This is a genomic window from Kineococcus sp. AC630 (assembly GCF_979255925.1).
In genome coordinates, this window is sequence record NZ_CEEDMJ010000011.1 from 1 (window position 1) to 114,144 (window position 114,144).

104 protein-coding genes, 1 pseudogene and 1 riboswitch are annotated in these 114,144 nt (G+C 72.8%); of the genes and pseudogenes, 36 read left to right on the forward strand and 69 right to left on the reverse strand.

Features of this window, described 5'->3' with window-relative positions; translation table 11 throughout:
- Window positions 1–2: 2 nt before the first annotated feature.
- Window positions 3–3,047 (reverse strand): UPF0182 family membrane protein, encoded by a 3,045-nt coding sequence (locus AC0I8G_RS12885; RefSeq protein WP_471730274.1) that lies wholly within the window; start codon window positions 3,045–3,047, stop codon window positions 3–5.
- Window positions 3,048–3,251: 204 nt separating this feature from the next.
- Here AC0I8G_RS12885 and AC0I8G_RS12890 point away from each other — a divergent pair, with 204 nt between their 5' ends.
- Window positions 3,252–3,845, forward strand: a complete 594-nt coding sequence (locus tag AC0I8G_RS12890; protein ID WP_471730275.1) for a PPA1309 family protein — start codon at window positions 3,252–3,254, stop codon at window positions 3,843–3,845.
- Window positions 3,846–3,868: 23 nt separating this feature from the next.
- Here AC0I8G_RS12890 and AC0I8G_RS12895 read toward each other — a convergent pair whose 3' ends face one another.
- Complete coding sequence (locus tag AC0I8G_RS12895) at window positions 3,869–5,017, reverse strand: YlbL family protein (protein WP_471730276.1); 1,149 nt, start codon at window positions 5,015–5,017, stop codon at window positions 3,869–3,871.
- 169 nt (window positions 5,018–5,186) lie between these two features.
- On the opposite strand from AC0I8G_RS12895, the gene AC0I8G_RS12900 reads away from it, so the two are divergent.
- Window positions 5,187–6,737 (forward strand): zinc-dependent metalloprotease, encoded by a 1,551-nt coding sequence (locus AC0I8G_RS12900; RefSeq protein ID WP_471730277.1) that lies wholly within the window; start codon window positions 5,187–5,189, stop codon window positions 6,735–6,737.
- 19 nt (window positions 6,738–6,756) lie between these two features.
- Here the strand turns inward: AC0I8G_RS12900 and AC0I8G_RS12905 are convergent, their stop codons facing one another.
- From AC0I8G_RS12905 to AC0I8G_RS12925, 5 genes are all read right to left on the reverse strand, one after another.
- Window positions 6,757–8,010, reverse strand: a complete 1,254-nt coding sequence (locus AC0I8G_RS12905) for an ROK family transcriptional regulator (protein WP_471730278.1) — start codon at window positions 8,008–8,010, stop codon at window positions 6,757–6,759.
- Window positions 8,011–8,017: 7 nt separating this feature from the next.
- Window positions 8,018–9,364: a sugar ABC transporter permease gene (locus AC0I8G_RS12910; protein WP_471730279.1), complete on the reverse strand. Its 1,347-nt coding sequence runs from the start codon at window positions 9,362–9,364 to the stop codon at window positions 8,018–8,020.
- A 10-nt stretch (window positions 9,365–9,374) separates the two neighbouring features.
- Window positions 9,375–10,181, reverse strand: a complete 807-nt coding sequence (locus AC0I8G_RS12915; RefSeq protein WP_471730280.1) for an ATP-binding cassette domain-containing protein — start codon at window positions 10,179–10,181, stop codon at window positions 9,375–9,377.
- Between the two features lie 81 nt (window positions 10,182–10,262).
- Window positions 10,263–11,345: a sugar ABC transporter substrate-binding protein gene (locus tag AC0I8G_RS12920; protein WP_471730281.1), complete on the reverse strand. Its 1,083-nt coding sequence runs from the start codon at window positions 11,343–11,345 to the stop codon at window positions 10,263–10,265.
- Between the two features lie 139 nt (window positions 11,346–11,484).
- A complete protein-coding gene (locus tag AC0I8G_RS12925) occupies window positions 11,485–12,168 on the reverse strand; it encodes a M48 metallopeptidase family protein (RefSeq protein ID WP_471730400.1) in 684 nt (227 codons plus the stop codon).
- Between the two features lie 302 nt (window positions 12,169–12,470).
- Here AC0I8G_RS12925 and AC0I8G_RS12930 point away from each other — a divergent pair, with 302 nt between their 5' ends.
- Window positions 12,471–12,632, forward strand: coding sequence for a DUF5679 domain-containing protein (locus AC0I8G_RS12930; protein WP_328292357.1), 162 nt, complete (start codon window positions 12,471–12,473; stop codon window positions 12,630–12,632).
- A gap of 118 nt (window positions 12,633–12,750) precedes the next feature.
- Window positions 12,751–13,539 carry a hypothetical protein gene (locus AC0I8G_RS12935; protein ID WP_471730282.1) on the forward strand — a complete coding sequence of 263 codons (789 nt, stop codon included), beginning with the start codon at window positions 12,751–12,753 and terminating at the stop codon, window positions 13,537–13,539.
- 45 nt (window positions 13,540–13,584) lie between these two features.
- Here AC0I8G_RS12935 and AC0I8G_RS12940 read toward each other — a convergent pair whose 3' ends face one another.
- From AC0I8G_RS12940 to AC0I8G_RS12955, 4 genes are all read right to left on the reverse strand, one after another.
- Complete coding sequence (locus tag AC0I8G_RS12940) at window positions 13,585–13,809, reverse strand: hypothetical protein (RefSeq protein WP_328292359.1); 225 nt, start codon at window positions 13,807–13,809, stop codon at window positions 13,585–13,587.
- Window positions 13,810–13,843: 34 nt separating this feature from the next.
- Window positions 13,844–14,212 carry a WhiB family transcriptional regulator gene (locus AC0I8G_RS12945; protein ID WP_328292360.1) on the reverse strand — a complete coding sequence of 123 codons (369 nt, stop codon included), beginning with the start codon at window positions 14,210–14,212 and terminating at the stop codon, window positions 13,844–13,846.
- 110 nt (window positions 14,213–14,322) lie between these two features.
- Window positions 14,323–14,583, reverse strand: a complete 261-nt coding sequence (locus AC0I8G_RS12950; RefSeq protein ID WP_471730283.1) for a hypothetical protein — start codon at window positions 14,581–14,583, stop codon at window positions 14,323–14,325.
- Between the two features lie 187 nt (window positions 14,584–14,770).
- On the reverse strand, window positions 14,771–16,876 hold the full coding sequence (locus AC0I8G_RS12955) for an ATP-dependent DNA helicase UvrD2 (RefSeq protein WP_471730284.1): 2,106 nt from the start codon (window positions 16,874–16,876) through the stop codon (window positions 14,771–14,773).
- Window positions 16,877–17,052: 176 nt separating this feature from the next.
- Between AC0I8G_RS12955 and AC0I8G_RS12960 the strand changes: the two genes are divergently transcribed.
- On the forward strand, window positions 17,053–17,304 hold the full coding sequence (locus AC0I8G_RS12960) for a mycoredoxin (protein ID WP_380162441.1): 252 nt from the start codon (window positions 17,053–17,055) through the stop codon (window positions 17,302–17,304).
- 128 nt (window positions 17,305–17,432) lie between these two features.
- The gene (locus tag AC0I8G_RS12965; protein ID WP_471730285.1) at window positions 17,433–17,930 is read left to right on the forward strand and encodes a nucleoside/nucleotide kinase family protein; all 498 of its coding nucleotides are present in this window, start codon (window positions 17,433–17,435) and stop codon (window positions 17,928–17,930) included.
- Between the two features lie 4 nt (window positions 17,931–17,934).
- Here AC0I8G_RS12965 and nudC read toward each other — a convergent pair whose 3' ends face one another.
- Entirely contained in the window at window positions 17,935–18,909 is a 975-nt protein-coding gene (nudC, locus tag AC0I8G_RS12970; protein WP_471730286.1) for an NAD(+) diphosphatase, read from the reverse strand.
- A gap of 41 nt (window positions 18,910–18,950) precedes the next feature.
- Between nudC and AC0I8G_RS12975 the strand changes: the two genes are divergently transcribed.
- Both AC0I8G_RS12975 and AC0I8G_RS12980 read left to right on the forward strand, forming a co-directional pair.
- Window positions 18,951–19,868, forward strand: a complete 918-nt coding sequence (locus AC0I8G_RS12975; RefSeq protein WP_471730287.1) for a macrolide 2'-phosphotransferase — start codon at window positions 18,951–18,953, stop codon at window positions 19,866–19,868.
- 4 nt (window positions 19,869–19,872) lie between these two features.
- Window positions 19,873–20,646: an endonuclease/exonuclease/phosphatase family protein gene (locus tag AC0I8G_RS12980; RefSeq protein WP_471730288.1), complete on the forward strand. Its 774-nt coding sequence runs from the start codon at window positions 19,873–19,875 to the stop codon at window positions 20,644–20,646.
- 520 nt (window positions 20,647–21,166) lie between these two features.
- On the opposite strand, the gene AC0I8G_RS12985 is transcribed toward AC0I8G_RS12980, so the two are convergent.
- Complete coding sequence (locus AC0I8G_RS12985; protein WP_471730289.1) at window positions 21,167–21,853, reverse strand: alpha/beta fold hydrolase; 687 nt, start codon at window positions 21,851–21,853, stop codon at window positions 21,167–21,169.
- A gap of 67 nt (window positions 21,854–21,920) precedes the next feature.
- Between AC0I8G_RS12985 and AC0I8G_RS12990 the strand changes: the two genes are divergently transcribed.
- Window positions 21,921–22,553, forward strand: coding sequence for a TetR/AcrR family transcriptional regulator (locus AC0I8G_RS12990; RefSeq protein ID WP_471730290.1), 633 nt, complete (start codon window positions 21,921–21,923; stop codon window positions 22,551–22,553).
- On the opposite strand, the gene AC0I8G_RS12995 is transcribed toward AC0I8G_RS12990, so the two are convergent.
- The 4 genes from AC0I8G_RS12995 to AC0I8G_RS13010 all read right to left on the reverse strand — a co-directional run bounded on the left by AC0I8G_RS12995 (window position 22,463) and on the right by AC0I8G_RS13010 (window position 30,467).
- Window positions 22,463–25,798 (reverse strand): UvrD-helicase domain-containing protein, encoded by a 3,336-nt coding sequence (locus tag AC0I8G_RS12995; protein ID WP_471730291.1) that lies wholly within the window; start codon window positions 25,796–25,798, stop codon window positions 22,463–22,465. The two genes, AC0I8G_RS12990 and AC0I8G_RS12995, sit on opposite strands and share 91 nt — an antisense overlap.
- On the reverse strand, window positions 25,795–29,172 hold the full coding sequence (locus AC0I8G_RS13000; protein WP_471730292.1) for an ATP-dependent helicase: 3,378 nt from the start codon (window positions 29,170–29,172) through the stop codon (window positions 25,795–25,797). Before AC0I8G_RS13000 ends, AC0I8G_RS12995 begins: the two co-directional genes overlap by 4 nt.
- Before the next feature lie 78 nt (window positions 29,173–29,250).
- Window positions 29,251–30,123, reverse strand: a complete 873-nt coding sequence (locus AC0I8G_RS13005; protein ID WP_471730293.1) for a methylenetetrahydrofolate reductase — start codon at window positions 30,121–30,123, stop codon at window positions 29,251–29,253.
- Complete coding sequence (locus tag AC0I8G_RS13010; protein WP_380258725.1) at window positions 30,120–30,467, reverse strand: MGMT family protein; 348 nt, start codon at window positions 30,465–30,467, stop codon at window positions 30,120–30,122. Before AC0I8G_RS13010 ends, AC0I8G_RS13005 begins: the two co-directional genes overlap by 4 nt.
- A gap of 75 nt (window positions 30,468–30,542) precedes the next feature.
- On the opposite strand from AC0I8G_RS13010, the gene AC0I8G_RS13015 reads away from it, so the two are divergent.
- Window positions 30,543–31,028, forward strand: coding sequence for a pyridoxamine 5'-phosphate oxidase family protein (locus AC0I8G_RS13015; RefSeq protein WP_471730294.1), 486 nt, complete (start codon window positions 30,543–30,545; stop codon window positions 31,026–31,028).
- Window position 31,029: 1 nt separating this feature from the next.
- Here the strand turns inward: AC0I8G_RS13015 and AC0I8G_RS13020 are convergent, their stop codons facing one another.
- The gene (locus AC0I8G_RS13020; RefSeq protein WP_471730295.1) at window positions 31,030–31,839 is read right to left on the reverse strand and encodes a DUF3152 domain-containing protein; all 810 of its coding nucleotides are present in this window, start codon (window positions 31,837–31,839) and stop codon (window positions 31,030–31,032) included.
- A 185-nt stretch (window positions 31,840–32,024) separates the two neighbouring features.
- Between AC0I8G_RS13020 and AC0I8G_RS13025 the strand changes: the two genes are divergently transcribed.
- From AC0I8G_RS13025 to AC0I8G_RS13035, 3 genes are all read left to right on the forward strand, one after another.
- Window positions 32,025–32,249, forward strand: coding sequence for a DUF3107 domain-containing protein (locus tag AC0I8G_RS13025; RefSeq protein ID WP_328292374.1), 225 nt, complete (start codon window positions 32,025–32,027; stop codon window positions 32,247–32,249).
- Between the two features lie 298 nt (window positions 32,250–32,547).
- Window positions 32,548–34,323 (forward strand): DEAD/DEAH box helicase, encoded by a 1,776-nt coding sequence (locus tag AC0I8G_RS13030; RefSeq protein WP_471730296.1) that lies wholly within the window; start codon window positions 32,548–32,550, stop codon window positions 34,321–34,323.
- An 81-nt stretch (window positions 34,324–34,404) separates the two neighbouring features.
- Window positions 34,405–35,079 (forward strand): oxygenase MpaB family protein, encoded by a 675-nt coding sequence (locus tag AC0I8G_RS13035; protein WP_471730297.1) that lies wholly within the window; start codon window positions 34,405–34,407, stop codon window positions 35,077–35,079.
- A gap of 6 nt (window positions 35,080–35,085) precedes the next feature.
- Here the strand turns inward: AC0I8G_RS13035 and AC0I8G_RS13040 are convergent, their stop codons facing one another.
- The 3 genes from AC0I8G_RS13040 to AC0I8G_RS13050 are packed head-to-tail and all read right to left on the reverse strand — an operon-like array spanning window position 35,086 to window position 37,258.
- Window positions 35,086–35,688 (reverse strand): MarC family protein, encoded by a 603-nt coding sequence (locus tag AC0I8G_RS13040; RefSeq protein WP_328292377.1) that lies wholly within the window; start codon window positions 35,686–35,688, stop codon window positions 35,086–35,088.
- Complete coding sequence (locus tag AC0I8G_RS13045) at window positions 35,685–36,533, reverse strand: PHP domain-containing protein (RefSeq protein ID WP_328292378.1); 849 nt, start codon at window positions 36,531–36,533, stop codon at window positions 35,685–35,687. The genes AC0I8G_RS13040 and AC0I8G_RS13045 overlap by 4 nt, the downstream gene beginning before the upstream one ends.
- Before the next feature lie 56 nt (window positions 36,534–36,589).
- Complete coding sequence (locus tag AC0I8G_RS13050; protein ID WP_471730298.1) at window positions 36,590–37,258, reverse strand: DUF6758 family protein; 669 nt, start codon at window positions 37,256–37,258, stop codon at window positions 36,590–36,592.
- Window positions 37,259–37,365: 107 nt separating this feature from the next.
- Between AC0I8G_RS13050 and AC0I8G_RS13055 the strand changes: the two genes are divergently transcribed.
- Window positions 37,366–38,946 (forward strand): aminopeptidase P family protein, encoded by a 1,581-nt coding sequence (locus AC0I8G_RS13055; protein WP_471730299.1) that lies wholly within the window; start codon window positions 37,366–37,368, stop codon window positions 38,944–38,946.
- A gap of 96 nt (window positions 38,947–39,042) precedes the next feature.
- Here the strand turns inward: AC0I8G_RS13055 and AC0I8G_RS13060 are convergent, their stop codons facing one another.
- Both AC0I8G_RS13060 and AC0I8G_RS13065 read right to left on the reverse strand, forming a co-directional pair.
- On the reverse strand, window positions 39,043–39,852 hold the full coding sequence (locus AC0I8G_RS13060) for a YflT domain-containing protein (RefSeq protein ID WP_471730300.1): 810 nt from the start codon (window positions 39,850–39,852) through the stop codon (window positions 39,043–39,045).
- 132 nt (window positions 39,853–39,984) lie between these two features.
- A complete protein-coding gene (locus AC0I8G_RS13065; protein ID WP_471730301.1) occupies window positions 39,985–40,584 on the reverse strand; it encodes a Dps family protein in 600 nt (199 codons plus the stop codon).
- Window positions 40,585–40,648: 64 nt separating this feature from the next.
- On the opposite strand from AC0I8G_RS13065, the gene AC0I8G_RS13070 reads away from it, so the two are divergent.
- The 5 genes from AC0I8G_RS13070 to AC0I8G_RS13090 all read left to right on the forward strand — a co-directional run bounded on the left by AC0I8G_RS13070 (window position 40,649) and on the right by AC0I8G_RS13090 (window position 46,445).
- Window positions 40,649–41,956 carry a magnesium transporter MgtE N-terminal domain-containing protein gene (locus AC0I8G_RS13070; protein ID WP_380258746.1) on the forward strand — a complete coding sequence of 436 codons (1,308 nt, stop codon included), beginning with the start codon at window positions 40,649–40,651 and terminating at the stop codon, window positions 41,954–41,956.
- A complete protein-coding gene (locus tag AC0I8G_RS13075; protein WP_471730302.1) occupies window positions 41,949–42,650 on the forward strand; it encodes a DUF1003 domain-containing protein in 702 nt (233 codons plus the stop codon). Before AC0I8G_RS13070 ends, AC0I8G_RS13075 begins: the two co-directional genes overlap by 8 nt.
- Window positions 42,647–44,401, forward strand: a complete 1,755-nt coding sequence (locus AC0I8G_RS13080) for a GspE/PulE family protein (RefSeq protein ID WP_471730303.1) — start codon at window positions 42,647–42,649, stop codon at window positions 44,399–44,401. Before AC0I8G_RS13075 ends, AC0I8G_RS13080 begins: the two co-directional genes overlap by 4 nt.
- 82 nt (window positions 44,402–44,483) lie before the next feature.
- Entirely contained in the window at window positions 44,484–45,530 is a 1,047-nt protein-coding gene (locus AC0I8G_RS13085) for an NAD(P)-dependent alcohol dehydrogenase (protein ID WP_471730304.1), read from the forward strand.
- Window positions 45,531–45,566: 36 nt separating this feature from the next.
- Complete coding sequence (locus AC0I8G_RS13090) at window positions 45,567–46,445, forward strand: helix-turn-helix transcriptional regulator (protein WP_471730305.1); 879 nt, start codon at window positions 45,567–45,569, stop codon at window positions 46,443–46,445.
- Here AC0I8G_RS13090 and AC0I8G_RS13095 read toward each other — a convergent pair.
- Complete coding sequence (locus AC0I8G_RS13095; RefSeq protein WP_471730306.1) at window positions 46,373–47,590, reverse strand: MFS transporter; 1,218 nt, start codon at window positions 47,588–47,590, stop codon at window positions 46,373–46,375. The two genes, AC0I8G_RS13090 and AC0I8G_RS13095, sit on opposite strands and share 73 nt — an antisense overlap.
- Window positions 47,591–47,669: 79 nt before the next feature.
- On the reverse strand, window positions 47,670–49,037 hold the full coding sequence (locus tag AC0I8G_RS13100) for a Gfo/Idh/MocA family protein (protein WP_471730307.1): 1,368 nt from the start codon (window positions 49,035–49,037) through the stop codon (window positions 47,670–47,672).
- A 117-nt stretch (window positions 49,038–49,154) separates the two neighbouring features.
- Here AC0I8G_RS13100 and AC0I8G_RS13105 point away from each other — a divergent pair, with 117 nt between their 5' ends.
- Window positions 49,155–50,300, forward strand: a complete 1,146-nt coding sequence (locus tag AC0I8G_RS13105; protein ID WP_380258758.1) for a P-loop NTPase — start codon at window positions 49,155–49,157, stop codon at window positions 50,298–50,300.
- Window positions 50,301–50,303: 3 nt separating this feature from the next.
- On the opposite strand, the gene AC0I8G_RS13110 is transcribed toward AC0I8G_RS13105, so the two are convergent.
- The 4 genes from AC0I8G_RS13110 to sigE are packed head-to-tail and all read right to left on the reverse strand — an operon-like array spanning window position 50,304 to window position 53,281.
- Entirely contained in the window at window positions 50,304–50,690 is a 387-nt protein-coding gene (locus AC0I8G_RS13110) for a twin-arginine translocase TatA/TatE family subunit (protein WP_328292391.1), read from the reverse strand.
- A gap of 9 nt (window positions 50,691–50,699) precedes the next feature.
- A complete protein-coding gene (locus AC0I8G_RS13115; protein WP_471730308.1) occupies window positions 50,700–51,950 on the reverse strand; it encodes a S1C family serine protease in 1,251 nt (416 codons plus the stop codon).
- Window positions 51,951–51,974: 24 nt separating this feature from the next.
- Entirely contained in the window at window positions 51,975–52,577 is a 603-nt protein-coding gene (locus tag AC0I8G_RS13120) for an anti-sigma factor (protein WP_471730309.1), read from the reverse strand.
- Window positions 52,574–53,281: an RNA polymerase sigma factor SigE gene (gene sigE / locus AC0I8G_RS13125; RefSeq protein ID WP_471730310.1), complete on the reverse strand. Its 708-nt coding sequence runs from the start codon at window positions 53,279–53,281 to the stop codon at window positions 52,574–52,576. The genes AC0I8G_RS13120 and sigE overlap by 4 nt, the downstream gene beginning before the upstream one ends.
- A gap of 202 nt (window positions 53,282–53,483) precedes the next feature.
- On the opposite strand from sigE, the gene AC0I8G_RS13130 reads away from it, so the two are divergent.
- Entirely contained in the window at window positions 53,484–54,137 is a 654-nt protein-coding gene (locus tag AC0I8G_RS13130; RefSeq protein ID WP_380258768.1) for an O-methyltransferase, read from the forward strand.
- A gap of 39 nt (window positions 54,138–54,176) precedes the next feature.
- Here AC0I8G_RS13130 and AC0I8G_RS13135 read toward each other — a convergent pair whose 3' ends face one another.
- From AC0I8G_RS13135 to dapE, 9 genes and pseudogenes are all read right to left on the reverse strand, one after another.
- Window positions 54,177–54,542, reverse strand: a complete 366-nt coding sequence (locus AC0I8G_RS13135; RefSeq protein ID WP_471730408.1) for a maleylpyruvate isomerase mycothiol-dependent enzyme family protein — start codon at window positions 54,540–54,542, stop codon at window positions 54,177–54,179.
- Between the two features lie 14 nt (window positions 54,543–54,556).
- Window positions 54,557–54,796 (reverse strand): annotated as a pseudogene (locus AC0I8G_RS13140) (maleylpyruvate isomerase N-terminal domain-containing protein); the annotation flags it as partial.
- 206 nt (window positions 54,797–55,002) lie between these two features.
- Window positions 55,003–56,547 carry a leucyl aminopeptidase family protein gene (locus AC0I8G_RS13145; protein ID WP_471730311.1) on the reverse strand — a complete coding sequence of 515 codons (1,545 nt, stop codon included), beginning with the start codon at window positions 56,545–56,547 and terminating at the stop codon, window positions 55,003–55,005.
- 84 nt (window positions 56,548–56,631) lie between these two features.
- Entirely contained in the window at window positions 56,632–56,799 is a 168-nt protein-coding gene (locus AC0I8G_RS13150) for a DUF3117 domain-containing protein (RefSeq protein WP_106210338.1), read from the reverse strand.
- 157 nt (window positions 56,800–56,956) lie between these two features.
- On the reverse strand, window positions 56,957–58,198 hold the full coding sequence (locus tag AC0I8G_RS13155; protein ID WP_471730312.1) for a hypothetical protein: 1,242 nt from the start codon (window positions 58,196–58,198) through the stop codon (window positions 56,957–56,959).
- Complete coding sequence (locus tag AC0I8G_RS13160) at window positions 58,195–58,698, reverse strand: SRPBCC family protein (RefSeq protein ID WP_328292398.1); 504 nt, start codon at window positions 58,696–58,698, stop codon at window positions 58,195–58,197. Before AC0I8G_RS13160 ends, AC0I8G_RS13155 begins: the two co-directional genes overlap by 4 nt.
- Window positions 58,677–58,958: a DivIVA domain-containing protein gene (locus AC0I8G_RS13165; protein WP_471730313.1), complete on the reverse strand. Its 282-nt coding sequence runs from the start codon at window positions 58,956–58,958 to the stop codon at window positions 58,677–58,679. The genes AC0I8G_RS13160 and AC0I8G_RS13165 overlap by 22 nt, the downstream gene beginning before the upstream one ends.
- Entirely contained in the window at window positions 58,955–59,605 is a 651-nt protein-coding gene (locus AC0I8G_RS13170) for an LOG family protein (RefSeq protein WP_380258776.1), read from the reverse strand. The genes AC0I8G_RS13165 and AC0I8G_RS13170 overlap by 4 nt, the downstream gene beginning before the upstream one ends.
- On the reverse strand, window positions 59,602–60,738 hold the full coding sequence (dapE, locus tag AC0I8G_RS13175; protein ID WP_471730314.1) for a succinyl-diaminopimelate desuccinylase: 1,137 nt from the start codon (window positions 60,736–60,738) through the stop codon (window positions 59,602–59,604). Before dapE ends, AC0I8G_RS13170 begins: the two co-directional genes overlap by 4 nt.
- Before the next feature lie 71 nt (window positions 60,739–60,809).
- Between dapE and dapD the strand changes: the two genes are divergently transcribed.
- Both dapD and AC0I8G_RS13185 read left to right on the forward strand, forming a co-directional pair.
- Entirely contained in the window at window positions 60,810–61,793 is a 984-nt protein-coding gene (dapD, locus tag AC0I8G_RS13180; RefSeq protein WP_471730315.1) for a 2,3,4,5-tetrahydropyridine-2,6-dicarboxylate N-succinyltransferase, read from the forward strand.
- 73 nt (window positions 61,794–61,866) lie between these two features.
- Window positions 61,867–62,727: a hypothetical protein gene (locus AC0I8G_RS13185; protein ID WP_471730316.1), complete on the forward strand. Its 861-nt coding sequence runs from the start codon at window positions 61,867–61,869 to the stop codon at window positions 62,725–62,727.
- An 88-nt stretch (window positions 62,728–62,815) separates the two neighbouring features.
- Here AC0I8G_RS13185 and AC0I8G_RS13190 read toward each other — a convergent pair whose 3' ends face one another.
- The 3 genes from AC0I8G_RS13190 to fdxA form a co-directional block, all read right to left on the reverse strand.
- A complete protein-coding gene (locus tag AC0I8G_RS13190; protein WP_380258782.1) occupies window positions 62,816–64,102 on the reverse strand; it encodes a citrate synthase in 1,287 nt (428 codons plus the stop codon).
- A gap of 80 nt (window positions 64,103–64,182) precedes the next feature.
- Complete coding sequence (gene dapC / locus AC0I8G_RS13195; RefSeq protein ID WP_471730317.1) at window positions 64,183–65,355, reverse strand: succinyldiaminopimelate transaminase; 1,173 nt, start codon at window positions 65,353–65,355, stop codon at window positions 64,183–64,185.
- 1 nt (window position 65,356) lies between these two features.
- A complete protein-coding gene (gene fdxA, locus AC0I8G_RS13200) occupies window positions 65,357–65,683 on the reverse strand; it encodes a ferredoxin (protein ID WP_380258786.1) in 327 nt (108 codons plus the stop codon).
- A gap of 103 nt (window positions 65,684–65,786) precedes the next feature.
- On the opposite strand from fdxA, the gene AC0I8G_RS13205 reads away from it, so the two are divergent.
- Complete coding sequence (locus AC0I8G_RS13205; protein WP_471730318.1) at window positions 65,787–66,785, forward strand: GNAT family N-acetyltransferase; 999 nt, start codon at window positions 65,787–65,789, stop codon at window positions 66,783–66,785.
- Here AC0I8G_RS13205 and AC0I8G_RS13210 read toward each other — a convergent pair.
- From AC0I8G_RS13210 to typA, 4 genes are all read right to left on the reverse strand, one after another.
- Window positions 66,761–68,011 carry an acyl-CoA dehydrogenase family protein gene (locus AC0I8G_RS13210; protein WP_471730319.1) on the reverse strand — a complete coding sequence of 417 codons (1,251 nt, stop codon included), beginning with the start codon at window positions 68,009–68,011 and terminating at the stop codon, window positions 66,761–66,763. The two genes, AC0I8G_RS13205 and AC0I8G_RS13210, sit on opposite strands and share 25 nt — an antisense overlap.
- Before the next feature lie 46 nt (window positions 68,012–68,057).
- Window positions 68,058–68,168: riboswitch (SAM riboswitch) on the reverse strand.
- 231 nt (window positions 68,169–68,399) lie between these two features.
- On the reverse strand, window positions 68,400–70,385 hold the full coding sequence (locus AC0I8G_RS13215) for an AAA family ATPase (RefSeq protein WP_471730320.1): 1,986 nt from the start codon (window positions 70,383–70,385) through the stop codon (window positions 68,400–68,402).
- A gap of 221 nt (window positions 70,386–70,606) precedes the next feature.
- Window positions 70,607–71,695 carry an N-acetyl-1-D-myo-inositol-2-amino-2-deoxy-alpha-D-glucopyranoside deacetylase gene (gene mshB, locus AC0I8G_RS13220; protein ID WP_471730321.1) on the reverse strand — a complete coding sequence of 363 codons (1,089 nt, stop codon included), beginning with the start codon at window positions 71,693–71,695 and terminating at the stop codon, window positions 70,607–70,609.
- An 80-nt stretch (window positions 71,696–71,775) separates the two neighbouring features.
- On the reverse strand, window positions 71,776–73,668 hold the full coding sequence (gene typA, locus AC0I8G_RS13225; protein ID WP_380258794.1) for a translational GTPase TypA: 1,893 nt from the start codon (window positions 73,666–73,668) through the stop codon (window positions 71,776–71,778).
- Between the two features lie 228 nt (window positions 73,669–73,896).
- On the opposite strand from typA, the gene AC0I8G_RS13230 reads away from it, so the two are divergent.
- Entirely contained in the window at window positions 73,897–75,576 is a 1,680-nt protein-coding gene (locus AC0I8G_RS13230) for a BCCT family transporter (RefSeq protein ID WP_471730322.1), read from the forward strand.
- 70 nt (window positions 75,577–75,646) lie between these two features.
- On the opposite strand, the gene AC0I8G_RS13235 is transcribed toward AC0I8G_RS13230, so the two are convergent.
- The 12 genes from AC0I8G_RS13235 to AC0I8G_RS13290 form a co-directional block, all read right to left on the reverse strand.
- Window positions 75,647–76,045, reverse strand: coding sequence for a (deoxy)nucleoside triphosphate pyrophosphohydrolase (locus AC0I8G_RS13235; RefSeq protein WP_471730323.1), 399 nt, complete (start codon window positions 76,043–76,045; stop codon window positions 75,647–75,649).
- Window positions 76,042–76,698 (reverse strand): DUF305 domain-containing protein, encoded by a 657-nt coding sequence (locus AC0I8G_RS13240; RefSeq protein WP_471730324.1) that lies wholly within the window; start codon window positions 76,696–76,698, stop codon window positions 76,042–76,044. The genes AC0I8G_RS13235 and AC0I8G_RS13240 overlap by 4 nt, the downstream gene beginning before the upstream one ends.
- Window positions 76,698–77,333: a DUF3105 domain-containing protein gene (locus AC0I8G_RS13245; RefSeq protein WP_471730325.1), complete on the reverse strand. Its 636-nt coding sequence runs from the start codon at window positions 77,331–77,333 to the stop codon at window positions 76,698–76,700. Before AC0I8G_RS13245 ends, AC0I8G_RS13240 begins: the two co-directional genes overlap by 1 nt.
- A 132-nt stretch (window positions 77,334–77,465) precedes the next feature.
- Window positions 77,466–77,621, reverse strand: a complete 156-nt coding sequence (locus AC0I8G_RS13250; RefSeq protein WP_328292418.1) for a hypothetical protein — start codon at window positions 77,619–77,621, stop codon at window positions 77,466–77,468.
- Between the two features lie 116 nt (window positions 77,622–77,737).
- Window positions 77,738–79,474, reverse strand: a complete 1,737-nt coding sequence (locus AC0I8G_RS13255) for a dipeptide ABC transporter ATP-binding protein (protein WP_471730326.1) — start codon at window positions 79,472–79,474, stop codon at window positions 77,738–77,740.
- Entirely contained in the window at window positions 79,471–80,448 is a 978-nt protein-coding gene (locus AC0I8G_RS13260) for an ABC transporter permease (RefSeq protein WP_471730327.1), read from the reverse strand. The genes AC0I8G_RS13255 and AC0I8G_RS13260 overlap by 4 nt, the downstream gene beginning before the upstream one ends.
- Window positions 80,441–81,367 (reverse strand): ABC transporter permease, encoded by a 927-nt coding sequence (locus AC0I8G_RS13265; protein WP_471730328.1) that lies wholly within the window; start codon window positions 81,365–81,367, stop codon window positions 80,441–80,443. The genes AC0I8G_RS13260 and AC0I8G_RS13265 overlap by 8 nt, the downstream gene beginning before the upstream one ends.
- A 144-nt stretch (window positions 81,368–81,511) precedes the next feature.
- Window positions 81,512–83,152, reverse strand: a complete 1,641-nt coding sequence (locus AC0I8G_RS13270) for a peptide ABC transporter substrate-binding protein (protein ID WP_471730401.1) — start codon at window positions 83,150–83,152, stop codon at window positions 81,512–81,514.
- 593 nt (window positions 83,153–83,745) lie between these two features.
- On the reverse strand, window positions 83,746–84,831 hold the full coding sequence (ychF, locus tag AC0I8G_RS13275; RefSeq protein WP_471730329.1) for a redox-regulated ATPase YchF: 1,086 nt from the start codon (window positions 84,829–84,831) through the stop codon (window positions 83,746–83,748).
- 25 nt (window positions 84,832–84,856) lie between these two features.
- Window positions 84,857–85,123, reverse strand: coding sequence for an acyl carrier protein (locus tag AC0I8G_RS13280; protein ID WP_328292424.1), 267 nt, complete (start codon window positions 85,121–85,123; stop codon window positions 84,857–84,859).
- Complete coding sequence (locus tag AC0I8G_RS13285) at window positions 85,120–87,150, reverse strand: HAD-IIIC family phosphatase (RefSeq protein WP_471730330.1); 2,031 nt, start codon at window positions 87,148–87,150, stop codon at window positions 85,120–85,122. Before AC0I8G_RS13285 ends, AC0I8G_RS13280 begins: the two co-directional genes overlap by 4 nt.
- Window positions 87,151–87,219: 69 nt before the next feature.
- Window positions 87,220–87,837 carry a serine O-acetyltransferase gene (locus AC0I8G_RS13290; protein WP_471730331.1) on the reverse strand — a complete coding sequence of 206 codons (618 nt, stop codon included), beginning with the start codon at window positions 87,835–87,837 and terminating at the stop codon, window positions 87,220–87,222.
- A gap of 329 nt (window positions 87,838–88,166) precedes the next feature.
- On the opposite strand from AC0I8G_RS13290, the gene AC0I8G_RS13295 reads away from it, so the two are divergent.
- Window positions 88,167–89,363 carry a DNA recombination protein RmuC gene (locus tag AC0I8G_RS13295; RefSeq protein ID WP_471730332.1) on the forward strand — a complete coding sequence of 399 codons (1,197 nt, stop codon included), beginning with the start codon at window positions 88,167–88,169 and terminating at the stop codon, window positions 89,361–89,363.
- On the opposite strand, the gene AC0I8G_RS13300 is transcribed toward AC0I8G_RS13295, so the two are convergent.
- The gene (locus AC0I8G_RS13300; protein WP_471730402.1) at window positions 89,320–90,345 is read right to left on the reverse strand and encodes a 4-hydroxy-3-methylbut-2-enyl diphosphate reductase; all 1,026 of its coding nucleotides are present in this window, start codon (window positions 90,343–90,345) and stop codon (window positions 89,320–89,322) included. The genes AC0I8G_RS13295 and AC0I8G_RS13300 overlap by 44 nt on opposite strands.
- Window positions 90,346–90,546: 201 nt before the next feature.
- On the opposite strand from AC0I8G_RS13300, the gene AC0I8G_RS13305 reads away from it, so the two are divergent.
- Window positions 90,547–91,704: a glycosyltransferase gene (locus tag AC0I8G_RS13305; protein ID WP_471730333.1), complete on the forward strand. Its 1,158-nt coding sequence runs from the start codon at window positions 90,547–90,549 to the stop codon at window positions 91,702–91,704.
- 81 nt (window positions 91,705–91,785) lie between these two features.
- Here the strand turns inward: AC0I8G_RS13305 and AC0I8G_RS13310 are convergent, their stop codons facing one another.
- Window positions 91,786–92,934, reverse strand: coding sequence for a DegT/DnrJ/EryC1/StrS family aminotransferase (locus AC0I8G_RS13310; protein ID WP_471730334.1), 1,149 nt, complete (start codon window positions 92,932–92,934; stop codon window positions 91,786–91,788).
- Between the two features lie 288 nt (window positions 92,935–93,222).
- Between AC0I8G_RS13310 and xseA the strand changes: the two genes are divergently transcribed.
- Both xseA and AC0I8G_RS13320 read left to right on the forward strand, forming a co-directional pair.
- Window positions 93,223–94,479 carry an exodeoxyribonuclease VII large subunit gene (xseA, locus tag AC0I8G_RS13315; RefSeq protein ID WP_471730335.1) on the forward strand — a complete coding sequence of 419 codons (1,257 nt, stop codon included), beginning with the start codon at window positions 93,223–93,225 and terminating at the stop codon, window positions 94,477–94,479.
- 9 nt (window positions 94,480–94,488) lie between these two features.
- The gene (locus AC0I8G_RS13320) at window positions 94,489–94,725 is read left to right on the forward strand and encodes an exodeoxyribonuclease VII small subunit (protein ID WP_380258826.1); all 237 of its coding nucleotides are present in this window, start codon (window positions 94,489–94,491) and stop codon (window positions 94,723–94,725) included.
- A gap of 3 nt (window positions 94,726–94,728) precedes the next feature.
- Here the strand turns inward: AC0I8G_RS13320 and AC0I8G_RS13325 are convergent, their stop codons facing one another.
- On the reverse strand, window positions 94,729–95,352 hold the full coding sequence (locus tag AC0I8G_RS13325) for a DUF4245 domain-containing protein (RefSeq protein WP_471730336.1): 624 nt from the start codon (window positions 95,350–95,352) through the stop codon (window positions 94,729–94,731).
- A gap of 174 nt (window positions 95,353–95,526) precedes the next feature.
- Here AC0I8G_RS13325 and glpX point away from each other — a divergent pair, with 174 nt between their 5' ends.
- Both glpX and AC0I8G_RS13335 read left to right on the forward strand, forming a co-directional pair.
- Window positions 95,527–96,492 (forward strand): class II fructose-bisphosphatase, encoded by a 966-nt coding sequence (gene glpX, locus AC0I8G_RS13330; protein WP_471730403.1) that lies wholly within the window; start codon window positions 95,527–95,529, stop codon window positions 96,490–96,492.
- The gene (locus AC0I8G_RS13335; protein ID WP_471730337.1) at window positions 96,492–97,412 is read left to right on the forward strand and encodes a carbohydrate kinase family protein; all 921 of its coding nucleotides are present in this window, start codon (window positions 96,492–96,494) and stop codon (window positions 97,410–97,412) included. The genes glpX and AC0I8G_RS13335 overlap by 1 nt, the downstream gene beginning before the upstream one ends.
- Here the strand turns inward: AC0I8G_RS13335 and AC0I8G_RS13340 are convergent, their stop codons facing one another.
- From AC0I8G_RS13340 to AC0I8G_RS13360, 5 genes are all read right to left on the reverse strand, one after another.
- A complete protein-coding gene (locus tag AC0I8G_RS13340; RefSeq protein WP_471730338.1) occupies window positions 97,413–98,783 on the reverse strand; it encodes a GNAT family N-acetyltransferase in 1,371 nt (456 codons plus the stop codon).
- Between the two features lie 190 nt (window positions 98,784–98,973).
- Window positions 98,974–100,230, reverse strand: a complete 1,257-nt coding sequence (locus AC0I8G_RS13345) for an ABC transporter ATP-binding protein (protein WP_328292438.1) — start codon at window positions 100,228–100,230, stop codon at window positions 98,974–98,976.
- 7 nt (window positions 100,231–100,237) lie between these two features.
- Window positions 100,238–101,071, reverse strand: coding sequence for a carbohydrate ABC transporter permease (locus AC0I8G_RS13350; protein WP_471730404.1), 834 nt, complete (start codon window positions 101,069–101,071; stop codon window positions 100,238–100,240).
- 8 nt (window positions 101,072–101,079) lie between these two features.
- Entirely contained in the window at window positions 101,080–102,033 is a 954-nt protein-coding gene (locus AC0I8G_RS13355; protein WP_471730339.1) for a carbohydrate ABC transporter permease, read from the reverse strand.
- Window positions 102,030–103,331: an extracellular solute-binding protein gene (locus AC0I8G_RS13360; RefSeq protein WP_471730340.1), complete on the reverse strand. Its 1,302-nt coding sequence runs from the start codon at window positions 103,329–103,331 to the stop codon at window positions 102,030–102,032. The genes AC0I8G_RS13355 and AC0I8G_RS13360 overlap by 4 nt, the downstream gene beginning before the upstream one ends.
- 162 nt (window positions 103,332–103,493) lie before the next feature.
- On the opposite strand from AC0I8G_RS13360, the gene AC0I8G_RS13365 reads away from it, so the two are divergent.
- From AC0I8G_RS13365 to AC0I8G_RS13380, 4 genes are all read left to right on the forward strand, one after another.
- Window positions 103,494–104,924, forward strand: coding sequence for a class II fumarate hydratase (locus AC0I8G_RS13365; RefSeq protein ID WP_471730341.1), 1,431 nt, complete (start codon window positions 103,494–103,496; stop codon window positions 104,922–104,924).
- Window positions 104,925–105,006: 82 nt separating this feature from the next.
- Window positions 105,007–106,599, forward strand: coding sequence for a cation:proton antiporter (locus AC0I8G_RS13370; RefSeq protein ID WP_471730342.1), 1,593 nt, complete (start codon window positions 105,007–105,009; stop codon window positions 106,597–106,599).
- Entirely contained in the window at window positions 106,599–107,063 is a 465-nt protein-coding gene (locus AC0I8G_RS13375; protein ID WP_471730343.1) for an RIFT barrel domain-containing protein, read from the forward strand. Before AC0I8G_RS13370 ends, AC0I8G_RS13375 begins: the two co-directional genes overlap by 1 nt.
- A complete protein-coding gene (locus tag AC0I8G_RS13380; protein ID WP_471730344.1) occupies window positions 107,060–109,129 on the forward strand; it encodes an exo-rhamnogalacturonan lyase family protein in 2,070 nt (689 codons plus the stop codon). Before AC0I8G_RS13375 ends, AC0I8G_RS13380 begins: the two co-directional genes overlap by 4 nt.
- Window positions 109,130–109,133: 4 nt before the next feature.
- Here the strand turns inward: AC0I8G_RS13380 and AC0I8G_RS13385 are convergent, their stop codons facing one another.
- Together AC0I8G_RS13385 and rpsD are read right to left on the reverse strand one after the other, a co-directional pair.
- Window positions 109,134–109,676, reverse strand: a complete 543-nt coding sequence (locus tag AC0I8G_RS13385; RefSeq protein WP_471730345.1) for a ferritin — start codon at window positions 109,674–109,676, stop codon at window positions 109,134–109,136.
- A gap of 83 nt (window positions 109,677–109,759) precedes the next feature.
- Window positions 109,760–110,368: a 30S ribosomal protein S4 gene (gene rpsD / locus AC0I8G_RS13390; protein ID WP_328292445.1), complete on the reverse strand. Its 609-nt coding sequence runs from the start codon at window positions 110,366–110,368 to the stop codon at window positions 109,760–109,762.
- Window positions 110,369–110,555: 187 nt separating this feature from the next.
- Here rpsD and AC0I8G_RS13395 point away from each other — a divergent pair, with 187 nt between their 5' ends.
- A complete protein-coding gene (locus AC0I8G_RS13395; protein ID WP_471730346.1) occupies window positions 110,556–111,503 on the forward strand; it encodes a DUF2470 domain-containing protein in 948 nt (315 codons plus the stop codon).
- A gap of 54 nt (window positions 111,504–111,557) precedes the next feature.
- Here AC0I8G_RS13395 and AC0I8G_RS13400 read toward each other — a convergent pair whose 3' ends face one another.
- Together AC0I8G_RS13400 and AC0I8G_RS13405 are read right to left on the reverse strand one after the other, a co-directional pair.
- Window positions 111,558–112,274 carry an aggregation-promoting factor C-terminal-like domain-containing protein gene (locus AC0I8G_RS13400; RefSeq protein WP_471730347.1) on the reverse strand — a complete coding sequence of 239 codons (717 nt, stop codon included), beginning with the start codon at window positions 112,272–112,274 and terminating at the stop codon, window positions 111,558–111,560.
- A gap of 371 nt (window positions 112,275–112,645) precedes the next feature.
- A complete protein-coding gene (locus AC0I8G_RS13405) occupies window positions 112,646–113,962 on the reverse strand; it encodes a PhoH family protein (protein ID WP_471730348.1) in 1,317 nt (438 codons plus the stop codon).
- Window positions 113,963–114,144 lie beyond the last annotated feature (182 nt).

Consider the following 114,144-nt stretch of genomic DNA (forward strand, 5'->3'; position numbering starts at 1 on the left):
GGTCAGGGGGTGGGGGTGCCCGTGGGGTCCGGCGGCGCGGCCGAGGAGGACGGACTGGCCGACGGGCTGCTGCCGTCGCCGCCCTCGAGGCGGTTCTGGGCCGCGCTCGCGTCGTTGACGGCCGCGGTGAGGCGTTGCTGCGCCTCGCCGTACTTGGCGAAGTCGCCCGCGGCGAGCGCGGCCGAGGAGTCCTGGATGGCCTGCTTGGCCGTGTCCAGCGCCCGCTGCAGCTCGGTCGCGGCGTCACCGGTCGTGGGACTCCCGGTGGGTGTCCCGGTCGCGCCGGCCGTCGGGGTGCCCGTCGGGGTGGTCCCGGTGGACGGGGCCGTCCCCGCGTCGCCCGCGGTGGCCCCGGCGTTCCCGCCGAACACCTTCTTCAGCGCCCCGTCCAGGGTGGTGTCGATGGCGATGGTGTCGCCGAACACCGCCACGACACGGCTCAGGCGCGGGAAGGAGTTGTCGCCGGTGCTCTGCGCGTAGATCGGTTCGACGTAGAGCAGGCCGCCGCCCACGGGCAACGTCAGCAGGTTCCCGTACTTGACCGTCGACCCGCCACCGACGGTGAGCAGCTTCACCGCGTCGGCGACGGCGGTGTCGGAGCGGATGTTGTTCTGGATCTGCCCGGGGCCGTTGATGGTCGTCGACTGCGGGAGTTCCAGCAGCCGGATCTTGCCGTACCCGGGGCTCTTGACCCCCGTCTCCGCCCCGGCGTTGGAGTCCACCGCGGCGAAACCACGCAGCACCTGGGTTCCCCGGGTGTTGGCGTTCGAGGCCGGCACGTAGGTCGTGGTCAGGCTGAACGTCGGGTCCTGCTGGTCCGGCGTGCGCAACGTCAGGTAGTACGGGGGCTGCTTCGGCCGGGTGGCACCCGTGGGGACCTCGACGGTCGGGTCGTCCGGGACGTTCCAGAAGTCCTGACCGGTGAGGAAGGAGACCGGGTCGGTCACGTGGTACTTCTCGAGGACCTCGCGCTGGACCTTGAACATGTCCTGCGGGTAGCGCAGGTGCTGCATCAGCGAGGCGTCGACGTCGGCGAGGGGTTTCACCGCGTCGGGGAACGCCTTCATCCAGGCCTTGAGCACCGGGTCGGTGTCGTCCCACTCGTAGAGGGAGACCTCGCCGGTGTAGGCGTCGACGGTGGCCTTCACCGAGTTCCGCACGTAGTTGACGGTGCGGTCCTGCAACGCCTGGACGCTGCTGCCCTGGGACTGGGTCAGCGCGTCCGTGGTGGCGGTGCCGAGTTCGGTCGCCGCCGCGGAGGGGAAGGAGCTCGACGTCGTGTACCCGTCGAGGATCCAGACGACGCGACCATCGACGATCGAGGGGTAGGCGTCGCCGTCCATGGTCAGCCAGGGCGCGACCTTCTCGACGCGCTCGCGCGGGGTGCGGTCGTAGAGGATCTTCGAGTTCGCGGTCACCGAGCTGGACAGCAGGATGTTCTGGTCGCCGAACTTCAGCCCGTAGACCAGCTTCTGCAGCAGGTTCCCGACAGCGACGCCGCCGGACCCGTCGTACTGGGTCCGCGCGAACCCCGTCGGCGAGCCGTCGGGGTAGTCGATCTCGTTGTCCCCGCCCCCGACGACGGAGTAGTCCGTCGTGCCCTCACCGAAGTAGATCCGCGGTTGCTGGAGCTTCAGGACCCCCGTCGTCGGGACGTTGGCCTCGAGGTAGCTGGGGCTGCCGTCCGGTGAGCGGGAGTTCCCCTGGGCGACGACGACGCCGTAGCCGTGGGTGTAGATGGTGTGCTCGTTGACCCAGGTCCGCTGGTTGGGGGCCAGCCCCGCGAGGTTCAGCTCACGGGCGGCGACGACCGCGTCCTGGGTCCCGCTCTCCGTGGCGTAGCGGTCGACGTCGAGGGTCTCGCCGAACTTGTAGTAGCTGCGCTGCCCCTGGTTCTGCTGGAAGGCCTCACCGACGATCGCCGGGTCGAGCAGACGCACGCTGGGGATGGTCTGCGCGTCGGCCGAGAGCTGCCCCTGGCTGGCCGTGGTGCTCGCCGAGTAGTCCGACACGTCGATGTCGGCGAGGTCGTAGGCGTCGCGGGTCGCGTCGATGTTCCAGCCGACGAAGTCCTTCTCCAGGCTCTGCCGGTTCGGGGTCACCTGGAACTTCTGCACGGCCCACGGGTAGATGCCGCCGATCGCGATGGCGCTCACCACGAGCAGGCCCGTCCCGATCGCCGGCAGCCGCCACGACGACCCGACGGCGGCCGCGACGAAGAGCAGGGCGACGACGATGGCGATGAGCGCCAGGATCGCCTTCGCCGGGAGCACCGCGTTGGCGTCGGTGTAGGTCGGGCCGACGACCCCGGTGACGTAGCCGGAGCTGCTCGTCATCACCTCGTAGCGGTCCAGCCAGTACCCGACGGCGCGCAGCAGCAGGAAGGCGGCCGCGAGGGAGGCAAGGTGGATCCGGGCCGCGCGGGTGGTGCGGTCACCGCCGCCGGAGAGGCGCAGCCCGCCGTAGAGGTAGTGGGCGGCCAGCCCGCCGATGCCGGCGAGCACGACGGCCGCGGTGAGGAAGCTCACGAGGAACGTGAACCACGGCAACGAGAAGACGTAGAAGCCCTGGTCCATCTGGAACTGCTGGTCCTTCGTGCCGAAGTCGACGCGGTTCCACCACAGCAGCAGGGTCTGCCAGCGGCTCATCGCCACCGACCCGCCGAAGAGCCCCGCGGCCACCGACAGCACGATCACCACGACGCGGCGCAGCGGTTCCAGCGACTCGCGGTAGCGGTCGAGACCGGCCTGCTCGGTGGAGACGGGCGCGTAGACGGGACGGGAGCGGTACCCGATCGTCAGCGACACCGCGACGGCCGCCGCGAGCAGCCCGCCCCCGACGACGAAGAGGACGATCTGCAGCCACAGCTTCGTCGTGAAGGTGGACAGGAAGCCCAGCTCGTCGAACCACCACACGTCGGCCGTGATGCGGGCGCCGACCATCACGGCGATGACCACCCCCACCAGGATCAGGATGGTCGGCAGGGCTGCGCCACGGCGACGACGCCGGAGCACAGGCCGAGAGGGGCGGCGCGGGGGGAAGCTCACAGTTCTGCAACTTACAAGCCCCCGTCCGGGTGCCCCGAGTCGTACCGGTTCCACGCATCGTGACCACTTCGTTGTCACCCTGCTGTCACGGCCGGGTCGCTGGGCGGTGAACGTGCACGCCCGGTGCAGATCCGGTGACCTGATGGGGCCTTCCCGGGCCGCGGGCGGCGACGTGGAGGCGGCCGGCCGGCCGTTCGTGCCACCATGCGGGCCGTGAGTTCCGACGCGTTGACCTCCCCACCCCCCTCCTCCGGCCCCTCCGGCCTGTGGCGGACCGTCGCCGAGATCGAGCGCTACGTCGCCTCCGACGGCTGGGGAGCGCCGCTGCGGTTGTTCGCCCTCGTGCGCACCGCGGACGCGCTCCAGCGCGATCCCGGCCTGGAGTGGCGCCTGCCGGCCAACGTCGTCGACGAGGCCCGCGCGGACGCCGACCACCTCACCTCCGTCGAGCAGGAGGGCGTCCCCGACGTCGCCGACCTCGACGACCTGCTGGCGCAGCTCGCCTGGCCCGACGGCGTCGACGGGGCCGCGCTGGTCGTGGAGAAGATCCTCGTCCCGCCGGACGCCGAGGCTGAAGTCCGGGCCGCGACCTCCGCCGACGACGAGGAGGGCCGCGCGAAGGCCCTCGCCGCGCACCCGCTGGCCGAGGACGTCCGGATCGCCGTCGGCGTGCTGCGCGACGGCCGCCACGAGTGCGCCGTGCGCTCGCGCTCGAAGGACTCCGACGGCGAGGTCCGGACGGGTGCCGACCTCGTCCCCGGCCTCGTCAGCGCCCTGCAGGCCACGCTCACGGACTGAACCCGCCGCGAGCGGGCCCCCTCTCAGGGGGCCTGGTCGCAGGTGGTGAGGGTGGAGCCCCGGCCCGCGCCGATCGCCTCGACGGCGGTGCGGGCCTCGTGCAGGGTCGAGATCGGGACGACCGTGATGCCGTCGGGGGTGGCGCCCGCGACCTGGGCGCACTCCGCGCGCGGGGCCAGGAACCACGTCGCTCCGTCGGCCTGCGCCCCCAGCACCTTCTGGCGCAGGCCACCGATCTGCTCGACCGTGCCGTCGGCGTCGATGGCCCCGGTGCCGGCGATGTGCTGTCCTCCGGTCATCGCGCCCGGGGTCAGCTCGTCGACGATGCCGAGCGCGAACATCGTGCCCGCGCTCGGGCCGCCCACGTCGTCGATGGCGATGTCGATGGCGAAGGGGAAGCGGTAGTCGACGTAGGGGGTGATCCCCAGCAGCGTCGTCCCGTTCGCGCTGACCGTCCTCGTCGTGACGGTCAGCGGCTTCCCGCCGCGGGTCAGCCCGATGCTCACCTCGGCGTCACCGGGGAGGGCGCGGATCGCGCTCTGCAGCGCGGGGAAGTCCGCGATGGCGGTCCCGTCGAGGGTCGTGATGACGTCACCGGCGCGGAGGACCGCGCCGGCCGGGGCGTCGGAGGCCACCGAGTCCACCTGGGTGGTCGTCGTCGCGGGGACCTCGATCCCGAGCTCGGTGAGGGCCGCGACCTTCGCGTTGGTCTGCGAACCGGTCATCTCGGCCGCGCTGGCCGCGTCGGCCTCCTGCTGGGTCTGGGTCGGCGGGAAGTACAGCGCGCGCGGGACGACGTTCACAGCCGGGTCGAGCCAGTCGGCGAGCAGCTCCCCCAGCGTCATCTCCAGACCGGGACCACCGCGCAGCGAGACCGTCGTCAGGTCCAGCTGCCCCGTCGTGGGGTAGGTCTCGTGCCCCGAGATGCTGATCAGACCCTTCGTGTCCTTCGTCGCGCCGGCGATCACGTCCGTGACGGGTCCGGGGCTCAAGGCCACGTACGGCACGTGCACGACGCTCAGCAGCGCGGCGATCAGCACCGCGGTGAAGGCAGAGACGGCCAGCAGCGTGCCCCGCGGGCTCAGCGCGGTGGAGCGCCCCCGGGGCAGCGACGCGGAGGACCCCCCGGGCTCGGGCGAAGCGATCGACTCACCGGGGGACGCGCTCGACACCACCTCAGCCTACGTTCGCCGAGGGTGAAGAAGACGCGGGAGGCGGAACGCGGACCGCCCGCCGGTCGTCGCTCCGGGTGCGGGGCGTCATCATGGGAGACGACCTGCAGGAGGACCGAGCCGGACCGCGCCGACACGACGCGGGCCGGTCGACGATGCGGAGGACACGGTGGACCAGCGAGACGACGAGGGACGGGAACGTCCCGAGGGCGAGGGCGACGCCGAGGAGACCCGCGGCGAGCAGCTCCCCGAGGAGCGCGGCGGCCAGCCCGGGTTCCGGCCTTCCGGCGCACCGGGCAAGAAGGACCCCGGACCCGGGCCGTCCAGCGGCAACCCGCTCGAGGACCTGCTCGGTCCCCTCTTCGGCGGCCAGTTCCCGGGCGGGCAGTTCCCCGGTGGGCAGATCCCCGGCTTCCCCGCGGGCATGCAGGGCATCCCCGGCTTCGGCGAGGCCGGCTTCGACCCGGCCGTGATGGGCCAGGTCCTCGGCCAGCTGCAGAAGTTCCTCTCCAGCGGCTCCGACGCCCCCGTCAACTGGGACGTCGCCCACGACCTCGCCCGCCAGGCCGCCGCGCAGAACGGCGACCCGACACCCAACGCCGTCGACCGCCGCGAGGTCGAGGACGCGCTGCGCGTGGCCGACCTCTGGCTCGACGGCCAGACCGACCTCGAGGCCGCCGCGGGCACCCTGGAGGCCTGGAGCCGCGCCGAGTGGGTCGAGAAGACCATGCCGGTCTGGCGCCAGCTGGTGGAGCCGGTCGCGACGAACGTCGCCGCCGCCATGGGGGACGCGATGGCCGCCCAGGCCCCACCGGAGATGGCCGCGATGCTCGGCTCGGCCGGCGCCATGCTGCGCCAGGTCGGCGGCGGGGTGTTCGGGATGCAGGTCGGGCAGGCCATCGGCCAGCTCGCCGGTGAGGTCCTCTCCACCACCGACGTCGGGCTGCCGCTGGCGCCCTCGGGGAAGTCCGCGCTGCTGCCGGAGAACGTCCGCAGCTTCGCGCAGGGTCTCGAGGTCCCCCTCGACGAGGTCCGCCGCTACCTCGCGCTGCGCGAGGCCGCCCACCAGCGCCTCTTCGCGCACGTGCCGTGGCTGCGCAGCCACCTGCTCGGCTCCGTCGAGTCCTTCGCCCGCGGCATCTCCGTCGACGGCGACCGCATCGCCGAGGCGGCCCAGCAGATCGACCCGACCAACCCGGAGTCGCTGCAGGAGGCGCTGTCCTCGGGGATCTTCGAACCCGAGTCCACCCCCGCCCAGCAGGCCGCGCTCGCGCGGTTGGAGACGGCGCTCGCGCTCGTCGAGGGCTGGGTCGACCACGTCACCGACGAGGCCGCGGGCCACGTCCTCCCGCACGCCGCGGCGCTGCGCGAGACGATGCGCCGCCGCCGGGCGACGGGTGGCCCCGCGGAGCACGCCTTCGCGGTGCTCGTCGGGCTGGAACTGCGACCGCGCCGGGCCCGGGAGGCCGCGGCGCTGTGGGAGCTCCTCCTGGCCCGCGGCGGGCGCAGCGCCCGCGACGCGGTCTGGGACCACCCGGACCTGCTGCCCACGGCGGAGGACCTCGACGACGCAGCGGCCTTCGTCGAGCGCCGGCTGGGGATCGACGACGCCACCGCACCCGAGGGGGACGCGATGGACGCCGCCCTGCGCGACCTGCTCGACGGCGGGTCCGGGGACGGGACCGAGGGTCCCGACCAGGAGGGTCCCCGCCCGCAGTGAGGCCGGCGGTGCGGGTCGCTCAGACCCGCACCGCAGCCTCCCGCCCGTCCTGCGCGGCCAGCAACCCCACGGGGTCGGCGAGCAGCGGGCTCCAGGCCAGTTCCGCAGCGCCCAGCACGGTGGAGCGCGATCCGAGGGCGGAGAGGCTCACGGTGACGTCGGCCCGCATGGCCGGCATGACCAGGCGGTCGACCCAGGGCAGGACGTCGTCGCTGACCTCCGGCCACAACCGGCGCCACAGACCGTCGCCCAGGATCACCGTCTGCGGGTCGAAGAGGTGCCACACGTTGGCCAGCCCACGGGCGAAGGCCCGGGACAACCGGTCCCGGGTGCGTCGGCTGACGACCCCGCCGGAGGCGAGCCGGGCCAGCACCAGGTCGGCGATGTCGGGTGCGGCCGGGTCCAGGTCGAAGGGTTCCGCCCACGCCTCGGCGAGGGTCTCCGACTCCCAGCACCCCCGGCTGCCGCAGCGGCACGCGCGGCCGTCGGGGTCGACGCTCATGTGCCCGACCTCGCCGCCGTAGCCCCGGTGCCCGGTCAGCGGGTGTCCCCCGGTGAGCACACCCCCGCCGAGTCCGTAGGTCCCGCAGAGGTACACGACGTCGGAGAGCCCGACCGCGGCGCCCCGACGGACCTCCGCGATGAGTCCGAGATCGGCGTCGTTGGCGACGTCGACCCGCAGCGCGCGTCCCGTCCGCTCGGCCAGTGCCGCCGCGGCCAGCGCGCCGAAGGGCACGTCGCGCCAGGCCAGGTTCGGGGCCAGGCCGATCGTGCCGTCGCCGGTGCGCACCGTCCCCGGGACGGCCAGCCCCACCCCCACGACGGGGACGTGCGGGGAGTCCTCGAGCAGTTCCACCGCAGCCCCGGCGACCAGGTCCGCGGCCTCCTCCGGAGCAGGTGGGGTGGAGGTCGGGATGGTGCGCCGGCCGTGGACGGTGCCGCCCAGGCCGACCCGCACGACCTGCACGGCGTGCACGTCGACGTAGCCCGCGAGCACCTCGACGCCCCCGGCGCGCGGACGCACCTGCAAGGAGGGGCGGCCCACCCGGCCGGGGCTCTGGTCGGCGGGGGGTTCCTCCACGAGCAACCCCGCCTCGACCAGCGCCCCGACGAGGGCGCCGACGGTCGAGCGGTTCAGGCCCAGGTCGCGGGTGACCTCGGCGCGCGTCACCCCGCCCCGGCTGTGCACGAGGCCCAGCAGCGTCGAGAGGTTGTGCCGGCGGACGTCCTCGGTGCCCTGTCCCCGCGGTCCTCCGGCCCCCGACGCGTCCACGACGGGCTCAGACCGCGGAGGACGCTCGGCGTCGACGCGACACGGCGTCGACCGTCGCGGCGAGCAGCAGGACCACGCCCGTCACGAGGTAGTTGACGTACTGGGCCTGGCCCAGCAGCCCCAGGCCGTTGGCGATCGCCGCGATGACCAGACCACCGATGACCGCGTTGGAGACGCGGCCCTTGCCGCCGAAGAGGCTGGTCCCGCCGATGACCGCCGCGCCCACCCCGAGGAGCAGGGTGTTCGCCCCACCGGACCCGGGGGCCACGGAGTTCAGGCGGGAGGCGTCGATGACCCCGGCCAGCGCGGCCAGCGTCGAGCCGATCATGAAGACGGACATGCGGATCCCGCGCACCGAGATGCCCGCCCGGCGGGCCGCCTCGGGGTTGCCGCCGACGGCGTAGACGTGACGGCCGTAGCGGGTGCGCCCCAGCACCAGGGTGAGGACGACGAGCAGCACGGCGATGAGCGGGACGGAGTACGGGATGCCGGCGAGGTGGATGCTGGCGACCCGGGCCCGGTTCTGGCTGAGCACCGCGGTCACGAGGAGCAGGACGGCCGCGACGACGACGACGCGGAGGACCACGACCCCCAGGTTGTCGCGGGAGAGCCCACGACGGCGCTGACCCGTCCACCGGAGCAGGCTGACGGCCGCGTACCCGGCCGCGGCCGCGATGGCCAGGACCCACCCGAGCCACACCGGGACGTTGGAGTTGGCGATGGCGACGATGACGTCGTCGCGCACCGCGATCGTGCCGCCCTCGCCGATGAGGCGCAGGGTGATGCCCTGCACGCCCAGGAAGAACGCGAGGGTCACGACGAAGGAGGGTATCCCGACCCGGGCGACGAGCAGACCGATGAGGGTGCCCAGCACCAGGCCGGTGACCAGGGCCGCCAGCAGGCCGACGATCCAGTTCACGCCGGTCTCGCGCAGCACGAGGGCCATCACGGCGGCGGAGGCGCCTCCGGCGACACCGGCGGAGAGGTCGATGTCGCCCAGCAGCAGGACGAACGTCAACCCCATCGCGAGCACGATGATCGAGGAGGCCTGCACCAGCAGGTTGGCGATGTTGCCGGGCGTGGGGAAGGTGTCGGGACGCAGCGCGGAGAACAGCACGAAGAGGACGACGAGTCCCGCGATGGCCGGCAGCGACCCGATGTCACCACCGCGCAGCCGTGCGACGTAGGCGCTGACCCCCTCGCGGAAGGTCGGTTCGGGAGCGGGCTGGGCCAGGCTGCTCCCACCGCCCGCGGTGGCGCGGGCGAGCTGGACGATGCGCTCCTGCTCGGTGAGCGGGGCGGTGTCCGCGGCCTCGGCGGCCGCGGGTTCGGACTCCTGTCCGGTGGTCGACATGGCGATCTCCTCAGACCGGGGCGGAAGCGGTGGCGGGAGCGAGACCGAGGTCACCGGATCGCCCCGTCGTGATGAGTTCGACGACCTGGCTGCTCGTGACGTCGCGGGTCCGCACCGTCGCGGCCACCCGGCCGAGGTAGAGGGCGGTGATGTGGTCCGCGACCTCGAACACGTCGCTGAGGTTGTGGGAGATGAGCACGACGCCGAGGCCGTTGTCGGCGAGGCGACGCACCAGGTCCAGGACCTGCCGCGTCTGGGCGACACCGAGGGCCGCGGTCGGTTCGTCGAGCAGCACGACGCGGGAGTTCCAGAGCACCGCCTTGGCGATGGCCACGGTCTGGCGCTGACCGCCGGAGAGGCTGGAGACGAGCTGGCGCACCGAGCGGACGGTGCGCACCGAGAGGCTGGCCAGCGTCTGGCGGGCCAGTTCCTCCATCGTCGGCTCGTCCAGCAGCACCCCGCGGCGCTTCTCCCGGCCGAGGAACATGTTCTGGACGATGTCGAGGTTGTCGCAGAGCGCGAGGTCCTGGTAGACGACCTCGATGCCGAGGTCGGCGGTGTCGCGGGGCGTGCTGATCGAGACGGGCTGCCCGTCGAAGAGGTACTCCCCCGCGTCGATCGCGTAGATCCCCGCGATGCACTTCACGAGGGTCGACTTGCCGGCGCCGTTGTCCCCGACGAGTGCGGTGACCTCTCCGGGGCGGACGTCGAGGTCGACGCCGTGCAGGACCTGGACGGCACCGAAGCTCTTGTCGATGCCGCGCAGCGAGAGCAGCGTCGTCGCGTCGGTCGTCGCGTCAGTGGTGGTGGAACTCATGCACCCCTCCTCGGGGGGACGTGGTGACGGCCGGCCGGAACCCCGCCGCAGCGGGGTTCCGGCCGGTCGGGTGTCGGTCGGTCAGGAGATGCCGAGTTCGGTGCAGTCCGCGGCGAAGTCACCGGTGCACAGCTCGGAGGCCTTGACGAAACCCGCGTCCACGACGGTCTTCACCTTGTCGCGGGTGATCAGCTGCGGGTCGAGCAGGATGGACTTCACGTCGCGCTTGCCGGTGGTGTCCTTGGTCGTCCCCGTGGTCTTGGGGGTTTCACCCTTGATGAGGGCGATGGCGATGTCGGACAACGACTTCGCCTCCTGGTCGACGGGCTTGTAGACCGTCATGCACTGGGTCTTGGCGAGGATGTTCTGCAGACCCTGGGTGGTGGCGTCCTGCCCCGTCACCGGAACCTTCCCGGCGAGCCCGTTCTTGGCCAGGATCGAGATCGCGGCGTTGCCGAGGCCGTCGTTGGCGGCCAGGACACCGTCGATCTTGCCGCCCTGCTGGGTCAGCATCTGCTCGAAGATCGTCGCGGCCTGCTGGTTGTCCCAGTCGGGGACGGACTGCTCGGCGACGGCCTTGTAGTTCGTCATCGGGTCCAGCACGCTGTGCGCGCCGGCCGAGAACATCCCGGCGTTGTTGTCGGTCGGGGAACCGTTGAGGTAGACGATGTTCTTGTCCCCGCCGCCGAGGCACTGGGCCAGGCCCTGCCCCTGCTCCTGCCCGACCTTGGTGTTGTCGAAGGAGACGTAGTAGTCGGCCGAACCACCGAGGGTCAGCCGGTCGTAGTCGATGGTCTGGACGCCCTGCTTCTTGGCCTTGGCCTCGATCGCGGCCCCGGAGTCGGAGTCGAGGTTGACGATGGCCAGGACCTTGACCCCCTCGGTGAGCATCTGGTCCGCGATGGTCTGCATGTTGGACGCGTCGCCCTGGGCGTTCTGGATGTCGGCCTTGACGCCGGCGGCGTCGAAGGCCTTCTGGAGCAGCGGACGGTCGAACGACTCCCAGCGGGCGGAGGACTTCGTGTCCGGGAGGATCACGCCGACCTCGGCGGCGGAGGAACCGCCGCTGGGGGACGAGGATCCCGTGTCGCTGCTGCCGCAGGCCGACACGAGGAGGACGCCGGCGACGGTGGTCGCGAGCAGGACTGAGGATCGAACGCGCATGGATGCTCCTTCGCATCTGGCTCTCCCGGCGGTCAGCTCGCCGGGAGTAAGTTGTGAGCCGCAACATATACCCGGGACCGCACTGACGTGGGCGTTCGTGACCGAGTTGTGACCCGCAGCACCCCTCCGGCGGAAGGGGTCAGCTCGTGCTGACGACGACCTCGACGGCGGGCGACTGCTCGTCCGCGGCGACGGCGGGACGGTCGTCGGAGGGGGTCGCGACGTCGACGTCGACATCCACGTCCTCGTCCTCCACGTCCACGTCCTCGTCCTCGTCGTCCTTGTCGTGGTGGTTCGGGCCCTCGTGGCCCGTCGCGTGGTCGATACCCGCGAGGAAACCGCGCGCCCGTTCGGTCCGGGGGTAGGAGTTCAGCAGCCCCCAGAAGGCCCGCGAGTGGGTCGGGACGAGCAGGTGGGCGAGCTCGTGCAGCAGCACGTAGTCCAGGACCCAGCTCGGCATGCCCTGCAGACGGCTGGACAGGCGGATGCTGCCGTCGGCGGGGGTGCAGGACCCCCAGCGGTGGTGCTGGTTCTCGACCCAGGCCACCGACGTCGGCCGGGCGAGGCCGTCCAGGTGACGACGGGAGAGTTCGCGGGCGCGTTCCAGCAGGTCGCCCTCGAGCGGGTTGCGGCGCCGGTCGGCGGCCTCGAGCCGGGTGACCATCCGCTCGACCCACTCGCGTTCCTCAGCCGGGCTGAAGCGGGCGGGGATGAGCACCACGGTGCGGTCGCCGTCGCGGTAGGCCGAGACCGTCCGGGTCCGGCGGCGGCTGCGTCGCACGTCGACGGCGGGGCGGGGTCGCGCGTCGCGCGGGTGGTCCAGCGAGTCGTGCGAGTCGTCGTGGGGCTCGAGCGCCCCGTGGGCAGCATCGAGCGCCGCTGCACCCTCCTGGTGAGCCGTCACCTCCGGCAGGCTACCCGTCCGGGCCCCGGAAGTCCGTCGTGCGGTGATCGACACGGTACGCGCAGTGCCGAACCTGACCGTTCTGGCGTGCCGACGCGCCTCGCACGGCTGCGCAGGGCACGATGCCGGACAGGACCACCGGAGCCCACCGACGGGTGAGGGTGGTCACCGGGGGTCCCGCGACGGGGCACCCGCCCGCGAACGAGACACGAGGAGGCACCATGGCCGACGAGACCTGGAGCGGCGAGTTCTACTGCGTCAAGTGCAAGGAGAAGCGCGAGGCGACGGGCAACGTCGTCGAGACCAACGGCCGTCGGATGGCGAAGGGCAAGTGCCCCGTCTGCGACACCAACCTCAACCGCATCCTCGGCAAGGCGTCCTGATCCGGGACTGAGCCTCCTGACCACCGGTCGGTGACCCCGCGTGCCGGGGTCACCACCGGCAGGGTGCGCCTGTGGACGACGCGGTCCCCCTCCGGCACACCTGCGGCACAGTGACCGCATGCTCTCCCCCACCACGACGCGAGCCCTCCCCCGCGGGGTGCCCGTCCTCGCCCGGCCCGACGGCCGGTTCCTCGTGGGGTCGACACCGCGCAGCGCGGTCGTGCAGTCCTCGCCCCCGGCGCCGCCCCTCGAGGCGCGGCCCCCCTCCGACGAGGCCGACGCCTGGGCGGCCTACGACCGCGCCGGCTCCCCCGACCGGCTGACCGGGCGCGCCCGCGCGAGCGTCGCCGTCGTGGGGTCCGCCCGGACGGCGGACGTGCTGCTCGAGGTGCTGGCCGCGGCCGGGGTCGGCCGGCTGGTGTGCGACCGCCCCGAAGCCGTTCCCGCGCGGGTGCGCCGGACGGGGAACCCCGCGGACTCCGGGCCGGCCGACGTGGTCGTCCTGCTGGACGAGCACACCGCACGACCCGTCGCCGCCGACGGGTTGCTGGCCGACGGTGTGGTGCACCTGTCCGTCGTGGTGCGCGACACCGATGTGCTGATCGGGCCGCTGGTGCTGCCGGGCCGTTCGGCGTGCCTGCGCTGCGTCGACCGCTGGCGCACCGACGCCGACCCGTGCTGGCCGGCCACGCGGGACGGCCTGAGCCGTGGGCCCCGTCGCCCGGTGGACGCGGCGACCGCCCACGCCGTCGCCGGACTGGCTGCGCTGCAGGTGCTCTCGCACCTCGACGGCGTTGCCGCGACGACGGTGGGGGTCTCCCTGGAACTGCTGTTGCCGGAGGGACGGGTGCGGGCCCGCGGCTGGGCCCCGCACCCCGACTGCGGCTGCGTCGACCTCCCCCTCTGACCCACGACCTCGCCGGGGCTCCCGGCCGGGCCGTGGGCCGCAGGGTCAGACGGCGGCGAGGTCGCGGTCCCCGGCGGTCGAGGCGGCGGCCTCGGCGCGGTCGGCGCGCACCGCGAGGACGAGGGCACGCCGGGCGGCGACCTCGGCCTGGCGACGGGCACGCAGGGCGCGGACCGTCCGGGTGCGGGCGGCTTCGCGGTGCAGGCTGAGCAGACGTTCTCGGACGAGGTTCTCCTCGACGTAGGACATGGTGACTCCAGTTCCGTTCACGGTGGGGTCGCTGCGTCGGACCGGACGAGCCGGTTCACGCGGCGACGGGGTGCTTGCGGGGACGGCCGCGCGGACGTTTCCGCGGGACGACGACCCCGGACAGGACGAGCTGGCCGCCCCAGACGCCCCACGGTTCCGAACGCTCGAGAGCGCCTGCGAGGCAGGCGTTCGCGAGCGGGCAGTCCGCGCAGAGCGACTTGGCGAGTTCGACGTCCTCGGGCTTCTCGGCGAACCAGAGTTCGGAGTCGAAGCGGCGGCAGGGCAGCGGGTCCGGCGTGTGGCGGCGGGTCACGCCGCTCACCTCCTCCTGGGTCACGGTGACGGATCCGGCGTCACCGGTGGTGCGGATGTTCTGTCGGTTGCCTCGACCCGGTCGGGTCTGCGGGGACTGGTGCACGGTCATCTCTCTGCGTTCTCCGGCGAGTGGTTCGGCGTCGAAGAGCCCACGAACGCAAAATGGCCGCGGACCCGAGGTGATCGGGATCCGCGGCCTGAGAGGTCGCCGGTCTGTGGCTAGACCGGTGGACTCAGAGTCGAGGGTCCCGAGAACGGGAAGGAGGTGCTGCCGTAGGCGGGGGCGACCAGACGCCCGGCCGGGGACTTCGTGGCCGGGAGCAGACGCACTCCACCCGTGGTCATGCCGCCGGTGGAGGCGTGGCTGCGCTCCCACGAACCGCACTGGGCAGCGATCGGGGAGGACTGGCGCGGGCGCACGGCGAAGGCATCGGCGATGACGCCGTTCTGCGCGGTGACCGCGTTCACGATGCTTTCCATCGTCCTGCCCTCCTCTGCGGTGCGTTCGCGCGGGACCGTTGCCCCGTGCTGTCGTGCATCTGACTGTAGGGGCACGCGCACCGGGACGACAACGTCTTTTTCCGCCGAGTTCCGGACGAGTTCCGGTGCGATCCTCAACCACCGCCTGATCCGTTGCCGTGCAACGGATCAGGGGATCTCATCGAGGTCAGTCGGTGGCGAGGACGGCCAGCACCTCGTCGGCGTACTTCTCCAGCTTCGACGGCCCGACCCCGGAGATCTTCGCCAACGCGGCGGTGTCCGTGGGCATCGCCTCGCAGATCGCGACGAGCGTGGCGTCGGTGAACACCACGTAGGCGGGCACCTCGGCGGCCTTGCACGTCGCGCTGCGCCACTCGCGCAACCTCTCGAAGACCGCCTCGTCGTAGCTGGACGGGCAGTCGCTGCAGCGCCCGAGCTTGCGGTCCACCCCGGCGGTGAGCGACGCGCCGCAGACGCGGCAGAGCATGGGCCCGCTGGTGCGTTTGGTCTTCGCGCCCGCCGGCGTGACCGCACCGCCGCGACGGGCCGTGGGCGCGCCCTGGGGACGGACGGCGTCGAGGAAGCGCGAGGGTTTGCGGGAGGCCCGGCCTCCCGGGGTGCGGGAGTTGGCCCAGGACAGGTGGATCCCCTCGCGGGCCCGGGTCACCCCGACGTAGAGGAGGCGGCGTTCCTCCTCGATGTCGTCGGGGGTCTCGGCGAACGAGATCGGCAGCAGCCCCTCGCTCACCCCCACCAGGAACACCACGTCCCACTCCAGCCCCTTGGCCGCGTGGAAGGAGGCCAGCGTCACGCCGTCGACCGTCGGGGCGTGCTGGGCCTGGCTGCGTTCGAGGAGTTCCTCGACGAGGTCGCTGAGTTGCGTACCGGGGCGCTTCTCCGCGAGCTCGTCGGCGAGGACCACCAGCGCCTGCAACGACTCCCACTTCTCGCGCGTCGCGCCACCGGCCGTCGGGGCCTTCTCGCCCCAGCCGGCCGAGGACAGCACCGCACGGGTCTCGGCCCCGAGGTCGTGGCCGGGCACCGCGGACCGGGCGCCACCGCGCAGCAGCACGATCGCGTCGCGGACCTCCTTGCGGGAGAAGAACCGCTCCCCGCCGCGGACGACGTAGCCGACCCCGGCGTCGGCGAGCGCCGACTCCAGGGCCTGCGACTGGCCGTTGGTGCGGAACAGGACCGCGATGTCCTTGGCGCTGCGACCACCGCGGACCTCGGCGGCGATGCGCGCGGCGACGCCGGCGGCCTCGGCGACGTCGTCGTCGTAGGCGGTGAACGTGGGCGGTGGGCCGGAGGGCCGTTGCGCGATGAGCTCGAGGCGGGCCTGGGCGTGCGTGCCGCTGGCCATCGAGAGGACGGAGTTGGCGAGGCCGACGACCTCGGGGGTGGAGCGGTAGTCCCGCACGAGCCGGACGACCTTGGTGTCGGGGTGGCGACGGGGGAAGTCGAGCAGGTGCTCGGGGGTGGCGCCGGCGAAGGAGTAGATCGTCTGGCTGGCGTCGCCGACGACGCAGAGGTCCTGGCGACCGCCGAGCCAGAGGTCGAGGAGGCGCTGCTGCAGCGGCGAGACGTCCTGGTACTCGTCGACGACGAAGTGGCGGTACTGCTCACGGACGGTGGCGGCGACGTCGGGGCGCTCGTCGAGGATGCCGGCGGTCAGCAGCAGGACGTCCTCGAAGTCGATGACGGCCCGGTCGGTCTTCACGTCCTCGTAGGTGCGCACGAGGCGCGCGACGGTGGCGAGGTCGAGCCCGCCCGGCTCGCCGCGGCCCGCGGCGGCGGCGAGGCGCACGTAGTCGTCGGGGTCGACGAGCATGACCTTGGTCCACTCGACCTCGGCGGAGAGGTCGCGCACCCGGGTGCGGTCGGCCTGGATGCGCAGCCGGTTGCAGGCGTCGGCGATGAGCGGGGCCTTGTGCTCGACCAGGTTCGGCAGCGACCCGCCGATGGACTGCGGCCAGAAGAACTGCAGCTGACGCAGGGCGGCGGCGTGGAAGGTGCGGGCCTGGACGCCGGCGACGCCGAGGTCGCGCAGGCGGGTCCGCATCTCCCCCGCGGCGCGCGCCGTGAACGTCACGGCCAGCACCCGGTTGGGCACGTAGGCGCCGGAGTGCACGCCGTAGGCGATGCGGTGGGTGATGGCGCGGGTCTTGCCGGTCCCGGCGCCGGCGAGGACGCAGACGGGGCCGTCGAGCGTGGTCGCGACCTGGCGCTGCTCGGGGTCGAGCCCGTCGAGGACCGAGTCGGCGCTGGGGCGGAGGTCTGTGCTCGTCGTCATGGCCCCGGCATCTTCTCCCACCGGACGGGTGGTCGGTGGCAGGAGGGGCGGCGCGTTGTGGACGACACGCCGTGAACCGCCTGCGGGAAGATGGCTGTGGATCCCGTGGTTGCACGGGGTGCAGACGATCCACAGCCCGGTGGTGACCTGGAGCGAGGAGCAGGACCGTGTCCACGATGGAGGCCCCCGCGGCCGGCAGCGTCACGATGTTCACGACGACGTGGTGCGGCTACTGCCGTCGCCTGAAGTCGCAGATGGACCGTGAAGGCATCAGCTACTCCGAGGTGAACATCGAGGAGGTCCCGAACGCGGCCGAGTACGTGATGCAGGTCAACGGTGGCAACCAGACCGTGCCGACGCTGCTCTTCCCGGACGGGACCGCCGCGACGAACCCCTCCCTCGCCGAGGTCAAGGCCAAGCTCTCCTGACCACGACCTTCCGGCCCACCGGTCCCCGCGAGTTCGCGGACCGGTGGGCCGTTTCGCTGCCCGCGGGCGCCTGCGTCGGCGTCGACGGCGCCGTCGACGCCGACCGCGCCTGGTTCGCGGAGCACCTGGTGGCGGCGCTGCGCGAGCGGGCCCGTCCGGTGCTGCAGGCGGACTGGTCGGGTTTCTGGCGTCCCCGTTCGCTGCGCTACGAGTTCGGTCGCGACGACCCCGATGCGTTCCACGACACCTGGCTGGACGTGCCGGGGCTCTACCGGGAGGTCCTGGAACCCCTCGGCGCGGAGCACGAGCGGTGGTGGGTCCCGTCGTTGTACGACCCCGGCACCGACCGGTCCTCCCGCGCGGCCCGTCGCGACGTCCCCGACGACGCCGTCCTGGTGTTCACCGGCCCGTTCCTGCTGCGCGAGGACACCCGCTGGGGTTTCGACGCCGTGCTGCACCTGTCGACCTCGGACAACGCGATCCGCCGCCGGGTCCCGGCCGACGACGTCGACCGGGTCCTCGGCGGGTGGAAGCGCTACCTGGACTTGAGCGAACCCGTCGACCTCGCGACCGCGGTGCTGCGGTGCGAGGACCCCCGGCACCCGGCGGAACTGGTGCGGGAGTAGCGGATCAGGCCCAGGGCTTGTCGTCGGGAACGGGGATCGGCCCGCCGTACCAGGCCTCGATGAGGCGCCGGGCGATGGAGACCCCCGGCGGCGGCAGGACCCGTCCGGCGGCGAGTTCCTCGGCGAGTTCGTCGCGGGTGAACCAGCGGGCGAGGGCGATCTCGTCGCCGTCGACCTTGATCTCCCGGGTCGTGGCGCGGGCGGCGAAACCCACCATGAGGCTCGCCGGGAACGGCCACGGCTGGCTACCGAGGTAGACGACGTCCTCGAGGCCGGAGCCGATGACGATGCCGGCCTCCTCGAACGCCTCGCGGCGCACGGTGTCCTCGAAGCACTCCCCCGGTTCGACGAAACCGGCGAGGACGGAGTAGCGGTTCTCCGGCCAGACCGGCTGGTGGCCCAGCAGGAGTTCGTCCTCGGGCGAGATGATGGCCATGATCACCGCGGCGTCGGTGCGCGGGAAGTGCTCCTTGCCGTCGGGTTCGACCTTCACCCAGCCCGACGACGCGGCGGTCAGCGGCTGACCGCTGCGCGGGGAGAACCGCGTCACGGCGTGCCAGTTGCCCATCGAGAGGGCCTCGGTGAACAGCCCGGCGTCGCGGGCGGAGAGTTCCTCACCGACCTCGCGCAGTCCCCGCCACTCCTCGCCACCGCCGGCGCCGTCGGTGGCCTCGGGTTCGGCGTCGGCCGAGACGACCGCGACGTGGTGGACGCCCTCGTCGACGCCGAGGTAGAGCTGCAGGTCGTCGGCGCCGGGGGTGGGGACCTGGGCCGGGGCGCGCAGCACCAGCTTCAACCCCTCCGGAGTGCTCACGACGGGGGCGCGTCCGGCGTGGACCTGCAGGACGCGGGTGTCCGGCGAGGCCCAGAGCTCCTGCAGGTGCGAGGCCGGGACCCGGTTCACTCCGGCCCGGTCGACGTGCTGTCGGGACAGCGCCAGGTTGCGCAGGGGGGGACTCGGGAGGGGCACTGGGGTCACACCTGCACCTTATGCAGGCCCTCGCGCAATACCGTGGGGGTGTGCCCGTCCGCTCGCCCCGTGTCCTCGCCGCCCTCGCCACCGCCGCCGTGCGGGGTCTGGACGTGGTCGCGGCCGGTCCCACCGACGCCGACGGCGCGGACTTCGACGTCGCCGTCGTGGTGGACGGCGAGGGCCGCAGGTTCGTCGTGCGCACCCCGCGCCGGCCCGCGGCGGCCGCCGCGCTGGACGCCGAGGTGGAACTGCTCGCCGGCCTCGTCGAACCGTTGCCGTTCGCCGTCCCCGAACCCGCCGGGACCCTGGCCCTGCCCGAGGGTGGGCGGTGCGTCGTGCACCGCGAGCTCCCGGGATCCCCGCTCGACCCGGGTGACCTGCGGCCGGGCCCGGGGCTGGCTGCCTCGATCGGCATCGGACTCGCTGCGCTGCACCAGATCGACACCGGGGTGTTCAGCGACGCGGGGGTGCCCGTCTACGACGCGGAGGAGTACCGCAAGCGGCGGCTGTCCGAACTCGACCGCGCCGCCTCGACCGGTCACGTCCCGCCGCGGTTGCTGACCCGCTGGGAGGTCCTCATGGAGGACGTCTCGCACTGGCGGTTCGCGGCCACCCCGATCCACGGCGACCTCGTCGGTGAGCACGTGCGCACGGACGGCTCCCGGCTCACCGGCATCACCGGCTGGGTCGACGCGAAGATCGCCGACCCCGCCGACGACTTCGCCTGGCTGGCCGTCGGGGCCGACCCCGACGCGCTCGAGTCGGTCCTGGAGGCCTACGCCCACGCGCGCCACGAACCGCCGGACCCCGATCTGCTGCTGCGGGCCCGCCTCGCCGGCGAGCTCGCCCTCGCCCGCTGGTTGCTGCTGGGGTTGCGGATCGAGGACGCCGAGATCATCGAGGACGCCCGGCGGATGCTGGACGACCTCGACGCGCACGCGGACGCCAACCCGTTGGGTTCCTGATCCCGTGCACCTGCGCATCGCCTCGGTCAACGCGGCCTCCGGTCGCGACCTCGCCTCCGGCGCCGTCGACTCCTTCGTCCTGACCACGGCGGTCGCGGCGCTGGACGCCGACGTCGTCGCGGTGCAGGAGGTCGACCACCTGCTCCCCCGCAGCGCACGGGCGGACCAGACGGCGCTGCTCGCGCAGGCCACCGGGTCCACCGGGCGCTTCGTCGCCACCGTCCACGGCACTCCCGGTACGCCGCAAGGCTTCTACCCGGCCGACGCGACCGTGGCCGGGGAACCGTCCTACGGCATCGCCCTGCTGTCGCGGCTGCCGGTCCTGGAGTGGCGCGAGGAACGGATGGCTCCGGGTCGCGCGAAGCTGCCGCTCCCCGTCCCGGGCGCCGGGTTGCGCTGGATCCCGGACGAGCCGCGGGCCGTCGTCGCGGCCGTCGTGGAGACGGCGATCGGACCGGTGAGCGTCCTCGGGACCCACCTCTCGTTCTCGCCGCTCCGCTCGGTCGCGCAGTTGCGGGCCGTCCGGCGCTTCGCCGAGTCGCTGCCGCGCCCCCTCGTCCTGCTCGGGGACCTGAACCTGCCGCCGGGCGTCGTCCACCGGGTCCTGCCCTGGCGGCCCCTCGTCACCGGCCCGACGTTCCCCGCCCCCGCACCGAAGGTGCAGCTCGACCACGCCCTCGCCGACGGGCTGCCGGACTCCGTGCGGGTCACGGCGCGCATCGAGCAGGTGGGTGGGAGCGATCACCGGGGTGTGATCGTGGACCTGACCTTCGACTGATGCCCCGCCGCACGGGTCCCGGGCGCGGAGCCCACCTCGAGTTCGTCGCTCTCATCCGGGACACGCACGACCCGACGCGCCTCGCCGCGTCCTGGAGCGGCCTGCTGGACCGACCCGCCACGCCGGACGCCCTCCTCCCCGGCTCGGCCACCCAGCCGGGTCCCCGGTTCGTCCCGAGCAGCAGAGCGCCGATCTCCTCGTCGAACGCTGGTGCCGCGTTCCCGACCACGAGGACAGCGAGGCCGCTCCCGCCTGACCCGTCGCACCCATCGCTGTCACCACCTCCCGTGAGACACGGGTCACACGAGGGTGGGATCCCGGCGCCTGGCCGCGTCGAGTGAGGCGTGGATGTGACGATCTCGTCGCCAGAGCGCCCGGATCGTCGCACCCACACCTCACTCCACGTGGTGACACCGATGGGTGTCCCAGTGGGGGCCGCCTCGGGAGGACCGGGAGGGTGCAGCGCTGGCCGACCCCGACGGCGACGAGTTCCGCCACATCCCCTGAGCACCGGGACGGGTCAGGACCGCGGCGCGAGGCGGAGGACGAGGTCGCGCACCTCGACCGGCCGGGACAGGAACGGGTGGTGCCCGGCGTCGATCTCGACGACGGCGTCCGCGCGGGCAGCGTGCTCGCGTTGCCGCCGCGGCGGGGTCCCGCGGTCCTGGGTGCAGACGAGGTAGGTGGTGGGCAGGGCCTGCCACGCGGCGGCGGTGACGGTTGCCGAGGTCACCTCGACGTTCTGCCGGGCGAGGTGGCGCTCCCCCTCGGCCCGGACCTCGGGGTCGCAGTCGTGCAGGAACGTGTCGACGAGGAGTTCGGGGCGCACCCCGAACGTGCCGGCGTCGACGTCCACGTCGAGGAAGGGCGAGGGCCCCCCGCCGAAGTCGGCGAGGCCCTGGCCGACCTCGGGCAGGTAGCTGGAGACCAGCAGCAGGTGGCGGACGGGATCGATCCCGGCGGCTGCCTGCGCGGTGACGATCCCGCCGTAGCTGTGGGCGACGACCACCGTCGGTTCGTCGCTGTCCTGCAGCACCCCCCGCACCGCGGCGACGTCCTCGGCGAAACCACCCGAGCCACCCTCGCCACAACTGGGCAGCAGCGGCGAGACGCTGCGGACACCGTTCTCCTGCAACAGGTCCGCGGTCCGGCGCCACCACCACGACCCGTCCTTCACGCACGCCCCGTGCACGAACACGACCCTCATCCCGACCTCCACGCTCGTCCGGCGACCAACGCTAGACGTAGCGATCGTTACGCGAAAAGATCCGGGGATGGGCCGTCGACCGCAGCCGCAGGTGAAGGAGGAACTGCTCGACGCCTGCGCCGACCACGCCCTCGCTCACGGCCTCCCCGACCGGCTCGGACCGTTCGTCACGGCCACCGGGACCTCGGCGCGGATGCTGATCTACCACTTCGGCACCCGCGACGCCCTGCTGCGCGCGGTCCTCGGCCGGGCCCGGCAGCGACAGCTCGACGGGTTCCGCGACCTGCTCCGGCCACGACCCGACGAGCCGTACCGCGACACCCTCACCCGGGCGTGGACCGCGATCACCGGGGCGGACGGGCAGCCCTACCTGCGGATGTTCGGGGAACTGCGCGAGAGCACCGTCGAGCCGTTGTGGCCGGAACTGCGCCGGGCCGCGACGACCGACTGGCTCGAACCCCTCGAGGACGGACTGCGGACCCTCGAGCGCCCGGAGCTCGCGACCCTCGTCCTGGCCGTGATCCGCGGACTGATCACCGACCTGCACGCCACCGGCGACCGGGACCGCACCGACCGCGCGTTCCGGCAGTTCCTCGCCAGCCTGGGCGACTACCCGACCGGCACGGAACGGACCAGACGTTCCAGGTCGTCCGCGCCCAGCAGGTCGACGGGCCGGACCGTCGCACCCGTCGAGGCGTAGAAGAACGCTGCACTGACGTCCTCCAGCGGAACTCCCTGCCACCGCGACCAGGCCAGGCGGTAGACCGCGAGCTGGACGTCGCGGGCACGCGCCCCGTCCCCCTCCGGCGGTCGGCCCGTCTTCCAGTCCACGACGTCCCACCGGGTCCTCCCGGCCGAGACCGTCGAGAAGACCGCGTCGATCCGGCCCCGCACCACGAGGTCGGCGACAGGGGTCTCCACCGAAACCTCGACGGCGACCGGGTCCCGTGAGGCCCACTCCGAGGCGAGGAAGCGACGCTGCAGCGCCACGAGCTCCGCGTCGTCGGCGGCGTCCTCGTCGGCCGCACCGGGGAGGTCGACCAGGTCGAGCAGCGAACTCGCGGTGAAGCGCTGCTCCAGCCAAGCGTGGAACGCCGTCCCCCGGCGGGTCGCCGGACGGGGTTCCAGCGGGACGGGCCGTCGCAGTTGCAGGGCCAACGCGTCGGCGTCCTGGGCCAGCGCCACCAGCCGCGACGCGGAGAGGTGCTTGGGCAGGAGCACCCCGGGGGCGTCGTGGGCCCGGGCGCGCTCGGCCAGCAGCAACCGGCTCTGCTCGCCCCAGGACAGCGTCTCCTCGTCGACCTCGTTCACCTCCTCGTCGGTGGTCGTCCCCGCCATCGCGGCGCGGACGAGCGCCGCCCCCGCGTCCACGTCGCCGCGTCGGGAGGCGAGCGGATCGACCGGCCAGACGACGCGCTGCGGGTTCGCCGTCCGCGGGTTCGGCGCGTCGGGCTCCGGCGGGGCCGCCGGCGGCAGCACCACGAGCCCGGGAACGGCGCCGGGCGGGGCCTCGAGGACCTCGCGCAGGAACCGGGAGGGCTCCCGGGGCCTCGTCGCGTCGTCCCAGTAGGCCCCGGACAGCAGGAGTTCCTCCTTGGCCCGGGTGAACGCGACGTAGGCGAGACGGCGTTCCTCGGCGAGCTGGTGCTCACCGCAGGCGGCGAGGAACTGCTCGCGGGCGGTGTCGAGCTCCTTCTGGGTGTCGGCACCCTCGATGTCGAAGTGCGGCAGGCTGGAGCGGTCACCGCGCAGCGGGTAGGGCAGGACACCCAGCGAACCCATGCCGCCCAGCCACCCCGGTGCGGTCTCCCCCGTGGCGGGGAACGACTTCTCGACGAGCCCGGGCACGGCGACGACGTCCCACTCCAGTCCCTTGCTGGCGTGCACGGTGAGCAGCTGGACGGCGTCGGTCGCCACGTCGGAGGCTCCGGGTTCCAGTCCGCGCTCGCGGACCTCGGCCGCGTCCAGCCAGGACAGGAAACCCCCCAGCCCCGGCCGTTGCGACCCCGCCGAGAACGACGCGGCCGCGTCGGCGAGGGCGTCGAGGTTGCTGCGGGCGAAGGCCGGGGAACTGCCCGGCCGGGCCGCCACCTCGACGTCGAGCAGCAGGGCGCGTTCGACCTCGCCGACCAGGTCGGCGACGGGCAGGTGGGTCCGGCTGCGCAACCGGCGCAGGGCGGCGGCGAGCCGGGACAGCCGGGTGTGCGCCCGGGCGGACAACCCGCGACCGTCCGGTCCGGTCCAGCCGGGGCCCGGGAGGTCGTCCAGGGCCTCCACGAGGCTCACCGACTCGACCTCGTCGGGCAGGAGGACGACGTCCTCGCCCGGTTCGTGCGGGTCCTGCGGCAGCGCGTTGCGCTGCCGCTGGAGCTGACGGGCCCACACCCCCAGCGCCGCGAGGTCGCGGGCGCCGAGGCGCCAGCGCGCACCGGTCAGCAACCGCGCGAGGTGGTCGCCACGACCCGGGTCGTGCAGGACGTGCAGGGTTGCGACCACGTCGACGACCTCCGGGGTCGAGAGCAGTCCCCCGAGCCCGACGACCTCGACGGGCAACCCGGCGTCGCGCAACGCGCGCTGCAGCACCACGAACTGGCTCCGCTTGCGGCACAGCACCGCCGCGGTGCGACGGGGTCTGGGGTCGGCGCCCTCCACCCGGCGCTGGACGGCGAGCCGCTCGGAGTCGGCGCGCCACACCTCGGCGAGGCGGGCGGCGACCTCGGCGGCCTCCTCCTCGACCGTCGCGGCGAACGTCGCCCGCACCCGGCCGGTCCCGGCGCCCGGACGCGGGCGCAGCACGGCGACCGTCCCCGCCGTGAGCGCCGCGTTCAACGGCTCGGCGACGACGTTGGCCGCGGCGAGGACGCCCTCGTCGTTGCGCCAGCTCGTCGCGAGCGGCAGCTGGGCGGCGGGGGTGTCGTCGAGGCGGCGGAAGTGGGCGGGGAAGCTCACGAGGTTCCCCGCGCTGGCGCCGCGCCAGCCGTAGATGGACTGGTGCGGGTCGCCCACGGCCGTCACGGGGTGCCCGTCCCCGAACAGCGAACGCAGCAGGGCGAGCTGGGCGTAGGAGGTGTCCTGGTACTCGTCCAGCAGCACGATCCGGTGCTTCGCCCGCTCCGCCGCGGCGACGGCCGGGACCTCGCGGGCCAGGCGAGCGGCGAGCAGCACCTGGTCACCGAAGTCGAGCTGCTCCGCGTCACGCTTGCGGCGCTCGTACTCGGCGAGCAGCGGGACGACGACCTTGCGGGCCTGCTGGACGGCCAGGAGGTCGCGGACCTTGGCGTAGGGCTCCCCCGGGACGTGCGCGCCGAGCTTCGCGATGCTCCTGTCGTCCTTGGGCAGCGTCTTGACGTGGGCGTCGATCCCGTCGACGAAGGACAGCACGTCCGCGGGGTCGACGAGGTGCTCGGCGCACTCCCCCGCCAGCTGGAGCAGCGCCGCGGCCAGGGTGCTCGGTGCGGCCTCGACCCCGGGCAGGTCGCCGCGCCAGGTCTCCACGACGTCGGAGGCCAGCTGCCACGCACCCGCGTCGGAGAGCACGGTGGACTGCGGTTCGATGCCCATCCGCAGCCCGTGGTCGATCACGAGCGACGCGGCGTAGGCGTGGTACGTCGAGACGACCGGTTCCCCCTCGCCCAGCGCGTCGTCGGCGGTGTCCCCGCCCAGGCCGACGGCCCGCAGCCCCCGCAGCCGGCGACGGACGCGTTCGGCGAGCTCTCCGGCGGCCTTGCGGGTGAAGGTCAGGCCGAGGACGTCCTCGGGAGCCACCAGGCCGTTGGCGACGAGCCACACGACGCGCGAGGACATCGTCTCCGTCTTGCCCGAGCCGGCCCCCGCGACGACCAGCATCGGCTCCACGGGTGCCTCGATCACGGCCACCTGCTCGGGGGTCGGGGTCGGCCGCCCGAGCCGGTGCGCGATCTCCACGGCTCCCAGCAGCTCGCTCACCGGCCACCCTCCTCGACGACGCTGCGACCGGCGTCCTGGGCCGGACAGCTGCTGTAGACCGGGCAGTACCCGCAGTGCGGACCGACGACCGCCTCGAAGCGGTCGGCGGCCATCCCCTCGGCCGCACGGGCCACGAGGTCGGACGCCCAGCCGGGCTCGGGGTCCTCGTCCAGAGCGCGCTGGCGCTGCTGCGGGGCCTTCTTCTGGTTCCCGCCGAGCTGGACGAGGGCGGCGCCCCCCGTGCCGGGCACCGCGGGGAACGCGCCCTCCTGGGCGGCGAGCTGGTAGACGCCGAGCTGCGGCAGCCGCTCCAGGTCGGCCTTCGACGGCTGGGTCCTGCCCGTCTTGAGGTCGACGACCACGGCTCGACCCTCGCCGTCGACCTCGAGCCGGTCCACCCGGCCGCGGATGCGGGCGCGACCGACCAGGACGTCGACGTCGAGCTCGACGCCGGCCAGCGTGCGGCCCTCCCGGCGGGCCTCGCGGTAGTACTCCGCGAGCTTGTCGACCATCCGCTCGGCCCGGGCGCGCGCGGTGTCCGCGACCCACCCGTCCGGCAGTCCGAGGGTCGGCCAGAGCACCCCCAGGCGACGACGCAGCTCGAACGCGTCGGCCTCGGGAGCCTCGGAGGCGATGCGGTGCACGAGGTTGCCGATCGACTGGCTCGTCGAGTCGCCCGCGCGGGCGCCGGAGCTCTCCAGCAACCAGCGCAGCCCGCAGCGCTCGAAGCTCTCGACCCGCGACGGCGAGACGGCGACCTCCTCGTGCGGAGCGCGCAACGGGCCGTCGTCGGTGAGGTCGTCGACGCCGTACCACTGCGCCGGGTCCGCGCCACCGACCCCGGCTCGGGCCAGCTCCGCCAGCCGGGCCGCCGCGGCGGCCTTGCGCTGCGGGGACTCGAGCGTGTCCGGCGCGCAGACGACCTGGCGCAGCCGGGCCACCAGCGCCGGCAACGACACCGCCCGTGGCACGGTCGCCAGTTCGCGCTCCTCGTCCTGCGCGCCCTCCTGCAGCCCGGCCGCGTCGGCGACGACGTCGACGAAGGCCGACTGGCGTTCCTCCTCCGCCCGCACGGCGGTCACCGCCAGCTCCTCGCGCGCCCGGGAGACCGCGACGTGGAAGAGCCGCAGCTCGTCCTCCAGCACGGCGCGGCGCGCGCCGGGGCCGTCGGAGTCTCGGCCCTCGAGGACGTCCACGAACGCCTGCGCGCCGAGGAGGGAACCGCGCAACCGCAGGTCGGGCCAGACCCCCTCCTGCACCCCGGCGACGACGACGAGGTCCCACTCGCGTCCCACCGCGCCCTGCGGGGTGGTCAGCGTGACGGCTCCCGCGTCGGGGGCGCGGTCGGCGAGGGTGTCGGAGGGCACCTCGGCCGCCATCAGCTGGTCGAGGAAGCGTTGCGCGCTGCCGGACCCGGGGAAGCGGTCCACGAAACGACCCGCGGCCTCGAAGAGGGCGAGCACGGCGTCCAGGTCGCGGTCGGCGCGCCCGGCGTCGGCCCCCTCGACGACGGCCCCGGCCAGGGCGGCCCGCTGCCAGCGCTCCGCCAGACCGCTGGCCTCCCAGATCCCCCAGAGGACCGTCTCGGCGCTCGCGTCGGGCGCCGCGGCCGCTCGTCGACCGGCCTGCAGGACGACCGCCACCCGCACGGCCGGGCGCAACGCCGGGTCCTCGACGCCGAGCATCGCCAGGTCACCGTCCGTCGCGGCGAGGTCACCGGCCTCCGGCGCGGCGAGCGCCCCGGCCAGCGCCCCGGTGAGCACGGCGTCGCTGCTGCGACCGCCACCGGCGGCGACCTCGCTGCGGCGCAACGACTGCCGCAGGCGCCGCAGGGCGACCACGTCGGCGCCGCCGACGGGCGAGGTCACGAGGTCCCTGGCCGTGGCGTCGTCGAGGGCCTGCGGGTCGAGGACGACGGCGAGCGCCGTCAGCAGCGGGCGGACGGACGGCTCGTCGCGCACGGGGACCTCCGCGAGCGGCACCGCGAGCGGCACCCCGGCGTGCGCGAGACCCCGGCGCAGCGCGGCGGTGTGCCCGGCGGAGCGGACGACGACGGCCATCTGGGACCAGGGCATCCCGTCCAGCAGGTGGCGGCGGCGCAACCGCTGGGCGATCCAGGCGGCCTCCTGGGTGGGTGAGCCGAGGACGGCGACCTCGACGTGCCCACCGCCGCCACGACCCGCGCGGGCCGCGCGTTGCCCGGCGCCGCCGAGAGCGCCGATGCGGGTCGAGACCGCCCGGGTCACGTCGTGCAGGACGGGCCGCTGACGCCAGCCGGTGCCGAGCACGAACGTCGGCGCGTCGACGCCCGGTCGCGGCCCGAACCGCTGGGCGAGCCCGGCGGCGGTGCGCGCGTCGGCGCCGCGGAAGCCCTGGGTGACGCTGTCGGGGTCGGCGGTCAGCACGAGGTCGCGCCCACCGGCGACGACCTCGAGCAGGCGCAGACCGGCGTCGGAGAGGTCGTGGGCGTCGTCGACGGCGACGAGGTCCCAGCGGGCGCGTTCGGCGGCGAGCAGGTCGGGCTGGGCCTGCAGGGCGACGACGGCCTCGTCGACCACGGCGGCCGGGTCGTAGGCCTCGGAGCGGCTGAGGGCGTTGACGTCGAGGTACTCCTCGAGGAGGGCGGCCGCGGCCCGCCACTCGGGCCGGGCCTGGGTCCGGGCGAGGTCGAGCAGGTCGGCGGAGCGCAGCCCCCGTTCGACGACGCGCATCAGCAGGTCGCGCAGTTCGTTGCGGAAGCTGCGCAGCACCCAGGACGCGCGGGGGACGTCGCTGGGCCAGCTCGGGACCCGCAGGGCACCCGTGGCGGTGAGCGCGCCGGTGGCGTCGAGGTCGAAGAGCTCGGTCACGGCCGGGCCCTCCTCGGCGGTGACGGCGAGGTGACCGCGGAGCAGGTCGGCCAGGATCGAGTCCTGTTCGGCGCCGGAGATCAGGCGTGGCGGCGGGGTCCCCTCGCGGACGTGGACGAGGCGCAGCACGCCGAAGGCGTAGGACTGGGGCGTGCGGGCCGCGGGCTGGCCCGTCGTGCGTCGCAACCGTTGCGAGAGGTCGTCGCGCAGCAGGTCGGCGGAACGGCGGGTCGGGGCCAGGACGAGGACCCGGTCCGGTTCCAGGCCGTCGCGTTCCACCCGGGTCGCGACGAGTTCGCGCAGGGTGCGGGTACGACCGGTCCCCGGGGCGCCCAGGACGACCAGCGGGCCGCTGCCGGGCCGGGTGTCGAGCACCCGCTGCTGGCTCGGGTCCGGCTGTGCGGCAGGAGGTTCGACGGGTGCGGCGCGCCGCAACCGCGGCGGTCGCGGCCGTCGGCGGAGACCGTCGCCGCCCCTGGCCGGTCCACGGCCCGCACCACCGTCGTTCGCGTTCTCCCCGAGCACCCCGTCATCGCACCACAGACCTCCGACACGACCCCCACCACGACCCCCACCACGACCCGGACGGGGACTCCCATGCCGTCACCCGGCCAGTCCCAGCTCGGTCACCAGCGCCTCGACGTTGGCGGCCTGGTTCAGGGAGTAGAGGTGCAGCAGGGGCACACCCTCGGCCAGCAGCCGGCGGCCGTCCTCGACCGCGACCCGCAGACCCTCCTCGCGGAAGGCGCCCCGGTCGTCGAGGAAGGGGTCGAGGCGACGGTGCAGCCAGGAGGGTTCGTGGCCGTCGGTGAGCCGTCGGGTCACCTCGAGGACCCGCGGGCTGGTCACGGGCAGCAGACCCGGGACCAGCGGCACCGCGCAGCCGGCGGCGGCGAGGCGGTCCCGCAGACGCAGGAAGTCCTCGACGTCGAAGGTCAGCTGGGCGATCGCGAACGCGGCTCCGGCGCGGAACTTCCCCAGCAGGTGCCGCAGGTCGGTGTCGGGGTCGGGAGAGTCGGGGTGGCCGAGCGGGAAGGCCGCCACCCCCACCGAGGACGCGCCCTCGGCCAGGGCCAGCCGCACCAGCTCGTCGGCGTGCTGCAGACCCTGCGGGTGCGGGGTCCAGGGCGCGTGCGGGTCGCCGTCCGGGTCCCCCCGCAGGGCGAGGACGTCGCGCACCCCGCCCGCCAGCAGGTCGCCGACGACACCGCGCAGCCGGTCCGCGGACTCCCCGACGGCGGTGAGGTGGGCGAGCGGACGCAGGGACGTCTCGGCGGTGAGGCGGGAGGCGAGCTCGACCGTCCCCTCCCGACTGCCGCCGCCGGCGCCGTAGGTGACCGAGGCGAAGACGGGCCGGAGCCGGGCGAGCCGTTCGACGGTCGCCCACTGCCGGGTGGCCGAGGCCTCGTCGTGGGCGGGCGAGAACTCCACCGAGAAGCGCCGGTGCGCGCAGGCCAGGTCCTCGGGGAGGCTCACCGCGGGGCCCACGGGGCGACCCAGTCCGCGGCGTCCCAACGGGCCTGACCCAGGTCGACCCGGACGTCGGCGGCGTCGTGGGCGAGGCGCCGCAGCGGGACCCCTTCCGCCCGCCAGTGCTGCAGGGCCCGGTCCGCGAGCGGCGGGGCGGCGCTCCCGTCGGCCCGCAGCACGCGCCACCAGGGAGCGTCGGACCCGAAGCGGCGCAGCACGTTCCCGACGAACCGCGGTCCGCGGTCACCGACGAGCTCACCCACGTCGCCGTAGGTCAGGACCCGCCCGGCGGGGATGGCGTGCACGACCTCGAGGACCTCCTCGGCGCGGTCGGGAAGCTCGCTCGGCACGGGCGCAGCCTCCCACCCGGGGTGCCGCACCACCCGCCGGGCCCCGTTGTCGGACCCTCGGGGCACAGTGCGCCCATGAGGCAGGAGAACCCGACCCCGTTGCACTGGAGGGACGTCGAGGAGCGGGCCCCGGACCTCGCTGCCGCCGTCCTGGCGCGGTTCACCGCCGCGCGCCACCACGTCCTCGCGACGCTCACGCGCGACGGCTCACCCCGGGTCTCGGGGACGGATGTGCACCGGTGGCGCGGGGACCTGACGCTGGGGTCGATGCCGGGCTCGCGCAAGGGGGTCGACCTCCTGCGGGACCCGCGCTTCGCCCTGCACGCGCACACCGGCGACGGTTCGCTGGCCGGGGGCGACGCGAAGGTCGCCGGGACCGCGGAGGAGGTCACCGACGCGGGCGAGCTCGCCGGCTACGTGGCGGACCGGCACCCGCCGGAGCCGTTCCAGCTGTTCCGTCTGCTGCTCACCTCGGTGGTGCTGACCGAGGTCGACGGGGAGCGGTTGCGCCTCCGGACGCTGCGTCCGGACGGGACCGTCACCACGGTCCACCGCGCGTGACTCAGGGGTTGGGCCAGGGGTTCGGCAGTGCGCCGTCCAGCCCCTTCGTCTGCTGCATCATCACCGGCGCGAGCTTCCCGGCCCCGGGGTTCGGTGCGTGGCCGTGACCGAGGGCGTGGCCGACCTCGTGGTTGACGACGTACTGCCGGTAGCCGGTGCGGTCCTCGCCGTAGTCGGGGATGGCCTCCACCCAGCGGTACCACGTGAGGATCGCCGCGTCACCGCTGCGACAGGAGAGCGTCCCGCCGGTGCGCAGGGGTCGGCAGAGCGCGGCGGAGGTGTCGGGGGTCGCCAGCACGAGGCGGATCTCGGCGTCGCCGTCGGTGCGGGCGAAGCTCGTCGTGCCGCCCGCGCCCCAGCTCCGCGGGTCGTTCAGGACGCCCAGCGCGAAGTCCGCGAACGCGACCGGGTCCAGCACGCCCGCGTCGACCAGGTCCTGCTCCACCTCGACGCGGAGGGTGCGGACCCGTTGGGAGGCAGGGGCTTGGGAGGAGCCCGGCACGACGACGAGGGAACCCCCACCGGACTGCGGGACCCGGCGCAGCAGGACCCCGGCGCTGACGTCGGCCGCCGTGAGGCCCTCGGGCAGCGGCGGCTGCGTCGACTGCGTCACCGTGGGTGTCGCGACCTCGGACGGCGTGGCCGTCGAGTTGGTGGGTGCCAGGGTCCCCGGGGCCTGCGACGGCGTACCGCTCGCTCCGCCCGTGCACCCCGCGAGTCCCGCCAGCACCCCCGCTCCGCCGAGCAGGACCGCCCGTCGGGAGGTCACCGGGGGGCGGGCGGGGTCGCCGTCGTGAGCACGCAGGAGCACGGCGTCAGCTTCGCACCGGTACCGCGCAGCCGGGCGCAGCGACCCGGCCCGCACCTCCGCCCCGTCCGCTGGCGGCGAACCGGAACGCGGTCGCGCCCCGGCGGCGGCTAGCGTGGCCTGACGATCGCGGGCGGCAACCGCCCCACGCGAGGTTCAGGAACGGCGAGACCCGGGAGGGGACTGCGGTGGAGGTTCGGATCGGCGTGCAGAACGTCGCACGCGAGCTGGTGTTCGAGTCGGCCCAGACCAGCGAGGAGATCACCGCGGCGGTCACCGAGGCGCTGTCCGGCGGCACGGTGCTGCGGCTGGTGGACGAGAAGGGACGCCTCGTGGTGGTCCCGGCGGCGTCGCTGGGGTACATCGACATCGGTGCCTCGGAGGTCCGCAAGGTGGGCTTCGGCCTGTCCTGACGGACGGGCACGAGGTGTCACGAGGTGTGACGTCGCGGCGGGAGACCCCACCGCGGCGTCACGCCGCACCGCCAGGGGCACCGTGACGGGGTGTGAGGGGGGCGACACGCGCCGGGCGCGGGGTGGCACGGCTACCATGGTCAGGTTCATGGTTGCCCGGTCGCCAGTCACGATCGGCTGCCGATTGCCGCGACGCGGCCGCACGTCCCGCCTGACGACCTCCTCGCGGAGGGTTCGAGCGCTCCCCACCCGGTGAGCTCGTGCGGGTCGTCGACGCCGCCCCCTGCACGGGAGACGCATGACCGACTCGAGCACGACGGACGCCCAGACCGAGACGTCCGACCAGATCGCCCCCGCAGCGGCCCCCTACGTGGCCCCGCCCGTCGGCACCTTCGCCGAGCACGGCGTCGACGCGCGCATCGCGCAGTCCCTCGCCGGAGCCGGGATCACCACCCCGTTCCCCATCCAGTCGATGACGCTGCCGGTGGCGCTGACCGGGCACGACATCATCGGCCAGGCCAAGACGGGTACCGGCAAGACCCTCGGCTTCGGCGTCCCGCTCCTGCAGCGCACCGCCGTCCCGGGTGACCCCGACTACGACGCCCTGCCGAACCCCGGCAAGCCGCAGGCGCTGGTCATCGTCCCGACCCGCGAGCTCGCCACCCAGGTCGCCGGCGACCTGACGACCGCGAGCCGCAACTACCCCGCCCGCATCCTCACCGTGTACGGCGGCCGGGCCTACGAACCGCAGATCGCCGCGCTGACCAAGGGCATCGACGTCGTCGTCGGCACCCCGGGCCGCCTCCTCGACCTCGCGCAGCAGCGTCACCTCGACCTCTCCAACGTCAAGTGCGTCGTCCTGGACGAGGCCGACGAGATGCTCGACCTCGGCTTCCTGCCCGACGTCGAACGCCTGCTCTCGCAGACCAACCCAGGCCGGCAGACGATGCTGTTCTCCGCGACGATGCCCGGCCCGGTCGTGGCGATGGCGCGCTCCTACATGCGTCAGCCCACCCACATCCGCGCCGTGGACCCGACCGACGACGGAGCCACCGTCGCGGCCATCACGCAGTTCGCCTACCGCACCCACGCGCTCGACAAGGTCGAGGTCCTGGCCCGGTTGCTGCAGGCCGAGGGCCGTGGCCTGACCATCGTCTTCAGCCGCACCAAGCGCACCGCCGCCTCCGTCGCCGAGCAGCTGGAGGAGCGCGGTTTCGCGGCGGCCTCGATCCACGGTGACCTCGGCCAGGGTGCCCGCGAGCAGGCCCTGCGCGCGTTCCGCGCCGGCAAGGTCGACGTCCTCGTCGCCACCGACGTGGCCGCCCGCGGCATCGACGTCGAGGACGTCACCCACGTCGTGAACTACCAGTGCCCCGAGGACGAGAAGACCTACCTGCACCGCATCGGTCGCACCGGCCGCGCCGGGAACACCGGTGTCGCGGTCACCTTCGTGGACTGGGACGAGCTCCCCCGCTGGGGCCTCATCGACAAGGCGCTCGGTCTCGGCTTCGGCGAACCCGTCGAGACGTACTCGTCCTCGCCGCACCTGTTCGACGACCTGAACATCCCCGCGGGTACGACAGGACGCCTCCCGCGCGCGAGCCGAACCCGCGCCGGCCTCGAGGCCGAGCAGGTCGAGGACCTCGGGGAGGTCGGCGCCAGCAAGGGCCGACGCCCCCGCAAGGACGGTGGCCGGGAGTCCGGGCGTGACGGTGGGCGTGACAGCGCCCGCGGTCCCCGTCGTGACGCCGGCCCCACCGCTGTCGCCGCCGAGGAAGGCGTCGTCGAGGAACGCGTCGAGCGTCCCCGCCGCGACCGTCAGCGCCGCCGGACCCGCAGCGGGGTCGGACTCGACGAGACCCAGGTCGCGGAGACCCCGGTCGGGGCGGACGGAGCGGCGGTGCCCCCCGAGGCTCCCGCGGTCGCGGAGACCCCGGAGATCCCGGCACCCGCCGAGGGTGGCGAGACCGCGGAGCGGCCGCGTCGCCGTCGTCGCAGCCGCGCGAAGACCGCCGACGCGAGCGCCGAGCAGGGCAGCGACGAGAGCACCGTCCCCGCTCCCGCCGTCGACTGACCCGGTCGGACGGGTCCCGCCGCACCACCGGCGGGACCCGTCCGAGCTGCGACCACCCGGACTCGACCGCACCCTGGTGGGGTGACGGCAACCACGCGAGCACCAGTCACCGCCCGACCCGCGGCCCCACCGAGCGTGTCGCAGGTCCTGCACGCCGGGCCGACCCTCGAGGTGGCGCTGCTGGCCGCCGCGCTGGTCGAGGAACGCCACCCCCGGCTGCGGCCGGTCCTCGAGGACGAACGCCACCCCTGGCGACGCGTGCTCGACGCGGCCGCACTGCTGCGCGCGGCGTCGTGCGACCCGGTGCGGGCGATGGCGCTCGCGGCGCGCGAACGCGCCCTCGACGGCGGTCGGCACGTTCGGGCCGAGGGTCACGACCCCGACCTGGCGGCCCTGCGGCACGCGCTGCGGGTGCACACCGTGCTGCTGACCTCCGCCGCCGCCGGCGAGGCACCCACCCGGGCGGCCGCGGAACGCTACGTCCGGGAGCAACGCTGCACGGCCGTCCTGCTCGGTGCCGAACCGGACGACCTGTCCGCGACGTCGGACGAGGTCGCCGCCGACGTCGCCGCGGTCCGGGCCGAGGTCGACCTGGACGCCCCGGCCCGTTCGCTGACCGGCTACGACGACGAGTCGCTGCCCGGTTCCTGGGCGCAGGCCTGCCGTCTCGCCCTCAGCGTGCTGCCGTCGTGGGCCCGCCGAGGCCCGGCCCCGGTGGGCGGGGCGGACCTGAGGGCCCAGTTGCGGGGGCTCTGAGCGGGGTCAGCTCTCGACGACGAAGGTCCGGACCGCGTCCGCCACCAGCTGCACGGCGATCGCCGACAGCAGCAGACCCGCGACCCGGGTGACGAGCAGGACGCCGGAGTCGCCGAGCACCTTGTGGACCAGACCGGCGAAGCGCATCGCGAGCCACAACGTCACGTGCACGGCGATGACCCCGGCGGCGATCGCCGCCCGGTCACCCCAGTCGTGCGCCTGCTGGACGAAGACCATGGTGGCGACGATGGCGCCCGGCCCGGCCAGCAGCGGGGTCCCCAGCGGGACCATCGCGACGTTGACCCCGACGGTGCTCGTCGGTTCGTCGCTCTTGCCGGTCAGCAGTTCCAGGGCGATGAGCAGCAGCAGCAGACCACCGGCGGCCTGCAGCGAGGGCAGGCTGATGTGCAGGTAGTCGAGGATCCGCTGACCGAAGAGGGCGAAGGCGACGATGACGCCGAAGGCCACGAACACGGCCTGGCGCGCCGCCCGGGAGCGCTCGGTGGCGCTGAACGTCGCGGTCAGCCCGAGGAAGATCGGGACGGTCCCCAACGGGTCCATGATGACGAACAGGGTGACGAAGGTCTCCCCGAAGAGCTGCAGGTTCACGCGTTCCCGACCTCGTGCGGGGCAGCGGCGAGCTCGTCGATGCGGACCAGGACCTCGGGGTCGGTGGTGTTCTCCCCCAGCAGGTTCCGCTTGCCGGTGCCGTGGTAGTCGCTCGACCCGGTGATCAGCAGGTCCAGGGAGGAGGCCAGGTCGCGCAGGTGCGCGCGTTCCGCGTCGGAGTGGTCGCGGTGGTCGACCTCGAGGCCCGCGAGACCGGCCTCGACCATGGCCTCGATGTCGGTGTCGCCGATGCAGCTGCCCCGCTTGGACGCCGCGGGGTGCGCGATGACGGGGACCCCGCCGGCCGCGCGGACCCGGCGAACGGCCTCGACCGGGTCGGGGGCCGTCTGCGGGACGAAGTAGCGGCTGCGGCCGGAGAGCAACGTGGCGAAGGCCTCGTCGCGGTCCTCCACGACACCGAGGCCGACGAGGGCGTCGGCGATGTGCGGACGCCCGATCGTGGCGTCGCCGTGGACGTGCTCGAGGACGTCCTCCCAGCGCAGACCGGTGTCGGGGCCGAGACGTTCGACCATCTGCCGGGCGCGGCTGGCGCGGGAGGTGCGCGACTCGGCCAGCATCCGGACGAGGGGTTCGTCGGTCGGGTCGTGCCGGTAGGCGAGCAGGTGGACGGAGACGCCGCGACGCAGGCAGCTGATCTCCACCCCGGGAACCACGCGAACTCCGAGCCGCTCGCCGGCGGTGACCGCCGCGACCCAGCCGTCACTGGTGTCGTGGTCGGTCAGGGCGACGACGTCGAGGCCGGCCTGCGCGGCGGAGGCCACGACGTCGGCCGGCGACTGGGTCCCGTCGGAGGCGTTGGAGTGCGTGTGCAGATCGATGCGCACCCCACGAGCTTACGTGCCGTGACCGGTGATCCCGTCCACACGCGTGGCGCGCCCGTTCAGGCGCCGCGGGGGACGGTCTCGGGTCCCGCCCAGGAGACCCGGGGCGACAACGCCCCGCAGGGCACGTCGAGTTCGTGGGCGGGATCGCGCAGGTCGATGAGCTGCAGGTCGTCGAAGAGGGTCAACCCGGCGGAGGCGGGCCAGAGCAGCGCCCACAGCCAGACCCCGCCGGCCTCCCCGACCAGGACCGCGCGGTCACCGTCGGCGTCGACCCCCCACAGCGGCGTGGCCGCACCGCCGGCGTGCGGACGCGCCGCGGGACGGCCGCTGACGATCCCCTCCCCCGGGTCGACGTCGTCGCGGCCGGCGAGGTGGGCCCCGAGACCGGTCCCCGGTTGTTCGGAGACCAGCAGCAGGTCCGCGACGGGAGACCCCCCGACCCCGTGGTGGGGACCCGAGACCGCGACCACGACGGCCTGCGCCTCGTGCTTCTCGTCCCGCACGCAACGCGTCCCGGTGACGAGCCAGCCGTCGGGGAGGGGCCACGGCATCCAGACGGGGACGTCGGAGTGCCGGGCGATCCAGGCCAGGTGCTCGCCGTCCGCGCGCTGCGCGGGTTGCAGGGGAACCACCTCCCCGTGGACCGCGCAGGTCGCCGAGGAGTGCCAGATGCTGGGTGCCCGCACCGCTCCGTCGCAGCGGGGGCACCTCGCTGTACCGCCCATGCCCCACCGTGACCCCCCGACCCGGGAATCGTCAACTGCTGGTCACAGGGGGTCACGACCGGTGGGGGTGGCGGGACAACGCGGGCACCGCGGGCGATGATGGTCGGGTGACTCCAGGAGCGACTTCGCAGACGACGCAGCGGCCCGAGGGATCCGTCGAGGAGACCTTCGACGTGCAGGCCCCCGAGACCGACGGCGCCACCGTGACGCAGGGCGACGGGGAGGGCGACGGCGAGAACATGTCGTCGCACCGGGCCACGCCCCGCTCGGCCGCGTTCCGCAGGTTCATCTCCGAGGGCTGGGGACCGCGCCCCGCGGAGGACCTCGACGCCGCCCCGTCGGCACCGTTCGCCGCGCGACGCCGCGAGGTGCTCTCCTCGCTGTTCCCGCACGAGGTGCTCGTCGTCCCCGCCGGGACGCTCGTCCGCCGCTCCAACGACACCGACTACCGCTTCCGGCCGCACTCGGCGTTCGCGCACCTCACCGGGCTCGGCAGCGACCGCGAGGCCGACGCCGTCCTCGTCCTGCACCCGCGGGCCGAGGGTCACGAGGCCGTCCTCTACGTCCGCCCGCAGGCCGCGCGCGACACCGAGGAGTTCTTCGCCGACGCCCGCTACGGCGAACTGTGGGTGGGGGTCCGTCCCACGCTCCGGGAGTTCGCCGCGCAGACCGGGATCACCTGCCACGACGTCGCGACCCTGACCGACGAGATCGGGTCCTCGCTGGACGACGAGACCACGACGGGCCTGCGCGTGGTGCCCGACGCCGACCCCGCCGTCACCGCCCTCGTGGCACCGTTGCGCTCCGGCGAGGCGCTGGACAAGGCCGACGACGAACTCGTCACCGCGCTCTCCGAACTCCGCCTCGTGAAGGACGAGCACGAGGTCGGCGAGATGCGGACGGCGGTCGCGGCCAGCATCCGCGGTTTCGAGGAGATCGTCCGGTCGTTGCCGCGCGCGATCGGCCACCCGCGCGGCGAGCGTCTCGTCGAGGCCGTCTTCGACGGCAACGCCCGGGTCGAGGGCAACGCCGTCGGGTACGAGACCATCTCCGCCGCAGGCGATCACGCGTGCACGCTGCACTGGATCCGCAACGACGGGGCGGTGACCGCGGGTCAGCTGCTGCTGGTCGACGCCGGCGTCGAGGTCGACTCCCTCTACACCGCGGACGTCACCCGCACCCTGCCCGTCGACGGCACCTTCACCGACGCTCAGCGCCGGGTGTACCAGGCCGTCCTGGACGCGTCCGAGGCCGCCTTCGCCGTCGCGAAGCCCGGGGTGAGGTTCCGCGAGGTCCACGAGGCCGCCATGGAGGTCGTGGCCGACCGGGTCGCGGAGTGGGGGATGCTCCCCGTGGACGTCGCGACCTCGATGGAACCCGAAGGGCAGTTCCACCGCCGGTGGATGCCGCACGGCACGAGCCACCACCTCGGCCTCGACGTGCACGACTGCGCGCAGGCCCGCAAGGAGATGTACCTCGACGCGGAACTGCGCGAGGGGATGGTGTTCACCATCGAACCCGGCATCTACATCAAGACCGAGGACGAACTCGCTCCCGCGGAACTGCGCGGGATCGGCGTCCGCATCGAGGACGACGTCCTCGTCACCGCCGACGGCGTCGAGAACCTCACCGCCGGGCTGGCCCGCACCCCCGACGACGTCGAGGCGTGGATGGCGTCGCTGCGCTGATCGTCACTGCGCTGATCCCAGGAGTGGACCGTTGACGCTTCGGGCCGAACCGACCGGCTCGAAGCGTCAACGGTCCCCACGCCAGGGGCGCGGGGATCACTCCCGGTCGCGCGCCGGCGGGTTCTGCGAGGCGTCGTGCGCGGCCTGCTCGGCGGCCCGACGGGCCCGGCGCTGTTCTTCCACCTTCTCGGCGTAGGTCGGACCCGAGAGGTCCATCACCGGCTCCGGGGCGGGCTGCTGCTGCTCACCGGACGGGGGCGGCGGCTGGTCCGCCGGGGCGCTGCCGGGCTGCGGCGGTGGCAGGTGCGCACCGCTGGGCGGCGGCGACCACGGGGCGGGGCGCGCACCCGGGTCCGGGGCACCCCACTGCGACTGCCCCGACGGCTTGGAGAAGTCGGGGCCGGTGCCGCGGCCGAGGCCGTTGGGCAGCTTGGAGAGGACCTCGCGCGCCTGACCGGCCAGCTGCGGCAGGCAGAGCACGGTGTACTCCGAGGCGACGATCTGCGACGAGGACGTGAAGTCGCGGCGCCCGCCGGTGAGCGCGTAGGAGATGACGCCGAAGAGCATCCCGAACCCGGCCCCGACGAGGATGCCGGTGAACAGCGCTCCGGACCCGCCGCTGCCGAAGACGGACAGCATGAGGCCGACGAGCAGACCGAACCAGGCTCCGGACCCGGCACCGGCACCCGCGGCGCGACCGTAGGTCAGGCGCCCCGTGACGCGTTCCACCATCTGCAGGCCGTTGCCGACGATGGTGACGTTCTGCACCGGGAAGTGCTCGTCCGAGAGGAAGTCGACGGCCCGCTGCGCCTCCGAGTAGGTGGCGTACCGGCCGATCGCGTCCCCCGACGGCGGGGTGGGGGTGGTGATCCGCTGCGGACCACCCATGGGCCCGAGGTTCGACATCTCTACATCCTCACCGGTCTACCCGTCCCGTGACCTTCGCGCGGGATCGGTCGATGGTCTCAGGTGGAGATCATCGACACCCTGCCAACGTCAGGGAGCCGCGGGACGTGCCCCGCGGCTCCCCGACGGACCTCAGGCGGTCTTGCGCTTGACCCCGGCCCGGGCCTGGCCGCGGGCCTGCTCCTCGCTGGAGGCCCCGGCGGTGGACAGCGCGCCACCGGAGGTCTCGAGGTGGGCGCGCACGAACCAGTGGAACTGCTCGAGCTGGCCGGCCTGGCCGATGAGCATGTCCTGGGTCACCGGGTCCAGCTCCTCGGTGGCCGCGATGTCGCGGCGGTAGTCCTCGATGACGCCGACGTAGACGAGGTCGAGGGCGCCGAGGTGCTCGATCGCGCCGGCGCGGCCGATCGAGTAGTCGTTCCAGGAGCGGTCGGCGACGAGCGCACCCGGGGTCCCGATGGGCGAGAGGCCCAGGGTCGAGATGCGCTCGGCCGTCGTGTCGGCCATCTCACGGACGGCGTCGACCTGCGGGTCGAGCATCTCGTGGACGGAGACGAAGTTCGGGCCGACGACGTTCCAGTGGACGTGCTTCAACGTGAGGTGCAGATCGGTGAGGGCGTTCAGCCGGTCCTGCAGCAGGGCCGCCACTTCGGCACCCTGTTCCAGCGTCATGCCCGGGATCGTGAAGGAGGGGAGACCCTCCGACTTCATCTTCTTGCTCTCCTTGGCCATGTGGTCACGGTAGGAGGCCGCCCGCGGTGCCGCGCGTTGAAGATCGGGGCCTAGATTGGAAGGTGTGAGCGGCCCCACCACACGCGTCTTCGCCGCCCGGCTGGCGGGAACGTCGGTCTTCGACCCCCAGGGCGACCAGGTCGGACGCATCCGCGACGTCGTCGGCATGATCCGCCCCCGCGGTCCGGTCCGGGTGATCGGCCTCGTCGTCGAGGTCCCCGGCCGGCGCCGGGTCTTCGTCCCGATGACGCGGGTCACCAACGTCGAGGTCGGCCAGGTCCTGACCACCGGCATCGTCAACATGCGCCGCTTCGAGCAGCGCGGCACCGAGACCCTGCTGCTGGCCGAACTGCTGGACCGCACGGTGGACCTGGCCGACGGCAGCGGCGAGGCGACGATCGAGGACCTCGGCCTGGAACCGGTCCGACCGCGCGACTGGCAGTTGACGAAGCTCTTCGTCCGCCGCGGCCGGGCGCCGCGCGGTCTCTCCGGTCGCCTCCGCCGCCGCGGCGAGACGATGACCATCGGGCTCGACGCCGTCGTCGGTGGGGTCGTCGGGCTCGCCGCCCCGGACCTCGACCAGGGCGCGACGAACCTGCTGGCCGCCTTCGAGGAGCTCAAGGCCGCCGACCTCGCCGAGGTCATCCACGAGCTGACGCCCAAGCGACGCCTCGAGGTCGCGGCGGCGCTGGACGACGAACGCCTCGCGGACGTCCTCGAGGAGCTCCCCGAGGACGACCAGGTCCAGATCCTCTCCGCCCTGGCCGGGGCCCGCGCCGCCCACGTCCTCGAGGAGATGCAGCCCGACGACGCGGCCGACCTGCTCAGCGAGCTGCCGGTGGACCAGGCCGAGCGGCTGATGGCGTTGATGGACCCCGACGAGGCCGAACCGGTGCGACGGCTGCTGGCCTACGACGAGCGCACCGCCGGTGGTCTGATGACCTCCGACCCGGTCGTCCTGGCCCCCGACGCGACGATCGCCGAGGCCCTGGCCCACGTCCGCCGCACCGAGCTGAGCGTCCCGCTGGCCACCGCCGTCTACGTCTGCCGGCCGCCGCTGGAGACGCCCACGGGCCGCTACCTCGGGACGGCGCACCTGCAGCGGCTGCTGCGCGAGCCGCCGCAGACGCCGCTGGGCCAGATCCTCGACAACGACATCACCCCCCTCTCCCCCGAGGAGACGCTGCAGGGGGTGACGCGCCAGCTCGCCGCCTACAACCTGGTGTCGCTGCCCGTGGTCGACGAGGACGGGCACCTGCTGGGTGCCGTGACGGCCGACGACGTCCTGGACCACCTGCTGCCCGACGACTGGCGCGACGCCGAGGAACCCGTCTTCGAGGAGCCGAGCGCGGGGGGCGTGACCCGTGGCTGAGCGCGAACCCGGCCGGTCCCGCACCGGCCCCCGTCTGGTGCGCAACGACAGCGTCTCCCTGGACACCCCGCGCGAGGCGCGTCGTCAGCTGCTGGCCCGTCCGCAGGTCGACCCCGACGCGTTCGGGCGCGCGTCGGAGAAGTTCGCCCGCTTCATGGGGACGGGGACGTTCCTCGTCTACATGACGGCCTTCGTGGTGGTCTGGACGCTCTGGAACACCCTGACCCCGGGCGCCTTCCGCTTCGACCAGTACCCGTTCGTCTTCCTGACGCTGGTCCTGTCGCTGCAGGCGTCCTACGCCGCCCCGCTGATCCTGCTCGCGCAGAACCGCCAGGACGACCGGGACCGCGTCCTCAACGAGCAGGACCGCTCCCGCGACGAGCGCGGCCTGGCCGACACGGAGTACCTGACCCGCGAGGTCGCCGCGCTGCGCATCGCGCTGCGTGACGTCGCCACCCGCGACTTCGTCCGTTCGGAGCTGCGCTCGATCCTCGAGGAGCTGCGCGAGGAGGACGGCGATCCGAGCGCCTCGCGCGGTTCGCGCGACGCCAAGCGCAAGAACGGGAAGAAGCGCAAGCGCGTCGCCGAGACGCCCGCTCCGAACCCCTCGCCGCAGGTCCTGGACGAGCAACCGGCTGAACCGGAGTCCGCGGATTCAGGTTCGGAGGGTGAGGTGCCGACACCCAACGGGTGACGACTCTCGACGAATCGCCCGGGGCCCCCGGTGCTCACGCTGCCCCGCCGGCCACCCAGGTCCGCAAGCGTCTCGGGGACGTCCTCGTCGAGAAGGGCCTGCTGGTCCCCGAGGACCTCGAGGTCGCGCTCTCCGAGCAGCGCAACGTGGAGGGCCCGCGTCGCCGTCTCGGTCAGATCCTCGTCGAGCTCGGGATGGTGTCCGAGGCCGAGCTGGCCCAGTGCCTCGCCGAGCTGCTGCAGCTCGAGCACGTCGACCTCTCCCGCCTGACCCTGGCCCCCGACGTCGTCCGGCTGCTGCCCCGCGCCGTCGCCGAGCGCTGCCGGGTGCTGGTGCTGGACAAGACGCCGGAGTACCTCCTCGTCGCGGCCGCGGACCCGACGAACGTCCTCGCCCTCGACGACGTGAAGCTGTACACCCGCACCCCCGAGCTGCACGTCGTCGTCGCGATGGACTCCCAGATCCGCGACCAGCTGGCCCGCGCGTGGTCGCTGACCGAGGACACCTCGCAGGTCTCGCGGATGGTCGAGGACGCGACCGAGGACGACGACGAGGACCCGCTGGCGGCCCTCAACGGCTCCGTCGACGACGACGCCCCCATCGTCAAGCTGGTGAACCGGATCCTCTCCGACGCGGTCCGCCTGCGCTGCTCCGACATCCACCTGGAGTCCCAGCGCGACCAGCTGCGCGTGCGCTTCCGCGTGGACGGGTTGCTGCGCGACGTCATGTCGGCCCCCAAGCGCGTCGCCCCCAGCGTGATCAGCCGCATCAAGATCATCTCCGGCCTGGACATCTCCGAGCGCCGCATCCCCCAGGACGGCCGGACCCGCGTCGTGGTCGACGGGTCCGCCATCGACTGCCGCGTCTCGACGCTGCCCGCCCTGCACGGCGAGAAGATCGTGATCCGTCTGCTCACCCGCGGCGACGACGTCCCGACCCTGGAGTCGCTGGGCTTCGAACCGGACCAGCTGGTGATCTTCACCAAGGCGCTGTCGGTGCCGCAGGGCCTGGTGCTCATCACCGGGCCGACGGGTTCGGGCAAGACGAACACCCTCTACGCCGCGATCCACGCGACGATGAGCCCCGAGAAGAACATCATCACGCTCGAGGACCCCGTCGAGGTCCAGCTGCCCGGCATCACCCAGGTGCAGGTGCACGCGAAGGTCGGGATGACGTTCTCCGCGGGTCTGCGTTCCGTCCTGCGCCAGGACCCCGACATCGTCCTCATCGGTGAGGTCCGCGACACCGAGACGGCCGAGCTCGCGCTCAAGGCGTCGATGACGGGTCACCTCGTGCTCTCGACCCTGCACACGAACTCGGCCGTCGGGGCCCTGACCCGCCTGGTCGACATGGGGGCCGCGCCGTTCCTGGTGGCCAGCTCGCTGACCGCCGCGATCGCCCAGCGACTGGTCCGCAAACCCTGCGACTCCTGCGCCGACGGCTACATCCCGGACGAGGACACCCTCGCCCTGCTGGACCTCACCATCGAGGACATCCTGGACGCCACCCCGCTCAAGGGCACCGGGTGCCCCGAGTGCGGTGGGTCGGGCTACCGCGGCCGGACCGCCGTCTACGAGGTCCTCGACGTCACCCCGAGCGTGCGCAAGGTGCTCATGCACGACGCGACGGAGGCCGCGCTGCTCGCCGAGGCCGAGCGGATCGGCATGAAGACGCTGCGCCAGTCGGCCCTGGACAAGGCCATGCGCGGCGAGACGACGTTCGAGGAGGTCATCCGCGTCACCGCGGGGTGATCTGCGCGACACCTGTCGTTCAAAAAGTGCTTCAGGAGTAAACTTCTCGACGGACAGACCCACTCGTCGAGGAGGACCCACCGTGCGCGCAGTGCAGTACCGGACCATCGGAGCAGCCCCCGAGGTCGTGGAGATCGAGAAGCCCGTCCCCGGCCCCGGCCAGGTCCTCCTCGAGGTGACCGCCGCCGGGATCTGCCACTCCGACGACTTCGTCATGGGCCTCCCGGCGGAGCAGTACACCTACGGACTGCCGCTGACCCTGGGCCACGAGGGCGCCGGTCGCGTCGTCGAGCTCGGCCCGGGAGCCGAAGGCATCGAGGTCGGGACGAACGTCGTCGTCTACGGCCCGTGGGGTTGCGGCACCTGCCACCTGTGCGCGCAGGGCAAGGAGAACTACTGCCCGCGGGCGGCGGAGCTCGGGATCAACCCGCCGGGACTCGGCGCCCCCGGGGCGCTGGCGGACTTCATGGTCGTCGACTCCCCCCGCCACCTGGTCCCGATCGGCGACCTCGACCCGGTCGCGACCGTCCCGCTGACCGACGCCGGCCTCACGCCGTACCACGCGATCAAGCGCTCGCTGCCGAAGCTGCGGGCCGGCTCCGTCGCCGTGGTCATCGGCACCGGCGGTCTGGGCCACCTCGCCATCCAGATCCTGCGCGCCCTCTCCCCCGCCCGCGTGATCGCCCTCGATGTCAGCGACGAGAAGCTCGCGCTGGCCGCCTCGGTCGGGGCCCACGACGTCGTGCTGTCGAACGCGGACGCGGCGAAGAACGTGCGGAAGCTGCTCGGGGGCCGGGGAGCTCAGCTCGTCCTCGACTTCGTGGGCGCGCAGCCGACGATCGACACCGCGATGTCGGTGGCCGACGTGGAGTCCGACGTGACGATCGTCGGGATCACGAACACCCCCGCCGCCGCGCAGGTCGGGTTCTTCCGCCAGGCCTACGAGGCCTCCGTCACCGTCCCGTACTGGGGTGCGCGCCACGAGCTCATCGAGCTGGTCGACCTCGCCCACCAGGGGGTCTTCGACGTGCACACCGAGACGTTCGCGATGGCCGACGCCCCGAAGGCCTACGAGAAGCTCGCCGCGGGCACCCTGCACGGGCGCGCCGTGGTCGTGCCGTCGCTCTGACGGAACAACCCCGTGGGACCCGGGGGTTGCCGGAGTGTGGGTGACGAGCTGAGCCGGGTCCTGCGGTGCGTGCGGTGGTCGGTCCTGGACTACCGCCACGAGGTCCTCGACGCCGGCACCGTCCGGGCGGGGACGGGCGACGACGTCCGGTTCCTGTTCGTCCTCAGCGGTGCCGTGCTCGTCGACGGCCTGGAGGGCGAGGGCCCACGCCGGCTGGAGGGCGGACGGTTCCTGCTGCTCCCCCGCGGCGGCACCCACACCGTCACAGTGATGGAGCGCGCCGAGCTGCACGCGGGCGAACTGGTCGCGGAGACCGGCGACGCGGTCCTGCTGGTCCGGGTGATGCCCGCGGCCGTGGTCACCTGCGGGGTGCTGGTGGAGGACCCGTTCGTGGAACTCGCGCTGCGCCAGATGGCGCTGGAGTCCGCCGCCGGGCGGCCGGGGTCCGTCCCCGTGCTCGCCCAGCTGGCGAACGTCGTGACCACCGCCGCGATCCGGTGGTGGGTGGAGTCGGGCTGCGAGAGCGCGCGGGTGCTCGAGGGCTTCCTGCACGCCGACGACGTCTCGCGGGCGCTGCAGGCGATCCACGACGACCCCGGGGCTCCGTGGACGGTCGAGGGGCTGGCCCGGCTGACGTTCGCGTCGCGTTCCGTGTTCGCGCAGCGGTTCCGCAGCGTCGTCGGGGAGACGCCGGTCCGCTACCTGGCGCAGGTGCGGATGGAGGCGGCGAAGCGCCTGCTGAGCGACGGGGGCGGGGTCACCGACACCGCCGTCCGGCTCGGGTACTCCTCCGACGTCGCGTTCAGCCGGGCGTTCCGCCGCCACACCGGCGCCGCCCCGTCTCAGTGGCGCGAGGTCGACGCGGCCCGCAGCAGCGCCCCACCGGCGATGGCGGCAACGGCCCCGACGACGTAGGTCGTCCCCACCCCGGCGGAGTCCGTGATCAGCCCACCGGTGGCCGCACCGACGGCGATGGCGACCTGGAACATCGCGGTGACCAATCCGGCGCCCTGCTCCACCCGGTCGGGTGCGGTGCGGGCGAGCCAGGTCTGGACCAGCGTCGGCAACGAGCCGAAGGCGAGGCCCCAGATCCCGGTCGCGACGACGACGGCGACGAACTCGCCGGAGAACAGCCCGACGGAGGCGACCCCGAGGCCGATGAGCAGCGGCGAGGTGAGCAGCGCGGCGCGCAGGTGGCGGTCGGCGGCCGCACCGGCGGCGAGGTTGCCGAAGACGGAGGCGACACCGAGCACCGACAGCAGAAGGGCGATCTGCCCCGGGGTGATCCCCGGGACCCGCTCCACCGCCGGACGGATGTAGGTGAAGGCGGTGAAGTGACCACCGGCGACCAGGACGATCCCGCCCAGGCCGAGGAGCAGGACCCGCGAGCGCAGCGTTTCCCCCAGCGAGCGCAGGCTCGGCGAGCCCGTCGGCGCGCTGCGCGGGACGAGCAGCAGCAGCAGGACGAGCGCCACGGCGGTCACGCCGACGGCGAGCCAGAACACCGGTCGCCACCCCCAGGTCTCCCCGAGGAAGGTCCCGACGGGCACCGCGGTGACGGTGGCCAGCGGCATGCCCGCGTTGGCCACCATCATGGCCCGCCCCAGGTGCTGCGGGGCGGCCAGCTTCGCGGTCACCGACGGGGCGAGCCCCCAGAACCCGGCGAGCGAGATCCCGAGCAGCAACCGGGAGAGGAGGACGACCCAGAACGCGGGTGCCGTCGCGACGAGGACGTCGGAGACGATCGCGAGCCCCAGCAGTCCGGCCAGCAGGGTCCGCCGGTCCATCCGCGGGAACAGCAGCCCGACGGTCGGCGCTGCGACGATCCCCATCAGGGCCGTCGCGGTGACCGCCTGTCCCGCGACCCCTTCGGTGATCCCGAGGTCGGCGGCGAGTCGCGGCAGCAGGCTCGCGGGCAGGAACTCGGCGGTGACGAGGGCGAAGATCCCGACCCCGAGGGCGACGACGGCGCCCCACGGCGTCCGCCCGTCGGCGGGGGCGGTCCGGCGGGGTCGTCGGGGTGCGGGGACGCGGGGGGTCCGGCTGGTGGTGCTGGTCACGGCCCCAGCATGGGGCCACAGCGGCGCGGCCACGCGACCCGTCGTCCGCGCGACCCCCACCGTCCGTCCGGGGAAGCGGTCAGGACGGCGTGCGGCGGGCTCCCAGCGCTGCACGCCCGGCACCGAGGTCGAGGTCCGCGGTGCGGACCGCCTCACCCGTCTCCAGGGAGCGGTTCCCGGCGATCCCGACGACCACTGACCGCACTCCGTCGCGCCAGGACGCGGTGCGACCCAGCGGGTCGTCGGCGGGCCCGCGGAAGACGTCGCGCAGCAGCAGCGCGTCGCCGCCGCCGTGCCCACCCGCCCCGACCGGGATCTCGACGTCACGGGCGGTCCCGAACTGCTGCTGGACGACGAGGCGCTCCGAGACCGGACGGGTCTCCTCCTGCGCCACCGCCTCGGGGTGCATGCTCGGGTCCACCGCGCCCCCCTCGCTCAGCACCGACCCCCGTTCGACGACGGTCAGCTCGGCCCGGCCGCGGGTGCCGTTGACCCCGACGACGTAGCCCTCCCACGGCGCGTGCGCGGTGAGCGAGTACGACATCGACGAGCGTCCCCCGCCCGCGAGCGCGTGGTCGACGACGAGGGACAGGTTGTCCTCGATGGTGATGCCCGCGTCGAAGACGTCGGCGTCGCGGCGGTAACCGTCGAACCCCTCGTTCTCCAGGTAGAGCTCGCGGTAGTTCTCGTTCGTGCGCAGGTCGAGGCTGAACTCGTCGGTCAGCGGAGAGTCGGAGCTCCCACGCTCCGGGCGCGGTCCCAGCCCGCGGGCGGCCGCGTTCTCCGCGCCGTAGAAGCGCAGCCCGCCGCTGGCGAACACCCGGGTCGGGACCCCGGAGATCCACCAGTTGACCAGGTCGAAGTGGTGGGAGCTCTTGTGCACGAGCAGCCCGCCGGAGTTCTCCTTCTGCCGGTGCCAGCGGCGGAAGTAGTCGGCGCCGTGCGCGGTGTCGAGCAGCCACTCGAAGTGCACGGAGGTGACGTCACCGATCTCACCGGAGGCGATGAGCTGCTTGAGGGCGCTGTTGCGGGGCGCGTAGCGGTAGTTGAAGGTCACCAGCACGTCGCGACCCGTGCGTTCGACGGCGTCGGCGATGCGACGGACACCGTCCTCGGTGGTGGTCAGGGGTTTCTCCACGACGGCGTCCGCGCCGGCCTCGAGCGCGGCCACGACGTAGTCGGCGTGGAAGACGTCCGGGGTGGTGACGATGACCCGGTCGACGCCGAGGCGGCGCACGGTCTCCCCCAGTTCCGCCGGGGCGAAGCGTTGCGGGGCAGGCGCTCCCGCGGCGAGCAGACGTCGGGTGTGGACGTCGAGGCGGCCGGGGTTGGTGTCGCCGATCGCGACGAGTTCCCCGTCGGCGGCGTGGTCACCGGCGAGGGCGCCGAGGTACATCGACGCGCGGGAACCCGCCCCGACGAGGGCGTAGCGGCGGCGAACGGACACGAGATCCTCCACGGTGAGGCGGCAAGCGCTTTCCTGCGGAACCCTGTCACCGTCGCCCCGAGCGGTCAACCGCACCGGCGACCTCGCACGGCGACACGGGCCACGTACCCTGGGGGCATGTCGCCCACGCAGGATCTCGAGAGCGTGCGCGCGGAGGTCCTGCACGCGCTCGGCTCCGTCAACGACCCCGAACTGCACCGTCCCATCACCGACCTCGGGATGGTCGACGGCGTCGACGTCGACCCCGACGGTCTGGTCGACGTCCGCGTGCTGCTGACCATCGCGGGCTGCCCCATGCGCGACACCCTCACCCGCGACGTCACCGCCGCCGTCCGGACCGTCGAGGGCACCCGGGGCGCCCGCGTGCACTTCGGCACGATGACGCCCGAGCAGCGCCGCGAGGTCACCACCAAGGTCCGCGGGACGACGAGCGCCGCGCCGACCATCCCGTTCAACGAACCCGGCAGCCTCACCCGCGTCTACGCGATCGCCTCCGGCAAGGGCGGCGTCGGGAAGTCCAGCGTCACCGCGAACCTCGCCGCCGCCATGGCCGCCGACGGTCTGCGGGTCGGGGTGCTCGACGCCGACGTCCACGGGTTCTCGATCCCGCGCCTGCTCGGCGTGACCGGGAAGCCGACGAAGGTCGACGACCTGATGATCCCGCCGAGCGCCCACGGCGTGCGGGTCATCTCGATCGGGATGTTCGTCCCCGGCAACCAGCCCGTCGCGTGGCGGGGACCGATGCTGCACCGCGCGCTGCAGCAGTTCGCGAGCGAGGTCTTCTGGGGTGACCTGGACGTCCTGCTGCTCGACCTGCCCCCCGGCACCGGAGACATCGCCATCAGCGTCGGTCAGCTGCTGCCGAAGGCGGAGATCCTCGTCGTCACGACCCCGCAGGTCGCCGCGGCCGAGGTCGCCGAGCGCGCCGGGTCGGTGGCCTCGCAGACCGAGCAGCGCGTCGTCGGCGTCGTGGAGAACATGAGCTGGCTGGAACTGCCCGACGGGCAGCGCCTCGAGGTCTTCGGTTCCGGCGGCGGCCAGACCGTCGCGACGTCGCTGTCGCAGAAGCTGGGCACGGACGTGCCGCTGATGACGCAGATCCCGATGGACGTGGCCCTGCGCGAGGGTGGCGACGTGGGGGTTCCGGTCGTGCTCTCGCACCCGGACTCCCCCGCGTCGATCGCGATGCGCGACCTGGCCCGCACGCTCGCCCGCCGCCCGCGCGGACTCGCGGGCCGGCGGCTGGGCGTCAGCGTCGCCTGAACCTCAGGTGGCGTCCTCGTCGTAGGGGACGGGCGCCGGCGTGGCGGCCGGCGTCGACGACTTCTTGCCGAGGTCGAGTCCACCGCCCGTGGCGGGCGTGGACTTCTTGGCCGGCGGCTCGTCGTCGTCGTCGTTCCAGGCCTCGGTGAGGGCCTCGCGGACGATGCGACGCGGGTCGTACTGGCGCGGGTCGAGCTTCTGCCAGTCGATGTCGTCGAACTCCGGCCCGAGCTCCTCGCGCATCTGCGCCTGAGCCCCCTTGGCGAAGCGTCGGGCAGACTTGACCAGACCGGCCAGCTGCTCGGCGTAGTGGGGTAGCCGCTCGGGTCCGAGGATCACGAGCGCTACGACGAGCAGGACGAGGAATTCGCCCCCGTTGATGCCGAACACGTGGCGATCCTAACCGTCGGCGTCGAGAGTGACAGGCACGTCCATGGTCCGGCCGTCCCTGCGGACGCTCAGGACCACCACTTCGCCGGGTTCCCGGGCCCGGATGTCCACGATGAGCTCGACCGCCACGGTCACCGGACGACCGTCGATCGAGAGCACGACGTCGCCCGGTCGCAGGTCCGCGCGCTCTCCCGGACCACCGGCGGTGACGGCGCCCGCGGCGTCCACGATCTGCACGCCCTCGCCGGTGTAGGAGTTGTCGAGCGACACGCCGATGATCGGGTGCACCGCCCGGCCGGTCCGGATGAGCTGCTCGGCCGTGCGGCGCGCCTGCTGCGAGGGGATCGAGAAGCCGAGGCCGATGCTGCCCGTCGTCGTCGCTCCGCCGGCGCCCGGCAGGCTGGCGATGGCGGAGTTGATGCCGACCACCTGGCCCGTGGAGTTGAGCAACGGACCACCCGAGTTGCCGGGGTTGATCGCGGCGTCGGTCTGGATGGCCTGGATGTAGGAGGAGTCGCCGCCCCCGTCGCCCGCCGTGACCGGCCGGTTGAGCGCCGAGACGATCCCCTCGGTCACCGTCCCCTGGAGCCCCAGCGGGGCCCCCACGGCCACGACGGGGTCACCCACGACGACGCCCGCGGAGTCTCCGAAGGGGAGCGCCCGCAGGCCGGTGCGCTCGACGCGCACGACGGCGAGGTCGTAGGAGGTGTCGGCCCCGACGACGTCACCGCTCACCTGCACCCCGTCCTCGAAGACGACCGTCACGCCGTCGTCGAGCGCACCCGCGACGACGTGGTTGTTGGTGAGGATGAAGGTCCCCTGCCCGGCGGAGGTCTCGAGGACGAACCCCGAGCCGGTCCCGAAGCCGTCCTGGCCCTCGACCTGGAGGGCGACGACGCTGGGCAGCGCGGCCGCGGCGATCCCGGCGACGGATCCCGCGGGACGTTCGGTGCTGCCCGCCGACGGAGACGCGATCGCGACGCCGGGGTAGGTCGCGTCGGAGTCGGAGAGCTCGTCCTGCACCAGCCCGCCGGCGAACCCGCCGACCACACCGAGGAGCAGGACGGCACTGCCCGCGCCGATCCAGCGGGCGGGCGATCCACGTCGGGGAGCAGGCGCGGGCGGTGCGGCGTGGGGGTCCGAGGGAGCCTGCGGCGGGAAGGCGTCGTGCCCCGCCGGGGGCAACCACCAGCCCTGCTCACCCGGGGTCGCGGGCGGGCGGGGGCTGGTGCGCGCCCTCCTGCGGTCGGTCCCAGCCACCCCCGGGTGGGGACGGGGTGGCCATCAGGGTGTGGCGTTCGCCGGTGCGCTCGCGCCGGGCGTCGTGCTCGCGCTCACCGAGGGGCTCACCGCGGGCACCTGGCGGCTCACGGGAACCTCCGACGGGGCGGCCGACGGCGTGGTGCGCAGCTCGGCCACGGGCGCCTGGGAGCTCCCCCCGGGCATCCCTCCCAGGACGAGGACCCCGACGATCCCCGCTCCGAGGAGGGAGAAGGTCCCGGCCAACGCGGCCGCCACGGGGCGACGGCGAGCGCGGCGGACGACGTCGCGGGCACCGGGACCCCGCGATCCGGGGGTTCGACGGGCGTCGGTGCGCGAGGGCGGGGCGACCCCGACGACGGGCCGGGCCGGCACCGCCATCGGCTTGTCGCGCGGGTGCAGCGGACCGGAGGGCCCGCCGATGTCGAGCAGCCGGGTCACCAGGTCGTCGGACATCTGCGGAACGCCGAGGGCCTGGACCCGCGCCCGGACGAGGCGTTCGGTCTCGACGGCGTCGGCGCACTCGCTGCACCCGCGCAGGTGCTCCGCGGCGCGGGCTTCGGCGTCCGCGGCGAGCCGACCGTCGACCAGCGGGCTGACCCGCGCGCCGAGGTGCGGTCCGCTCACGAGCCGTCCTCTCCGTAGGCGAACTGCGGCGTGCCCGGCGGGGTGGGCCGGGGAGCGCGGTGGGCGAGGGCGGCGCGCAGCTGGGCGCGACCCCGGTGGATGCGGGAGCGGACGGTGCCGAGCTTGACGCCCAGCGTCGCCGCGATCTCCTCGTAGGAGAGGCCCTCGATGTCGCAGAGGACGACGACGGCGCGGAAGTCCGGCGGCAGCGCGTCGAGCGCCTTCTGCACGTCGTCGTCGAGGTTGCGGTGCTCGAAGGCGCGCTCGGGACCGACGTCGGTGCTGGGCAGCTTGTCGTTGACGTCGTCCGCGAGCGCGTCGAAGCGGATGCGCTGCTTGCGACGCACCTGGTCCAGGAAGAGGTTGGTGGTGATCCGGTGCAGCCAGCCCTCGAACGTCCCGGGCTGGTAGTTCGACAGCGAGCGGAACACGCGGACGAACACCTCCTGGGTGAGGTCCTCGGCGTCGTGCCGGTTCCCCGTCAGGCGGTACGCCAGCCGGTACACCCGGGCGGAGTGGTCGCGGACGACCTCCTCCCAGGTGGGGGGGACCCACGTCGAGGCCGCAGCCGAGGGCGACAGCGCCGCCGGGTCGATCGCCGGTGGAACGGACCGCCCGGCGGTGTCGCCGGTGTCGTCGCTCACGGGGTTCCTCCTGGAACGGGCGGGGAAGGGGGCCGCGAACGGCACCGCCACTGCTCCCATGGTCTCCCACTCCTCACGCTCGAGCCAGTCGCCACCGGGACATCCATCCGGTCGGCGTCACAAGCTCCAACGGAGGTCTGACCTGCGCAGTTCCCACCCCACCCCTGGGCGGTGCCCTTCACCCGTCCTCCCCACTCTCGTGCACGGCGAGTTGTCGGGTGAGCACTCGGGGTGAGATCGCGGTGTGCACTACATTGCGCACGTGCCGACGCCCACGTCCCGCCCGCCCAAGCAGCCCGTCAGCTGGGCCTACACCGAGCAGTTCGTGCCCGAGGACGAGGTGCTGCAGCGGGCCCGCGCCCGCGCCGCCGACCTGGGCGTCGACCCCGTCTCCCCCGGCGTCGCCGCGGTCCTGACCGTCCTGACCGCCGCCACCCGCGCCCGCACCGTCGTCGAGGTGGGCACCGGCACCGGCGTCTCCACCCTCAGCCTGCTCCGCGGCATGGGCGAGGACGGCGTCGTGACCACCATCGACTCCGACGGCGAGGCGCAGCGCGCCGCCCGGGAGACCGTCGCCGACGACGGGATCCGCCCCAACCGGGCCCGCCTCATCAACGGCCGCGCCCTCGAGGTGCTCCCCCGCCTCACCGACGGCGCCTACGACCTCGTCCTGCTCGACGGCGACGAGCGCGAGTACTCCGCCTACCTCGAGCAGGCCTTCCGCCTGCTGCGCCCCGGCGGCCTCCTCGTCGTCGACGACGCCCTCTGGCACGGCCGGGTCACCGACCCGGCCGCCCGCGACGCCTCGACCGTCGCCCTGCGCGAGGTCGGGCGGACGGTCCTCGAGGACGGTCACTGGTACCCCTCGCTGCTGCCGACCGGCGACGGTCTGCTGCTCGCCGTCAAGCACGGCTGAGGCGTCTCCTCCCACGAGACGTCGTCCGCCGGGATCTGGTCAGCCCCGGGACCGGAGGACCTCGACTCCCGCTCCGTCGAGCCTGTCCAGGCCTGCGCCACGTCCGGTCATGGCCAGCAGCAGGTCGATCATGGGGCCCGTCGCCTCCGGGCCACCCCCGTGTGACCAGTCGGTGTCGGTAGCGCGCAGAGTCACCCCGGCGATCCGGTTCTTCGCCCCGATCACCAGGTTCGACCCCTTGTAGGAGTCGGCGACCTGCGTCAGGGCCTCGATCGGGTAGTCCCGGTGCAGACCGAGCGGACGGCGGATGTCCTCCGCGTGGACGATCGCCTCACCGAGCCAGGAGTCGTCGGGCCCGGGTGGGTGGGTGGTTGCGTTCTCCAGACCGCGGAAGGCGGCGAGCATCTTGGCCGAGGTGCCGCGCTGAAGCGGTCGGCGTTCTTCTCGACGTAGGCCCGGAAGTCGAACCGGGACCCCAGCATCCCGACGAAGAACTTCGGCAGGGTCATCTGCGCGGTGGCGATGACGTGACCGAAGACCTGCTTGACCGACCAGCCTCGGCACAACGAGGGCGTCTGCCACTGTTCCTCGCGGAGCGACTCGAGGTCCGCGCGCAGGGCGCGACGTTCGGTGGGCACGGCGGACCAGACGGCGACCATGGGCGTTCCGTTCCGGGGTGGGCTGCGATCGTGTCCGGTCACAGCGGTCGGCCGGTGTCCCGACCCTACTCCGGGCACCGGCCGGAAGCGGCCCCCTGACCCGGGTTCCCGGGAGTTGCCGCCGCGGTGCTCGAGCCCCGACGGCTCCGCGGCACCCCAGGCTCGCCGGGCTGGTCGCGGATGCGCCGACGGGTCACGAGACGCGGTCAGACCCCGGCCAGACCTTCCAACCACGCCACGAGCAGCCGCGCGCCGAACCCGGTGGGACCGCGGGTCACCTCGTGCTCGTTGCCGTCGGCCCGCCCGGTCCCGGCGATGTCGAGGTGGGCCCAGCGCCGCTCACCGACGAAGGGGCGCAAGAACAGCGCCGCGACGATCGAGCCCGCGCCGAGGCCGGGGGTCGTGGAGACCTGGCGGGCGTCGGCGAGGTCGGAGGCGATCGCCGGCAGGTAGTCGTCCACGAGGGGCATCCGCCACACCCGCTCGCCCGTGCCCTCGGCCGCGGCCGACAGTTCGGCCGCGAGGGCGTCGTCGTTCGCGAAGAGCGCGGCGTGCCGCTTGCCGAGGCCGAGGCCGGCCGCGCCGGTGAGGGTCGCGATGTCGACGATCACGTCGGGGTCCAGGGTCGCGTCGGCGTAGGCCATCGCGTCGGCGAGGACCATGCGGCCCTCGGCGTCGGTGTTGTTCACCTCGGTGGTGCGCCCGCCGTAGTGCCTCACGACGTCGCCCGGGCGGTAGGAGGAGGCCCCGAGGGCGTTCTCCGCGAGGGCCAGCAGGCCCGTGACCCTGATCGGGAGCTTCAGCGCCGCGACGGCCGCGACGGCGGCCAGCACGGCGGCCGAGCCGGCCATGTCCGTCTTCATGGCGACCATCGACTCGCGGGGTTTGAGGCCCAGGCCACCGGTGTCGAAGGTGATCCCCTTGCCGACCAGGACGACGTGCGGGACGCCGGCGCGGGCGCGGGGCGTCCAGCCGACCTGCACCAGCGCGGGGTCGGAGGCCGAGCCCGCACCGACGGCGACGAGCCCCCCGAACCCTTCGCGGCGCAGCCGGTCGACGTCGCGGACCTCGACCTTCAGGCGCAGCGGGGCGGCGACCTCGTGCACCTGCGCGACCATCCACGCAGGGTCCTTGAGGTTCGACGGGGTCGCGGCGAGGTCGCGGGTCAGGATCGTCGCGCCCGCGGTCACCTCGGCGTGCCGGACGTCGGCCACGGCGACCTCGCCGAGCAGGACCAGCCGGCGCACGGGGGTCTCGGCCGCGGCCTTGCGGCCCGTCACGGGGGGCGAGTACGAGGCGAGCAGGAAGCCCTCGACGAACGCCCGCGTGCCGGCCGACCCGACGCCGTCCGCGAGCGTCGTCGCGACGTCACCGGTGCTCGCGGCGCGGGCGAGCGCTGCCCCGCTGCGTCGCAGGGAGGTGGTGGAGGAGTCCCCGACGCCGACGACGACCAGCCGCTGCGGGCTGCCCTCGGGGGCGGGGACGGGCAGGCGGGTCGTGGTCGCGGCCTTGCCGCTGACCTTCTCGGCGGCGCAGAGCGCGGTCAGGTCGATGCCGTACCGGACGGCGGCGTCGGCCGCGCCGGGACGCGGCTGCAGCGGTGCGTCGTCCCCCTCACCGGGGGCGACGGCGACGGCCAGGACGCTCACCCCGGACAGGTCGGCCGAGATCAGGGCGCCGCGGCGCACCTCGACGACGGGTGGGGTCCAGCGCCGCACGTCGGGGGCGGCGGAGGTGGTCGGCGTGCTCACGGTGTCGTCCTGACTCTCGTGCGGCGATCTGGTGCTGGACGACGCGGGGCGGGCACCCCTTGGTGCCCGCCCCGCGTCCGTGCCTCAGCCCACGACCGAGGTGATGGCCTCTCCGAGGGCTTTGGCTTCGTCGGGCGTCATCTCGACCACGAGACGACCACCGCCTTCCAGCGGCATGCGAAGGACGATGCCGCGCCCTTCCTTGGTGACCTCCAGCGGACCGTCCCCGGTCCTCGGCTTCATGGCCGCCATCGGCGTGCTCCCTCTCGTCGTCTCGTGCTCGCGCCGGGCCCGCGGCCGGGTGCTGCGGTCGGCGTGTAGGGGTCCATCATCCCCCACCGGGACCCTCACGTGGGCGCAGGGGCTCACCGGTGATCTCGGGGCCACCCGGGTGCTGCGGGGACGACGATCACGGTGGCCAGTCGGCGGGGGGCGAGAACCGCCACAGCCAGGCGATCCAGACCACTTGCAGCGCAAGGGAACAGACGACCCAAGCCCGCAGGACGGGGCGGCTGCGGGGCCGGAGCGCGACCAGGCCGCCGAGGGGGAAGAGGAAGATCAGGTAGCGGAAGAGACTGGTGAACGGGTCCAGGACGAGGAGCAGGTAGCCGACGTAGGCCAGGCACCACGTCCGCAGCTCGGGGCCCAGGACGGCGGTGCGTCGCGAGAGCAGCCACGCCGCGTAGCCGAGCACCCCGGCGACCAGCAGCAGAGGCCCCGCGTGGTCGCCGAGGACGTACTGCGAGATCCCCCACCACGGCTTGAGGAACTCGACCTGCCCCCCGACCCGCCAGGCCCCCATCGTCGCCGTGTAGGCGTCGAGGCGGTGGGCGATCCGCCCGGCGGCGAAGGGCCACAGCAGACCCGCCGCACCGGAGGCGGCCAGCAGCACCAGGCACCGCAGCGCCTCCCGACCACCGAGCACCGCGCCGGCCCGACGGCCCCGCCACCCGCGCACCGCGAGGTGCACCACGACGACGACCGACAACGGCACGGCGACGGGCCTGGTCACCCCGAGCAGCAGGGCGACCAGGACGGCGGGCAGGTACCGCTCGCGTTGCAGGCAGCCCAGGAAGACGACGAGCAGCGCGAGCGCGGGCCCCTCGGTGTAGGGCACCTGGAAGACCAGCGCCGTCGGGGAGACGCAGAACAGCACGGCGGCGCTCCAGGCCCCGCGGCGGGCCACCGCCGGCGTGCTCCGCTCGCCCAGCGCCCGCAGGACGAGGGCGTGCACCCCGACCGCGGCGACCGCCCCCGCCACCAGCGACACGATCGACCCGGCCCAGGTGAAGGGCAGGCCGAGCAGCATGGGCAACCGGGCCAGGAAGGGGGCCAGCGGGTAGAAGGCCAGCGCCGACTGCTGGACGTCGCCGGTGCTCCCCAGGGGCACCGCGCTCGGGTACCCCGTCTCGGCGATCCGGCGGTACCAGGTGGCGTCCCACAACCCGAGCATGTCGCCGTAGCCGGGGTGCGCAGGAGTCCAGGTGCTGGCCACCTGGAAGCGGGCCACCTCCGCGAGGACGATCGCGGAGAACACCCGGGCCAGCGCGTAGACGACGAGGACCCGCACCGCCGGCGGCGAGCGCAACCAGCCCAGCAGCAGCCGGGTCCGCAGTCCGAGCCTCCGGGCGGGGACGGCGGGAGAGGTCACGAAGGACCCGACAGGTCCTCGCGGGCCGCTCGGAGCACCAGCTCGAAGGCGGCGCGGCCGACCAGGGCGGGGATCGGCCCACCGCAGGCGACGAGCAGCCCCAGGCCCCGCGGGCGGACGACGATGTGCTCGGTCCACTCGACCTGCACCTGCCCGCGGTCGGCGGCCGCGGACACGACGATCTCGACCGTGCCGCCGAACACGTCACCGGTCTTGACGATGGAGACCCGACCCGGCCGGTCCGCGTCCGGCGCCTGCCACGCCACGACCTCCATCGGGTCGACCAGGACGATCGGCCCGAGCGTCGTGGTGCCGACGAAGCGCTCCCCCACCACACCGACGGGTCCGCCCTCGGGGCGGGCCACGACGGTCGAGGGGACCCACGCGGTCTGGCGGGGCCAGTCGGTGAGGACGTCGAAGACGTGCCGGACCCGGCCGGTGACGACCACCCGGGAGGTGAAGTCGATCGTGCGGGGGGTCAGTCCTCGACGCTTCGCCACGCGGCCAGCTCCTCGTCTCGTTCGCGGATCTCCTCGCGCAGCCGGTCCAGGACGGCGTCCACCTCGTCCATGCGGTACCCGCGGACGCCCAGCGAGAAGCGGACGGCGTCGACGTCGGTGGCCAGGACCGGCCCTTCGGGCAGGCCGCGGTAGGGCCGGGTGGAGGTGGCGGGAGCCATCCCGCCGCTGATCCGGCCGGTGACGACGGCCACCACGGCGCCGAGGACGAGCAGCACCAGGGCCAGCAGCACCAGCGTCACGACGGGCCTCCCCCGGTCGGGGACTCCCGCCGGTCCTCGCCCGGCTGGCTGGGGAAGTCCACGAAGGTGCCCACGATCTCGGAGCTCGGCAGCGACACCCGCTCGCGCGGGGCCTGCTCGAGGTGCTCCAGGGCGGCCAGCGGGTCGTCGGTCCAGAGGATGCAGTCGAAGACGAGCGGACGGGCGAAACCGGTCGCCACGAGTCCCTCGAGCCAGGTCCGCAACCCCGCGTAGTGCCCGCCGGAGTCCAGCACGGCCAGGGGTTTCGTGTGCAGGCCGATGGTCCGCGCGACCCAGATCTCGAAGAGCTCCTCGAGCGTGCCCAGCCCGCCGGGCAGGACGACGAAGGCGTCGGCGCGGGCGTCCATCTGCGCCTTGCGCTGGCGCATGTCGTCGGTGACGACGAGTTCGCTCAGCCCCTCGGGCGGGAGTTCGAGGTCCATGAGCGCCTGCGGCATGACCCCGGTGGTCCGGGACCCCGCGGCCCGGGCCGCGGCCTCGGCCGCCCCCATGACGGAGGTGCCGCCCCCGCCGTAGACGAGGTCGTGGCCGCGTTCCCCGATGAGCCTCCCGACGGTCGCGGCGAGTTCGACGTGCGCGGGGTCGATGCCCCCGGACGCGCTGCCGTACAAGCAGATCGTGCTCACTGCGCCCCCTCCAGCAACCAGCCCGAGAGGACCTCGAGGCACTGTTCGACCTCCGCCGTGCGGCAGCGTTCGTCGTCGGCGTGCGCCGTCGCGTTGTCGCCCGGACCGTAGTTCACGGCCGGGACACCGAGCGCGGAGAAGCGGGCGACGTCCGTCCAGCCGTACTTGGGCAGCGGGGTCGTCCCCGTCCGCCGCACGAAGTCGGCGGCCGCCGGCAGGTGCAGTCCGGGTTTCGCGCCGTCGGCGGCGTCGGTGACCCGCACGTCGAAGCCGGCGAAGACCTCGCGCACGTGGGCCTCCGCCCCGGCGGCGTCGATCGCGGGGGCGAAGCGGTAGTTCACCGTCACGACGCAGCGGTCGGGGACGACGTTGCCCGCGATCCCCCCGGTGATGCCGACGGCGTTGAGACCTTCGCGGAAGACCAGCCCCTCGACCTCCACCTCGCGCGGGACGTAGTCCGCCAGCCGGGCCAGGACGGGTGCGGCGGCGTGGATGGCGTTGGACCCGCGCCAGGCCCGGGCCGAGTGCGCGGCCCGGCCGCTCGTGGTGACCTCGGCGCGCAGCGTCCCGTTGCAGCCGCCCTCGACGACCGCGGAGGACGGCTCCAGCAGGATCGCGAAGTCGGCGGCCAGCAGGTGGGGGTGGTTGCGGGCCAGTCGGGCGAGCCCGTTCTTCGCGGCCTCCACCTCCTCGTGGTCGTAGAAGACGAAGGTGACGTCGCGCGGGGCGCCCGGCCCGGCGTCGGCGACCAGGCGGGCGAGGGCCAGCTGGACGGCGACGCCGCCCTTCATGTCGCAGGTCCCCCGCCCCACCAGGACGTCCCCCTCGGTCGGGTGGACCTCGCGGCGCACCGGGAGGTTCGGCGGGTCGGTCAGCGGCACGGTGTCCAGGTGCCCTGCGAGCAGCACGCGCTCGGCGCGACCGAGGGTCGTGCGCGCCACGACGGCGTCGCCGTCCCGGGTGACCTCGAGACCGGGCAGCGCACCCAGCGCCGCCTCGACGGCGTCGGCCAGGGCGGTCTCGTCGCCGCTCACCGAGGGGATGTCACAGACCCTGCGGGTCAGCTCGACGACGTCCGGCGCAGCTCCCGGGGAAGCGGGCGAGAGGTCGAGCGCGAGGGTGGGGGCGGTCACGTGCTTCACCCTAGCCACGCCCTCCGGCGCGACGTCGGACCGAGGGCCCGGGCGCTTGTAGGGTCACGAGGGTGAGCGAGCAGAGCCCCGTCCTCAGCCCCGAGCAGCAGCCACGACGCGCCTGGGGCCACGGCCTGGCGACCGTCGCCGCCGACGGCACGGTGCTCGACGTCTGGTACCCGTTCCCCGAGCTCGGACCCAACCCGCACACCGGTTCCTACGGCGTCCCGGCCGAGCTCGCCTCGCTCGAGGACTCCGACCCGCACCGCCGGGTCAAGCAGCGCGTGGTGACCACCGAGGTCGACCTGGACTCCGCACCGGTCGACACCGCCGACGCCTACCTGCGCCTGCACCTGCTCTCCCACCGTCTGGTGGCGCCGCACGGTCTCGTGCTGGACGGCCTGTTCGGGGTCCTCGCCAACGTGGTGTGGACCAACCACGGCCCCTGCGCCGTCACGGACTTCGAACGCACCCGCCTCGCGCTGCGCGCGAACGTCGGGCCGGTGACGGTCTACGGGATCGACAAGTTCCCGCGGATGGTCGACTACGTGCTGCCGAGCGGTGTCCGGATCGCCGACGCGGACCGCGTCCGGCTCGGCGCGCACCTCGCCCCGGGCACGACGGTCATGCACGAGGGTTTCGTGAACTTCAACGCCGGCACCGTCGGGGTGTCGATGGTCGAGGGCCGCATCTCCGCGGGGGTCGTCGTCGGCGACGGTTCCGACGTCGGGGGTGGTGCCTCGATCATGGGGACGCTGTCCGGCGGCGGCAAGGAGGTCGTGAGCATCGGCGAACGCACCCTGCTCGGCGCGAACTCCGGCACCGGCATCGCGCTGGGCGACGACTGCGTGGTGGAGGCCGGGACGTACGTCACGGCCGGTACCAAGGTGACCCTGCTGGGCCAGGACGGCGCTCCGAACCGGGTGGTCTCCGCCCGCACGCTGTCCGGCGCGAACGGTCTGCTGTTCCGCCGCAACTCCGTCTCCGGCCAGGTCGAGGCTCTTCCCCGCAAGGGCGTGAAGGTCGAGCTCAACCCTGCGCTGCACGCCAACTGAGGTGCCCGCGAGTCCCCGCGGACGCATCCGACGCGCCTCCCCCGGACGACGTCACACCCGGCGCCTGCGACTCGTGACGACGCTCGCCGTCGTCGCGGTGGTCGCGACGGCCGGCGTGGTGTGGATCACCCGCGACGAGGACGCCCCGGTCGTGCGCGAACGCTGCTCGGCGAGCGTGGACGGGGAGTCCACCTCGATGTCCCCGGAACAGGCGGCGAACGCCGCCACCGTCGTGGGCCTGTCCGTCCGGCGCGGCATGCCCGCCCGGGCCGCGACCATCGCCGTCGCGACGATCGTGCAGGAGTCGGGCATGCGCAACCTCGACCACGGTGACCGCGACTCCCTGGGGTTGTTCCAGCAGCGTCCCTCCCAGGGCTGGGGCACCCCCGAGCAGGTCCGTGACCCCGTCTACGCGACCAACGCGTTCTACGACGCGCTGGAGAAGGTCGACGGCTACCGCGACCTGCCGGTCACCGAGGCAGCGCAACGCGTGCAGCGCAGCGGTTTCCCCCTCGCCTACGGCGACCACGAACCCGAGGCCCGGCTCGTGGCCTCGACGCTGACCGGCTACGACCCGCGCGGTTTCAGCTGCCACCTGCGTTCGCTCGACGTGGGCCTCGAGGTCGGGGGCGACGAGCAGCTGACCCCCAGCGCCCAGTCGGTCGCCGACGCCGCCACCGCCCAGGTGACGACCCTGGCGCCGTCGATCGTGGCCGGGACCGGCGGCCGGGGTTTCCGGTTCCAGGTCGAGGGCAGCGACGCCGGACGCACCGCTTGGGCGATCGCGTCCTGGGCCGTCGCGAGCGCAGGCACCCACCCGGTCACCGAGGTGAGCGTGAACGGCTACCGCTGGACCCGCGACACCTCGGGCCGCGGCTGGGTGCAGACCGCCACCGGCCTGCCCGACGGCGAGGTCCAGGTCCGCGTCGGCTGACCCCCCCGCCGCAAAGACTTGTGGGGAGTTTTCCACCCTTCCGAAGCTTTCGAAGGGTGGAAAACTCCCCAGAAGTTGGAGCGTGGAGTCAGCGGCCGGAGATCTCCGTGTAGTCGCGCGCACCCTCGCCGATGTACACCTGGCGGGGACGGCCGATCTTCGTGGCGGGGTCGTTGATCATCTCGCGCCACTGCGCGATCCAGCCGGGGAGACGCCCGAGCGCGAACAGCACGGTGAACATCTTGGTCGGGAAACCCATGGCCTTGTAGATGATGCCGGTGTAGAAGTCCACGTTCGGGTAGAGCTTGCGCTCGACGAAGTAGTCGTCGTGCAGCGCGATCTCCTCCAGGCGCATGGCGATCTCGAGGAGTTCGTCCTGCACGCCGAGGCCGGAGAGGATCTGGTCGGCGGTCTTCTTCACGATCGCCGCGCGCGGGTCGTAGTTCTTGTACACCCGATGGCCGAAGCCCATCAGGCGCACACCCTTCTCCTTGTTCTTGACCTTCGTCATGAACGTGTCGACGTCGTCGTCGGAGGTGCGGATGGCGTCGAGCATGTCGAGAACGGCCGAGTTCGCCCCACCGTGCAGCGGCCCGGAGAGGGCGTGGATCCCGGCGGAGACGGAGGCGAAGAGGTTGGCCTGGCCGGAGCCGACGAGACGCACCGTCGAGGTCGAGCAGTTCTGCTCGTGGTCGGCGTGCAGGATCAGCAGCTGGTCCAGCGCCTTCGACATCACCGGGTCGACCTCGTAGTCCTCGGCCGGGTTGCCGAAGGCGAGGCGGGTGAAGTTCTCGACGAGACCGAGGCGGTTGTCCGGGTAGAGCAGCGGCTGGCCCAGGGACTTGCGGTGCGCGTACGCCGCGATCGTCGGCAGCTTGGCGAGGAGGCGGATGGTCGAGAGTTCCACCTGCTCCTCGTCGAAGGGGTTGAGGGAGTTGGGGTAGAACGTCGACAGCGCGCTGACGGCGCTGGAGAGCACGGGCATGGGGTGGGCGTCGCGGGGGAACCCGTCGAAGAACCGCTTGAGGTCCTCGTGCAGCAGCGTGTGCCGCTGGATCCGCTCGGTGAAGCCGGACAGCTCGCTCGCCGAGGGCAGGTGCCCGTAGATGAGCAGGTAGCTCGTCTCGACGAACGTGGACTTCTCGGCGAGCTGCTCGATGGGGTACCCGCGGTAGCGCAGGATCCCGGCGTCGCCGTCGATGTAGGTGACCGCCGACGTGCAGGAGGCGGTGTTGGTGAAGCCGGAGTCGAGAGTGACCAGTCCGGTCTCCTTGAGGAGACTGCCGATGCCGAAGCCGGCAGCACCCTCGGTGGCGGGGGTCACCGGGAGGTCGAGCTCCCCACCTGCGTGCTTCAGCGTCACGGAGTCAGCCATGCCGCCGACCGTACCCGCCCCCGCCGACGGTGCCCAACACAGGTCTGTCACACCTGTGGAGGACACCCGCGTGCGCACGGTCAGGCGAGGTCCGCCAACCGGGCGGGGACCTCCGCGACGCGTTCGTCGGTCGCCGTGAGCGCGATCCGGACGTGCTGGGCCCCGGGCGGCCCGTAGAAGTCCCCGGGGGCCGCGAGGATCCCCCGCTGCGCCAGCAGGTCGATCGTGGTCCGGCTGGGTTCCGCCCGGGTGCTCCAGAGGTACAACCCGGCGCCGGAGTGGTCGACCCGGAAACCCGCGCGCTGCAACGCCGGACGCAGCAGGTCGCGCCGGGCTCGGTAGCGCTCGCGCTGCGCCGCGACGTGCCCGTCGTCGCTCACCGCGGCCTGCAGGGCGACCTGCACGGGCCAGGGCACGATCATCCCGGCGTGCTTGCGCAGCTCGAGCAGTTCGCGCACCAGCGCGACGTCACCCGCCACGAACGCGGCGCGGTAGCCGGCGAGGTTCGACTGCTTCGAGGTGGAGTAGGCGACGAGCAGTCCGGTGTGGTCACCGTCACACACCCGCGGGTCGAGGACGGAGGGCACGAGACCACCGCGGGTCACGTCGTGCGCCTCGTCCCAGCCGAGTTCGGCGTAGCACTCGTCGGAGGCCACGACCACGTCGTGGGCCCGGGCCCAGGCGACGAGGGCGGCGAGCTCGTCGACCGTGCGCACCGCACCGGTCGGATTGGACGGGGAGTTCAGCCAGAGCAGCCGGATGCGCGCCCCGGCCTCCCAGGCGGCGTCGAGCTGCTCGACGGTGTCGGCGCCCAGGGGGGTGGCCCGGGCCAGGCGCGCCCCGACGTCGTAGGTCGGGTACGCGACCGACGGGTGGGCGACGACGTCACCCGCCTCGAGACCGAGGAGCAGGGGCAGCCAGGCGACCAGTTCCTTGGAACCGACCGTGGGCAGGACCCCGTCGGGGTCGAGGGTCGCGACACCCCGGCGTCGGGCGAACCAGGCCGCGACGGCCTCGCGCAGCGGGGCGGTGCCGTAGGTCTGGGGGTACCCGGGGGCGTTCGCGGCCGAGCGCAACGCCTCGGCCACGACCTCGGGGGTCGCGTCGACGGGGGTGCCGACCGAGAGGTCGACGATCCCCCCGGGATGGGCCGCCGCGAGGGCCTTGGCCCCCGCGAGGGAGTCCCAGGGGAAGTCGGGCAGGGACGCACCGACCCGGCGGCGCGGCGGGTGCTGCTGGGTCGGCGCGCTCACCTCAGTGGCCTTCGCCCTGCGGCGGGACCGCGGCGACCACCGGGTGGTCGGAGTCGATGACGCCCATCTTGGCGGCGCCACCGGGCGAGCCGACCGTGTCGAAGAACTCGACGTTGGCGGCGGTGAAGGCGGACCACTGGTCGGGGACGTCGTCCTCGTAGTAGATCGCCTCGACCGGGCAGACGGGCTCGCACGCTCCGCAGTCGACGCACTCGTCGGGCTGGATGTAGAGCGATCGCTTGCCTTCGTAGATGCAGTCGACCGGGCACTCTTCGATGCAGGCCTTGTCCTTGACGTCGACGCAGGGCTGCGCGATGACGTAGGTCACGGGTTGTCCTCCTCCTCCGGCGGACGGGCGGCCGGACGCGCTGCCTAGTATCGCCGACGCACGTCGACCGTCGTGCACGACCACCACCCCGGGGGGCAGCGCAGTGGCCGAGGTCACCCGCACGCACGTGATCGAGGACCTCCAGGTGGGTTCCCGGGTGGTCGTGCGGCACCGCCTCCCCGACGGCGCGGCCTCCGACGCGCTGGGCGACCTGGTCGCCGCGGACGACACCACGCTGCGGGTCCGGACCCGCCGCGGCGAGGTCACGCTCGCCCGCGCGGACGTCCTCGCGGCCAAGGCCGTCCCGCCACCGCCGGCCCGCAAGGGCCCCCCGCACACCGCGATCGGCACGGACGACCTCGAGCGGGTGATGGCGGAGCACTGGCGCCCGCTGGAACGACTCGACCTCGGCACCTGGCGGTTGCGGGCGAGCGAGGGGTTCACCGGCCGGGGCAACTCCGCTCTGGCGCTGGGTGAGCCCGGGGTGGCGGACGCGATCGAGCGGGTCGAGCGCTTCTACGCCGAGCGCGGTCTGCCGGCGGTGGTCGCGGTGGCCCACCCGGCCGACGGGCTCGGAGCGGGCGTGCCGCTGGTCGACGACCTCGCGGCCCGCGGCTGGAGCGTCCGCACGCCGACGGTGGTCATGACGGCCGCCACGGACGACCTGCCCGGTGCGGGCGAGGCGCCGCTCCCGGCCGGCCTGCACGTCGAGCGCGGCGGGGAACCCGACGCCGCGTGGCTGGCGCGCTACCACTACCAGGGTCGTCCCTACGTCCCGCCCGCCGGCCGCCGGATCCTCGTCTCCGCCGACGAGCAGGTCTTCCTGCGCGTCCTCGACGGCGCGGAGACCGTGGCGATCGCCCGCGGATCCCTCTCCCCCGGCTGGGCCGGGGTGACGGCCGTCGAGACCGCGCCCACCCACCGGCGGCGGGGACTGGGACGACGCCTGCTGACCGAGGTCGCCGACTGGGCCCGCGACCGCGGCGCGGCCTCGACCTACCTGCAGGTGCAGGGCGACAACGCCGGCGCCCGCGCGTTGTACGAGGGCGCCGGTTTCACCGTCCACCACGCGTACCACTACCGGGTCGCGCCCTCCGCCTGAACGACGGAGGCGTGGGTGCCGACGTCCCACACGAACGGCGGTTCGGTGCCGTTGACCGACCAGTCGCCGACGATCCGCTGCTTGTAGATCACCGGGTTGTGCGAGGCCACCGTGCGGGCGTTGCGCCAGTGCCGGTCGAGGTCGCGGGCCCGGGAGGTGCCCGACGCGCCGAGGGTGTTGAAGAGCAGCGTCGCGGCGCGCGGGACGGTTTCCGAGAGCACGACCTGGGCCTGGGCGGTCCGGATCTCGGCCTCGACGTTCGCCGCCCGGTCCGCCGCCGTCCCCGGCAGGTGTGCGGTGTCGGCGGCGGACTGGACCGCCTGCGCCGCAGCGCGGGTCAGGGAGCGGGCGGTGAACGCGATCGAGGAGATCTCGCCGGCCACCGACAGCACCTGGGCGTCGTTCCTGACGAGGGGGGCCAACCCGTGGGTGTAGCTGCGGGTCCGGGTGCGGACCTCGTGCCCGGTGTCGCGTTCGACCGCCGCGGCGATCCCGGCGTGCACGGCCAGCAGGACGAGTTGGTACAGCGCGGTCTGGTAGCGGAACCGGGCGGTGAACGGGGAGACGTCGTCGGCGGCGATCTCGACGTCGTCGAGCTCGAGGGTCCCGGTCCCGGTGAGCTGCTGCCCGAAACCGTCCCAGTCGTCGGAGACGCGAACCCCCCGGCCCCGGACGGGCACCAGGGCGGTCACGACCTCGTGGGTCCCGTCCGGGAGGCGTCGGCGGGCCGTCGCGTCGGTCCAGTCGGCGTAGATCGTGCCGGTCGTGTAGTACTTCCGGCCCGAGATCGCGGTGCGCCCCTCCCGGGTGGTGACGATCGTCTGCTGCTCACCGGTGACCCCGTCACCGACCTCGCTCCAGGAGTTCCCGACCATCTCCCCCGCGACCAGCCGCGCGATCCAGCGCGAGCGGTACTCCCCCACCGGCAGGCTCAGGACCTGCTCCACCCACGCGATGTGGCCGCGGAAGATCTGCGGCAGGTTCGAGTCGGCGGCCGCGAGGTCGACCAGCAGGTCGGTGAACTCGACGAGGTCGAGACCGCCACCACCCTCCTCGACGGGGATGCGCAACCGGCCGAACCCGGCGTCGAGGAGTTCCCGGACCTGGTCCCGTGGCAGTTCGTGGTCCTGCTCGCGCGTCACGGTGCCGGCCGCGATCCGTTGCAGCAGCGGCGAGAAGCGTTCCCGCACATCGGGTTCGGCGGTGGGTTCCAGGGTGGTGCTCACGGAGCTCTCCTCGATCGTGGACGCGTCGGCGTCCGGAACGGGAGGGACGGCGTCCTTACCCGTGCCGGAGCACCAGGTCAGGTCGTCACCCGGGGCACCCCACGACGAGGAGGGTTGCCGGCCAGCGAGCCGGGGCTTGTCGCTGGCGCTCATGACCTGGGACCAGGGAACCACAGGTGGGGAGGGAGGGTCCAGCCCGCTCCGCTGGTGGCCGATCGCGCGGCGGCGGACAGCAGAACGGGAACGTCTGCTCCAGCCCCCCGGAGCAACCGTTCCCGTTCCTGTGTTCCCGCGCCACCGCCCCCGGAGGCCCCCCGGCCTCCCACGGTGCGCGAGTTCCTGCGTCGCGGTCGTCGCTCCCCTCCTGCGGCGACGACCCCGACGAGTCCTAGATCCCCCGGACGACGCCGGAGGTGGTGTCACGCAGGTCGATGACCCGGGACGGTGCGGACTGCGGTGCGGACTGCGCCTCGTGGGCGGCCTGCGCCGCCTCGAGCACGTCGGTGATCTCGTGGCCGATGAGTTCGTGCCGTTCGAGCAGCGCGTCGCGCAGCGCCGCCACCAGGTGGCGGTTGCGGTCCATGAGTTCGCGGACGAACTCCTTCTGCTCGGTCAGCAGGTTCTCCACCAGCCGCCGCCCCTCGGAGTCGCCGAGGACGCGGGAGACGAGGTTCCCGTCGGCGAACGCGCCCTGCTGGACGGCGGCGAAGGAGACCAGGGTCCCGGCCATGCCCGCCGAACCGACCATCTGCGCCGCGACCTGCGTCGCGGACTGCAGGTCGCCGGCCGGGCCGGTCGAGACGTCGCCGAAGAAGAACTCCTCGGCGACCTGACCGCCGAACGCGATCTTGATCAGCCCGGCGAGTTCGCTGCGGGAACGGGTGTAGACGTCCTCGGCGTCACCGTGGGCGAGCAGCCCCAACGCGTTGGCGCGCTTGATGATCGTGAGGACCTCGAGGCGGCGTTGCGGGGCGACGAGCCAGGCGATCGTGGCGTGCCCGGCTTCGTGGGTGGCGATGAGCCGCGCCTCGTGGTCGGTGTAGCCGACGGGCTGGCCGAGGCCGACCTCGGTGACGAGGCGGGCCTGTTCGACGTCGCTCCAGTTCATCCCGTCGGCACCGCGACGGACGGCGTTGACGAGGGCCTCGTCGAGCAGGCTCTCGATCATCACCGGCGAGTACCCGTTGGTGATCCCGGCGAGCGCGTCGCGACGTTCGTCCTCGTCGAGCGGGGCCTCGTGGGCCTTGCGGGACAGGAAGTGGTCGACGAGTTCCCGGCGGCCGAGCTTGTCCGGCAGGCCGAAGCTGAGCCGACGGTCGAAACGGCCGGGACGCAGCAGGGCCGGGTCGAGGGAGTCGGCGCGGTTGGTCGCCGCGATGAGCAGGATCTCGACGGGTTCGCTCTTCGGCCGCTGCAGCCGGCGGTGCTGGGGCAGGAACCGGTTGGCGGTGTCGATGAACCAGCCCTGCAGCCGCTCGGACGTGGTGGGTTCGTCGAAGGACTGCATCTGCACGAGCAGTTCGTTGACGACCCCGCTCGCGCCCTCGCTGCTGGCCAGGCGTTCCGTCCGCAGCGCCGTCCGGCCCGTGGCGGGGAAGGACATCGCGAGGTTGGTGAGCCCTCCGCAGCCGACGATCCCGGTGGCGGCGTCGGCGTCCAGGGGCGTCATGGCGCTCATGCCGCCGCGGGCGCCGGCGATGGCGTCGATCTCCTCGATGAACCCGATGGCGCCGCCCTCACGACGGGCCGCCTTGCGCAGGGCCTTGAAGTAGGAGCGGAGCTTGCGGGCCGTCGCGCCGTACCACATCGACTGGAAGCTGGTCGCGGAGACGAAGAGGAAGGGGACGCCCGCCTCACGGGCCATGGCCTTGGCCATGTGCGTCTTGCCGGTGCCGGGCGAGCCCTCGAACAGGAGTCCGCGCCGGGGCCGTCCGCCCATCTGCGTCCGGAAGGTGCGGGCCGCGAGGAACAGGTCGAGGCTGCGCTCGACCTCCTCCTTGACCGCGGCCAGACCCTTGACGTCGTCGAGGCCGATGTCGATCTGCTCGGGACGGTAGACGACGTGCGGCGAGCGGCCGGAGACCAGCGTCTGCCCGAGGAGCAGGCCGATCATGGCGAGGAAGAAGACGAAGACCATGACGTAGATCGGGTCGACGCTCGGCAGCGGCGGCAGGACCGAGCCGGTGAAGGCCAGGCGCAGGTCGACGACGAGCAGCAGCAGGGCCACGACCATGAGCAGCGACCGGGTGCGGCGGCGACGGTTGCGCTCGCGCTGGCGACCGACGTCCGCGCTGTCCCGTCCGGTGCGGGGCTGCGGACGCGCGCCTCGTTCGGGGTCCTTCTCGGTCCGCGGGGCGTGCTTCACGTGAGCCACGGCCGCTCCTCTCGGTCACGTCCGGGCCGGTGCGCCAGGACGTGGTCCCAGCCAACCCCGTCGTCCGGGCGATGGCTACCGGCGACCACCCTCGGTGACGCGTTCGGACGATCGCGTTCACCCGCCTGGAGCAACGGAGCGTGATCCCCCGAACACACATCCCTCTCTCCGATCCGTGGTCTCGCGGGGATTCCCAGCGGGATCACGAATCGGAAGGGGGGTCAGGAGGAGGGGGCGATGCCCGCGAAGAGGTCGGTCTCCCGGCCGTCGGCGTCGAAGGGCCCGGCCGGCACGCCGTGCACCAACCGGTAGTGCTCGAACGGCCAGATCGGTTGCGGCACACCGTTGCTGAGCCGCATGGCCGGGACGTCACCGTCGAGGTCGAGGCTGACCTGGGTGGCGTGGGCGCGGAGCGCGGCGATCTTGGCCGGGATCTGGCCGGTCCCGTCGACGACGGTGGTGACCTCGCCGGCCGGCACGACGACGCTCGGCAGCGGCCCCTCGGGGTCCCCCGCACCCGCCGCACCGGCCTCGGCCAGGCGACGCAGGGCTTCCCGAACGGGCTGCTCCGGTTGGACGATCTCGTAGACCTTGGCCACCTGCCACGGGGCGGCGCCGTCGCGTCGGTCACCTGCCGCGAGCACGAGGGCGCGCATGGTCGCCTCGTGCACCCGGACGTGGTCGGGGTGGCCGTAGCCGCCACCCGGTTCGTAGGTCACGACGACCTGCGGACGGACCTCGCGCAGGACGGTCGCGATGTCGGCGGCGACCTCCTCGGGGTCGGCCGCCGCGAGCGCCCGCGGGTCGACGTCGTCTCCGGGCAGCGCCGCGTGACCCGCTCGGCCCGGCTCCAGCCACACCATCCCGGAGTCGCGGTAGCCGCTGCCGTCGACGCGGGTCAGGAAGCGGTGGTCGGTGACACCGAGGGCCTCCATCGCCGTCGCCAGCTCGCCCGTGCGGTGCTCGGCGAGCTGATCGGGGTCCAGGTGCGCCAGTTCGGGCGGGATGACCTCACCCAGCTCACCGCGGGTCGCCGTGAGCAGCACGACGCCCGCCCCGGCCTCGGCGTAGCGGGCCATCGTGGCGCCGCTGCCGATGGTCTCGTCGTCGGGGTGGGCGTGCACGAAGAGCACCCGACGGGGCTGGTCCAGCTGCTCCATGGACGCCAGGTCGGCCGGGTCGAGCTCGCCCAGGACGTCGTCGACGAGGTCCGCGGCGATCTCCAGCGGGTCCCGTCCGGCCGTCGCCGCGCCGGCGGCGCCCTCGGGCGTCTCGTCGGGCTGCTCGGGAGGTCGCGGGGTCGTCGTCATGGCCCCAGTTTGCCCCGTGATCGCAGAAGCGCTCGACCACCACCCCACGGGGTGGTGGTCGAGCGCTGAGGAGGCTGCGGTCAGGCCTTCTTGGCCTTGGAAGCCGTCTTCGCGCGCATGTTCGCCTCGAGGACGACCTTGCGGATGCGGACGGACTCCGGGGTCACCTCGACGCACTCGTCCTCGCGGCAGAACTCGAGGCACTGCTCCAGCGACAGGTGACGCGGGGGCACGAGGCGCTCGAACTCGTCCGAGGTGGACGAACGCATGTTGGAGAGCTTCTTCTCCTTGGTGATGTTGACGTCCATGTCGTCGGCGCGGGAGTTCTCGCCGACGATCATGCCCTCGTACACCTCGGAGGTGGGCTCGATGAACATCTGCCCACGTTCCTGCAGGTTGGTCATCGCGAACGCGGTGGCCGCACCGGCGCGGTCGGCGACGAGCGAACCGGACTGACGGGTGCGGATCTCGCCGGCCCAGTGGTCGTACTGCGCGAAGAGCGCGTGGGCGATGCCGGTACCGCGGGTGTCGGTGAGGAACTCGGTGCGGAAGCCGATGAGCCCGCGCGAGGGGACGTAGAACTCCATGCGCACCCAGCCGGTGCCGTGGTTGGTCATCGTCTCCATGCGGCCCTTGCGGGCGGCGAGCAGCTGGGTGATCGCGCCCAGGTACTCCTCCGGGGAGTCGATCGTCAGGTTCTCGAAGGGTTCGAGGGTCTTGCCGTTCTCGTCCTTGCGGGTGACGACCTGCGGCTTGCCGACGGTCAGCTCGTAGCCCTCGCGGCGCATCTGCTCGACGAGGATGGCCAGCGCCAGCTCACCGCGGCCCTGCACCTCCCACGCGTCGGGACGCTCGGTCGGGAGGACGCGGATCGAGACGTTGCCGACCAGTTCCTTCTCGAGGCGGTCCTTCACCAGACGCGCGGTGACCTTCGCGCCCTTGACCCGGCCGGCCATCGGGGAGGTGTTGATCCCGATGGTCATCGAGATGGCGGGCTCGTCGACCGTGATGAGCGGCAGCGGGTGCGGGTCGTCCGGGTCGGCCAGGGTCTCGCCGATGGTGATGTCCGGGATGCCGGCGACGGCGACGATGTCACCGGGGCCGGCCTTCTCGCCGGGGACGCGGGTGACGGCCTCGGTGACCAGGAGCTCGGTGATCTTGACGCGCTCGATGGTGCCGTCGTGCTTGCACCACGCGACCTGCTGGCCCTTGATCAGCTCACCGGAGAAGATGCGCAGCAGCGCGAGGCGGCCGAGGAACGGCGAGGCGTCGAGGTTGGTGACGTGCGCCTGCAGCGGGGTCTCGGGGTCGTAGACCGGCGCGGGGATCGTGTCGATGATCGTCTGGAACAGCGGGACGAGGTCCTCGTGGTCCGGCAGACCGCCGTCCTCGGGCTGGTTCAGCGAGGCGCGGCCGTTCTTCGCCGAGGCGTAGACGACGGGGACCTCGAGGAGGCGCTCGACGTCGATGCCCTCGACGTCGCCGCCGAGGTCGAGCAGCAGGTCGATGGTCTCCTCGACGACGGCGCTGATGCGTGCGTCGGGGCGGTCGACCTTGTTGACGAGGATGACGACGGGCATGCCGGCCGCGAGCGCCTTGCGCAGCACGAAGCGGGTCTGCGGCAGCGGACCCTCGGAGGCGTCGACGAGCAGGACGACACCGTCGACCATCGACAGGCCGCGCTCGACCTCACCACCGAAGTCGGCGTGGCCGGGGGTGTCGATGATGTTGATGGTCATGCCGCCCTCGGGCGACCCCGGGCCGCTGTAGCGGACCGAGGTGTTCTTCGCGAGGATCGTGATGCCCTTCTCGCGCTCGAGGTCACCGGAGTCCATGACTCGCTCGTTGACGTCGGCGTTGGCGCGGAAGGCGCCGGACTGCCAGAGCATCGCGTCGACGAGCGTCGTCTTTCCGTGGTCGACGTGGGCGACGATCGCGACGTTGCGCAGGTCTTCGCGGGTGCTCAAGGGCATGAAGTTCTCGATCCGCTCTCGGGGGTCTCGACCGCCCGCAGCTGGATCGCAGCGCGGGCGCTAGTGAGGGTTGACACCACAGTCTATCCGCGCCTGTGGGTACCCGCGTCGAACCCTGGTGCTTGAACCGGGCAGCACCGCTCTGACCTGCGACGACACCGCCAGGATGACTCGTTCTGGTCATGCCCGGTTGGCTCCGGCTAGTCATTTCGTGTCACTCTCGGGGCCATGTCCGCACCGCCTGAACACCGATCCGGCACGTCTTCACCCACCCCCGACGGCACTCCGGGCGCCCGCGACCTCGGTCGTGCGAAGCACCCTCCCGTCGACCGGAAGACCTTCGCCGTCGCCGCGGGTGTGGTCGTGCTCTTCCTCCTCGTGGGGGCGATCTGGCCGACCCAGCTGAAGTCCGGCGCGGACGCCGTCCTCGAGGTCGTCGTCGGTGACTTCGGCTGGGCCTTCGTGCTCGGCGCGACCGGCTTCGTGGTCCTCGCCCTCGTCCTGGCCTTCAGCCGCTTCGGCCGCATCCGCCTCGGTCGCGACGAGGACCGCCCGGAGCACTCCCGGGCGTCGTGGATCGCGATGATGTTCTCCGCCGGCATGGGCATCGGGCTGATGTTCTACGGGGTGACCGAGCCCGTCACCCACCTCATGACCGCCCCGCAGAACGACGCGCAGGCCGGCTCGCAGGACGCGGCGCGCGAGGCGATGAACTACTCCCTCTTCCACTGGGGTCTGCACCCGTGGGCGATCTACGCCGTCGTGGGTCTCGCCCTGGCCTACTCCAGCTACCGCAAGGAACGCGCCGGCGGGTTCTCCGCCGCCTTCGCCCCGCTGCTGCGCGGGAGGCGCGGCAAGGGTGCGGCCCGGGTCATCGACGTCTTCGCGATCTTCGCGACGCTGTTCGGCTCGGCCGTCAGCCTCGGCCTCGGCGCCGCCCAGATGAACGGGGGCCTCACCGAGGTCTTCGGCATCCCGAACAGCACCACCGTGAAGGCGATCATCATCGCCGTCCTGACGGTGTGCTTCATCCTGTCCGCGATCAGCGGGATCGAGCGCGGCATCAAGTGGCTCTCCAACACCAACATGGTGCTGGCCCTGGTGCTGCTGTTCTTCCTCTTCGTCGTCGGCCCGACCGTCTTCATGCTCAACCTGATCCCGGCCTCCGCCGGGAACTACCTGTCGGCGCTGCCGACCATGGCCTTCCGCACCGGCGCCTTCGGCGGCACCGACTGGCTCAGCGCCTGGACGTTGTTCTACTGGGCGTGGTGGGTGTCGTGGACGCCCTTCGTCGGCGCCTTCCTGGCCAAGATCTCCAAGGGCCGCACCGTCCGCGAGTTCATCGTCGGCGTCATGCTCATCCCGACCGCCGTCAGCCTGATCTGGTTCTCCGTGCTGGGCGGTGCGGCGATCGACCTGCAGCGCAAGTTCGTCGAGGGCACCGGGGGTGCCGACATCGCGGGCCTCGCGAACCAGGAGTCGCAGATGTTCACGTTCCTGCAGCAGTTCCCCTGGGCCGGGGCCACGTCGGTGCTCGTCGTCCTCCTGGTCGCGATCTTCTTCGTCTCCGGTGCCGACGCCTCCAGCATCGTCATGGGTTCGCTGAGCTCCTACGGCGTCGACGAACCGCAGAAGTGGCTCGTGGCGCTCTGGGGCGGGCTGATGGGGCTCGTCGCGATCGTCCTGTTCTTCGCCGGCGGTCTGGAAGCGCTGCAGGACATCACGATCATCGCGGCCGCCCCGTTCCTCGTCATCATGGTGCTGATGTGCGTGGCCCTGGTGAAGGACCTGACGCGCGACCCGGCCGTGACGGCCACGAAGCGTCGCCGCGGCGACACCAAGGACCCGCGGATCACGGCCGTCGACCACGACTGGGAGAGCCCGGTCCCCGCGGACGAGACCCGCTGACCCACCGCGAGCACGACGAGACCCCCGGGACCGACGTGGTCCCGGGGGTCTCGTCGTGCTCGGGCCCTGGTCAGCCGCCCTGCATCACCGACACCAGCGGGACGTCACCGGGGAGCCAGTCCACGCCCAGCCACTGCCCGCGGGGCAGCCAGCGCAGGTCGTCGTGGTCCTGCAGCGGTTCGGGGGTGCCGTCGACCAGGACGGCCCACCAGACCCGCATCTGCAGGTCCGGGGTCAGCGGCCAGGCGCCGTCGGGGTGGACGACCTCGGCGCCGAGCTCGACGCGGACGCCGAGTTCCTCGTGCAGTTCGCGGTGCAGGGCCTCGAGCGGGGTCTCCCCCGCCTCGACCTTGCCGCCGGGGAGTTCCCACCGCCCGGCCAGGGCGGGCGGAGCGCTGCGGCGGGCGGTGAGCAGCCGGGTGGGACCCTCGAGGGAGTCGACGATCGCCGCGCCCACCACGAGTCTCACGAGGTCACCGGCGAGGCGGCCGGCAGGGGTGACGCGCCGCGGGCGGCGAGGTAGCTCTCGAGGAGCTGCGACTCCGAGGTCTGGCTGGTGACGATGGCCCCGGCGAGGTCGCGGACCTCGTCGGTGGTGGCGTGGTCGGCACCGTAGCGGGCCATCTCGATGCCGCCGGTGTGGTGGCGCAGCATGAGCTGGAGGAAGTCGACCTCGAAGGTCTCCCCCGTCTCGGAGTTCAGCCGGGCCATCTCCGCCGGGGTCGCCATGCCGGGCATGATCCGTCCCTGCCGCTGCTCGACGACGTGACGGGCGTGCAGGTCGGTACCCGCCATCCACGCCATGACGGCCGTGCCGGAGCCGGAGATCGGCTGGTGCCAGCTGACGAGCAGCTGCTGCATCCGGCCCGCCTGGTTGCCCTGGGTGGAGGCGATGTCCACGGCGAGCAGGCGCACCTCGGGGCTCGGGGCCGCCTCGATGGCCGTGTAGGCCATCGAGACCGCCTGGGAGTGGTGGGTCGCCATGTCGCGGGCGAAGCCGACGTCGACGGAGTTGGCCCCCGGCGCGGTCGGCAGGGCCCGCCCCGCGATGATCCCCAGGACCAGCGCGAGCAGCAGCGCGACGAGGCCGAGCAGCACCGTCCGGGCGGAGAGCGCTCGCATCAGCCCGTGGGCGTCCCGACGCCGTTGGAGCACAACGCGCCGGGCTCCGGGGTCTGTGCGCCCTGGACGTACTCGGAGAGGAACGCGCTGATCCTCGGGTCGTCCGCGCTCTGCACCGGCAACTGGTGGTTCCACGCGGAGAGCACGATCGGTGTCGGCAACCCTTCGTAGGGCGAGAGCACCGTGTAGGTCTCGTCGGCGACGTCGTTCTTCAGCTGATCGACCTGGGCGGCGGGCAGGTCCGGGCGGTAGGTGATCCAGACGGCGCCGTGCTCCATGCTGTGGACGGCGTTCTCGTTCTGGACGGGGGCGTCGTAGACCCCGCAGTTGAGCCACCGGTCGAAGTGCGAGCCCCCGACGGGCGGGTCCTCCGTGTAGGTGACCGGGTCGCTGACGTGGACACCCCCCTTGTAGGAGTAGGTCTTCACCGCGTCCAGCGAGGGCGGGGACGGCCGGTTCACCAGCACGGTCGTCACAGCGCCTGCGGCGGCGAGGACCACGACGGTCGGGATCGCGATGGTGATCGCCCGACGGCGTCGTGCGTGGGCCTTCTCCTGGCGTTGCATCGCGGCGACGCGGGCGGCGCGGTCGCTGGCGGAGTTCCGTGGGGGCTCCCCGGAGGTCGAGCCGGCCATGGGGGTGTTCCTTCCCGTCGTGGTGTGGCACCGCCACGGCGGGTGGCGACATCTCTCAGTCTGCAACGTCGCAGACGGGGAGAAGGTTCACCGTGAGCACACTCCGGAGCGTGACGCACACCACAGCGCAGCTCACTGGGGGTGTCGCGAGGCCTCCCGGGCCCGACGGGCGCGGTCACCGTGGTCGGCGCGCTCCACAGCGGCGACGCGGTGCCGCGGACTGGTCCGCCAGTAGACGACGGCGAACCCGGCAGCGATGGCGAGGACGACGAGGACGACGTACTGCATCGGACCACCGTAGACCCGACTCCCCGTGCAGCACAGTCCCCCTGGACGACTTCCGGGGAGATTCCCACCCTTCCGGAGGACCGGCGGGTGGGATCTCCCCAGGAAGTCGATCGAGGTCAGGCGCCGAGTTCGAGCTGCGCGCCGGGGATCGCCTCGAGCAGGGCCTTGGTGTACTCCTGCTGCGGGTCGTCGAAGACCGCGTCGACGCTGGAGTGCTCCACGAGCTTGCCCCGCTGCATCACCACGACGTCGTCGGCGATCTCGCGCACGACGGCGAGGTCGTGGGTGATGAACAGGTAGGTCAGGCCCAGTTCGGCCTGCAGGTCGTTCAGCAGCCGCAGGATCTGGCCCTGGACGAGCACGTCGAGCGCCGAGACGGCCTCGTCGCAGACCACGACCTCCGGCTGCAGCGCGAGCGCCCGGGCGATGGCCACGCGCTGACGCTGACCACCGGACAGCTCGTTCGGGTAGCGGCGCAACGAGCTCTGGGGCAACGAGACCTTGTCGAGCAGGTCGCGCACCCGGGCCTCGCGGCTCTTGGCGTCCCCGACGCCGTGAACCCGCAGCGGTTCCTCGATCGAGGAGAAGATGCTCCAGCTCGGGTCCAGGGATCCGTAGGGGTTCTGGAAGATCGGCTGCACCCGGCGGCGGAACGCGAAGGACTGGCGCCGGTCGAGGGTGGTGGTGTCGACACCGTCGAAGAGCACCTCACCCTTCGTCGCCGGCAGCAGGTTGAGGACCATCTGCGCCACCGTCGACTTGCCGGATCCCGATTCACCGACGACGGCCAGGGTCGTCCCCCGCTTCACGGAGAAGCTGACGTCGTCCACCGCGAGGAGCTTCTCCCCGCGCGGACCGGCCCCGCGGATGACGAACTCCTTGGTGAGGTTGCGGACCTCGATGACCTCGGGGGTCGCCGCGTCCGGCACCGCGACGGGGGTCTCGGCCGCGACGACGGCGTGCGCGCCGACGGCCTTCGCCTCGGCCTGCTCGACGATGCGCGCCCGGTGCTCGGACTGCATGCGCCGCGACGCCAGCGAGGGCGCCGCGGAGACGAGGCGCTGGGTGTAGGGGTGCTGCGGTGCCCGCAGGATCTGCAGCGCCGGACCGGACTCCACGACCTGGCCCTTGTACATGACCACGAGGTGCTCGGCCCGTTCCGCGGCGAGGCCGAGGTCGTGGGTGATGAGCAGCACGGCCGTGCCGAGGTCGGCGGTGAGGGAATCCAGGTGGTCGAGGATCCCGCGCTGGACGGTGACGTCGAGCGCCGAGGTCGGCTCGTCCGCGATGAGCAGGCGCGGCCGCGAGGCCAGCCCGATCCCGATGAGCGCACGCTGGCGCATCCCGCCGGAGAACTCGTGGGGGTACTGCTTGTAGCGGCGGGCGGCGTCACCGAGCCCGGCCTCGCCCAGGACCTCGATGGCCCGCTTCTTGGCCGCCGCCCCCTTGGCCAGGCCGTTGGCCTCGATGGCCTCCTTGACCTGGAACCCGATGTTCCACACCGGGTTCAGGTTCGACATCGGGTCCTGCGGGACGAGGCCGATCTGGTTGCCGCGCAGGGCGACGTACTCACGCCGGCTGGCGTGCGCGATGTCCTTGCCGTCGAACAGGATCTGCCCGCCGACGACCTTGCCCGTCCCGGCCAGCAGGCCGATGACGGCCATCGCCGACGTCGACTTGCCCGATCCGGACTCGCCGACGATGGCGACGGTCTGACCCGGGTAGACGGTGAAGCTGGCGTTGCGCACGGCGTGCACGTCCCGCCCGCCGGAGCGGAAGTCGACCTGGAGGTCCTTGACCTGGAGCAGCGGTTTGCTGCGGTCGACCGGCTGGGCGTTCTTCTCGGGGCTCATCGGGTGCGGCCCTTCGGGTCGAGGGCGTCGCGCAGGGCGTCGCCGAGCATGAGGAAGGACAGCACCGTGACCGAGAGGCCGATCGAGGGCCACAGCAGGATCCACGGGTCGGTCCGCAGCGAGACACGGGCGTTGGAGATGTCGCCGCCCCAGGACACGATGTTCGGCGGCAACCCGAGGCTGAGGTAGGACAGTGTCGCCTCGGCCGCGATGAACGTCCCGAGCGAGATCGTCGCGATGACGATGACCGGGCCGATCGCGTTCGGGATGACGTGGCGCACCAGCGTGGCCATCCGGCTGAGCCCCAGCGACTTCGCCGCCGTCACGTACTCGGCGCTGCGCACCTGCAGCACGGCCCCGCGCATGATGCGCGCGACCTGCGGCCAGGCGAAGAGGGCCAGGGTGAGCGCAACGGTCAGGACGTTGCGGCCCTTGAGCGTCTGCAGGAGCACGATCGCGCCGAGGATGAGCGGCACGGCGAAGAAGATGTCGGCGACCCGGGAGAGGATCGCGTCCAGCCAGCCGCCGAAGAACCCGGACAGGGCCCCCACGACGCCGCCGATGACCACCACGATGACCGTCGTCAGCAGACCGACGCTCACCGAGGCGCGGGCACCGTAGATCAATCGGGCGAAGACGTCGGTACCGGCCTTGGTCACGCCCAGGGGGTGCGCCGACGACGGCGCCTGCAGCGAGAGCGAGAGGTCGACGAAGCGCGGGTCCTGGTCGGTGAACCACGACGGGAAGAGCGAGACGACGATCAGCGCGAGGATGATCAGGCAGGCGACGATGAAGATCGGTCGCTTGCGCAGCTGCTTCCAGGCGTCGGCGAACAACCCGCCCGAGGGGGCGGACTCGTCGACGGCGTCGACGGCCGCGAGAGGGGTCTCCTCCAGCGGGGCGACGAAGTGCTCCTGCCCCGGGCGCACCAGGGTGCCGCCGGGGTTTCCGGTCGCGTGCGTGGGCTCAGACATAGCGGATCCTCGGGTCCAGGACGGCGTAGAGCAGGTCGACGACGAGGTTGGCCACCAGGTAGACGACGACCAGGATCGTGACGACCGAGACGACGGTCGGCCCCTCCTGCCGGATGACCGACTGGTACAGCAGGTTGCCGACACCGGGGATGTTGAAGATGCCCTCGGTCACGACGGCGCCACCCATGAGGGCGCCCAGGTCGGTCCCGAGGAAGGTCACCACGGGGATGAGGGAGTTGCGCAGCACGTGGACCGTCATGACCCGCGGTCCGGAGAGGCCCTTGGCCGTCGCGGTGCGGACGTGGTCGGCGGAGAGGCCCTCCGCGACGGAGTTCCGCGTGAGCCGGAGCACGTAGGCGAAGGACAACGCCCCCAGCACGATGCCGGGCAGGAGCAGGTCGCTGAGCGCGGGATCACCACCGACCGTGGGCCGGACGATCCCCCACTTCACCCCGACGAAGTACTGGCCGATGAAGGCCAGGACGAAGACGGGGATGCCGATGACCACGAGGCTGACGAACAGCACGGTGGAGTCGAAGATCCCCCCGCGGCGCAGGCCGGCGATGAAGCCGAAGACGATGCCGAAGACGGCCTCGATGACCAGCGCCACCACCGCGAGCTTGATCGTGACGGGGAAGGCGCGGCCGATCTGGCTGATGACCGGCTGTCCGGAGAAGGACGTCCCGAAGTCCAGGGTGAAGATGCCCTTGATGAACAGCAGGTACTGGACGAGGAACGGCTGGTCCAGGTGGTACTGCGCGGTCAGCGTCGCCCGGGCCGTCGCGCTGACGGGCTTGTCCCCGAACAACGCGAGGATCGGGTCCCCCGGCAACAGGAACACCAACGCGTAGATCAGGAGCGTGGCTCCGAAGAAGACGGGCACCATCTGCAACAGACGGCGCCCGATGTACCAACCCATCACGAGCCTCCTCGGGGCACGACCATCCGTGGCCGGCCCGGCCATTCACGATTCCGTCCCGGCGGGTCAGTGTGCTCCCGGCCGGCTGTCCACGCGCGAACGGGGGTGGGCCGGAGAGCTCCGACCCACCCCCGGGACCTCACGTCAGGACTTGGTGATCTGGTAGTAGAGCGGAACGCTGTTCCAGCCGAACTGGACGTTCTTGGCGTCCTTGTCGAACCCACCGCTGGCGTTGGAGTACCAGAGCGGGATGACCGGGAGGTCCGCGAACAGGATTGTCTGCGCCTGCTGCAGGATCTTGTTGGCCGCGTCCTGGTCGGTGGTGCCGGAGGCCTTCACCAGCAGCTCGTCGAACGCCGGGTTGGTGTAGTCCCCGTCGTTGGAGCCCGCGCCCGTGGCGTAGATCGGGGCGAGGAAGTTGTACAGACCGGGGTAGTCGGCCTGCCAACCGGTGCGGAAGGCACCCGTGATGGTGCGGTTGGTGATCTCGGTGCGGATCTGGGCGAAGGTCGGGTACGGCTTGCCCTCGGCCTGGATGCCCAGGACCTGTCGGATCGCCGCGGTCACCGCGTCGACCCAGGCCTGGTGGTCACCGTCGACGTTGTAGGCGATGGTGAACGTGCTGCCGTTCCAGGGGGCGATGGCGTTGGCCTGCGCCCACAGCTGCTTGGCCTTGTCGGCGTCGAGGGAGAGGACCTCGTTGCCCTCGACGGTCTCCGAGTAGCCGGCGATGACCGGGGAGGAGAAGTCCTTGGCCGGGGTGCGGGTGTCGTTGAAGATCGCCTTGCACACCGCGGCGCGGTCGAAGGCGTAGCTGAAGGCCTGGCGGCGCAGCTTGCCCTCCTCACCGCCGAAGCCGGGCAGGCCCTCGGGAATGCAGAAGGACTGGAAGATCGCGGCGGGCTGGTTGACCGCCCCGTCGCCGAGGTCGTCCTGGTAGGTCGCCAGCGCGGAGGACGGGATGTTGTCCAGCACGTCGAGGTCACCCGACTGCAACGACGAGTAGGCCGCGTCGTACGTCTCGTAGAAGACGAAGGCGAGGCTGTCGTTCTGGGCCTTGCGCGGGCCGTCGTAGCTGTCGTTCTTGACGAAGTCGATCCGGACGTTGTGCTGCCAGGCGCCGGTCTCCTTCAGCTTGTACGGGCCGTTGCCGACCGGGTTCTCGCCGTAGGCCTTGATGTCGGCGTAGGCGGTGTCCGGCAGCGGGTAGAACGCCGAGTAGCCCAGGCGCAGCGGGAAGTCGGACTCCGGCTGCAGCAGCGCGACGGTGAAGGTGGTGTCGTCGACGACCTTGAGGCCCGACATGGTCTGCGCGGTCGGCGGGTCGGCCTGGACCTCGGGGTAGCCGGCGATCGGCTCGAAGAAGTAGCTCGAGAGCTGCGCGTTGGTGCCCAGCGCGCCGTAGTTCCACGCGTCGACGAACGACTTGGCGGTGACGGCGGACCCGTCGGAGAACTTCTGACCCGACTTGATCTTGATCGTGTAGTTCTGCGCGTCGGTGGTCTCGATGGAGTCCGCGATGTCGTTCTCCGGGGTCCCGTCGGCCTTGTAGTAGACGAGACCGGCCCACAGCGAGTCGAGGAGGCGGCCGCCGCCGACCTCGTTGGTGTTGGTCGGGACCAGCGGGTTCTGCGGTTCGGTGCCGTTGACGACGACGTCGCCCCCGGAGGCGCCGCTGCTGGCGCCGTCGCCGGAGCCCTTGTCGTCGTCGCCGCCCCCGCAGGCGGCGAGGGTCGCCAGGGCTGCGGCGCCCAGGGCGCCCTTGAGGCCGTCACGACGGGTCAGGACGGGTCCGCGGCGCACGATCCCGACACGCTTGGTGGGCTGCACTTCGTCGTCCTTCTCGAAGCTGCTCAAGGTGGAACTCCTCCTCGCGGGGCATGTCTTCTTGGGCAGGTTGCCCAACTTCGGCGACTCCTGCCGAGCAGGATGTCCACCTCAAAAGGTCGGAACGCACGCTAACACTGGGGCAACCTGATTTCGGACGCGTACCGGGCCGAAAGCGTCGTGGCCTCGAGCACGCGTCCTCCAGTGTCCCCCGCCCCGACTGTGCCTGCACCCTCTTCGGAGCGTTCCGCAACCACAGAACCACGCAGAGTCGCAGGTCAGGGCGTTGGGCGCGCTCTCGGGCACCCGAGGTAACGATGTTGTTGCGGTCTGGTCGCTAGTTGCTCCGGTCCGGGGAACCGGCCGCCGGCGGAGACCGAGGAGCGGTGGGATCCCCATCGACCCCACCGCGTCCCCGCACCGTGGCACATCCCGACGTCGCCGCCCAGCTCTCGAAGACATCGAGAGCAAACCGTCACACAACCGTTTCCGAGGCGTGTCGGGATTGTTTCGGACGTGTTTCGGACGTGTTTCGGACGTGGTGCGAAAGGTCAGACGTTGAAGCGGAACTCCACCACGTCGCCGTCGACCATGACGTACTCCTTGCCCTCGATGCGCACCTTGCCCGCGGACTTGGCCTCCGCCATCGAGCCGAACGACACCAGGTCCTCGTAGGAGACGACCTCGGCCTTGATGAAGCCGCGCTGGAAGTCGGTGTGGATGACACCGGCGGCCTGCGGGGCCGTCGCGCCCCGCGGGATCGTCCAGGCCCGCGACTCCTTGGGCCCGGCCGTCAGGTACGTCTGCAGGCCGAGGGTCTGGAACCCCACCCGGGCCAGCTGGTCCAGGCCGGACTCGTTCTGGCCGACGGACTCCAGCAGCTCCGCGGCCTCCTCGGCCGAGAGCTCCGCGAGCTCGGACTCGAGCTTGGCGTCGAGGAACACGGCCTCGGCCGGCGCGACGAGGTCACGCAGTTCCTGCATCCGGGCCGCGTCGCCGAGGACGGTCTCGTCGACGTTGAAGACGTAGAGGAAGGGCTTCGTCGTCAGCAGCCCGAGCTCCCTGAGCAGCGGGAGGTCGACGTCGTCGGCCTTCGTCGCGGCGTAGAGGGTGCGGCCGGAGTCGAGCACGGTCTGCGCGGCCAGGGCCGCCTTGAGCACGGCGGGGTCCGCCTTCTTGCCCTTGACCTCCTTCTCCAGCCGCGGGATCGCGCGCTCGAGGGTCTGCATGTCGGCCAGGACGAGCTCGGTGTGCACCGTCTCGATGTCGTCGGCCGGGTCGACGGCACCGGCCACGTGCACCACGTCGGGGTCGGCGAAGGCGCGCGTGACCTGGCAGATCGCGTCGGCCTCACGGATGTTGGCGAGGAACTTGTTGCCCAGCCCCTCCCCCTCGCTGGCGCCCTTGACGATGCCCGCGATGTCCACGAACGAGACCATCGCCGGGACGGTCTTCTCGCTGGAGAAGACCTCGGCGAGCTTGTCGAGGCGCGGGTCGGGCAGGGCGACGACCCCGACGTTCGGCTCGATCGTGGCGAACGGGTAGTTCGCCGCGAGCGCGTCGTTCTTGGTGAGCGCGTTGAAGAGGGTGGACTTGCCGACGTTGGGCAGGCCGACGATGCCGATGGTGAGTGCCACGGGTACAGGACCCTACCCGCTGCGCTCAGCCCGCCTGCTCGACCAGGAAGCGCCGCAGCTCGCCGACGTCCTGGAAGGAGGTCAGCTGCTCGTCGGAGAACTGCACGTCGAACTCCGCCTCGAGGGAGTACATGATGTTGATGTGGGCGAGTGAGTCCCACCCCGGCACGTCGGCCGCCGTGCTGGCGTCGCTCAGCTGGAGGTCGTCGACCGCCAGCACCTCGCGGAAGACCTGCAGCATGCGTCCCTCGACGCCGTCCCCACCCAGCGTTCGGTTCGACTGCTCGCTCACCGCGACACCTCCACCTTCTGCTCGTCGTCCAGACGTGCCGACGGCACGTCCCTGAGGTCGATGACGCGCTGCGCCACCTCGACCTGCACCAGCCCCGGCGTGCTCACCGCGGCCGGCAGTTCCAGCGTCCACACCGTGGACGATCCGTCCCGGCCCACCTGCTCGAAGCCGAGGCGCTCGTAGAGCCCCGCCACCTGGGCGTTCTTCGCGCTGGGCACGTAGGTGCCCCGCAGCGACGTGCACCCCAGCGAGTCCGCCGTGCGCACGAGCACCCCGAACATCTCGTCCTCGACCGTGCGCCCGATGACCCGGCAGCTCAGCAGCCAGCTGTCGACGTCGAGGACGTCGCCGTCCCGGCGGGCCAGGAGCACCCCCACGATCCCGTGGTCGGCGAAGCGGTCGCGGACCCGCACGACCTGCCCCGTCCACGCCGGGTCCTGCGCCATCGCCTCGACGTCGGCACGGGAGTGGCGGCGGGTCGTCAGGTTGAACTGGTTCGTCTTGCCGAGCAGCTGCGCCACCCGGGCCAGGTCGTCCGGCCCGAGGTCCGCGACGTCGGCGTGCATGTCCAGCGAGGCCAGGTACTCCTCGAGGGTCCCGGCGTTCTCGCGCACCTCCACCGCCCGCGCCCGCGCCTTGTACTGCGCCGTGCGGGCGGCGTCCTCGGCGGTGAGCGCCTCGGTCTCGAAGAACGGGTAGTCGGCGAGCGCCGCGACGTAGCCGGCGGGTTCGCGGGGCAGGGCGACGACGTCGACGTCGGGGAGGAGTTCCCGGACGGCCTCGCGTTCGGCGGGGTTGTCGTCGACGAACACGAGGGAGTCCTCGCCGATGCCCAGCGTGCGGGCGATGGAGCGCACGGCCGTGGGTTTGTCGCCCCAGCCGGCCTCGAGGACGGCGACGTCGTCCAGGGAGAGCAGCATCTCGGGGTTCTGCTCGAACGCCTCGCGGACGTGGGCCTCGTCGTTCTTGGAGCAGATCGCCAGGACGACGCCCTTCTCCTTGAGGTCGAGGACGTAGCGCTGGAAGGCGGTGAACGCCTCGCCGCGGGCGCCGTGCCCGATCTCGATGCCGTGCGGGCCGAGCTCACCGAGGATCCCGCCCCAGAGCGTGTTGTCGAGGTCGAGGACGAGGCACTTGCGCGAGCGGCCGTACTGGGCGCCGATGACGGCGGCGGTGTGCTGGGCGAGCAGCGGCACGCACCCCAGCGCGACGGCCTGCTTCGCGGCGTGGACGTAGCGCGCGTCGGTCCAGGTGCGCTTGCCGACCGTGGAGGCCAGCCGTTCGCAGTCGACGATCCCGACCCCTTGTCCCACAGCGGTTCCGGCGAGCTCGCCGAGGCGCTCGGAGAAGCGCCGGAGCATCCAGTGCCGCGACCCCGGCGTCTGGTCGGCGAGGTGGCCGAGGGCCACGTCGGCCGGGACGACGACGTCGTGCTGGACGACGCGGGCCCCGAACCTGGACCTCGCGGTGTCCCACAGCGACGTCCACCGGGTGAGTTCCGCCTCGACGCTCGCCTCGGGGTCGTCGCTGCGCGAGGGCAGGTCGACGGCGCTCTCCTCGACCGCGAGGACGATGACGTCCGGAGCGAAGGCGTGCAACCCGCTGGTGGGATCGAGGAGTTCCGCGCGGAACAACCCGTACCCGCACTCGTAGACCTCGACGTCGACACCGGCGCGCGCGCAGGCCAGCGGCAGGAGCTGGGTGAACTGCGTCGTGGTGTAGCTGCCCAGGACCGCGACCCGCGCCGTGCGCGGGGCGGGCGGCAGCTGCTCGCGCACCGATCGCCACACCCGGTCGGCGCCCAGCCACGCGGCGAAGTCGGCGCCGGCGCCGCTCGTCGCGGCGTCGGTCGCAGCGAACGCCCACTGCGCGCTGCGACGGGGCGAACCGGCGCTGCGGTGGGCCTTGGCCAGCGCCAGGCAGGCCCGCGACGTCGGCACCGCGGTGGCGCCGATCGCGGCGAGGGCCTCCCGGACCTCGTCCGTGGTCCCGTCCGTGCGCGGAGCGTTCGACTCTTCGACCGTCATGCCCATCCCCTCGTGGCGTCCCGGCGGAGGACGACTGGAAAATCCTGGAGAACTGCGACCTGCCCGCGCTCAGGACGCGGAGGAGGCCGTGTCGTTCGACTGCGGTCGCGGCTGCTGGGGTTTGAGGATCCGGGCGGGCGGCGCGAACGCCGCGGCCCCGGCCGGGACGTCCATGCTCACGGTGGCGTTGGGCCCGATGGAGGCTCCGTCGCCGATGGTGATGGCCCCCAGCAGCACCGCACCCGGGCCGATGGAGACGTCGCGCCCGATGTGCGGCACGGCCTCGCGGCGGGTCTCGCCGTTGGTGAACCCCAGGGTGATCCCGGAACGCAACGTCGAGTCGTCACCGATCACCGCGAACGCGGGGATCTGCACGGCCTGGTGGTGGCCGATGGCGACGCGGCGCCCGATGACGGCCTCGTCGGCGATCTCGGTCCCGTAGACGTTCTGGATGACGAGGCGGTTCACCAGGCGGTGCGCGACCTTGACCAGGCGGCGGACCGGGGCCGGCTGCGACAGCCCCCAGTGACCGACGCGGTGGACGACCAGCGCGTGCAGCCCGGGGTGCACCACCGAGCGGGAGTGCCGCTCGAAGTCCTCGCGCAGCAACGTCCACAACGGTGCCGTCGAGGCGGCTTCCCCCGGCCCGGTCCCGTGCCTGATCCCGCTCGTGCTCTCGTGCCCCACAACGCCCCCTCCGGCAACCCTCACGTCACGTCACTGTAGCGGGAGGAGTGCCCTCCCCGACACGGGCCGGGCGCCGCGCGAGGCTGCGCCCTGCGGTGGCGAAGGCGGACACAACTCCTCCACAGGCACTCGCCGACGGCTTGCGCCGCACGGGAAGCACCCCGACCCCGACCACCGCCCGACGCGCCCCCCTCCCCTGCGCGCACCCTCTCGCAGACCGGCCGTCCGGGCCTCCCGAGATCACCCGGCTGCGCCGACCACGACACGCGGAGAAGGCCTGCGACCCTGGGTGACCGCCCGCGTCGGAGCCGGCTGGCACAGTCCGGACCATGGACGTCTCCGCTCTGCTGCTCACCCTCGTCCTCGGCCTGCTGGCCGGGGTCGTCGTGGGCGTGCTCCTCACCCGCTGGGTGCACCGCACCCGCACCGCACCCGAGACCACCGCGCTGAGCACCGAGCGGGACCTGCTGCGGGCCCGGGTCGCCGACCTCGAGGAACGCGTCAGCACCGGGCACGCCCTGACCAGCACCGTCACGCCCGTCACCGCGAGCCTGCAGCGCGTCGAGGCCCAGGTCGCGGCCCTCGAACGCGACCGCGTCGCGCAGTACGCCCGGCTCAGCGAGCAGCTGACCGCCGTCGCGGCCGGCACCGACGCCCTGCGCGACCAGACGGCGACGCTGGCCGGCGCGCTGCGGGCCTCGAGCTCACGCGGTTCCTGGGGCGAGGTGCAGCTGCGCCGGGTCGTCGAGCACGCCGGGATGCTGGACCGCGTCGACTTCACCGAGCAGGCCACGCTGACGACCCGCAACGGTCGCACCGTCCGGCCCGACCTCGTCGTGAACCTCCCGGGCGGCAAGCACGTCGTCGTCGACGCGAAGGCACCGCTCGCGGCGTTCCTGCGGGCCGGCGAGGCCCCCGACGACGACGGGCGCCGCCACGAACTGCTGGCCCACGCGCGTGCGGTGCGCGGACACGTGGACGCCCTGGCCGCCAAGGAGTACGCGAGCGCCGTCGACGACTCCCCCGACGTCGTCGTCTGCTTCGTACCGGGCGAGGCCTTCCTCGCCGCGGCGTGCGAGGCCGACCCGACGCTGCTCGAGCACGCGATGTCGCGCCGGGTCGTCCTGGCGACCCCCACGACCCTGCTGGCCCTGCTGCGCACGGTGGCGCTCACCTGGCAGCAGGACGCCGTGGCGGGCAACGCGCGCGAGCTGTTCGAGGTCGGCCGCGAGCTCTACGAACGGCTGGGGACCCTCGGTGGGCACACCGCGTCGCTGGGCCGGACGCTGCACCGCGCGGTGGAGGACTACAACCGCTTCGTGGGGACGCTGGAGCGGCGGGTCCTGGTCTCGGCCCGACGGATCCGCGACCTCGACCTGGCCGACGAGGACCTGGCGACGCCGCAGCCGCTGGAGGAGAGCGTCCGCCCCCTCACCGCGCCCGAACTCCTCGAGGACGTCCCCGAGGAGGGTGTCGTGCGGATCAGACGGGAGTCACGGGCAGCGAACGGCGGGCCCCTGGGGTGAGGCCGCTCTTGAGGTCACGGCGCAGGTCCGAGGGCAGCGAGAACGTCAGGTCCTCCTGCGCGGTGGTGACCTCCTCGACCTGCCCGTAGCCGCGGGCGGCGAGCTGGGCGAGCACCTCGTCGACGAGGATCTCGGGGACGGAGGCGCCCGAGGTGACGCCGACGGTCGTGACGCCCTCGAACCACTCGTCCCGGATCTCGTGGGCGGTGTCGACGCGGTGGGCCGAGCGGGCTCCCGCGTCGAGGGCGACCTCGACGAGCCGCACGGAGTTGGAGGAGTTCGCCGAGCCCACGACGACGACGAGGTCGGCCTCGGGGGCGATCTTCTTGATGGCCACCTGGCGGTTGGAGGTGGCGTAGCAGATGTCGTCGCTGGGCGGGTCCTGCAGGTTCGGGAAGCGCTGGCGCAGCCGGCGGACGGTCTCCATCGTCTCGTCGACGCTCAACGTCGTCTGGGACAGCCAGACGAGGTTGTCGGGGTCCTTCACGACGATGGTGTCGGCGACGTCGGGGTTGTCCACGACGGTGATGTGGTCGGGGGCCTCGCCCGCGGTCCCCTCGACCTCCTCGTGACCGGTGTGGCCGATGAGCAGGATCTCGGCGTCCTGCCGGGCGAAGCGGACGGCCTCCTTGTGGACCTTCGTGACCAGCGGGCACGTCGCGTCGATGGTCTGCAGCGAGCGGGCCTCGGCGGCCGCGCGCACGGCCGGGCTCACGCCGTGCGCGGAGAAGACGAGGTGCTCGCCCTCGGGCACGGCGTCGGTCTCGTCGACGAAGATCGCGCCGCGCTCCTGCAGCGTCCGCACAACGTGCTTGTTGTGCACGATCTCCTTGCGCACGTAGACCGGCGCCCCGTACAGGTCGAGGGCCTTCTCCACGGCGATGACGGCGCGGTCGACCCCCGCGCAGTACCCGCGGGGGGCCGCCAGCAGGACCCGCTTGCCGCCGTCCCAGGCCGCGCGTTCGCGCGCCGAGCCCAGCACCGGCGTGTCGTTGCAGTCGTCGGCGGGAGCCGGGGTCTCGAGCGGTGCGTGCGTCACCGGGCCATGGTAAGTCGGCGCTCCGGCCCCGGCCCCACCGATCGGCCCCGGCCCCACCGCTCGGCCCCCACCGCGCGTGCGGGTGCTGGGTCGATCGGGTGCCGGCGGCCCGTCCGCACGGCGCCGTCCGCCTACCCTGTGGCGGTGTCGCAGCCCCGCACCCTGGACCCGCCGGCCCCGCAGTTGACCGCTCCCGTCCCTCGGGTCCTGTTCGTGGTCGACGCCCTGAGCAACAACGGCGCCGTCAGCATCACCATCGACCTGGCCCGCCGCTGGGCGGGCGCGGGCGCCCGGCTGCTGGTCCTGAGCAGCGCCGAGCAGACGGCGAGGATCCCGGCCGGTGCCCCGGTGGAGCAGCTCGCTCCCGGTGCCCGTCTGCGCGCCGCCGTGGCCACCGGACTGCCGCGCCTGCTGCGCCGGGCCGCCGCCTCCGACGTCGTCGTCGGCGCCTCCGAGATCGGCCCCGGTCTGCTGCTGGGGTTCCTCGCAGCCCGGCTCACGCGCCGGCCCTTCGTCGTCGCCGTGCACGCCGACCTCGACGACGCGCTGCAGGAGTGGGTCTCCCCGCGGTTGCACCGGCTCTCCTACTGGGTGCACCGCCACGCCGACGGGGCGCTCGCCGTCGCCCCCGCCCTGGTGGACCCGTTGGTGCGCAACGGGTTGCCCGCGTCGAAGGTGCGGGTCATCCGCAACGGCATCGACGTCGCCGCCGTGCGCGCGGCGGCGAACGGTCCGGGGAGCCTGGTGAGCGGGCGGTCCGTGCCGGTGGTCGTGGCGACCGGGCGACTGGCCCCGCAGAAGGGCTACGACCTGTTGATCCGCGCGCACGCGCGCGTCGTGGACCGGCACCCGCACGAGGTGCTGGTGCTCAACGACGGGCCGGAACTCGCTGCGCTGCAGCAGCTCGCCGACGAGCTGGGGGTCTCCGCCACCGTGCGCTTCGCGGGTTCGGAGGTCCCCCCGCTGCCCAGCGTCGCCGACGCCGACCTGTTCTGCCTGCCCTCGCGGCACGAGGGACTGCCGTTGGCCCTGCTCGAGGCGGTCGCGCTGGGCGTGCCGGTGATCGCGGCCGACTGCGCCGAAGGGGTCCGGGTCGCCCTCGACGACGGCCGGGTGGGCCGGCTGGTGCCGGTCGGGGACGTCGACGCCCTCGCGCAGGCGCTGGCCGACCACCTCGCCGACCAGGGAGCGCTGCGCACCCGCGCCGCGCTCGGGCCGGCCCACGCCGACGGTTTCGACCGTTCCGTGATGGCCGACGGCTGGGCCCGCGCGCTGGGCGAGTTCCTCGCCCAGCGCCGCTGACCCGCACCACTGATCCGCGCCGCTGACCCGCGCCACTGACCCGCGCCACTGACCCGCGCCACTGACCCGCGCCGCTGATCCTCAGGCGAAGAAGCTCCTGACCCCCTCGACGACGCGGTCGAGGACGCCGTCCTCCATGTAGGGGTGCAGCGGGAGGGTGAGCACCTGCTGCGCGGCGAGCTCCGTGACGCTCAGGTCTCCCCGCCGGCAGTCCTCGTAGAACGAGTACTGGTGCGCGCCGTAGTAGTGGATGCCGCTGGCGATCCCGCGCTCGGCGAGGTGCTCCACGAGGGCCGCCCGGCGGGAGGGGTCCCGGACCCGGACGACGTAGATGTAGGGCGCCACGCCCTCCCAGTCGGTGTCGAAGAGCTGCACGCCCTCGACGTCGCGCAGGGCGGCGTCGTAGTAGCGGCAGTAGTCCTGCCGGTTCTTCACGAACTCGTCGACCATGGCGAGCTGTGCCAGTCCGATCGCCGAGGGCACCGAACCGAGGTGACAGCGGTAGCCCTGCCGGACGACGTCGAAGTCCCAGTTGCGCTGGTTCTTGTAGCGCGCGTCGGTGTCGGAGTTGATGCCGAGGTGACGCAGCTCGTGCAGGGTCTGCACGTCCTCGGGGTTCGGGGTGACGACGGCGCCGCCCTCGAGGGTGGTGATGGTCTTCACCGGCCCGAAGCTGAAGCAGACGAGGTCGCCGAAGGACCCCACGGGACGGCCGTCGCTGGAGGACCCGAAGGCGTGCGCGGCGTCCTCGATGATGCGCAGGCCGTGCTCGCGGGCGATCTCGAGCAGTTCGTCGACCCGCGCGGGCAGCCCGGTGTAGTCGACGACCACGATCGCCTTGGTCCGCTCGGTGATGAGTTCGCGGACCCGGGCGGGGTCGAGGGTGAGGAAGTCCGGCTCGACGTCGCAGAAGACGATCTCCGCGCCCGTGCGGCTGATCGCCTGGTGACCGGCCACGTAGGTGAACGCGGGCGCGATGACCTCGTCGCCCGGGCCGAGCCCGATGAGGCGCGCCGCGATGTGCAGGGCCTCGGTGCAGGAGTTGGTCGACACCACCCGGCGGTCGGTCAGCCCGAGCCTGGCCTCGATGGCCTCCTCGAACTGCTTGCTCAGCTTGCCCATCCCCAGCCAGCCGACCTCGAGCGCGTCGCGCGCCGCGTCCTGGACCTCCTGGCCCAGGTACGGCTTGTAGACCGGAACCTTCTCGTCGATCCCCACCGTGCGTTCCACTGCGGTGCCCCCACCTTCTGCTTTCCTGAACTCCCCCGGAGCGTCCCCCGCCAACTACCCAGAGTGACGCAAAGTCGCTGCACCGGAACGGAATCCGCCGACACAGCGACACTCATGGTGACACGCGTCGCCGTGCGAGGAGTTCGCTCGGGAAACTTTCCCGGCCACGGATCTCTCCCCGCACGGCAGGGTCTTCGCCGGGACGGAGCAGCCACCGGACGGTCCGTGTCCAACGCAGCACGCCGAGTGCTCACGATCCGCCCGAGGGGGGTGGGAGAGGATGGGGAGGTGCCCGCCGCCGACCCCGCCCCGCGCCGCCGACCCACCACCGCCGGCGAGACGACGGCGGAGAACCCGTGGCCCGTCCGCCTCCTCGCCGCGAAGATGGACGCCTACATCGCCAAGATGCCCTGGACCTGGGTCGAGGGGCAGGTCGTCCAGGTCAGCGACCGTCCCGGTTCCTCCGTCGTCTTCGTGACCCTGCGCGACGCCGACACCGACATGTCGCTGCCGGTCACCATCGCCCGGCGCGTCATGGGCCGGCTGCGCGACGCCCTCCCCGACGGACTGAGCCACGGCACCCGGGTCGTCGTGCACGCCCGGCCGGAGTTCTTCGCCAAGCGCGGCAACCTCAGCCTCGCGGCCGACGACGTCCGCCCCGTCGGGGTCGGCGAACTGCTCGCCCGCCTCGAGCACCTCAAACGGGTCCTGCGCAGCGAGGGGCTCTTCGACGCCGCCCGCAAGCGCGACCTCCCCTTCCTCCCGCACACCGTGGGACTCGTCTGCGGCCGCGCGAGCGCCGCCGAGCGCGACGTCGTGGAGAACGCCCGGCAGCGCTGGCCCTCGGTCCGCTTCGAGGTCCGGGAGGTGGCCGTGCAGGGCCCGAACGCGGTGCCCGAGGTCGTCGACGCGCTGGCCGAGCTCGACGCGATGGTCGAGGTCGAGGTCATCGTCATCGCCCGCGGCGGCGGTTCCGTCGAGGACCTGCTGCCCTTCAGCAACGAGACCCTGGTCCGGGCGGTGGCGAAGGCCCGCACCCCGGTCGTCTCCGCCATCGGGCACGAGGTCGACGCGCCGCTGCTGGACCTGGTCGCCGACGTCCGCGCCTCGACGCCCACCGACGCCGCCCGCCGGGTCGTGCCGGACGTGACCGAGGAACTCGCCCAGCTGGACGGCCTGCGCCACCGGACCCGACGGGCCATCGCCGCCCGGGTCGAGCGCGAGCAGCACACCCTCACCGCGCTGCGCAGCCGTCCCGTGCTGGCCTCGCCGCACGTCCTGGTGGACCAGCGCGCCGCGGAGGTCGACGCCCAGCGGGACCGGGCCCGACGCGCTCTGGAGAACCGGCTGGAGCGGGCCCACGTCGACGTGGAGCACCTGCGGACCAGCGTCTCGGCCCTGTCGCCCCGCTCGACGCTGCTGCGCGGCTACGCCGTCGTGCAACGCCCCGACGGCGAACTCGTGCGCACCCCCGAGGACGCCCCCGAGGGGACGCGACTGCGGATCCGGCTGCCGGACGGGGAGGTCGGCGCCACCGCTGGGTAGCCTCGCCCGGTGCCAGCAGCGAGCGAACCCAGCGAACTCACCTACGAGCAGGCCCGCGACGAGCTCGTCGACGTCGTGCGCCGGCTGGAGACGGGAGGCACCGGGCTCGAGGAGGCGCTGGCGCTCTGGGAGCGCGGCGAGGCGCTGGCCGACCGGTGCCAGCAGTGGCTGGACGGGGCCCGCGCGCGCCTGGACGCCGCCCGCGCCGAACCCTCCGGGGACGACCCGGCCGGCGCGGAGGACTGAGCCTCAGGCCTTGGCACCCCAGGGCGTCCCGGCCTTCGTCCAGCCGTCCAGGGTGGCCGTGACGAGCTCGGTGATCGGGGCGTAGCCGCCCTCACCGGTGACGAGCACGGTCACGCCGTCCTGCGTGCGGACGAGGCTGTACCGCTTGCGGTCCGGCTGCAGGTAACCGTCCCAGGGCTGGCCCTGCACGGTCCGGGTCCCGTCGGCGGTGCCGCCCTGGGTCTGGGCCTTCAGCCAGGTCTTCGTGGTGTCCTCGGCGACCTCGAGGGCCAGGTACTGCCCCTCGTCGCTGCGGTAGCCGACGTGCCAGGTCACGACGCCGTCGGTGGAGCGGTTGACGTTGGCCGAGGTGGCCGTCCACCCCGCGGGACCGTTCGGGACGGCCGGGGCGAACGGCAGCGCCGCGGCGCTGCCCTCGGCGGCGTTGGCGACGTCGACGGCGGGCTGCTCGATCTGGTTGGGACGGGGCAGGAGCAGGACGACGACGGCCACCAGCGCGAGGATCACGGCCATCGAGATGACCATCGACTGCACGTTCCCGCCCGAGCGCGGCGGGCGCGGCACACCGCGCGGGTCCTCCCCGGAGTCGGCGGAGGTACCTGCGTCGGGAGAACCGGTCGTGCTCACCCCTCCATGGTGACGGATAGCATCGGCACCCGACGACGCGCACCGGCAGGCCGGCGGCCCAGAGGGGGCTGCGGGCGCCGGTGTTCCAGGAGGTCTCCCTTGTCGCAGAACACCTCGCCCCTGCTCCCCCCGGCGCTGGCCGTCGGCACCGAGGCACCCGACCGCAACCTCGCCATGGAACTCGTCCGCGTCACCGAGGCCGCGGCGATGGCCGGCGGCCGCTGGGTCGGGCGCGGGGACAAGAACAAGGCCGACGGCGCCGCCGTCAACGCCATGCGCACCCTCATCGGGACCGTGAGCATGAACGGCACCGTCGTGATCGGCGAGGGCGAGAAGGACAACGCCCCCATGCTCTTCAACGGCGAACGCGTCGGCGACGGCACGGGCGCCGAGTGCGACGTCGCCGTCGACCCGATCGACGGCACGACCCTGACCGCCCGCGGCATGCCGAACGCGGTGGCCGTCCTCGCCGTCGCCGAACGCGGCACGATGTACGACCCGAGCGCCGTCTTCTACATGGACAAGCTCGTCGCCGGGCCCGAGGCCGCCGACGTCGTCGACATCCGGCTGCCGGTGAAGGAGAACATCCGCCGCCTGGCCAAGGCCAAGAAGCGTTCCGCGGAGGACATCACCGTCTGCATCCTCGACCGCCCCCGCCACGCGAAGCTGGCCGAGGAGGTCCGCGACGCCGGCGCCCGCATCAAGTTCATCTCCGACGGCGACGTCGCCGGCGCCGTGATGGCGGCCCGCGAGAGCACCGGTGTCGACCTGCTGCTGGGCATCGGCGGCACCCCCGAGGGGATCATCACCGCCTGCGCCATCCACTGCACCGGCGGCACCATCCAGGGCAAGCTGTGGCCGCGCGACGACGACGAGAAGCAGAAGGCCCTCGACGCCGGGCACGACCTCGACGCCGTGCTCGACACCCAGGCCCTGGTGAACAGCGACAACGTCTACTTCGTCGTCACCGGCATCACCGACGGCGAGCTCGTCGACGGTGTCCGCTACCTCGGCGACACCATCACGACGTCCAGCATCGTGATGCGCAGCAAGTCCGGCACGATCCGCAAGGTCGACAGCGAGCACAAGCTCTCGAAGCTGCGCGCGTACTCCGCGGTCGACTTCACCGGACCGCGCTGATGGGGGGCCCCTCCACCATCGTCGTCGGAGAGGCCCTCGTCGACGTCGTGCGCGCCGCCGGGTCCTCGGCCACCGCCGAGCACCCGGGCGGTTCGCCGATGAACGTCGCCTACGGTCTGGGCCGGCTCGGGCACGACGTGACGCTGCTCACCCGGTTCGGCGACGACGCCCACGGCGAGCTCCTCCGCAGCCACCTGGAACAGGCTGCGGTGCAGCTGTTCCCGGGCACGGTGGACGACGACCCGACCTCCGTGGCGCGCGCCGAGATCGACGCCGAGGGCAAGGCGAGCTACGAGTTCGACCTGGTCTGGCACGTCCCCGAGGTGACCGTCCCCGACGACGTCGCCCTGGTGCACACCGGGTCCATCGGCGCCGCGGTCTCCCCCGGCGCGGAGACGGTCCTGGAGCTGCTGCGCAGGGTCCGGGGCCGGGCGACGACGAGCTACGACCCCAACGTGCGGTCGACGTTCTTCGACTCCCGCGAGCAGGCCCTGGCCCTCGTGGAACGGTTCGTCGACGCCGCCGACGTCGTGAAGGCCTCCGACGAGGACCTCGCGTGGCTGCTGCCCGGTGAGGACCCGGAGGTCGTCGCGCACCGCTGGCAGACCCGCGGCCCCGCCCTGGTCGTGGTGACCCGTGGTGGCGCCGGGGCGATCGCCGTCTCCGGCGCGGGCACGCTGCACGTCCCGGCCCCGCAGGTCGACGTCGTCGACACCGTCGGGGCGGGGGACGCGTTCATGTCCGGGCTGCTGCACGCCCTGGCCGAGCACGACCTGCTCGGCGCCCAGGGGTTGCCGCGGCTGCGTCACCTCGGGCTGGGGACGCTGGAGGCCCTGGTGGCCACGGCGATCCGCTCGGCGTCGATCACCTGCTCGCGCGCCGGGGCCAACCCGCCGACCCGGGCGGAACTCGCGGATTGATCAGCCGCGGCGGCGCCAGACCTTGCGCAGCGTCTCCCTCGGGCTGGGGAGGCTCGGGCGGGGAAGGTTCAGGGTGGGGAGCTTCGGTGAGGGCAGCGCCGCCCGCCGCCGGGCGAGGTCGCCGCGCAGGCGTTCGGCGGCCCCGCTGACGGCGTCGAAGCCCCGGCCGAGCCGTTCGTTGCGGCGCAGCTCGTCGCGGTAGGTGCGGCGCAGCAGGCTGATCCGGTCCACCAGCCCGGGGAGGAGTTCCCGCGTGGCGGGGGCGAGCAGCAACCGGACGGTGTGCCGGGTCGTCGGTTCCAGACGACGCTTGTAGGCCTCGTCCCCGCGCAGCAGGTCCAGTTCCCGGTACCCGCTGAGCAGGGCTCGACGCCGGATGCGCAGCAGCAGCAGCGAGCCGGGGCCGGTGGCGGCGTAACGGGCCCGGTAGGACTGGACGTAGCCGTGCAGGGCCTTCGGTCCGGCCAGGCAGAACGCGTAGGCGACGAGCTCGCCGTCCAGGCGCAACCCGGAGAGCTGCACGACCCCGGCGGGGGTGGTGCGCAGGACCTCGGTCAGCGTGCGCCCCGACGCCCCGCGCCAGGGCCGCCGCCGGTACGCGGCCCGGGGGTGGGCGTCGTCGACCTCGGCCAGTTCCGCGATGAGCTCGTCGAGCCGGTCGGCGGCGGCGTCCGGGTCGCGGTCGCGCAGCTCGGAGAGGCCGTCGAGGAGGTCGTCGACGACGACGAGGTCCCCGAGTTCGGCGAGGCGACGCCACTGCCGCCGTTCCTCGTGCCGGGCGTGACGCCCCAGCGCGGCGTCGTGCTCGGCCACGGTCTCCGGCAGTTCCAGCGAGTGCACCGTCGCCTGGGGCAAGGTGCGGACGGCGTAGCCGCGGCGGTAGGCCCATTCGATGAGGAGCCCGGGCAGCTCACCCTCGGCGGGGACCTGTTCGAGGTCGAGCACGGCGCCGGGGGCCTCGCGCACCGCCCCGTCGACGACGGCCGCCAGCAGGCGCTCGGTGGGGATGCCGGCGTCCGGGTCGGCCAGCACGGCGGCGTAGTCGCTGGCACCGGAGCCCAGGAAGGTGAGCAGCGGCCGGGGTCCCCCGAGGAGGGCGAAGGCGCCCAAGGCCAGCAGCCGCCCGTCGCGGCGCACGCTGACGAGCAGCGGTTCGCCCACGCCGAGGTGGGTGTGGACGGCGCGCAGCCAGTCCGGGCCGGTGAAGGGGGGTTGTCCCGCGCGGGTGGCCAGCACGCGCCACTCCGGGACGGGGGCTCCTGCGAGTCCGCGGCGGACGGTGACCAAGAGGCCCTCGGCGGGGTCCTGCACGAGGGCGAGGCCGTCGGTGCGCCGGCGGTCCTCCGTGGGCAGGGCGAGTGCGTCCGTCACCCTCACCGGCCTCCGTCGTGCGACCGCCCTCCCGTGTGGAGGACCCGTGCGCACGATATCCGCGCGAGGCGGGCACGTCCGGCAGCCCCGGGCTGCGCCACGCCACTATCGACGCAGCGTGACTCGCAATCACTCAACGCCACCCATCCGTGATCTTGCTGGGTCTCCCAGCAAGATCACGGGCGGGGGCTCAGGCGTGGGCGGGGGTCTTCTGCGCGTTCTTCTGGGCGCGTTCCAGGGAACGCCTGCGCAGGGCCTCGGACTGCTCGCCGATCTTCTTCGCCTTCGCCTCGTCGCGCGTCAGGTTGGCGCCGCTGGAGGGGTCGAAGACGTGCATCCGCTGCGGGTCGAACCACAGCTCCGCGGTGTCGCCGTCGCGCACGCTGCTCATGGCGTCGAGGGTGACGACGAGCTGGCTGCGCATGCTCTCCCCGTCAAGCTCGCGGTCGAGCTCGGCGAGCTGCTGCTTCGTCTCGTCGGCCGCCTCGAAGGGCACGTAGGCGTAGAGCTCGTTGCCCAGCCACTCGGTGACGTCGACCTGCGCCTGGAAGGTCATCGCCCCGGCCGGGGCGTCGGTCACGTCGGCGTCGTCGAAGTGCTCCGGGCGCACCCCGACGATGAGCAGCTTGCCGTCGTGCTCCGCCCCCACCGCGGCCGGCTTCGGGACGTCGCAGAACGGGAGCTTCAGCACGTCCCCCTCCACCCGTGCCGGCAGGAAGTTCATCGGCGGCGAGCCGATGAACCCGGCGACGAAGAGGTTGACGGGCTGCTCGTAGAGCTCCCGCGGGCTCGCGACCTGCTGCAGGATCCCCTTGCGCAGGACGGCCACGCGGTCCCCGAGGGTCATGGCCTCGGTCTGGTCGTGGGTGACGTAGACCGTCGTCGTGGCCAGCGAACGCTGCATGCGGGCGATCTCGGTGCGCATCTGACCGCGCAGCTTCGCGTCCAGGTTCGAGAGGGGTTCGTCGAAGAGGAAGGCCTTCGCGTCGCGCACGATCGCGCGCCCCATCGCGACGCGCTGGCGCTGGCCACCGGAGAGGTTCGCCGGTTTGCGGTCGAGGTGCTCGTTCAGCTCCAGCATGTCCGAGGCCCGCTGGACGCGTTCCTTGATCTCGCTCTCGGGGACCTTGGAGTGGTTCAGCCGCAGCGGGAAGGCGATGTTCTCCCCCACCGTGAGGTGCGGGTAGAGCGCGTAGTTCTGGAACACCATCGCCAGGTCGCGGTCGCGCGGGGCCAGGTCGTTGACGCGCTTGCCGTCGATGAGCAGGTCCCCGGAGGTGATGTCCTCCAGTCCGACGATCATCCGCAGCAGCGTCGACTTCCCGCAGCCGGACGGTCCCACGAGGATGACGAACTCCCCGTCGGCGATGTCCAGGCTGATGTCGTTGACCGCCGGGAACCCGTCGCCGTACTGCTTGACGATGTTCTTCAGTTCGATGCGAGCCATGTCCCGATCAACCTTTCACGGCGCCGTTGGTGAGACCCGCGACGATCCGGCGCTGGAAGACCAGGGCCAGGACGACGACGGGGATGGTGACGATGACGGCAGCCGCCGAGATGGCGCCCGTCGGCTGGACGAAGTAGCTGGACCCGGTGAAGCTCGACAGCGCCGCCGGCACCGGCTGCGCCCGTGACGTCGAGGTCAGCGAGATCCCGAACACGAAGTCGTTCCAGGCGATGAAGAACGCGATGATCGCCGTCGTGAAGACCCCGGGCGCCGCCAGCGGGACGATCACCTTGCGGAACGCCTGCCAGTTCGTCGCCCCGTCGACCTGGGCCGCCTGTTCCATGTCCCACGGGATCCCGCGGAAGAACGCCGACATGGTCCAGATCGAGATCGGCAGCGTGAGCGCCAGGTAGGGGATGATCAGGCCGGGGATGGTGTCGTAGAGGCCGATCTGGCGCCACAGGTTGAACAGCGGCGTCACCATCGTGATGACCGGGAACACCGCGACGGCCAGCGCACTGGTCAGGACGATGCGCTTCCCGGGGAAGTTCAGCCGGGCGATGGCGTAGGCCGCGAACATCGCCAGCACGACGGCGATGAGCGTCGCCACCAGGCAGGTGATGATCGAGTTCCGCAGCGCGGGCAGGAACAGGTCGGACCCGTTCCCGGCGAAGATGCCGGAGTAGTTCGTCCAGGTCCAGTCCGAGGGGAAGAACTGCCGGTCGCTGAGCGCCGTCTCGGACTTAAAGCTCATCGAGATGATGTAGACGACCGGGACGATCGCGTACAGCACGATCAGGAGGGCTCCGACGTACCAGCCGGTCTTCTCCTTCGCGGACATCGCACCCATCAGCCTTCTCCTCTCGCCCGGGCCAGGTCGACCTTGAACACCTTGATGGCGATGAAGCAGATCGCCAGGACGCACACGAACAACAACACGGAGACCGCCGACCCGAGGCCGATCTCGAGCCGGCTGATCGTCTGGTTGTAGGCCAGCGAGGAGACCGTCTCGGTCCCCGCCGCGCCGTTGGTCATGATGTAGACGTTGTCGAAGATGCGGAACGCGTCGAGCGCGCGGAACAGCAGGGCCACCATGATCGAGGCCTTCATGTTCGGCAGTGTCACCTTCCACAGCCGTTCCCACGCCGTCGCGCCGTCGACCTTTGCGGCCTCGGTCATGTCCGAGGGGACCTGGGCGAGGCCGGCCAGCAGCAGCAACGAGATGAACGGGGTGGTCTTCCAGATCTCGGAGAGGCAGATCACCGCCAGCGCGCTCCACTTGTGCGCGAAGACGTCGTAGTCGCCGAGGCCGAGCACGTTGTTCATGAACCCCGTCGTCAGCCCGAACGCGTACTGCCAGGCGTAGGCCGAGACGACCGTGATGACGGCGTAGGGGATGAGGATGGCCGTGCGCACGATCGGGCGCAGCCACCCGAGCACCTTGTGCATGACCATGGCGAGCGCGAACCCGATGACGAGTTCGACGGCCACGGTGACGACCGTGATCATCGCCGTGTTGCCCAGGGCCCGCCACCACAGGCTGTCGCTGAGGATCACCCCGTAGTTCTTCAGCCCGATGAACTCCCGGTCACCGGGGGCGGTCAGGCGGTAGCTGAACAGGGACTCGTAGAGCGCCTGCAGGATCGGGTAGCCGGTGACGGCGACGAGGATGACGAACGCGGGACCGGCGAGGTACCAGCCGAGTCGCGCCTCGGCACGGGACTTGTCGGTCATGCGGGGCTTGCCGGACACCTGCTTGGTGACCGACACCCCTCCCGTGGAACGGGTCTCCGTCGTGCTCACAGCAGCTTCTCCCCCTTCAGGACCTCGCCGATGTACTTCTGCGACGAGGTGGGAGTGCTGCCCGAGACGCCGGAGACCGGCTGCCACTGGTCGGCGATGCCCTGGCTGACCTCGTTGTAGTACGCGGTCTGCGGCCGCGGTTGCGCGGCCTGCAGGGAGGTGCGGATGGTGTCGTACATCGGGTACGCCTCCTGGACCGTCGGGTCGTCGTAGACCGACTCCAGCGCGGCCGGGTTCCCGTCGGAGACCATGTATGCGGCCTGGTTCTGCTCCGAGACGATGCAGGACACCGCCGCGAACGCGGCGTCCTTGTGCTCGCTGAACGCGCTGACACCGACGTCGATCCCGCCCAGCGGCGGTGCTGCGGCCTTCCCCTCCGCCATGGCGGGGTAGGTCGTCCAGCCGTAGTCGTCGAAGATCGCCTGGTCCATCGTGCCCTCGTCGGCCGCGGACTTGCCCTGCGCGTAGACGAACGGCCAGTTCACCATGAAGTCCGCGCCGCCCTGCTGGAACAGGTTCGCCGTCGCGGCCTCGTCGCGGTTGTCGATCCCGGGTCCGCCGACCCCGGCCGCGGTGATGTCCTGCATCACCTTGGCGGCCGCCTCGCCCGCGTCGGACTCCAGCCCGAGCTGGATGTCGGGGCCCTTCGCGTCGGGGTTCTCGATGACCTTGCCCCCGGCGGAGGCGATCATCGCGTTGACCCAGACCGTCATGGACTCCGCGCGCTGGCCCTGGACGCCGATGGCGGTCTTCTGCGCCTTCGCCGCCTGGATGATCTGGTCCCAGGTCACGGGTTTCGTCATGTCGAGGCCCGCGGCCTGGGCGACGGACTTGCGGTACCAGAGCAACTGGGTGTTCGCCCAGAACGGGGCGGCGACCAGCTGGTCCTTCCAGGTCGCGCCCGTGACCGCGCCCTCGACGACCCCGTCGGACCACTTCTGCTGCAGGTCCTCGGGAACCGGGGCGAGGAAACCCGCTTCGGACGTCTCGGGGACGAAGACCGGGTCGAGGCTCATCATGTCGATCGACGTGTCGTTCCCGGCCAGGCGGCGCATGAGCTGCTCACGCTGCTGGGCGGCGTCGCTGGGCAGGATGGACACCTTGATGGAGTACTGACCGTTCGACTGCGTGCTGCAGTCCTCGGCGATCTTCTGCTGCCCCCCGTTGTCGGGGTTGATGTACCAGTTGAGCGTCGGAGCACCCGACGCCGTGCTCGATCCCCCGCACGCGGCGAGGCTCCCGGCCAGCAGGGCGCCTGCGCCCAACGCCGTCCACCGGATGCGCCTTCGGGATGTCACAGCCCCTCCTTCGACCCCATCGTCCGTTGTTGCTGTGCAGCATCTCTACACCTGCTGTCCACAGGTTGCACGTGGGAGATCACGGTGTCGGCGGATCGTGAGCTGCCCGTGATCCCCGCCACCGGCTGCAGCCGCCGGCGTGCCACCCGGCAGGATGGGGGCATGGCCAGTGAAGCCCCTGTTGAAGCATCCGACGTCGAAGCGTCCGACACCGAGTTCCGCATCGAGCACGACACGATGGGGGAGGTCAAGGTCCCGATCGCCGCGAAGTACCGCGCCCAGACGCAGCGGGCGGTCGAGAACTTCCCGCTGTCGGGGACGGGCCTCGAACGCGCCCACATCGAGGCGCTCGCCCGCATCAAGAAGGCCGCCGCGCTGGCCAACGCCGAGCTCGGCGTCCTCGAGCAGGACCTCGCCCGCGCCGTCGCCGACGCGGCCGAGGAGGTCGCGTCCGGGCGCTGGGACGCGGAGTTCCCCGTCGACATCTTCCAGACGGGGTCGGGCACCAGCTCGAACATGAACGCCAACGAGGTCATCGCGACGCTGGCCACGGAGCGCCTCGGCTCCCCCGTGCACCCCAACGACCACGTCAACGCCTCCCAGTCCTCCAACGACGTGTTCCCGACGTCCGTGCACGTCGCGGCCACCGCCGCCGTCGTGAACGAACTGGTCCCGGCCCTGCGCCACCTCGAGGCGTCGCTGCGCCGCAAGGCGGACGAGTGGGCCGACGTCGTGAAGTCGGGGCGCACCCACCTCATGGACGCGACCCCCGTGACGTTGGGCCAGGAGTTCGCCGGCTACGCCGCGCAGGTCAAGCGCGGGATCGAGCGCGTGGAGGCCACCGTCGTCCGCGTCGCCGAGGTCCCGCTCGGGGGCACGGCCGTCGGTACCGGCATCAACACCCCGCCCGGTTTCCCGCAGCGGGTCATCGAGCTGCTGGCCGCCGACACCGGGCTGCCGCTCACCGAGGCCGAGGACCACTTCGAGTCCCAGGGCGCCCGGGACGCGCTCGTCGAGCTCTCCGGTGCGCTCAAGGTCGTCGCCGTCAGCCTGACCAAGGTCTGCAACGACCTGCGCTGGATGGGATCCGGTCCCCGCACGGGTCTGGGCGAACTCCGCCTGCCCGACCTGCAGCCCGGGTCCTCGATCATGCCCGGCAAGGTGAACCCCGTCGTGCCCGAGGCGACGCTGATGATCTGCGCGCAGGTCGTGGGCAACGACGCCACCGTGACCTGGGCCGGTGCCAGCGGCGCGTTCGAGCTCAACGTCCAGATCCCGGTGATGGCGCGCAACGTGCTCGAGTCCGCGCGACTGCTGGGCAACGCCTCCAGGCTGCTGGCCGACCGCACCATCGACGGGCTCGAGGCCGACGTCGAGGCCTGCCGCCGGTTCGCGGAGTCCTCGCCCTCGATCGTCACCCCGCTGAACCGGGTGATCGGCTACGAGGCGGCCGCCAAGGTCGCCAAGCACGCCGTCGCCACGGGGGCGACGGTGCGCGAGGCCGTGATCGACCTCGGGTTCGTCGAACGCGGCGAGGTCACCGAGGAGCAGCTCGACCAGGCCCTCGACGTCATGTCCATGACCCACCCCTGACGCGCCGGCGCTCGGGCGGGTTCGCCCGCCCGAGCACCGGGCCCGCTGGCCGTCGGCTCGGTCCTCGCGGGAGGATCGCGGGGTGTTCGCCCAGGTCCTCGTCGTCATGCTGGCCGCGCTCGCGCTGACCATCGTCGCCGCGCGACGGGGGTGGCAGGCGCCCCTGGCCCTGGCCGTCGCGGGGGCCGGGATCTCCTTCGTCCCCGGTCTGCCGCGCCTCGAACTCTCCCCCGAGGTCATCCTCTCGGTGGTCCTGCCCCCGCTGCTGTTCTCGACCACCCAGGACTTCTCCTGGCGGGGTTTCGTGCGCCGGTGGCGCTCGATCACCAACCTCGGGGTGCTGCTCGTCGTCGTCACGACCGCGGTCGTCGGGTTCGTCGCCAGCCTGATGATCCCGTGGGTGTCGCTGTCGATGGCCCTGGTGCTGGCCGCTGTCGTCTCCCCGCCCGACGCCGTGACCGCGGTCGCGATCGGCGGGCGGCTGGGGTTGCCGTCGCGGGTGCTCAACACGCTGAAGGGCGAGAGCCTCGTCAACGACGCGGCCGCCCTCACGTTGTTCTCGGTGACGATCTCCTCGGCCTCGGCGGACGACGACAACATCGTGCAGAACCCGTTCCTGTTCTTCCTCGTCACCTCCGCGGTCGGGCTCGCGGTGGGGTGGGTGCTGGGCCACCTCGCGGCGGGGGTGCGGTCCCGCCTGCACGACCCCTCGCTCATGACGGCCTTCGCCGTCCTGCTCCCGTTCGCCGCCTACGCCGTGGCCGAGGCCGTCGAGGGTTCCGGGGTGCTCGCCGTCGTGACCGCGGGTTTCGTGCTGTCCCGGCACTCGCTGGCCGCCGCCTACGCGACGAGGCTCTCCGAGCGCGAGGTCTGGAACATCGTCGACGTCCTGCTCGAGGCCTTCGTCTTCGCCTACCTCGGCCTGCAGTTCCACTTCCTGCTGCAGGACGCCGTGACCGACGGCGCCCGGGCCTGGTCGTTGCTCGTCGCGGGACTGGCGGTGATGGCCACGGTCGTCCTCGTCCGCGTCGTCTGGGTCGTGGCCGGCGGCTTCCTCATGCGGAACGTGCTGCACGGCAGGTTCTCCGCGGGTGGTCAGCACTTCACCGCGGCCGAGGACGTCGTCATCGCCTGGACGGGGATGCGTGGGGTCGTGACGTTGGCGGCCGCGGCCGGGATCCCCGAGTCGTTCCCGCACCGGGCCGACCTGCAGGTGCTCGCGTTCGTCGTCGCGGTCGGCACCCTGCTGCTGCAGGGGTCGACCCTGCCGCCGCTCATCCGCCGCCTCGACCTCGACACCTCGCAGGAGCAGCACTGGCGCGCGGAACAACGCCACAAGGCCCGTGACGTCGCCCGCCAGACCATGTTCGAGGTGCTCCGCAGCGCCCGCGAGGAGGCGACCGACCCGAGCGAGCGCGCGGTCGTGGACGCCCTCCTGGAGCGCGCCGACCGGCTGGCGCAGGTCCGCGCCTCGGAACAGGAGGAGAACGAGGGGACGGGACGGATCGCGAAGCGCAGCGTCGAGGTGCGCCGGCGGATGATCGCCGCGCAGCGCGGCGCACTGCTCAGCGCGGAGGACGACGGCGAACTCACCGAGGACGCCGTGCGCGAGGCGCTGGAACAGCTCGACCTCGACGAGGCCTCGCTCGCGCACCGCGGTTCCCCGAGGTTGTGATGCACCGGATCCCGCTGCGCTGGATCGACGACGAGCCCCCGGCGGACCTGCCCACCGGGGCGACGCTCGGGGTTCCGCTGCCCCGCGGTCTGGTCCACGGCGGGGACCTCGTCCTGACCGACGCCGCGGGGTCGAGCGTGCCCGCGCAGTTCTGGCCGTTGGCGACGTGGCCCGACGGCAGCTGGAAGTGGTCGGGGGTCGCCCTCCCCGCCGGGAAGCCCTCCCGGGACCACACCGTCTGCGTCGCCCCGGACTCCCCCGCACCGGGTCTCACGGTCTCCGAGACCGCGCAGTCCGTCGTCGTCGACACCGGGGCCCTGGTCCTGACCCTCGACCGCCGGGGTCCGACCCTGTTCCGGGCCCTGGCCGTGGGCGGCACCACCGTGGCCCGGGACGCCCGACTCGTGAGCGAGCTCGCCACCGACCCCGGGGCCACTCGCGGACCGGGTTTCAGGGTGAGGTGAGCGACGTCGTCGTCGAGCAGTCCGGCCCGCAGCGCGCCGTCCTCCGCCTCACCGGCCACCACGTCGGCGAGCGGACCTGGCTCCCCTTCACCGTGCGTCTCGTCCTGGCCGCGGGCGCCCGGGCGATCGACGTCGTCCACACCGTCGTGTTCGACGGCGACGCGGAACGCGACTTCGTCGCCGGCCTGGGCCTGCGGGTCGACGTCCCCCTGCGGGCGGAGCCCCAGGACCGCCACGTCCGGTTCGTCGCCGCCGACGGCGGGGTGTTCCGCGAGGCCGTCCGCGGGGTCACCGGGCTGCGGCGCGACCCCGGTGCCGCCGTGCGCCGTGCGCAGCTCGCCGGTGCCGCGACCCCGCCGGTGCGCGACTGGGCCGACGGGGTTCCGGGCCTGCTGCACCACGTCCCGCGGTGGTCGCAGTTCCGGCTGCGCCAGCACACCGCGGACGGGTTCTCGCTGAGCAAGCGGACCGCCCCGGGGAGGGGCTGGATCGACGCCGCAGCGGGCACCCGGGCCGCCGGCTACGTCTCGCTGAGCGATCCCGGTGGTGGTCTGGCCCTCGCCCTGCAGGACTTCTGGCCGTCCCACCCGACCGGCCTGGACGTCACCGACGCCGACCGGGACACCGGTTCCCTGACCGTCTGGCTGTGGTCGCCGGACGCACCCCCGATGGACCTGCGCGCCTACCACGACGGGGCCTCGACCCCCGATCACGCGTCGCAGCTGGAGGCCCTGGAGATCACCTACGAGGACTGGGAGGAGGGTTTCGCCGACGCGCACGGGACCTCCCGGACCTCCTCGCTGCGGGTGTTCGCCCTGCCCTCGACCCCGTCGCCGGAACAGGCTTCGCGGGACGCGGTGGCGAACGCCGTCCGGCCGGCCCTGGTCCCCACCGTCGCGGCCCTGCACGCGGCGGGGGTGTTCGGCGACTGGGCGCCCGTCGACCGCTCGTCCCCCGCTCGTGCGGCTCTGGAGGACCGGTTGGAGTTCCTGCTCGACTTCCACCTCGACCAGGTGGAACAGCGCCGCTGGTACGGGTTCTGGCACCACGGCGACGTCATGCACTCCTACGACGCGGACCGGCACGTGTGGCGCTACGACGTCGGCGGGTACGCCTGGGACAACTCCGAACTCGCTACCGACCTGTGGTGGTGGACGAGTTTCCTGCGGACCGGTCGACCGGACGTGTTCCGGGCCGCGGTGGCCATGACCCGGCACACCGGAGACGTCGACGTGCACCACGCGGGCCGGTTCGCCGGTCTCGGGTCACGGCACAACGTCCAGCACTCCGGTTGCAGCGCAAAGCAGTTGCGCATCTCCAACCCCGCCTACCGGCGTTTCCACCACTACCTGACCGCCGACGAGCACAGCGGGGACCTGATGGCGGAGCTGGTCGACTCCGACGCGGCGTTCCTGTCCCTGGACCCGCAGCGCAAGGTCCGCACGGACTCCTACGCGCCGGACCGCAACGCGCTCGCCGTCCAGCTCGGCACCGACTGGGGTGCCCTCGCCGCGACCTGGCTGACCGACTGGGAACGCACGGGTTCGACGCGTTCGCGCGACCGGCTGCTCGCGACGATGGCGGACATCGGCGCCCTCCCCCGGGGTTTCCGCACCGGGGAGGCGCTCTACGACCTCGACCACGGCCGGTTCGACGTCACCCGCGACGCCGTCGCCGTGTCGCACCTGAGCGCGGTGTTCGGGCTGCCGGAACTCGTGAGCGAACTCCTCCGCCTCGTCGACGACGACGGTTTCGCAGCGGCCTGGTCGCAGTACTGCCGGGAGTACGCCCTGACCCCCGGCGCGCACCTCGTCCAGGCCCACAGCCGGTTGACGGCGTGGGTCGCCGCCCGCACCCGCGATCCCGTCCTGGCCCGGCGCGCCTGGTCGGAGTTCCACCGCGGCGGGGAGTTCCTCCGCGACGAGGGTTTCGCCCGGGTCCACCTCGAACCGCCGGAGGTGTTCCGGGCCGTGGACGAGGCGCCCACCCTGTCGACGAACGACGCCGCCCAGTTCTCCCTGGCCGCGATCGCGAACCTCGCCCTCATCGGCGACGAACTCGGGTGAACCCTCAGACCGCGCCGCCGGCCGCGGCGGGTGCGGTCGGGTCCTCGCCCTCCTCGTGACCTTCGCGGGCCAGCCAGTCCTCGACCTTGAACCAGTCGTCTCCCGCGCGGTCGACGATGGCCAGCAGCGTCGTCATCGACGCGACCTCCTCGACCTGTTCCTTGAGGAACCACCAGACGAACTGCTCGGCGATGAAGTCGGCCTCGGCGCGGGCCGCCGCGAACATCCGCTCGATGGCCGCCGTGACCTGCTTCTCCTGCTGCAGGGCGAGTTCGATGGGTTCGCGGACGTGCCCGAAGTCGTTGCGCACCGCCGGAACGCTGGGGATCGTGCTCGGGAGGTCCCGGTCCAGCTGGTACTGGACCATCATCATCCCGTGGTTCCGCTCCTCCAGCGCCTGCGCGTAGAAGTGCTTGGCCAGTTGCTTGAGGTCGTGGCGGTCGAACCACACCGCCAGCGCGACGTACTGCTGGTGGGCCTGGAACTCCAGCGCGACCTGCTCGGTCAGGAGGTCGACGAAGGGTTGCGGGCCGGCCTCGGTCGTCATGCCCCGACGGTAGCGCTACCGGGTGGGAACGACGCAGGGCGCCGACCCCCGGGGGATCGACGCCCTGAGAAGGGTGCGGCAGGTCAGCGCGAGTAGTACTCGACGACGAGCTGCTCGTCGCAGGTCACGGGGATCTGCTCGCGGACCGGGAGGGCGTTCACCGTGGCGGTGAGGTCCTCGCGCTCCACGGCCAGCCAGCCCGGGATCTCGTTGTCGCTCCAGCCGCCCTCACGGGCGACGATGAACGGCGTCTTGGTCTTCGAGCGAGGGGCGACCTCGATCGTCTGACCGACGACGACGCGGAACGACGGACGGTCGACGCGGCGACCGTCGACGACGATGTGGCGGTGCGTGACCATCTGGCGAGCCTGGTAGATGGTGCGGGCGAAGCCGGCACGCCACACGACGGCGTCCAGACGCGTCTCGAGCAGCTGCACCAGGTTCTGACCGGTCTTGCCGGGCTTGCGCTTGGCCAGGTCGTAGGCACGACGCAGCTGGGTCTCGCTGACGTCGTACTGGAAGCGCAGACGCTGCTTCTCGCGCAGCTGCGTCGCGTAGTCCGACGCCTTCTTCTGCTTGCGGCCGTGCATGCCCGGGGGGTACGGACGGCGGTCCATGAAGCGGGCGGCCTTCGGCGTGAGGGCCACCCCGAGCGCGCGGCTGATGCGCACCTTGGGTCGGGCGTTGTTCATTCCACTCTCCTGATCGTAAGGTGAGCCTGTCCTCAGTCGAGAAGCACTCGAGAGGGTCAGGACGATCGCGCAACGAGGAGGCACTGTGAACCACCGGATCCAGGGGACCCAGCCGACCACGGCACCAGCCCCCCGAGGATCGGGGGGTTCGGAACGCACCGCCTCCAACCTTACGGCCTCCGAGGGGGTGCCTCCGACGACGGAGGCTCCGCCGACCCCCGGCGTGCTCACCCGGCCCTCCCCCGCGCAGTGGGCGCGAACCCTCGCCGTCGGGACGGTGACCGGGACGCTGCACCTGCCGCGCACCCACCAGGGCTGCCCCCACCACCCGCGCCAGGGCCACGAGCAGGGCCACGAGCAGGGCCACGGCACGGACGAGGCCGAGGTCTTCGCCGCGGCCGTCCCGCAGCGGCGCAGCCGGGCCACGCCGTCGCGCACCGAGGGCTACCCCGTGCAGCACCTCACCGACGCCTGGGGCGGCCTCCTGCTGCTCCTGGAGGACGGCTCCGCCCTGCACCGGCGCCTGCTCGACCTGGAGACCGACGCCCGCTGGAGCGGCGTCCCCGCCGTCCTCGACGTGCTCGACGTGCCGCCGGGGCAGGCCGCCCTGCCCCGTGCGCGGCTCTGCGTGACGGGCTGGGTCGAGTCGATCCTGCCCGCCGACCAGCGGCGCGTGGCGCAGACCGCGGCCGCCGTGCGGCCCCTGGGCGCCCTGCTGGACGTCGGCAGTACCCGGCTCGTCTGGCGCCTCGAGGTCGCCGACGTGCGGGTCACGACGGCCACGGGCGTGCACCTGCTCGAGGACGAGGAGTTCACCGCGGCCGCGCCGGACCCGCTCTACGACGACGAGGACGGGATCGTCGCCCACCTGGAGGACGACCACCGCGACGCCCTCGTCGGCTGGGTGCTCGACGCCCTGCCGGCCGAGCAGGCGCGCGAGACCCGCGAGGTCGCCGTGATCGGCGTCGACCGCTACGGCCTGGACGTCCTGGCGACGGTCGGTTCCGGCACGACGACGCTGCGCGCGGGGTTCCCCGAGCCCGTGCGCCACGAGCACGACGTCGTCCGCGCGCTCTGCGGGCTGTTCCGGTGCCCCTGCGGCGGCGGTCGACCCTCCGTCCACCACGACGACTGACCCGCCCGGAGTTCCGGGCGGGTCGGGTGTGACGGGTGGTTCAGCGGGCCGGGCTCAGTACCAGTTGCTGGACCTCGAGTGCGACCAGGCGCTGCACGGGGAGCCGTAGCGGCTCTCGATGTAGTTCAGGCCCCAGGTGATCTGGGTGACCGGGTTGGTCTCCCAGTCCGCGGCGACCGAGGCCATCTTGGAACCGGGCAGGGCCTGCGGGATCCCGTAGGCGCTCGAGCCGGGGTTGTCGGCCGTGTAGTCCCAGCCGCTCTCCTTGTTCCACAGCGAGTCGAGGCAGGAGAACTGCTCCTCGCCCCAGCCGCGGTCGGCGACCATGATCCTGGCGATCGACTGCGGGTCGCGCTGGGCGTTGCGGGTGGCCTCGGCCGCCGCCTGCTGGCGGGCCTGCTCCGCGAGGCGCTCGGCCTCGGCGGCGGCAGCGGCCTCCGCGGCCGCCTGCTCCTGGGCGACGCGCTGGTCGCTGCCCGCGCGGACACCGGCCTGCTCGAACCACGCGGTCGACGTCGCCGTCTGACGCTGCGCCTCGGCGGCCTGCAGGATGCGGTCCGGGACGGCCGCTTCGGCCTTCGGTGCCGGACCCGACGTGAGGGCGGCACCGGCCAGGACGCACGCGGAGACCGCGACGACGCCGGGGGCGGCGATCCGGGCGAAGCGCCGACGCGACGGACGGGCGCGGCGTTCCCTGCGGGTCGTCGGTGCGGTGGTGCCGGTGGTGGGGGTCTGCTCGTCCGTGAGCTCGCTGGTGCGGTGGGGCGGCAAGCCGGGCCTTCCGACGATCGCCCGGCCCACGCCCGGTCGAGCACGTCCACCTCCCGCGTCGGGTCGCGTCGTTCCGCTGGGGAACGTCGCCGTGGGACCCGGTCGACCCGTGGAACGCTGCGTGCGTCCGGTCGGTCGAGCGCTCAGGAGGTGCTGTCGACCAGGACGCTGCCCCGCAGACGGGGGTCGAAGCAAACCGCGATCACCCGTTTCGTCACGGTGAGGTCACATGACAACAACGATCCGTAGACTTTTGTGGAACATCTCACACGTCGCGTACCTCTATCGGGGGGTTTGACGCTACGAGCACCCGGATGGTTCCCGCCACGAGGACGAACCTGTGGCGGGAACCACCCGTCACTCCCGTCCTCTCAGGCCCCGAAGTCCGAGAGGAGCTCCGTCACCAGGGCGGCGACGGGCGAGCGCTCGGAACGGGTGAGGGTCACGTGGGCGAACAGCGGATGCCCCTTCAGCGCTTCGACGACCGCGGCGACCCCGTCGTGCCGCCCGACCCGCAGGTTGTCGCGCTGGGCGACGTCGTGGGTCAGGACGACCTTGGAGTTCTGCCCGATGCGGGACAGGACGGTCAGCAGGACGTTGCGTTCCAGCGACTGCGCCTCGTCGACCACGACGTAGGAGTCGTGCAGCGACCGCCCACGGATGTGGGTCAGGGGCAGGACCTCGAGCATCCCCCGCTCCACGACCTCCTCGAGGACGTGCGGGGAGACCAGCGCCTCGAGGGTGTCGAAGACGGCCTGACCCCAGGGCCCCATCTTCTCGGCCTCGCTGCCGGGCAGGTAGCCCAGTTCCTGGCCACCGACGGCGTAGAGCGGGCGGAACACGACGACCTTGCGGTGCTCGCGGCGTTCCATGACGGCCTCCAGCCCCGCGGCGAGCGCGAGCGCCGACTTCCCCGTCCCGGCCCGGCCGCCGAGGGAGACGATGCTGACGGTGGAGTCGAGCAGCGCGTCGAGGGCGATGCGCTGTTCCGCCGAGCGACCGCGGACCCCGAAGGCCTCGCGGTCGCCCTTGAGCAGCCGCAGCTGCTTGTCCGCGGTGACGCGGCCCAGCGCGTGCCCACGCGGGGAGGACAGCACGACACCGGTGTTGGCCGGCAGCTGGCGGACCTCGGCGTTCTCGAGGACGCCGTTCTCGTAGAGGGTCGCGACCTCCTCGGCGGTGGCACTCATCTCCACCACGCCGGTCCAGCCGGAGTCGGGGGCCAGTTCGGCGCGGTACTCGTCGGCGGTCAGCCCGACCGCGGACGCCTTGATGCGCAGCGGGACGTCCTTGGAGACGACGGTGACGTCGTGCCCCTCGTCGGCGAGGTTGCGCGCCACGGCGAGGATGCGGGTGTCCCCCGCCGTCGCGAGCGGACCGTTGCGCAGCGAGGACGGCAGGCTCGAGACGTCGGAGTGGTTCAGCTCCACCCGCAGCGTCCCCCCGAGCTCGCCGACGGGGATCGGGGCGTCGAGGCGGCCGAACTCCACCCGCAGGTCGTCCAGGCGGCGCAGGGACTCACGGGCGAAGTAGCCCAGTTCGGGGTGGTGGCGCTTGCCCTCGAGCTCGCTGACGACCACGAGCGGCAGGACGACGTCGTGCTCGGCGAAGCGGGTCAGGGCGGCGGGGTCGGCGAGGAGGACGGAGGTGTCGAGGACGAAGGTCCGGCGGGTCGGATCGGGCTTCACCGCCCCGGCACGTGCGGGGCTCCCGCTGGTCGGGACTGCGGTGTGCGGCGCGGCGGGGCTGGAGCTGGTGACCACGAACGTCTCCCGTTCTCGGGAGCCCGGAGCGCGTCCACGCCCGGACCCCCCTTCAGCAGCGGCGGACCGGGACCTCAGGTCACCCTGCGGGCGACCCGGGACCGGGC

Excerpts from the sequence above, each read along its gene's own strand:
- AC0I8G_RS12890 (WP_471730275.1), top strand. The coding sequence starts at position 3,252 with ATGCGGGCCGTGAGTTCCGACGCGTTGACCTCCCCACCCCCCTCCTCC.
- AC0I8G_RS12910 (WP_471730279.1), bottom strand. The coding sequence starts at position 9,364 with ATGTCGACCACCGGACAGGAGTCCGAACCCGCGGCCGCCGAGGCCGCG.
- AC0I8G_RS12915 (WP_471730280.1), bottom strand. The coding sequence starts at position 10,181 with ATGAGTTCCACCACCACTGACGCGACGACCGACGCGACGACGCTGCTC.
- AC0I8G_RS12920 (WP_471730281.1), bottom strand. The coding sequence starts at position 11,345 with ATGCGCGTTCGATCCTCAGTCCTGCTCGCGACCACCGTCGCCGGCGTC.
- AC0I8G_RS12930 (WP_328292357.1), top strand. The coding sequence starts at position 12,471 with ATGGCCGACGAGACCTGGAGCGGCGAGTTCTACTGCGTCAAGTGCAAG.
- AC0I8G_RS12935 (WP_471730282.1), top strand. The coding sequence starts at position 12,751 with ATGCTCTCCCCCACCACGACGCGAGCCCTCCCCCGCGGGGTGCCCGTC.
- AC0I8G_RS12945 (WP_328292360.1), bottom strand. The coding sequence starts at position 14,212 with ATGACCGTGCACCAGTCCCCGCAGACCCGACCGGGTCGAGGCAACCGA.
- AC0I8G_RS12950 (WP_471730283.1), bottom strand. The coding sequence starts at position 14,583 with ATGGAAAGCATCGTGAACGCGGTCACCGCGCAGAACGGCGTCATCGCC.
- AC0I8G_RS12955 (WP_471730284.1), bottom strand. The coding sequence starts at position 16,876 with ATGACGACGAGCACAGACCTCCGCCCCAGCGCCGACTCGGTCCTCGAC.
- AC0I8G_RS12960 (WP_380162441.1), top strand. The coding sequence starts at position 17,053 with ATGGAGGCCCCCGCGGCCGGCAGCGTCACGATGTTCACGACGACGTGG.
- AC0I8G_RS12985 (WP_471730289.1), bottom strand. The coding sequence starts at position 21,853 with ATGAGGGTCGTGTTCGTGCACGGGGCGTGCGTGAAGGACGGGTCGTGG.
- AC0I8G_RS12990 (WP_471730290.1), top strand. The coding sequence starts at position 21,921 with ATGGGCCGTCGACCGCAGCCGCAGGTGAAGGAGGAACTGCTCGACGCC.
- AC0I8G_RS13015 (WP_471730294.1), top strand. The coding sequence starts at position 30,543 with ATGAGGCAGGAGAACCCGACCCCGTTGCACTGGAGGGACGTCGAGGAG.
- AC0I8G_RS13030 (WP_471730296.1), top strand. The coding sequence starts at position 32,548 with ATGACCGACTCGAGCACGACGGACGCCCAGACCGAGACGTCCGACCAG.
- AC0I8G_RS13050 (WP_471730298.1), bottom strand. The coding sequence starts at position 37,258 with ATGGGCGGTACAGCGAGGTGCCCCCGCTGCGACGGAGCGGTGCGGGCA.
- AC0I8G_RS13060 (WP_471730300.1), bottom strand. The coding sequence starts at position 39,852 with ATGTCGAACCTCGGGCCCATGGGTGGTCCGCAGCGGATCACCACCCCC.
- AC0I8G_RS13065 (WP_471730301.1), bottom strand. The coding sequence starts at position 40,584 with ATGGCCAAGGAGAGCAAGAAGATGAAGTCGGAGGGTCTCCCCTCCTTC.
- AC0I8G_RS13105 (WP_380258758.1), top strand. The coding sequence starts at position 49,155 with ATGTCGCCCACGCAGGATCTCGAGAGCGTGCGCGCGGAGGTCCTGCAC.
- sigE (WP_471730310.1), bottom strand. The coding sequence starts at position 53,281 with ATGGGAGCAGTGGCGGTGCCGTTCGCGGCCCCCTTCCCCGCCCGTTCC.
- AC0I8G_RS13135 (WP_471730408.1), bottom strand. The coding sequence starts at position 54,542 with ATGCTCGCCGCCTTCCGCGGTCTGGAGAACGCAACCACCCACCCACCC.
- AC0I8G_RS13150 (WP_106210338.1), bottom strand. The coding sequence starts at position 56,799 with ATGGCGGCCATGAAGCCGAGGACCGGGGACGGTCCGCTGGAGGTCACC.
- AC0I8G_RS13190 (WP_380258782.1), bottom strand. The coding sequence starts at position 64,102 with ATGGCTGACTCCGTGACGCTGAAGCACGCAGGTGGGGAGCTCGACCTC.
- mshB (WP_471730321.1), bottom strand. The coding sequence starts at position 71,695 with ATGACGACGACCCCGCGACCTCCCGAGCAGCCCGACGAGACGCCCGAG.
- typA (WP_380258794.1), bottom strand. The coding sequence starts at position 73,668 with ATGCCCTTGAGCACCCGCGAAGACCTGCGCAACGTCGCGATCGTCGCC.
- AC0I8G_RS13230 (WP_471730322.1), top strand. The coding sequence starts at position 73,897 with ATGTCCGCACCGCCTGAACACCGATCCGGCACGTCTTCACCCACCCCC.
- AC0I8G_RS13240 (WP_471730324.1), bottom strand. The coding sequence starts at position 76,698 with ATGCGAGCGCTCTCCGCCCGGACGGTGCTGCTCGGCCTCGTCGCGCTG.
- AC0I8G_RS13245 (WP_471730325.1), bottom strand. The coding sequence starts at position 77,333 with ATGGCCGGCTCGACCTCCGGGGAGCCCCCACGGAACTCCGCCAGCGAC.
- AC0I8G_RS13250 (WP_328292418.1), bottom strand. The coding sequence starts at position 77,621 with ATGCAGTACGTCGTCCTCGTCGTCCTCGCCATCGCTGCCGGGTTCGCC.
- AC0I8G_RS13255 (WP_471730326.1), bottom strand. The coding sequence starts at position 79,474 with ATGAGCCCCGAGAAGAACGCCCAGCCGGTCGACCGCAGCAAACCGCTG.
- AC0I8G_RS13260 (WP_471730327.1), bottom strand. The coding sequence starts at position 80,448 with ATGTCTGAGCCCACGCACGCGACCGGAAACCCCGGCGGCACCCTGGTG.
- AC0I8G_RS13265 (WP_471730328.1), bottom strand. The coding sequence starts at position 81,367 with ATGGGTTGGTACATCGGGCGCCGTCTGTTGCAGATGGTGCCCGTCTTC.
- AC0I8G_RS13285 (WP_471730330.1), bottom strand. The coding sequence starts at position 87,150 with ATGACGGTCGAAGAGTCGAACGCTCCGCGCACGGACGGGACCACGGAC.
- AC0I8G_RS13295 (WP_471730332.1), top strand. The coding sequence starts at position 88,167 with ATGGACGTCTCCGCTCTGCTGCTCACCCTCGTCCTCGGCCTGCTGGCC.
- glpX (WP_471730403.1), top strand. The coding sequence starts at position 95,527 with ATGGAACTCGTCCGCGTCACCGAGGCCGCGGCGATGGCCGGCGGCCGC.
- AC0I8G_RS13335 (WP_471730337.1), top strand. The coding sequence starts at position 96,492 with ATGGGGGGCCCCTCCACCATCGTCGTCGGAGAGGCCCTCGTCGACGTC.
- AC0I8G_RS13345 (WP_328292438.1), bottom strand. The coding sequence starts at position 100,230 with ATGGCTCGCATCGAACTGAAGAACATCGTCAAGCAGTACGGCGACGGG.
- AC0I8G_RS13350 (WP_471730404.1), bottom strand. The coding sequence starts at position 101,071 with ATGTCCGCGAAGGAGAAGACCGGCTGGTACGTCGGAGCCCTCCTGATC.
- AC0I8G_RS13365 (WP_471730341.1), top strand. The coding sequence starts at position 103,494 with ATGGCCAGTGAAGCCCCTGTTGAAGCATCCGACGTCGAAGCGTCCGAC.
- AC0I8G_RS13375 (WP_471730343.1), top strand. The coding sequence starts at position 106,599 with ATGCACCGGATCCCGCTGCGCTGGATCGACGACGAGCCCCCGGCGGAC.
- AC0I8G_RS13385 (WP_471730345.1), bottom strand. The coding sequence starts at position 109,676 with ATGACGACCGAGGCCGGCCCGCAACCCTTCGTCGACCTCCTGACCGAG.
- rpsD (WP_328292445.1), bottom strand. The coding sequence starts at position 110,368 with ATGAACAACGCCCGACCCAAGGTGCGCATCAGCCGCGCGCTCGGGGTG.